98 protein-coding genes, 5 tRNA genes and 1 pseudogene (2 of these 104 cut by a window edge) are annotated in these 114,163 nt (G+C 67.1%); 47 read left to right on the top strand and 57 right to left on the bottom strand.

The window, feature by feature from the left end; genetic code table 11:
- Positions 1-975, top strand: the 3' portion of a protein-coding gene (locus KME82_RS08025; protein WP_215498042.1) for a tyrosine-type recombinase/integrase. 315 nt of this gene lie to the left of the window's left edge; only the last 975 of its 1,290 coding nucleotides appear in the window; its start codon lies beyond the left edge, outside the window; the stop codon is at positions 973-975.
- Positions 976-1,002: 27 nt separating this feature from the next.
- On the opposite strand, the gene KME82_RS08020 is transcribed toward KME82_RS08025, so the two are convergent.
- Positions 1,003-1,088 (bottom strand) — tRNA-Leu (locus tag KME82_RS08020).
- Between the two features lie 205 nt (positions 1,089-1,293).
- On the opposite strand from KME82_RS08020, the gene KME82_RS08015 reads away from it, so the two are divergent.
- Positions 1,294-2,409, top strand: a complete 1,116-nt coding sequence (locus KME82_RS08015) for a serine hydrolase domain-containing protein (protein ID WP_215498041.1) — start codon at positions 1,294-1,296, stop codon at positions 2,407-2,409.
- Between the two features lie 95 nt (positions 2,410-2,504).
- Positions 2,505-3,464, top strand: coding sequence for a prolyl aminopeptidase (gene pip, locus KME82_RS08010; RefSeq protein ID WP_215498040.1), 960 nt, complete (start codon positions 2,505-2,507; stop codon positions 3,462-3,464).
- Between the two features lie 259 nt (positions 3,465-3,723).
- Here pip and KME82_RS08005 read toward each other — a convergent pair whose 3' ends face one another.
- Positions 3,724-3,951 carry a hypothetical protein gene (locus tag KME82_RS08005; RefSeq protein WP_215498039.1) on the bottom strand — a complete coding sequence of 76 codons (228 nt, stop codon included), beginning with the start codon at positions 3,949-3,951 and terminating at the stop codon, positions 3,724-3,726.
- Between the two features lie 972 nt (positions 3,952-4,923).
- On the opposite strand from KME82_RS08005, the gene KME82_RS08000 reads away from it, so the two are divergent.
- Positions 4,924-5,154 (top strand): hypothetical protein, encoded by a 231-nt coding sequence (locus KME82_RS08000; protein WP_215498038.1) that lies wholly within the window; start codon positions 4,924-4,926, stop codon positions 5,152-5,154.
- Positions 5,155-5,488: 334 nt separating this feature from the next.
- Here the strand turns inward: KME82_RS08000 and KME82_RS07995 are convergent, their stop codons facing one another.
- Positions 5,489-5,932, bottom strand: coding sequence for an SRPBCC family protein (locus KME82_RS07995; protein WP_215498037.1), 444 nt, complete (start codon positions 5,930-5,932; stop codon positions 5,489-5,491).
- Between the two features lie 230 nt (positions 5,933-6,162).
- Between KME82_RS07995 and KME82_RS07990 the strand changes: the two genes are divergently transcribed.
- Positions 6,163-6,429, top strand: coding sequence for a hypothetical protein (locus KME82_RS07990; RefSeq protein WP_215498036.1), 267 nt, complete (start codon positions 6,163-6,165; stop codon positions 6,427-6,429).
- Between the two features lie 161 nt (positions 6,430-6,590).
- On the opposite strand, the gene KME82_RS07985 is transcribed toward KME82_RS07990, so the two are convergent.
- The 4 genes from KME82_RS07985 to KME82_RS07970 all read right to left on the bottom strand — a co-directional run bounded on the left by KME82_RS07985 (position 6,591) and on the right by KME82_RS07970 (position 7,051).
- Positions 6,591-6,666, bottom strand: a tRNA-Lys gene (locus KME82_RS07985).
- 55 nt (positions 6,667-6,721) lie between these two features.
- A tRNA-His gene (locus KME82_RS07980) sits at positions 6,722-6,798 on the bottom strand.
- 58 nt (positions 6,799-6,856) lie between these two features.
- Positions 6,857-6,933 (bottom strand) — tRNA-Arg (locus tag KME82_RS07975).
- 41 nt (positions 6,934-6,974) lie between these two features.
- Positions 6,975-7,051 (bottom strand) — tRNA-Pro (locus KME82_RS07970).
- 225 nt (positions 7,052-7,276) lie between these two features.
- On the opposite strand from KME82_RS07970, the gene KME82_RS07965 reads away from it, so the two are divergent.
- The gene (locus KME82_RS07965; RefSeq protein ID WP_160309452.1) at positions 7,277-8,038 is read left to right on the top strand and encodes a Bax inhibitor-1/YccA family protein; all 762 of its coding nucleotides are present in this window, start codon (positions 7,277-7,279) and stop codon (positions 8,036-8,038) included.
- Between the two features lie 197 nt (positions 8,039-8,235).
- On the opposite strand, the gene rsfS is transcribed toward KME82_RS07965, so the two are convergent.
- The 7 genes and pseudogenes from rsfS to leuS form a co-directional block, all read right to left on the bottom strand.
- Positions 8,236-8,670, bottom strand: coding sequence for a ribosome silencing factor (rsfS, locus tag KME82_RS07960; RefSeq protein ID WP_036109887.1), 435 nt, complete (start codon positions 8,668-8,670; stop codon positions 8,236-8,238).
- 52 nt (positions 8,671-8,722) lie between these two features.
- Positions 8,723-9,376, bottom strand: coding sequence for a nicotinate-nucleotide adenylyltransferase (gene nadD, locus KME82_RS07955; protein WP_215498035.1), 654 nt, complete (start codon positions 9,374-9,376; stop codon positions 8,723-8,725).
- Between the two features lie 25 nt (positions 9,377-9,401).
- The gene (holA, locus tag KME82_RS07950; RefSeq protein ID WP_215498034.1) at positions 9,402-10,448 is read right to left on the bottom strand and encodes a DNA polymerase III subunit delta; all 1,047 of its coding nucleotides are present in this window, start codon (positions 10,446-10,448) and stop codon (positions 9,402-9,404) included.
- Between the two features lie 25 nt (positions 10,449-10,473).
- Positions 10,474-10,998 (bottom strand): LPS assembly lipoprotein LptE, encoded by a 525-nt coding sequence (gene lptE / locus KME82_RS07945; RefSeq protein ID WP_215498033.1) that lies wholly within the window; start codon positions 10,996-10,998, stop codon positions 10,474-10,476.
- 231 nt (positions 10,999-11,229) lie between these two features.
- Positions 11,230-11,295 (bottom strand): DUF6053 domain-containing protein, encoded by a 66-nt coding sequence (locus KME82_RS27065; protein WP_430538834.1) that lies wholly within the window; start codon positions 11,293-11,295, stop codon positions 11,230-11,232.
- Positions 11,296-11,375: 80 nt separating this feature from the next.
- A complete protein-coding gene (locus tag KME82_RS07940; RefSeq protein WP_215498032.1) occupies positions 11,376-12,029 on the bottom strand; it encodes a glutathione S-transferase family protein in 654 nt (217 codons plus the stop codon).
- Positions 12,030-12,444: 415 nt separating this feature from the next.
- Positions 12,445-15,211: pseudogene (gene leuS, locus KME82_RS07935) on the bottom strand (leucine--tRNA ligase).
- 308 nt (positions 15,212-15,519) lie between these two features.
- Between leuS and KME82_RS07930 the strand changes: the two are divergent.
- Positions 15,520-17,244, top strand: coding sequence for a sensor domain-containing diguanylate cyclase (locus KME82_RS07930; protein WP_215498031.1), 1,725 nt, complete (start codon positions 15,520-15,522; stop codon positions 17,242-17,244).
- Positions 17,245-17,447: 203 nt separating this feature from the next.
- Here KME82_RS07930 and KME82_RS07925 read toward each other — a convergent pair whose 3' ends face one another.
- Positions 17,448-17,651, bottom strand: coding sequence for a hypothetical protein (locus tag KME82_RS07925; RefSeq protein ID WP_215498030.1), 204 nt, complete (start codon positions 17,649-17,651; stop codon positions 17,448-17,450).
- A 503-nt stretch (positions 17,652-18,154) separates the two neighbouring features.
- On the opposite strand from KME82_RS07925, the gene KME82_RS07920 reads away from it, so the two are divergent.
- The gene (locus tag KME82_RS07920; RefSeq protein ID WP_215498029.1) at positions 18,155-18,868 is read left to right on the top strand and encodes a hypothetical protein; all 714 of its coding nucleotides are present in this window, start codon (positions 18,155-18,157) and stop codon (positions 18,866-18,868) included.
- Positions 18,869-19,260: 392 nt separating this feature from the next.
- On the opposite strand, the gene KME82_RS07915 is transcribed toward KME82_RS07920, so the two are convergent.
- Positions 19,261-19,500: a hypothetical protein gene (locus KME82_RS07915; protein WP_215498028.1), complete on the bottom strand. Its 240-nt coding sequence runs from the start codon at positions 19,498-19,500 to the stop codon at positions 19,261-19,263.
- A gap of 357 nt (positions 19,501-19,857) precedes the next feature.
- Between KME82_RS07915 and KME82_RS07910 the strand changes: the two genes are divergently transcribed.
- From KME82_RS07910 to KME82_RS07895, 4 genes are all read left to right on the top strand, one after another.
- On the top strand, positions 19,858-21,174 hold the full coding sequence (locus tag KME82_RS07910) for a metal-dependent hydrolase family protein (RefSeq protein WP_215498027.1): 1,317 nt from the start codon (positions 19,858-19,860) through the stop codon (positions 21,172-21,174).
- 496 nt (positions 21,175-21,670) lie between these two features.
- The gene (locus tag KME82_RS07905; RefSeq protein ID WP_215498026.1) at positions 21,671-21,871 is read left to right on the top strand and encodes a hypothetical protein; all 201 of its coding nucleotides are present in this window, start codon (positions 21,671-21,673) and stop codon (positions 21,869-21,871) included.
- Positions 21,872-22,017: 146 nt separating this feature from the next.
- Positions 22,018-22,230, top strand: a complete 213-nt coding sequence (locus tag KME82_RS07900) for a hypothetical protein (protein WP_215498025.1) — start codon at positions 22,018-22,020, stop codon at positions 22,228-22,230.
- A gap of 90 nt (positions 22,231-22,320) precedes the next feature.
- Positions 22,321-22,542, top strand: a complete 222-nt coding sequence (locus tag KME82_RS07895; protein ID WP_215498024.1) for a hypothetical protein — start codon at positions 22,321-22,323, stop codon at positions 22,540-22,542.
- A gap of 146 nt (positions 22,543-22,688) precedes the next feature.
- Here KME82_RS07895 and KME82_RS07890 read toward each other — a convergent pair whose 3' ends face one another.
- Complete coding sequence (locus tag KME82_RS07890) at positions 22,689-23,288, bottom strand: DUF998 domain-containing protein (RefSeq protein ID WP_215498023.1); 600 nt, start codon at positions 23,286-23,288, stop codon at positions 22,689-22,691.
- 209 nt (positions 23,289-23,497) lie between these two features.
- Here KME82_RS07890 and trxA point away from each other — a divergent pair, with 209 nt between their 5' ends.
- The 9 genes from trxA to KME82_RS07845 all read left to right on the top strand — a co-directional run bounded on the left by trxA (position 23,498) and on the right by KME82_RS07845 (position 36,679).
- Complete coding sequence (gene trxA / locus KME82_RS07885; protein WP_215498022.1) at positions 23,498-24,367, top strand: thioredoxin; 870 nt, start codon at positions 23,498-23,500, stop codon at positions 24,365-24,367.
- 173 nt (positions 24,368-24,540) lie between these two features.
- The gene (locus KME82_RS07880; protein ID WP_215498021.1) at positions 24,541-24,999 is read left to right on the top strand and encodes a DUF4442 domain-containing protein; all 459 of its coding nucleotides are present in this window, start codon (positions 24,541-24,543) and stop codon (positions 24,997-24,999) included.
- A gap of 206 nt (positions 25,000-25,205) precedes the next feature.
- The gene (locus tag KME82_RS07875; RefSeq protein WP_215498020.1) at positions 25,206-27,185 is read left to right on the top strand and encodes a bifunctional serine/threonine-protein kinase/formylglycine-generating enzyme family protein; all 1,980 of its coding nucleotides are present in this window, start codon (positions 25,206-25,208) and stop codon (positions 27,183-27,185) included.
- A 460-nt stretch (positions 27,186-27,645) separates the two neighbouring features.
- Entirely contained in the window at positions 27,646-28,326 is a 681-nt protein-coding gene (locus KME82_RS07870) for a DUF502 domain-containing protein (protein ID WP_215498019.1), read from the top strand.
- On the top strand, positions 28,323-29,528 hold the full coding sequence (locus KME82_RS07865; RefSeq protein ID WP_215498018.1) for a PQQ-dependent sugar dehydrogenase: 1,206 nt from the start codon (positions 28,323-28,325) through the stop codon (positions 29,526-29,528). Before KME82_RS07870 ends, KME82_RS07865 begins: the two co-directional genes overlap by 4 nt.
- Positions 29,525-30,337, top strand: a complete 813-nt coding sequence (locus tag KME82_RS07860) for a queuosine precursor transporter (RefSeq protein ID WP_252255658.1) — start codon at positions 29,525-29,527, stop codon at positions 30,335-30,337. Before KME82_RS07865 ends, KME82_RS07860 begins: the two co-directional genes overlap by 4 nt.
- 397 nt (positions 30,338-30,734) lie before the next feature.
- Positions 30,735-32,531 carry a DUF885 domain-containing protein gene (locus KME82_RS07855; RefSeq protein WP_252255775.1) on the top strand — a complete coding sequence of 599 codons (1,797 nt, stop codon included), beginning with the start codon at positions 30,735-30,737 and terminating at the stop codon, positions 32,529-32,531.
- 789 nt (positions 32,532-33,320) lie between these two features.
- The gene (locus tag KME82_RS07850) at positions 33,321-35,024 is read left to right on the top strand and encodes a FecR domain-containing protein (protein WP_215498016.1); all 1,704 of its coding nucleotides are present in this window, start codon (positions 33,321-33,323) and stop codon (positions 35,022-35,024) included.
- A complete protein-coding gene (locus tag KME82_RS07845) occupies positions 35,021-36,679 on the top strand; it encodes a CHASE2 domain-containing protein (protein ID WP_215498015.1) in 1,659 nt (552 codons plus the stop codon). Before KME82_RS07850 ends, KME82_RS07845 begins: the two co-directional genes overlap by 4 nt.
- Before the next feature lie 918 nt (positions 36,680-37,597).
- Here the strand turns inward: KME82_RS07845 and KME82_RS07840 are convergent.
- The 4 genes from KME82_RS07840 to KME82_RS07825 form a co-directional block, all read right to left on the bottom strand.
- Complete coding sequence (locus KME82_RS07840) at positions 37,598-38,941, bottom strand: DEAD/DEAH box helicase (protein WP_056109058.1); 1,344 nt, start codon at positions 38,939-38,941, stop codon at positions 37,598-37,600.
- A 1,518-nt stretch (positions 38,942-40,459) separates the two neighbouring features.
- Complete coding sequence (locus tag KME82_RS07835; RefSeq protein ID WP_215498014.1) at positions 40,460-44,029, bottom strand: ABC transporter permease/M1 family aminopeptidase; 3,570 nt, start codon at positions 44,027-44,029, stop codon at positions 40,460-40,462.
- Between the two features lie 13 nt (positions 44,030-44,042).
- Positions 44,043-44,939, bottom strand: coding sequence for an ABC transporter ATP-binding protein (locus KME82_RS07830; protein WP_215498013.1), 897 nt, complete (start codon positions 44,937-44,939; stop codon positions 44,043-44,045).
- Positions 44,940-45,254: 315 nt separating this feature from the next.
- Positions 45,255-46,160 (bottom strand): AraC family transcriptional regulator, encoded by a 906-nt coding sequence (locus KME82_RS07825; RefSeq protein WP_215498012.1) that lies wholly within the window; start codon positions 46,158-46,160, stop codon positions 45,255-45,257.
- 110 nt (positions 46,161-46,270) lie between these two features.
- Between KME82_RS07825 and KME82_RS07820 the strand changes: the two genes are divergently transcribed.
- The 3 genes from KME82_RS07820 (at position 46,271) to KME82_RS07810 (ending at position 48,709) form a co-directional block, all read left to right on the top strand.
- Positions 46,271-47,044, top strand: coding sequence for an SDR family oxidoreductase (locus KME82_RS07820; protein ID WP_215498011.1), 774 nt, complete (start codon positions 46,271-46,273; stop codon positions 47,042-47,044).
- A gap of 163 nt (positions 47,045-47,207) precedes the next feature.
- Positions 47,208-47,492, top strand: coding sequence for a hypothetical protein (locus KME82_RS07815; RefSeq protein ID WP_215498010.1), 285 nt, complete (start codon positions 47,208-47,210; stop codon positions 47,490-47,492).
- Between the two features lie 14 nt (positions 47,493-47,506).
- Positions 47,507-48,709 (top strand): low temperature requirement protein A, encoded by a 1,203-nt coding sequence (locus tag KME82_RS07810; protein ID WP_215498009.1) that lies wholly within the window; start codon positions 47,507-47,509, stop codon positions 48,707-48,709.
- Between the two features lie 36 nt (positions 48,710-48,745).
- Here KME82_RS07810 and KME82_RS07805 read toward each other — a convergent pair whose 3' ends face one another.
- Complete coding sequence (locus KME82_RS07805; RefSeq protein WP_215498008.1) at positions 48,746-49,306, bottom strand: hypothetical protein; 561 nt, start codon at positions 49,304-49,306, stop codon at positions 48,746-48,748.
- A 759-nt stretch (positions 49,307-50,065) separates the two neighbouring features.
- On the opposite strand from KME82_RS07805, the gene KME82_RS07800 reads away from it, so the two are divergent.
- Complete coding sequence (locus KME82_RS07800; RefSeq protein ID WP_215499011.1) at positions 50,066-51,610, top strand: BCCT family transporter; 1,545 nt, start codon at positions 50,066-50,068, stop codon at positions 51,608-51,610.
- 15 nt (positions 51,611-51,625) lie between these two features.
- On the opposite strand, the gene KME82_RS07795 is transcribed toward KME82_RS07800, so the two are convergent.
- The 4 genes from KME82_RS07795 to KME82_RS07780 all read right to left on the bottom strand — a co-directional run bounded on the left by KME82_RS07795 (position 51,626) and on the right by KME82_RS07780 (position 54,848).
- Entirely contained in the window at positions 51,626-52,042 is a 417-nt protein-coding gene (locus KME82_RS07795; protein ID WP_215498007.1) for a hypothetical protein, read from the bottom strand.
- A 103-nt stretch (positions 52,043-52,145) separates the two neighbouring features.
- A complete protein-coding gene (locus KME82_RS07790) occupies positions 52,146-52,679 on the bottom strand; it encodes a type II secretion system protein GspG (protein WP_215498006.1) in 534 nt (177 codons plus the stop codon).
- 51 nt (positions 52,680-52,730) lie between these two features.
- Positions 52,731-53,405: a M24 family metallopeptidase gene (locus KME82_RS07785; RefSeq protein WP_252255657.1), complete on the bottom strand. Its 675-nt coding sequence runs from the start codon at positions 53,403-53,405 to the stop codon at positions 52,731-52,733.
- A 69-nt stretch (positions 53,406-53,474) separates the two neighbouring features.
- On the bottom strand, positions 53,475-54,848 hold the full coding sequence (locus tag KME82_RS07780; RefSeq protein ID WP_215498005.1) for an MBL fold metallo-hydrolase RNA specificity domain-containing protein: 1,374 nt from the start codon (positions 54,846-54,848) through the stop codon (positions 53,475-53,477).
- 667 nt (positions 54,849-55,515) lie between these two features.
- Here KME82_RS07780 and KME82_RS07775 point away from each other — a divergent pair.
- The 3 genes from KME82_RS07775 to KME82_RS07765 all read left to right on the top strand — a co-directional run bounded on the left by KME82_RS07775 (position 55,516) and on the right by KME82_RS07765 (position 62,639).
- Positions 55,516-57,615 (top strand): M13 family metallopeptidase, encoded by a 2,100-nt coding sequence (locus tag KME82_RS07775; RefSeq protein WP_215498004.1) that lies wholly within the window; start codon positions 55,516-55,518, stop codon positions 57,613-57,615.
- 319 nt (positions 57,616-57,934) lie between these two features.
- Positions 57,935-60,070: a M13 family metallopeptidase gene (locus KME82_RS07770; protein ID WP_215498003.1), complete on the top strand. Its 2,136-nt coding sequence runs from the start codon at positions 57,935-57,937 to the stop codon at positions 60,068-60,070.
- Between the two features lie 556 nt (positions 60,071-60,626).
- Positions 60,627-62,639 carry a M13 family metallopeptidase gene (locus tag KME82_RS07765; RefSeq protein WP_215498002.1) on the top strand — a complete coding sequence of 671 codons (2,013 nt, stop codon included), beginning with the start codon at positions 60,627-60,629 and terminating at the stop codon, positions 62,637-62,639.
- A gap of 258 nt (positions 62,640-62,897) precedes the next feature.
- Here the strand turns inward: KME82_RS07765 and KME82_RS07760 are convergent, their stop codons facing one another.
- The 4 genes from KME82_RS07760 to KME82_RS07745 are packed head-to-tail and all read right to left on the bottom strand — an operon-like array spanning position 62,898 to position 69,059.
- Positions 62,898-65,669 (bottom strand): bpX6 domain-containing protein, encoded by a 2,772-nt coding sequence (locus KME82_RS07760; RefSeq protein WP_215498001.1) that lies wholly within the window; start codon positions 65,667-65,669, stop codon positions 62,898-62,900.
- Positions 65,662-67,500 carry a hypothetical protein gene (locus KME82_RS07755; RefSeq protein WP_215498000.1) on the bottom strand — a complete coding sequence of 613 codons (1,839 nt, stop codon included), beginning with the start codon at positions 67,498-67,500 and terminating at the stop codon, positions 65,662-65,664. The genes KME82_RS07760 and KME82_RS07755 overlap by 8 nt, the downstream gene beginning before the upstream one ends.
- Positions 67,501-67,503: 3 nt before the next feature.
- Positions 67,504-67,920, bottom strand: a complete 417-nt coding sequence (locus tag KME82_RS07750; RefSeq protein WP_215497999.1) for a hypothetical protein — start codon at positions 67,918-67,920, stop codon at positions 67,504-67,506.
- Positions 67,917-69,059 carry an AAA family ATPase gene (locus KME82_RS07745; protein ID WP_215497998.1) on the bottom strand — a complete coding sequence of 381 codons (1,143 nt, stop codon included), beginning with the start codon at positions 69,057-69,059 and terminating at the stop codon, positions 67,917-67,919. Before KME82_RS07745 ends, KME82_RS07750 begins: the two co-directional genes overlap by 4 nt.
- Before the next feature lie 295 nt (positions 69,060-69,354).
- Here KME82_RS07745 and KME82_RS07740 point away from each other — a divergent pair, with 295 nt between their 5' ends.
- The 3 genes from KME82_RS07740 to KME82_RS07730 are packed head-to-tail and all read left to right on the top strand — an operon-like array spanning position 69,355 to position 72,121.
- A complete protein-coding gene (locus KME82_RS07740) occupies positions 69,355-70,722 on the top strand; it encodes an ATP-binding protein (protein WP_215497997.1) in 1,368 nt (455 codons plus the stop codon).
- A complete protein-coding gene (locus KME82_RS07735) occupies positions 70,722-71,198 on the top strand; it encodes a hypothetical protein (protein ID WP_215497996.1) in 477 nt (158 codons plus the stop codon). Before KME82_RS07740 ends, KME82_RS07735 begins: the two co-directional genes overlap by 1 nt.
- Positions 71,195-72,121 carry a tetratricopeptide repeat protein gene (locus KME82_RS07730; protein ID WP_215497995.1) on the top strand — a complete coding sequence of 309 codons (927 nt, stop codon included), beginning with the start codon at positions 71,195-71,197 and terminating at the stop codon, positions 72,119-72,121. Before KME82_RS07735 ends, KME82_RS07730 begins: the two co-directional genes overlap by 4 nt.
- Before the next feature lie 10 nt (positions 72,122-72,131).
- On the opposite strand, the gene KME82_RS07725 is transcribed toward KME82_RS07730, so the two are convergent.
- The 3 genes from KME82_RS07725 to KME82_RS07715 form a co-directional block, all read right to left on the bottom strand.
- On the bottom strand, positions 72,132-72,434 hold the full coding sequence (locus KME82_RS07725; protein ID WP_215497994.1) for a hypothetical protein: 303 nt from the start codon (positions 72,432-72,434) through the stop codon (positions 72,132-72,134).
- A gap of 65 nt (positions 72,435-72,499) precedes the next feature.
- Complete coding sequence (locus KME82_RS07720; protein WP_215497993.1) at positions 72,500-73,234, bottom strand: rhomboid family intramembrane serine protease; 735 nt, start codon at positions 73,232-73,234, stop codon at positions 72,500-72,502.
- Between the two features lie 92 nt (positions 73,235-73,326).
- Positions 73,327-73,665, bottom strand: coding sequence for an MGMT family protein (locus tag KME82_RS07715; RefSeq protein WP_215497992.1), 339 nt, complete (start codon positions 73,663-73,665; stop codon positions 73,327-73,329).
- A 40-nt stretch (positions 73,666-73,705) separates the two neighbouring features.
- On the opposite strand from KME82_RS07715, the gene KME82_RS07710 reads away from it, so the two are divergent.
- A complete protein-coding gene (locus tag KME82_RS07710; RefSeq protein WP_046656072.1) occupies positions 73,706-74,113 on the top strand; it encodes a hypothetical protein in 408 nt (135 codons plus the stop codon).
- 758 nt (positions 74,114-74,871) lie between these two features.
- Here the strand turns inward: KME82_RS07710 and KME82_RS07705 are convergent.
- Together KME82_RS07705 and KME82_RS07700 are read right to left on the bottom strand one after the other, a co-directional pair.
- Positions 74,872-75,999, bottom strand: a complete 1,128-nt coding sequence (locus KME82_RS07705) for an inorganic phosphate transporter (protein ID WP_056116634.1) — start codon at positions 75,997-75,999, stop codon at positions 74,872-74,874.
- Between the two features lie 10 nt (positions 76,000-76,009).
- A complete protein-coding gene (locus KME82_RS07700) occupies positions 76,010-76,636 on the bottom strand; it encodes a DUF47 domain-containing protein (RefSeq protein ID WP_215497991.1) in 627 nt (208 codons plus the stop codon).
- A gap of 406 nt (positions 76,637-77,042) precedes the next feature.
- On the opposite strand from KME82_RS07700, the gene KME82_RS07695 reads away from it, so the two are divergent.
- A complete protein-coding gene (locus KME82_RS07695) occupies positions 77,043-78,383 on the top strand; it encodes a hemolysin family protein (RefSeq protein WP_215497990.1) in 1,341 nt (446 codons plus the stop codon).
- Complete coding sequence (locus KME82_RS07690; protein ID WP_215497989.1) at positions 78,367-79,065, top strand: exopolysaccharide biosynthesis protein; 699 nt, start codon at positions 78,367-78,369, stop codon at positions 79,063-79,065. Before KME82_RS07695 ends, KME82_RS07690 begins: the two co-directional genes overlap by 17 nt.
- Before the next feature lie 200 nt (positions 79,066-79,265).
- On the opposite strand, the gene KME82_RS07685 is transcribed toward KME82_RS07690, so the two are convergent.
- From KME82_RS07685 to KME82_RS07675, 3 genes are all read right to left on the bottom strand, one after another.
- Complete coding sequence (locus KME82_RS07685) at positions 79,266-81,398, bottom strand: putative bifunctional diguanylate cyclase/phosphodiesterase (RefSeq protein ID WP_215497988.1); 2,133 nt, start codon at positions 81,396-81,398, stop codon at positions 79,266-79,268.
- Complete coding sequence (locus KME82_RS07680) at positions 81,395-82,324, bottom strand: phosphate/phosphite/phosphonate ABC transporter substrate-binding protein (protein ID WP_430538804.1); 930 nt, start codon at positions 82,322-82,324, stop codon at positions 81,395-81,397. Before KME82_RS07680 ends, KME82_RS07685 begins: the two co-directional genes overlap by 4 nt.
- 165 nt (positions 82,325-82,489) lie before the next feature.
- A complete protein-coding gene (locus KME82_RS07675) occupies positions 82,490-83,341 on the bottom strand; it encodes an RNA methyltransferase (protein WP_215497987.1) in 852 nt (283 codons plus the stop codon).
- A gap of 96 nt (positions 83,342-83,437) precedes the next feature.
- Between KME82_RS07675 and KME82_RS07670 the strand changes: the two genes are divergently transcribed.
- Positions 83,438-84,256: an inositol monophosphatase family protein gene (locus KME82_RS07670; RefSeq protein ID WP_036102003.1), complete on the top strand. Its 819-nt coding sequence runs from the start codon at positions 83,438-83,440 to the stop codon at positions 84,254-84,256.
- Between the two features lie 134 nt (positions 84,257-84,390).
- Here the strand turns inward: KME82_RS07670 and KME82_RS07665 are convergent, their stop codons facing one another.
- The 9 genes from KME82_RS07665 to KME82_RS07625 form a co-directional block, all read right to left on the bottom strand.
- Complete coding sequence (locus KME82_RS07665; RefSeq protein ID WP_215497986.1) at positions 84,391-85,659, bottom strand: class I SAM-dependent methyltransferase; 1,269 nt, start codon at positions 85,657-85,659, stop codon at positions 84,391-84,393.
- Between the two features lie 224 nt (positions 85,660-85,883).
- Positions 85,884-86,849, bottom strand: a complete 966-nt coding sequence (gene secF / locus KME82_RS07660; RefSeq protein ID WP_215497985.1) for a protein translocase subunit SecF — start codon at positions 86,847-86,849, stop codon at positions 85,884-85,886.
- Positions 86,850-86,865: 16 nt separating this feature from the next.
- A complete protein-coding gene (gene secD / locus KME82_RS07655; protein WP_215497984.1) occupies positions 86,866-88,728 on the bottom strand; it encodes a protein translocase subunit SecD in 1,863 nt (620 codons plus the stop codon).
- A gap of 58 nt (positions 88,729-88,786) precedes the next feature.
- The gene (yajC, locus tag KME82_RS07650; RefSeq protein ID WP_215497983.1) at positions 88,787-89,140 is read right to left on the bottom strand and encodes a preprotein translocase subunit YajC; all 354 of its coding nucleotides are present in this window, start codon (positions 89,138-89,140) and stop codon (positions 88,787-88,789) included.
- Between the two features lie 268 nt (positions 89,141-89,408).
- Positions 89,409-90,515 carry a tRNA guanosine(34) transglycosylase Tgt gene (gene tgt, locus KME82_RS07645; RefSeq protein WP_215497982.1) on the bottom strand — a complete coding sequence of 369 codons (1,107 nt, stop codon included), beginning with the start codon at positions 90,513-90,515 and terminating at the stop codon, positions 89,409-89,411.
- Between the two features lie 162 nt (positions 90,516-90,677).
- On the bottom strand, positions 90,678-91,727 hold the full coding sequence (queA, locus tag KME82_RS07640) for a tRNA preQ1(34) S-adenosylmethionine ribosyltransferase-isomerase QueA (protein WP_215497981.1): 1,050 nt from the start codon (positions 91,725-91,727) through the stop codon (positions 90,678-90,680).
- Positions 91,728-92,242: 515 nt separating this feature from the next.
- Positions 92,243-92,845 (bottom strand): response regulator transcription factor, encoded by a 603-nt coding sequence (locus KME82_RS07635; protein WP_036101987.1) that lies wholly within the window; start codon positions 92,843-92,845, stop codon positions 92,243-92,245.
- Complete coding sequence (locus tag KME82_RS07630; protein WP_215497980.1) at positions 92,842-94,026, bottom strand: sensor histidine kinase; 1,185 nt, start codon at positions 94,024-94,026, stop codon at positions 92,842-92,844. Before KME82_RS07630 ends, KME82_RS07635 begins: the two co-directional genes overlap by 4 nt.
- 289 nt (positions 94,027-94,315) lie before the next feature.
- On the bottom strand, positions 94,316-94,513 hold the full coding sequence (locus KME82_RS07625; RefSeq protein ID WP_215497979.1) for a hypothetical protein: 198 nt from the start codon (positions 94,511-94,513) through the stop codon (positions 94,316-94,318).
- A 427-nt stretch (positions 94,514-94,940) separates the two neighbouring features.
- On the opposite strand from KME82_RS07625, the gene KME82_RS07620 reads away from it, so the two are divergent.
- The 5 genes from KME82_RS07620 (at position 94,941) to upp (ending at position 98,469) form a co-directional block, all read left to right on the top strand.
- Complete coding sequence (locus KME82_RS07620) at positions 94,941-96,440, top strand: aminotransferase class III-fold pyridoxal phosphate-dependent enzyme (protein ID WP_215497978.1); 1,500 nt, start codon at positions 94,941-94,943, stop codon at positions 96,438-96,440.
- 102 nt (positions 96,441-96,542) lie between these two features.
- The gene (locus KME82_RS07615) at positions 96,543-96,785 is read left to right on the top strand and encodes a hypothetical protein (protein WP_056116665.1); all 243 of its coding nucleotides are present in this window, start codon (positions 96,543-96,545) and stop codon (positions 96,783-96,785) included.
- Between the two features lie 33 nt (positions 96,786-96,818).
- Entirely contained in the window at positions 96,819-97,259 is a 441-nt protein-coding gene (locus KME82_RS07610; protein WP_215497977.1) for a hypothetical protein, read from the top strand.
- A gap of 41 nt (positions 97,260-97,300) precedes the next feature.
- Positions 97,301-97,729 (top strand): hypothetical protein, encoded by a 429-nt coding sequence (locus KME82_RS07605; RefSeq protein ID WP_215497976.1) that lies wholly within the window; start codon positions 97,301-97,303, stop codon positions 97,727-97,729.
- A gap of 104 nt (positions 97,730-97,833) precedes the next feature.
- Positions 97,834-98,469, top strand: a complete 636-nt coding sequence (gene upp, locus KME82_RS07600; protein ID WP_056116669.1) for a uracil phosphoribosyltransferase — start codon at positions 97,834-97,836, stop codon at positions 98,467-98,469.
- 442 nt (positions 98,470-98,911) lie between these two features.
- On the opposite strand, the gene KME82_RS07595 is transcribed toward upp, so the two are convergent.
- The 8 genes from KME82_RS07595 to rsmD form a co-directional block, all read right to left on the bottom strand.
- Positions 98,912-99,700, bottom strand: a complete 789-nt coding sequence (locus KME82_RS07595) for a TMEM43 family protein (protein WP_215497975.1) — start codon at positions 99,698-99,700, stop codon at positions 98,912-98,914.
- On the bottom strand, positions 99,697-100,587 hold the full coding sequence (locus tag KME82_RS07590) for an MBL fold metallo-hydrolase (RefSeq protein ID WP_215497974.1): 891 nt from the start codon (positions 100,585-100,587) through the stop codon (positions 99,697-99,699). The genes KME82_RS07595 and KME82_RS07590 overlap by 4 nt, the downstream gene beginning before the upstream one ends.
- Positions 100,588-100,848: 261 nt before the next feature.
- Positions 100,849-101,430, bottom strand: a complete 582-nt coding sequence (locus tag KME82_RS07585) for a hypothetical protein (protein ID WP_215497973.1) — start codon at positions 101,428-101,430, stop codon at positions 100,849-100,851.
- Between the two features lie 303 nt (positions 101,431-101,733).
- A complete protein-coding gene (gene ggt, locus KME82_RS07580) occupies positions 101,734-103,479 on the bottom strand; it encodes a gamma-glutamyltransferase (RefSeq protein WP_215499008.1) in 1,746 nt (581 codons plus the stop codon).
- Positions 103,480-103,493: 14 nt separating this feature from the next.
- Entirely contained in the window at positions 103,494-103,742 is a 249-nt protein-coding gene (locus tag KME82_RS07575; RefSeq protein WP_036101971.1) for a YfhL family 4Fe-4S dicluster ferredoxin, read from the bottom strand.
- 317 nt (positions 103,743-104,059) lie between these two features.
- Positions 104,060-104,551: a hypothetical protein gene (locus KME82_RS07570; protein WP_215497972.1), complete on the bottom strand. Its 492-nt coding sequence runs from the start codon at positions 104,549-104,551 to the stop codon at positions 104,060-104,062.
- 40 nt (positions 104,552-104,591) lie between these two features.
- Positions 104,592-105,098 (bottom strand): pantetheine-phosphate adenylyltransferase, encoded by a 507-nt coding sequence (gene coaD / locus KME82_RS07565; RefSeq protein WP_036101968.1) that lies wholly within the window; start codon positions 105,096-105,098, stop codon positions 104,592-104,594.
- A gap of 135 nt (positions 105,099-105,233) precedes the next feature.
- Complete coding sequence (gene rsmD, locus KME82_RS07560; protein ID WP_215497971.1) at positions 105,234-105,908, bottom strand: 16S rRNA (guanine(966)-N(2))-methyltransferase RsmD; 675 nt, start codon at positions 105,906-105,908, stop codon at positions 105,234-105,236.
- A gap of 65 nt (positions 105,909-105,973) precedes the next feature.
- On the opposite strand from rsmD, the gene ftsY reads away from it, so the two are divergent.
- From ftsY to KME82_RS07535, 5 genes are all read left to right on the top strand, one after another.
- Positions 105,974-107,392, top strand: coding sequence for a signal recognition particle-docking protein FtsY (ftsY, locus tag KME82_RS07555; RefSeq protein WP_215497970.1), 1,419 nt, complete (start codon positions 105,974-105,976; stop codon positions 107,390-107,392).
- A 6-nt stretch (positions 107,393-107,398) separates the two neighbouring features.
- Complete coding sequence (locus tag KME82_RS07550; protein ID WP_215497969.1) at positions 107,399-108,703, top strand: hypothetical protein; 1,305 nt, start codon at positions 107,399-107,401, stop codon at positions 108,701-108,703.
- Positions 108,704-108,725: 22 nt separating this feature from the next.
- Positions 108,726-109,811 (top strand): A/G-specific adenine glycosylase, encoded by a 1,086-nt coding sequence (gene mutY / locus KME82_RS07545; protein WP_215497968.1) that lies wholly within the window; start codon positions 108,726-108,728, stop codon positions 109,809-109,811.
- A gap of 68 nt (positions 109,812-109,879) precedes the next feature.
- Entirely contained in the window at positions 109,880-110,149 is a 270-nt protein-coding gene (locus KME82_RS07540) for an oxidative damage protection protein (protein WP_215497967.1), read from the top strand.
- Between the two features lie 136 nt (positions 110,150-110,285).
- Positions 110,286-110,555 carry a hypothetical protein gene (locus tag KME82_RS07535; RefSeq protein ID WP_215497966.1) on the top strand — a complete coding sequence of 90 codons (270 nt, stop codon included), beginning with the start codon at positions 110,286-110,288 and terminating at the stop codon, positions 110,553-110,555.
- 78 nt (positions 110,556-110,633) lie between these two features.
- Here the strand turns inward: KME82_RS07535 and KME82_RS07530 are convergent, their stop codons facing one another.
- Positions 110,634-111,143 carry a GNAT family N-acetyltransferase gene (locus KME82_RS07530; RefSeq protein ID WP_215497965.1) on the bottom strand — a complete coding sequence of 170 codons (510 nt, stop codon included), beginning with the start codon at positions 111,141-111,143 and terminating at the stop codon, positions 110,634-110,636.
- 956 nt (positions 111,144-112,099) lie between these two features.
- The gene (locus tag KME82_RS07525; RefSeq protein ID WP_215497964.1) at positions 112,100-112,480 is read right to left on the bottom strand and encodes a DUF3693 domain-containing protein; all 381 of its coding nucleotides are present in this window, start codon (positions 112,478-112,480) and stop codon (positions 112,100-112,102) included.
- Between the two features lie 145 nt (positions 112,481-112,625).
- Between KME82_RS07525 and KME82_RS07520 the strand changes: the two genes are divergently transcribed.
- Together KME82_RS07520 and KME82_RS07515 are read left to right on the top strand one after the other, a co-directional pair.
- Positions 112,626-113,243, top strand: a complete 618-nt coding sequence (locus KME82_RS07520; RefSeq protein ID WP_215497963.1) for a hypothetical protein — start codon at positions 112,626-112,628, stop codon at positions 113,241-113,243.
- Positions 113,244-113,388: 145 nt separating this feature from the next.
- Positions 113,389-114,163, top strand: partial view of an inovirus Gp2 family protein gene (locus KME82_RS07515; protein WP_215497962.1) — the 5' portion only. It continues 164 nt past the right edge of the window; only the first 775 of its 939 coding nucleotides appear in the window; it begins with the start codon at positions 113,389-113,391; the stop codon falls past the right edge of the window.

Here is a 114,163-nt window from a genome sequence, read left to right as displayed (position 1 = left end):
AAGTCGAAGGGCTGGGCACTGGCGACCTCGCGCGAAACCTACGCGACGAACTGCCGAATGCTCCAGAAGATTCTCGGCCAGTCCAAGCCGGTCGCCTCGATCGACCAGGAAACCGTTGATGAGCTGGTCGAGACGCTCGCAGACAGCGAGAACAGCCCCGCCACGATCAACCGGAAGCTCTTCTGCCTGCTCGCCGTCTTGCGTTTCGCAAAGCGCGCTGGGCAGTACCACCGCGACATCCCGCACTATCGGCAGACCTCGGAAGCGGACAGCGCGCGCTTGTTCACACTCACATCGTCCGAGGAAGCCGAGATATTCAGTGCCTTCCTCAAGCTCGACGAGCGCCCCGAAGGCCCGGCCGGCGGGCACCCGATCGTGCGCGATGCCGCGGACTACCACGATGTCCTCGTGTTCCTCGCGGACATCGGCTGTCGGCACGCTCAGGCGTACAAGGTCACCTGGCGGGATGTGGTCGAGATCGAGGCCGGTGTCGCCGGTGCGCCCAACATGATCGGAATCCGGTTCTGGCGCGCAGGAGAGCAAAAGGGCGGTCGGACACGCACCACTCCGGCTACCGACCGGGTGCGCAGGCTGCTGGACCGCAGGCGCGCTCTCGGGGGACGTGGCCCATTTATGGGATTGAACAAACGGCGCGCTCAGGCCCTCTGGAGCCTGGCGAAAAAGGAAACCTCTCTCGCGAACGAGCCGGAGTGCGTCATCCACTGCCTGCGGCACACCTGCGCCACGCGCCTGCTCAACAAGACCGGAAACCTCAAGTTGGTCCAGGAGTGGCTCGGCCACACGAAGATCGAGACCACCGGCAACATCTACGCAAAGGCGTTGATCTCGACCAAGGTCGAAGCCCTCAGCGCACTCCAGGGTTACACGGCGGGAACGTCACCGATTGCGGAAACGCAATCAATCCAAGACCACAACCCATCCCACATCCGGGACATCTCGAAAACAACTCATTGATCCCGCTAGGGTTTTCAATGATTTGCGTGGTGCGAAAGGCGGGACTCGAACCCGCACGGGGGTTACCCGCTGGAACCTAAATCCAGTGCGTCTACCAATTCCGCCACTTTCGCGCAGCGCCGGCATCGAAACGAAGCGGCCGGCGCATTCTAGCCGCCATGCGGGGAAAAATCGCCTGCGGGCGAATGGGCTGCGGCGGCACAGGCGATGCAAGACCGACTGCAACCCTGCCCGCCCCGACTGCATCGGATGCTTCTCTGCGACAGGGCGTTGCGGGAACATGCGCGCGCCCCCTTCCGCGCCTGCAAGGACCGCCTCATGAATGTGTTGAACGCCGCTGTATTCGTCGCGATCGGCTTGGGCTTGGGCCTGGGCGCCGCCCCGCCCGCCCGCGCCGACGAACCCGCTGCGCCGCCGGCCTTGGCCAAGCGTTTCGACAGCGAACTGCCCGCGCTGCTGAAAAAAACCGGCGTCCCCAGTGTTTCCTTCGCCCGCATCGAAAACGGCCGCCTCGCCTTCGTCGCGACCTACGGCGAGCAGAGCCCCGGCGTGGCCGCCACCCACGACACGCTCTACAACATCGCCTCGATGACCAAGCCGGTCGCGGCCGAGGTCGTGCTGCAACTGGCTTCCGACGGCGTCGTGTCGCTGGATGAGTCGATGGCTCCGACCTGGGTCGACCCGGACCTGGCCGGCGACGAACGCAGCAAGCAACTGACGCCGCGGCTGGCGCTGAGCCATCGCACCGGCCTGCCGAACTGGCGTTACCAGACCGACGGCACGCTGCGCTTGCTGCACGCGCCCGGCGAAAGCGTCGGTTACTCGGGCGAGGGTTACCAATACGTCGCTCGCTTCGCCGAGAAGAAGACCGGCAAACCGTTCGATGCGTTGATGCGCGAACGCCTGTTCCAGCCGCTGGGCATGACCCGCACCACGTTCCGCGACGAGGCGCGCCTGCGCGGCGCGTATGCGATGCCGACCGACAAGGCCGGCAAGACCCTACCGGCCGATTTCGCCAGCACCGACTGGAATGCGGCCGACGACCTGTACACCACGCCCAGCGACTACGCGCGCTTCATGCTCGACGTCATTCGCGGCGACCACCTCAGCGCCGACATCGCCGCGCAACGCCGCCAGGTCCAGGCCGACACTCGCGCCAACACCTGCGCCGGCGCCAAGGCCGTGCATTGCCCCGACGCGGTGGGCTTCGGCCTGGGCTGGGAAGTGCTGCGCTTCGGCGAACGCACCGTGCTCATGCACACCGGCATGGACAAGGGCGAATTCACCCTGGGCTATATCGATCTGGCCGATCGCAGCGGCACGGTGATCTTCACCAACAGCGCGGTCGGCTATCAAACCGTTCTGCCGATCCTCGACATGATCGGCAAGGAATCCGAGTTCGTCGCCTACCTGCGCACCCAGGCCGGGCAATGAAACCGTCCGCGCGGCATCGCCAGGACGGTTGAGCCGGGCAAAGACGCCAAGGCCGCGCGCGGCTATGCTCGGGAAAACCCAACGGAACCACCGCCGTGCGCGAGCTTTACCCCGAGATCGAGCCGTACCGCACTCACCGCCTGGCCGTCAGCGATCTGCACGAACTGCATATCGAAGAATGCGGCAACCCCGACGGCCTGCCGGTCGTGTTCCTGCACGGCGGGCCGGGCGCGGGCGTATCGCCGTATCACCGTCGTTTTTTCGATCCCAAGCGCTATCGGATCGTCCTGTTCGATCAGCGCGGCGCGGGCAAGTCGACGCCGCATGCCGAATTGCGCGACAACACGACCCAGCACCTGGTCGCCGATATCGAAACCATTCGCGAGCACTTCGGCATCGAGCGCTGGGTGGTGTTCGGCGGCTCGTGGGGCTCCACCCTCGCCCTCGCCTACGCCCAGGCGCATCCCGAACGCGTGCTCGGCCTGGTGCTGCGCGGCATTTTCCTGGGACGGCCGGGCGAACTGCGCTGGTTCCAGGAACTCGACGGCGGCGCGCGCTGGATTTTCCCCGAACGCTGGGCGCATTACCTCGCCCACATCCCCGAAGCCGAGCACGACAATCTGACCGAAGCCTATTGGCGCCGGCTCGACAGCGACGACCCGGCGGTGCGCCTGGCCGCGGCGAAAGCATGGGGCTACTGGGAAGGCGGCAGCACGACCTTGATCCACGACCCGGACGAAGCGGGCAATTTCGAAGAACCGCGCGTGGCGATCAGCGTCGCGCGCGCCGAGGCGCATTACTTCCGCCACCAGGTGTTCCTGCAGCCCGATCAGCTGCTGCGCGACGTCGATCGCATCCGCCAGATACCGGCGACGATCGTGCAAGGCCGCTACGACATCATCTGCCCGGCGAGGAGCGCGATCGACCTCGCCGCGGCGTGGCCGGAAGCCGAACTCAAGATCGTCCTGGCCGGACACAGCGCAGCGGACCCGGCGATCGTGGATGCGCTGGTGACGGCGACCGATGCGCTCGCCGATCGCTTCGCCGCGGCGTGACAGAAAACGGCGATCGACGCAGGCCGGGTCGAACCGCGATACGAATATCTGCGTGATGGCCGACCGCGTCGCGATCCAGTGAATCGAGGCACCGCGCCGCTCGACCCGGCGCCCGGCTCGATCAGGGCGAAACGTTTCGCCGCTTGCGGGTAAAGGTTCGGCTGCTCGGACCGTTCGGCTGCTTGCGCGCAAGAAAAAGGCCCGGCATCTCTGCCGGGCCTTTCGATTCATGAGGCCGCAACGGCCTGCACGATCTCGATCAGAAGACGCAGTGTCCGCCGCCGACCGGGCAGGCCTTGACGAACACCCACTTGTGGTTGCTGCAGGTGTAGTAGTTCCGCCATCCGCCACTCACGATCGTCGTCGTGGCGCCGTTGGGATTGCAGTACTGGCCGCCCACCTGCGCACTCGCGGTGCCGCCGATGCCGGCCATCAGGCCCGCGGCGAAGACCACGGCCGCCACTTTCTTCATCATCGTCCGATTCATTCGTTGCTCCCTATGCATAACATGATGTCGCTGGAACGATTCGCCGGCGTTCGCGGATGCGTGCAGAAAACCTGCAACCGCGAACGGCGGCACGGACAGCCAGCGATTCTGTCCGTTATCGGGCACCGGTGCTGTCGTGGGGGCGACGAATGGAATCGGCGGAGTTCAGACCTGGATACGCGTCGACAGGGATAGCGTATTTTCCGTCTCGCGTGCGACGTTCCAGCATCCATATCACGTCGAAAACGTGATGTGGATTGGCACTTTTTATCCACAATGGCACCGAGCCCACATCCGTCGGCCCTCGCCTGTGCGACAGCCGCAGGCTCGAAAGCCATCGGTGTCCGCGGTGATCGTGGATGCGCTTGCCTGTGCGGCGGATGGATTGACGCACCGGCTTTGACCGCTGCGACCTGCCGCGTAGCGGGGTCGTCGCCGGGTCGCCGTCACGAGCAAGAACGAATCCGCGGCAAACGTTACGCCAGGGACGGGGCGCCACACTCGCTATCTGGGCGTGTGCTTGCGCGCAGCAACACGCAAAACAAAAAGTCGCCGCAGCACGCCATGTGCTTTTCCTTTTCGACGCCAGCCATCGCATGTTTGCGGCGATGCGACGGCGCATGCGTTTATCGAGCGAACGTAAAGCGCGAAGAATGTGCATGCGCACAAATAGGTTCGAGCAAGCATGAAGTCGATCAGCTTGCAGACGAAAAGTGTCGATGAACATCACGCTTCCGCCATGACGTGCGCGCGCCAACGAAAGACAACGGGCGAAAAATACGTTATCCATGATTCGTCACGTGTCCAGGCTCGAGTTTCCCGATTGCATTGCTCGCGCGAAACGCGATCCCCGACAACGGACAGAAGCGCTGGCTGCCCGTGCCGGCATGCGCGGACGCGAGTTGCATGCCGCATGTCCGACGAATGTCCGCGAATCAATCCAGCGACATTGTTAAGCACATGGAGCAAGTGATGAATTCGACGATGATGAAGAAAACGGCGGCCGCGGTGTTCGCGGCGGGGCTGATGATCGGCGCCGGCGGTAGCGCAAGCGCGCAGGTGGCGGGGCAATCGTGCAGCCCCAACGGCGCCACGACGACCGTCGTGCAGAACGGACGGCGGAACTACTACACCTGCACCAATCGCAAATGGGTGTTCGTCAAGTCGTGCCCGATCGGCGGCGGGCCCTGCTACACCCCCTGATCGCCCGGGCGCTCAGCCTGCGCCGTGGCGATGGCACGTCGCCGGAAAAATTACGGCCCGCTGAAGGGAGAAGGCCCGGCGGACATGCCGGGCCTTCTTCGTCAACGCTGTAGCTGGCGATCCGACGCGGTGAGCGAACGGCGAGCCGCATCGCAACGCGTGCGAGCCCGATCGGGTTGCGGCATCGGATGCATCGATGTCGTGATTGCACTCGCGATCGCGCGCTGCTCGATCATCACTGCGACAAGTTCGTTGCAGGTCGATCAAGCGCCTTGCGATTGGATACGCGATCCAGGACCCGAATCCGGGCCGCGCGACACACGGTCGGCGAGCATCAATCCGGAATCGTGGGCTCGACCAGGCGCTCCAGCAGCGTCAGCGATTCCTGCCAGCCCAGATAGCACTGCTCGACGGGAATCACGTCGGGAATGCCTTCCTGCACCACCTGCACTTCGGTGCCGCACGAGACCGCGCGCAGGGTGATCGTGGTGACCATCGTGCCCGGCAGATTGGGATCGTCGAAGCGGTCATCGTGAACGATGCGTTCGTTCGGCACCAGTTCCAGGTAGGTGCCGCCGAAGCTGTGGCCGTTGCCGGTCGAAAGATTGGTGAACGTCATCCGATACCTTCCGCCGACCCGCGCTTCGAGCTCATGCACGGTGCAGGTGAAGCCGTCCGGCGGCAGCCATTTGGACAACGCGGCGGCATCGAGGAAGGCGCGGTAGACGCGCTCGGGCGGGGCGGTAAAGACGCGGTGCAGACGGACGGTACCGGACATGGGTGATCTCCTTGGCGAGGTGAAGCCCTCACTGAGTCCGACGAACCAGCAGGGCGCGAATCGACATGGGGTTCTTACCCGCCCGCAGGTTTGCGCGGCGTGGTGATGCGCGGCTCCGCCGGCCGGGCGTCTTCCGCCTCGGCGCGGGAGCCGTAAACTGAAGGGAACCTGCAGCATCTTTCAGGCCCGCCCTGTCACGGCGCCTTCCCATCACGGCAATTGGAGTTTCCATGTCCGGCAACGACCGCAACGCCCCATCGGCCCATGAGATCAATCTCATGGACAAGATTTTCGCCACGCTGGCGGCCCACGACGTCTTGCTCAAGGCCATGATCCGGACCGCCGACACCGACTATCGTCGACGCATCGCCGGCGAATACACGGCCGTGGCGGACAGCATGCGCGCGGCATTCACCGAGGGCGGAAAAGCGCCCGCAGGCTTCATCGCGCAATACGACCGGCTGATCGCGCTCGCGAAGGAGCAGGTGTTCGACTGAGCGATTCCCGGACAGGGGCCGGCTGGAATGCGGCCCCCTGTCATGCACGGCGCGTAGCAAGCGCCGGCAAGAGCCTGCAAATACAGCAAGAACGTTCAGGCGGATAAAATACCGGGCAAAGAAAAAGGGACTTGGCGTTGCGGCCAAGTCCCTTTCTTGTTTGGTGGGCTGTCAAGGATTCGAACCTTGGACCTATTGATTAAGAGTCAACTGCTCTACCAACTGAGCTAACAGCCCGATAAAACCGGAGCGACACTATAACCGAACTACGCTGTGCCGCACAACTAAAATTTGGGGTGGAAGACGGGATTTGAACCCGCGACCCCCGGAATCACAATCCGGTGCTCTAACCAACTGAGCTACATCCACCATATGCATCTACTACGGTACATCTTAAAGCGAAACTGCATCTTAAAGCGTCAGGACGTGGCGCGCCCGGCAGGAATCGAACCTGCAACCACCGGCTTAGAAGGCCGGTGCTCTATCCGGTTGAGCTACGGGCGCCAGTCGGAGAATCTTAACTGACGCTCGGCCTGTTCGACGGATGGTCGGGGCAGAGGGATTCGAACCCACGACATCCAGCTCCCAAAGCTGGCGCTCTACCAGGCTGAGCTATACCCCGAAGCCGGGACTCCCGCGGCACGCCAACCCCGCGAAAGGCCGCATAGTGTGGTGGGCGCTTTCGCTGCTGTCAATGAGGTCGAGGCGATCGATTGGGCTGGCTTCGCGCGCCGGCCGATTGGGCCAAGGCGCGGCGCCGCTTGCGCCGTGTATGCTTCGACCCCAAGTACATATTCATTCTCAAGTATCGCGGCCTGTGCGCGGTACGTTTTCAAGGAGCAAGACCATGATCCGCAGCGGCAATCCCGCATTGAAGGAATCGACTTTCCTCGACCTGGGCAGCGGCGCGGTCGTGCGCGGCGGCGATCAGGTGATGACCCTGAACGGCACGGTCAACAAGACCGGTTTCCTGCTGCTGCTGACCGTGCTCACCGCGGCCTTCGCCTGGAGCCAGGTGCAGATCACCGAGCAAGGCGTGATCGGCGCCGGCCCGTACATCTGGGGCGGCGCGATCGGCGGCCTGGTCCTGGCCCTGGTCACCACCTTCAAGAAGACCTGGTCGCCGGTGACGGCGCCGCTGTACGCGCTGGTCGAGGGCTTCTTCCTCGGCGCGATCTCCTCGATGTTCGAGGCGCGATTCCCGGGCATCGTGATCCAGGCGGTGATGCTGACCTTCGGCACCCTGTTCGCGCTGCTGTTCGCCTACCGTTCGGGCCTGATCAAGGCGACCGAGAACTTCAAGCTCGGCGTGGTCGCGGCGACCGGCGGCATCGCCCTGCTCTACCTAGTCAGCTTCGCGCTGAGCTTCTTCAACATCCAGGTGCCGTATATCCACCAGTCGGGGATCATCGGGATCGGTTTCAGTCTGTTTGTGGTCGTGATCGCTGCGCTTAACTTGGTGCTGGATTTCGATTTCATCGAGACCGGCGTCGAACAGGGCGCGCCGAAGTACATGGAGTGGTACGGCGCATTCGGGCTGATGGTCACGCTGGTGTGGCTGTATATCGAGTTCCTGCGCTTGCTGTCGAAGATTCAGTCGCGTAACTGATTCGGATTGGTTTGCGGTTGACGAGAAAGGGCGCCTTGGGCGCCCTTTTTCTTTGTCTGGCGATCGTGCGGCCCCTCACCCCAACCCCTCTCCCGCTTGCGGGAGAGGGGCTTAATCGACGGGGCGGAAACGACGACGGCGCCCTTGGGCGCCGTCGTTGTTCGTTTCGAAGCTTTCCGCCCAGAGGCGGTCCGCTATCAGAAGCGGTCTTCGTCGTCGGTCTCGAACTTGCCTTCGTAGCCTTCCGGCGGCGGCGGCTGGTCGCCGACCGTCCACAAGCGCTCGAGCGCGTAGAACTCGCGCACGCGCGGCAGCATGACGTGGACGACGACGTCGCCGAGGTCGACCAGCACCCATTCGGCTTCGCGCTCGCCTTCCACGCCCAGCGGCATGACGTCGAGGTTCTTGGCGAACTTGACCACTTCGTCGGCGATCGACTTGACGTGGCGGGTGGAGGTGCCGGACGCGACGATCATGTAGTCGGTAACGCTGCTCTTGCCGCGTACGTCGATCTCGACGACATCCTTGGCCTTGAGTTCTTCGACCGCGGCGTGGACCGTCTTGAGGATCAGCTCGGTCGGCGGCGGCGGGTTCGGCAACTGGGTCTTGATGACTTGGGCTTGGCTGGTCAAGAGAATGCGGCTCTACGTTATCGGGAATGTGTGCCGGGATTATACCGGAGGCCTATACCGGCGCGCCGCGCACGGCCGGAACGCCGTACAGGCCGTGGCGTTCGATGTAGGCGGCCACCGGCGCCGGGACATACTGGCGCCAGGCTTGTCCGGCGGCGATCAGCGAGCGCACCTGGCTGGCCGATTCGGCGTGCAGGGGCTGGTGCAGGCGATACACCCGGCCGGCCGGGGCGGTGCGCAGGGCCTCGACCTCGGCCGTCTCACGCCCAGCTGCGAATTCGATGCGGGCCGGATCGAGCGGGCTGCCCGGGCGCTCGGCGACGACGAAATGGGCCAGGTCGAACAGCGCCTGCCATTCGCGCCACTGCGGCAGGTCGAGAAAGCTGTCGGCGCCGACCAGCAAGGCCAGCGGTTGCTCCGGGCCGACCTCGGCGCGGACCTCGCGCAGGGTCTCGACCGTGTAGGAGCGCCCCTCGCGGCGCAGCTCGCGCCGGTCGACGACCAGGTCGCGTTCGCCGGCCACGGCCAGATCGAGCATGCGCGCGCGGTGCTCGGCGCTGGCGCCGGGCGGTGCGCGGTGCGGCGGGTCGGCGGCCGGCATCAGCCGCACCCGCGCGCGCAGGGCGTCGCGGGCGGCGCAGGCGATCGCCAGGTGGCCGTCGTGGATCGGATCGAAGGTGCCGCCGTAGAAGACGAGCAGGCTCATGCGCCGGTTCCGTCCGAAACCCGGCTCAACCGGCCGAAACGCTGAGCAGGCGCAGCGCGCGCGGCTCGGCGACCGCCAGCAGCAGGCGTTCCAGCGCGACCCAGGCGTCGCCGGCCTCGCGGCCCTTGGCCATGCGGTCGACCCGGCCGGCCTGGGCCAGCAGCAGCTCCCAGCGCCGCGCGTCGTGACGCTGCAGGGCGCGGCGGTACATCGGCTGCTTCGAATCCCAGATCCGCTGCGCCTTGAATTCCGAAGCGATATTGCCGCCGCGCGCGCTGACCCGCGCCAGCGCGGCGGTGCGCTGCAATTCCATCACCACCATGCCGAGCAGGGCCGGCACCGCCTCGCCCTCGGCGCGCAGGCCGGCGAGCATGCGCGAGACCTGCGCGCCTTGCCCGTTCATGGCCGCGTCGAGCACGCGGAACACGTCGAAGCGCGCGGCGTCGGCGACCAGCGCCTGCATGCGTTCGAGGTCCAGGGTTTCGCCGTCGGACAGCAGGGCGAGCTTGTCGACTTCCTGCGCGGCGGCGAGCAGGTTGCCTTCGACCCGGTCGGCCAGGCTCTGCACCGCGTCGCGATCGGCGCGCAGGCCGCGCGCGCGCAGGCGGCGTTCGATCCAGTCGGGCAGTTCGTGCGGCTTGATCGCCCAGGCGACCGCGATGTGGCCGATCCGGCCGACCGCTTCGCTCCACTTGCCGCCGTGCTGCTTGCTCCAGTCGCCGGCGGTGATCAGCAGGCTGACGTCGTGCGGCGGGTCGGCGCAGAAATCGCTGATGACCTCGGCGCCTTCCTTGCCCGGCTTGCCGCTGGGCAGGCGCAGTTCCAGCAGGCGCCGGCTGGCGAACAGGCTGGGCGCGCGGAACGAGGCCGACATCGCGTTCCAGTCGGGTTCGCGCTGGTTGCCTTCGGCTTCGAAGATTTCGCGTTCGGCGATGCCCTGCTTGCGCGCGCTGGCGCGCACCGCGTCGGCGGCCTCGAGCACGCGCAGCGGCTCGGGACCGGCGATCAGATAGACCGGCCGCAGCGCTTCGTTGTCGAGTTGACCGAGCAGGCGCTCGGGGGTCAGTTCCATCGCGGACGGCGGCGGCGCGGGCGGCTCAGCGCCGCTCGCTGACCGCGCCGATCCGGCGCAGCACCGCGGCGCTCATGTCGCGGCGCATTTCGCGCATCAGGATTTCGCGCTCGCCCTCGGTGCCGATGGCGTTGGTCGGGTTGGACACGTAGTCGCGCGACAGTTCGATGGTCTGGCGCGGCACCAGCGCCTTGCCGTCGGCCTTGCGCAGTTCGAACACCACCGCGTAGCGCAGGCTGTATTCCTGCACGCGGCCGAGTTCGTCGAGCGCGGCCGGGCTGTCGCCCCAGCGCTCGGACAACAGGTCGAGCACCGCGACATCGCTGGAATCGGGCTGGGCCGGCACCGCGCCGGCGCGGGTCAGCGCCTGGGCCAGCGATTCGGCCAGCGGGCTGTAGCGATCGGCCGAGACCACCCGCACCGGACCGAGGTCGGGCGGCAGGGTCAGGGCCTGGCGCAACTGGAATCCGCAGGCCGACAAAGCCAGCACGAGGGCCACCAGCGACGTGCGGGCAGCCGCTTTGAACAGGAAGGGAGAGCGAGGCGTCATGGGGCGAAGTCTGGACGACGCGGCAGCGGGCATCAATAGCAAGGCTGAACCGCGTGGGCCTGGGGTGTCGGTGGGTGAGGTCTGGAGGGTGGATGCGATGCGGTGGACGGGTGCGCGGTGGCGGGGCGAGGTTGTCGGCGGTGGGCGCCGATGGCTGATGGCGCGGCGATCGGAGAAAAGAGCGTCGGGCCTGAAGGCCCTCCCATAAAAGCCCTCAAACCGCGAGGGCTTTTATGGGAGGGCTTTTGTGGGAGGGCCTTCAGGCCCGACGCTTTTCGTTCCGATCGCGACGATCAACCAATCGCATGGCCCACCGGCACAAGCCGCGTCGCTCAAAGCGCCATGCGGCTCACATCAACGCATCGAACCGCCACGACTCAGTAACGAATCTCATGCCCCGCAAACAGCGCCTGCGGCGTCTGCGCGCCCGGCAATGCGAGCAGGCGTTCGAGCCAGGCATGCAGCGCCGGCCAGCGTTCGCTCCACAGCCGCAACGGGAAACCGGCCGCTTCGGCCCAAGGCTCGACCGCATACAGCAGGTAACCGCTGCAGGCGACGTCGGCGATGGTGGGCTCGGCGCCGGCCAGCCACGCGGTCTGGCTCAGCTGCGCCTGCAGACGGTCGAGGTCGGCGGTCGAGCGGCGGTCGTACCAGGCCAGCACGGCCGGGTCGTAATGGCCGATCTGGCGGCCGTAGCGCGAATGGGCGAGGTTGAGGCTGATCCGGTTGGCTTCCCAGGCCAGCCATTCGCGCACGTGCAGGCGATGCTCGAGATCGGCACCGTCGAGGCGGTTTTCGCGCACGGCGAGATAGTCGAGGATCACATTCGATTGGCACAGCACCAGGCCGTCGATGCGCAGCACCGGGATTTCGCCGTGGACGGCGAGGTCGCGGAATTCCTGCGAGCGCTGGTCGCGCGGGATGCGGATGTTGACCTGGCGTTGCTCGAACTCGATGCCTAGCAGGCGCAGGGCCAGGGCGACTTTGTAGCTGAAGCCGGAGTCGGGGTGGCAGTAGAGGATGGCGGTCATGAGGGGCGGCTTTTGGGATTTGATGCGGGTGGGGCTGGAAAGGCGAAGGCAAAGGCAAATCCCCCCTGCCCCCCTTTTTCAAAGAGGGGGGGGGAAAGCAAGAGCGATCCTTTCCGATTCCAAAAGGGGGAAAGCGGGAGCGATGGCGTCGGGTTGCGGCCGAAGGGATCGGTGTTGGCGGGCTGAAGGTGTCGTGTCGCTTCGTTTCGCAACGCCTCGTAACGCCTTACTCGGCAACGCGGCTGGCTTCGCAACCGCGCCTTAGCTTTCCAGCCGCCGCACTCGCTTTCCAGCTCCCGCACTCGCTGTCCAGCTACCGCACTCGCCTCGCGCACCAGCAAAGCCCCGTGCTTGTCTTCCCCCTTTGCAAAAGGGGGACCGAGGGGGATTTGCTTTTTCGCTTCCCCCGCGAAACCTACGACGCGACGATATTGACGATCTTCCCCGGCACCACGATCACCTTGCGCACGGTCAGCCCTTCCATGAACTTGACCACGTTCGGTTCGGCCAGGGCCAGACGCTCGGCGTCGTCCTTGGCGATGCCGACCGGGACCTCGATGGTGCCGCGCAGCTTGCCGTTGACCTGCACCGCCAGGGTCACCGCGTCGCGGGTCAGCGCGGACGGATCGGCCTGCGGGAAGGCGATGTCTTCGAGCAAGGTTTCCTCGTGACCCAGCACCTGCCACAGCGTGTGGCTGGTGTGCGGGGTGATCGGGTTGAGCAGCAGCACGATCGCCGCCAATACAAAAAAAAAAAATAAACAAAAACAAAAAAAAAAAAAAAAAAAACAGCACGATCGCCGCCAACGCGTCCTGGCGCAGCGCGCGGCCGTTGCCGCTGGGGTCGTCGAACTTGGACAGATGGTTGAGCAGTTCCATCACCGCGGCGATCGCGGTGTTGAAGCTGTGGCGGCGGCCGTAGTCGTCGCCGACCTTCTGGATCGTTTCGTGCACCTGGCGCAGCAGGGTCTTCTGCGCGGCGTCGAGCGCGGCCATGTCCAGCGCCGGCACCGCGCCGTCGGCCGCGTGCCGGTGCACCGCCACCCACAGGCGACGCAGGAACCGCGCCATGCCTTCCACGCCGGCCTCGTTCCATTCCAGCGACTGGTCCGGCGGCGCGGCGAACATCGAGAACAGGCGCACCGTGTCGGCGCCGAACTTGCCGACCATCAACTGCGGATCGACGCCGTTGTTCTTCGACTTCGACATCTTCTCGGTGCCACCAATCTCCACCGGCAGGCCGTCGGCCTTGAGCAGCGCGCCGGTGATGCGGCCGCGTTCGTCGCGCTGGATCTCCACGTCGGCCGGATTGATCCAGTCGGGCCGGCCGTCGGGCAGCGAACGGTAGAAGGTATCGGCGATCACCATGCCCTGGGTCATCAGGTTGGTCGCCGGCTCGTCGCTGTTGACCAGACCCTGATCGCGCATGAGCTTGTGATAGAAGCGGAAATACATCAGGTGCAGAATCGCGTGCTCGATGCCGCCGATGTACTGGTCGACCGGCGTCCAGTATTTCGCGCGCTCGTCGACCTGATCGGCCGCGCCCGGCGAGGTGTAGCGCGCGTAGTACCAGCTCGACTCCATGAAGGTGTCGAAGGTGTCGGTCTCGCGCTCGGCGTCGCCGCCGCAGTTCGGGCAGGTGGTCTTGCGCCACTGCGGATCGGACTTGATCGGCGAAGCCACGCCGCTGAATTCCACGTCTTCGGGCAACACCACCGGCAGTTGGTCTTCCGGCACCGGCACGTCGCCGCACTTGGCGCACAGGATCACCGGGATCGGGCAGCCCCAGTAGCGCTGGCGGCTCACGCCCCAGTCGCGCAGACGGTAGTTGACCCGGCGGTTGCCGCGGCCTTGCGCTTCGAAACGGGCCGCGAGCGCGTCGAGCGACTGCTGGAAATCCATGCCGTCGTACTCGCCGGAATTGACCAGCCAGCCGCGCTCGGTCCACGGGCCGCGTTCGTTGATGCCGGCCTGGAACTGCTCGACCACCTGCACCGCCGCGCCGGTGTCGTACACGTCGATCGACGGACCGCCGCCGAGCGCGCTGCTCATCGCGTCGGGATGGCGGGCGACGTCGCGGCCGATCTCGGCCAGCGCATCGCGCACCGCGTCGGGCACGATCACGGTCTTGATCGGCAGGTGATAGCGCTTGGCGAATTCCCAGTCGCGCTGATCGTGGCCGGGCACGGCCATGACCGCGCCGGTGCCGTAGTTCATCAGCACGAAGTTGGCGACGAACACCGGCACGTGTTCGCCGCTGACCGGATGGATCGCGCGCAGGCCGGTGTCGCGGCCGCGCTTTTCCTGGGTTTCCAGTTCGGCTTCGGATACGCCGCCCTGGCGCAGTTCGGCGATGAACGCGGCCAGGTCGGGATCGGATTGCGCCGCGTGCGCGGCCAACGGATGTTCGGCGGCGATCGATACGTAGGTCACGCCCATCAAGGTGTCGGGGCGGGTGGTGAACACCGTCAGCGGTTCGACCGCATTGCCGGCCTCGTCGCGCACGTCGAAGCGGATCTCCAGCCCCTCGCTGCGACCGATCCAGTTGCGCTGCATGGTCTTGACCGCCTCGGGCCAGCCCGGCAGCGTGTCCAGGCCGTCGAGCAGCTCCTGCGCGTAGTCGGTGATCTTGAGGAACCACTGCGGGATTTCGCGCTTTTCGACCAGCGCGCCGGTGCGCCAGCCGCGGCCGTCGATGACCTGCTCGTTGGCCAGCACGGTCTGGTCGATCGGGTCCCAGTTGACCACCGAGTTCTTGCGGTAAGCCAGGCCGCGCTTCATCAACCGCACGAACATGCGCTGCTCGTGGACGTAGTAGTCCGGCGTGCAGGTGGCGAATTCGCGCGACCAGTCGATCGCGTAGCCCATGGTCTTGAGCTGCGCCTTCATGTGGGCGATGTTGGCGTAGGTCCACTTGGCCGGCGCGGTCTTGTTCTTGATCGCGGCGTTTTCCGCCGGCAGACCGAACGCATCCCAGCCCATCGGCTGCAGTACGTTGAAACCGGTCATGCGCTTGTAGCGGCTGATCACGTCGCCGATGGTGTAGTTGCGCACGTGGCCCATGTGCAGCGCGCCGGACGGGTACGGCAGCATCGACAGGCAGTAGTACTTGGGCTTGGCCGAGGATTCGTCGACCTCGAACGCGCGCGTGGCGTCCCAATAGCGTTGGGCGGCGGCTTCCAGGGCGCTGGGATCGAAGCCGTGGGGTTCGTTCTTGGGGTCGTGCGGGGCGGGGGCGACGTCGGACACGGGTGGGCAATGGCGAGAGGACAGGACCGGCAAGCCTACCGCAGCGCACAAAAGCCCGCCATTCGGGCCTCGCTGGCCCGGATCGCCCGATCGCGGCGGCGCGGTGCTCCGCTCCGGGCGTCCTCGTAGCGCTCCACCTGGCACCTCGACTGCACCCACCGGCGTGGGCTAACCGCCGAATCCGAGGCAGGCAGGCCACCGTATGGGATGATGCCTGCGCCGAAACGTCGCCCGAGCCCGCCTTGCTCCCGTCTCAGCCCACCCATCCGACCCGTTACCGCGTCTACCGCCTGCCCGCCTTCGTGCTGTCGGTGGTGCTGCTGGCCGCCGTCGGCGTGGCCACGGTCATGGGCTTGCGCGGGTTCGCCAGCAGCTCGCAGTGGGTCGAGCACTCCTATCAAGTGCTCGGCGAGATCGAAGCGACCGTGGCCGCGACCCGCACGGTCGAATCCAGCGCGCGCGGCTACCGCCTCACCAACCGGCCCACGCTGCACGCCGAATACCTGACCAGCATCCCCGGCGCGCTGAGCAGTTCCAGCCGGCTGATCGCCCTGACCGTCGACAATCCCCAGCAGAACCGCCTCGCCCGCGATCTCGAACGGCGAGTGCGCGCGCGCCTGGCCGAAATCGACCGCCTGGTCGAGATGCACAGCCGCGACCCGGCGCAGGCGCGGATCAGCGCCCAGACCAGCAAGGGCTACGAGCAGATGCGCGAGTTGGTCGAGCTCGCCCAGGTCATGCGCGAACGCGAGCGCGCGCTGCTGAGCGCGCGCCACGTCCGCAGCGAATACCGCGCCAGCCTGCTGACCGCGCTGGTGGTGCTCGGCATCGGCCTGGCGATGATCCTGCTGGCGCTGCTGATGTACAGCCTGTGGCGCGAAAACCGGCGCAGCCGCGAACTGGAGCGCGAGACCCGCCAGGCCCTGGCCGATCTGGAAGCCTCCGCGTCCGAGCGCAACCAGCTGACCGAACGCCATCGCAGCCTGAGCCACTACGCCGGCCTGCTGCAAAGCTGCCAGAACCTGCAGGAAGCCATGGACATGACCGCGCACCTGATCGCGGACCTGATCCCGAGCACCGGCGGGCGCTGCTACATCCTGCGCGCCTCGCAGAACCTGGCCGAAACCGCCGCGCGCTTCGGCACCGAGGCCATCGTCAGCGCCGACCTGCTCCACCCCAACGACTGCTGGGCGCTGCGCCGCGGCCAGTTGCAGCAGGTCCAGGGCGATCGCGGCGCGGTGCGCTGCAATCACCTGGAACCGGCGCGCGGCAGCGACGACCCGCGCTGGAACCTGTGCGTGCCGCTGATGGCGCAGAACACCTCGCTGGGCCTGCTGTGCCTGAGCGGCGAGCAACCGCCCCGCGACGCCGACCTGCTGCTGATCCAGGCCATCGCCGAACAGCTCAGCCAGGCCATCGTCAACCTGCAACTGCGCGAAACCCTGCGCGTGCAGTCGCTGCGCGATCCGCTGACCGGCCTGTTCAACCGCCGCTACCTCGAAGAGAATCTGCAGCGCGAACTGCTGCGCTGCCAGCGCCGCAAACTGCCGCTGTCGGTGCTGATGCTCGACATCGACCACTTCAAGCGCTTCAACGACACCCACGGCCACGCCGCCGGCGACGCGCTGCTGGCGCGGGTCGGGCAAGTGCTGCACGACCTGGTCCGCAACGAAGACATCGCCTGCCGTTACGGCGGCGAGGAGTTCACCATCGTGCTGCCCGAAGCCGATGCCGCGACCGCGCTGCGCCGCGCCGAGCAGATTCGCGCGGCGATCGGCACGACCACGATCGTGCACCTGCGCCAGACCTTCGGCCCAGCGACCTGCTCGATCGGCGTGGCGACCTCGCAGGACGAACGCGAAACCCCGCAGCAACTGCTGCAGATCGCCGACGCCGCGCTGTACCGTGCCAAGAGCGAAGGCCGCGACCGCGTGGTCGACGGCAATCGCGCGCTTGCGACGAGCTGACGCGACAGCCTCACTCGCTACGCCGCGCCGCGGCCTGCGCGATATGCGGGTCGCATTCGATGCATCCCCCGACTTGGCGCGCGCATCGACATCGCTGCGGCATCAACGCAACGAAGCCGCGGCATCCGCCGCGGCTTCGTCTTCGATCGCCAAGCGCTCAGGCGAACCTTCGCGGCTCGCCCAAAGCGGATTTGTCCGCGGCGTTAAGCGCAGACCACGCCGATCGGCGCGCCTTTCTGGTCGTAGATGATGCGTGCCGACTTGCCCGCCGGGCAGTTCTTCGGCAGCGTCTGGAACCCGCCGCCGCTGTTGGTCGGCGCGGGCGCCGGTTGCACGTCGACGGCCGAAGCGGAAAACGACACCACCACGACAGCGGCCGCGGCGATCTGGAGAAGGAGTTTGTTCATTGGGGTTCGACTCGCGCTGGCGAACCGGATTCGCGCTGCGTTGACCGCCTGAAGTCCCGGTCCGTACGGCCTCAGGCGAGCGCTACCATGCACGAGCCTTCCGCCGGCGACAAGCGTCGCAAATCGGATGAACGGCCACAATCGGCTAACGTCGTCGCGAAAATGCACTCGGACCGTGCCGTTTTGCACGGATGGCGCATGTCATGCGCGCTGCGTCGACGAGGCATTGCTCCATTGCCGGGCGTATGGTTTGCCGCCGCCTCGAGCCGGCCGCGACACCCGCCGCAAGCGCGCGAGGCCTGCGCGGCAGGCATGTCCATGCCGCCATCCGCCGGATGACGGCCCACTGCAACGGGCGCAATCGCGGCGCAGGAACCGGTCGCAGCGCCACGCGCCTGACCGTTCGCGCGTCGCTTGACCGTGCCGCACGGCCGGCGTAACGTCCCGCTCGCTTCGTTCGAAGCATTGCATTCGCAACCCGGCCGCTCTCGGCCCTCGACTCCATGTCTCTACGCCTCACTCGTGGCGAATACTGGCTGCTGCGTCGGTCGGTTGAACATCAATTTGCCTTGCCGACCCTCGCCTTGCCCGAAGGCCCGCCCTGGGATCGCACGACGATCCAACTTTTTTTCAATTGCGAAGGCCACGGCATGCCGTTCGACGAACTGGCGCGAACGCTATGCGCGCTCGTCGCGCGAGGCTGGATCGCCATCGAGCGCTACGACGACCAACCGGTGCCCGGCGATCTGGCGAGCATCCGCGCCGAACTGCTCGGCCACAACGGCTTCGAGCTGGAACAGATGGCCTACTACGGCCTGACCGCTCTCGGCGGCGAGATGTGGGAACGATTCGCGCGGCCCGAGTGGGACCGGTACATCGAACATGAAAACAAATACCCGGAGAGCCTGGAGGACCTGGATATCGCCGCGCACGCCGAGGATGTCAACGACTGGCGCTGCGCCTACGTGATCACCATGCAACAACGAACCCTTAATGGATATATGCAGGCAGTTCGTTTCGAGTACGAGGTTGCCGCCGACTCGGAACGATTCGACGAGGTGGAGGACTGGCAGCCAGTCTATTGGAAGCCGGAAATGCGCGCGCTGCGATGCCGCTTCAGCTACAGAAAAAAGCCGTTTTGCCCGGTAATGGGCGATTGGCCGGACAATCACCGCGACATCAATTATTACCGCAACGCCTGGTGCGAATGGCGATGACAGCCGCCGCTCCACGCGGTGGGGCATCGGCGAATGCGTCGACGGCGACGCACAGCGGCAATAAGAATGCGGCGATCCATCCAAGGCTGCGAAGCGCACACGACCGACCTGCCTGATCGATCCGTCCGCTGACGCAAGCGCCAACCCTCGGCCCGATTGCCAACGGGCTGAGGGTGGCTGGAGCTTTAGCCAGGCCGCCCCTCGCCCGACCGGCTTGCCTGCCGCAAGCGTTTCGGCCGCCGCATGCGGAAACCGACGGGCGGCGCCCTTTTCCGATGCAAAAAAAATCGCCGCCGCAACACCGCACGCGCGGCGTTGCGGCCGCGAGCTCAAGTGGCGCCGCCCCGGCAAGTCCCATCGATGCTATTGGCGACTCGACAGCTGGACGGTAGCTACAGCGGGACCGACAAACCCCTGGTCGTGCAAGTCCATATGATCTTGCCATCCGCGCCCTGCACCGCCACTGCGCTTTCTCCCGTGCGGCAGATCACCTGCGAATTGCTGCGATCGGTACCGCCCTGGCCTTGGCCGCCATGTTGGCCGTCGCCTTCGGCGAACGCGCTGACGCTGGTCAGCGCGAACAAGGCGGCGATCACGATGCCGAATCTTTTGACGGGTCTCGTTCTTTTCATCGGTATCGCTCCTGGGATGGGAATGAAGCTCTGGACTCGACCCTGAGCGCGCTCAGGGCCGTATCGAAGGACTCGGATTACACGACGGATCGGATCAAGGCGGCGCCCGAGCCGAATCCCGCCGAGACGATGCACATCGGCGGCGAGCCGCCCCATCGCGCACATCACCCGCGCCGACGCCTAGTACGTTAGTCACGTTGACCCATCGCCACGGTCGATTGCATGCTCCAGAAGCTTCGACGGTCGCGCAGGGGATGGTTGCGCGATTCCCCTGGCCGATGCAAATCGCGATTCGCCGCGCGCGCAGCGGCGGATCTCCACCGCGGGTTCGCGCCCGCACTCCTGCCGGAATCGCCCATGACCCGCTTGTCCCTCGCTGTATCGATCGCCCTCGCCACCGCGACCGGCGCGTTCGCCGCGCCCGCCCTCGCCGCCGCCGTCCCGGTCGAACCGCTCGCCCTGCACTGCGGAAAACTGTTCGACGCGCGCAGCGGCAAGGTGCTCGGCGCGCGCACCGTGGTCGTGCGCGACGGCAAGATCGAGCAGGTGCTCGACGGCCGCGCCGAGGCGCCGGGCGCGCGCAGCATCGATCTGTCGCAGCACACCTGCACGCCGGGCTGGACCGATCTGCACGTGCATCTGGGCTCGCAGTCGAGCCCGCAAAGCTATTCCGAAGGCTTCCGCCTGGACGAAGTCGACTTCGCCTTCCGCGCGGTCGGCTACGCCAACAAGACCCTGCAGGCCGGTTTCACCAGCGTGCGCGATCTCGGCGGCGAGGTCAGTCCGCACCTGCGCGATGCGATCAACCAGGGGCTGGTCGAAGGCCCGCGCATCTGGGCGGCCGGCAAATCGATCGCCACCACCGGCGGCCACGCCGATCCCACCAACGGCTACAACGACGCGCTGTCGCACCTGATCGGCCCGCCCGGCCCGACCGACGGCGTGATCAATTCGATCGACGACGCCCGCCAGGCCGTGCGCCAGCGCTACAAGGAAGGCAGCGACGTGATCAAGATCACCGCCACCGGCGGTGTGCTGTCGTACGCCAAGTCCGGCGACGCGCCGCAGTTCACGGTGGAGGAAGTCAAGGCGATCGTGGATACGGCGCGCGATTACGGCTATCGCGTCGCCGCGCACGCGCACGGCGCGGAGGGCATGAAACGCGCGGTGCTCGGCGGAGTGACGTCGATCGAACACGGCACCTACATGACCGACGAGGTCATGTCGCTGATGAAACAGAAAGGTACCTGGTACATCCCGACCATCTACGCCGGCCGTTTCGTCGCCGACAAGGCCAAGATCGACGGCTATTTCCCCGACGTGGTGCGGCCCAAGGCCGCGCGGATCGGCGCGCTGATCCAGGACACCGCGGCCAAGGCCTACAAGAACGGGGTCAAGATCGGCTTCGGCACCGACATGGGCGTGGGCCCGCACGGCGATAACGCGCGCGAATTCCTGTACATGGTCGAAGCCGGCATTCCGGCCGCGGTGGCCTTGCAGGCGGCGACGATCCGCGCCGCCGAAGTGCTCGGCGTCGACGACCAGGGCGTGATCGAGACCGGCAAGCGCGCCGACATCGTCGCGGTGCCCGGCAATCCGGTCGAGGACATCAACGCGGTGATGAAGGTCGAGTTCGTGATGAAGGACGGCAAGGTCTACAAGCAGACGTTCTGAACCTGTCGTTTCGCCGGTTCCGCGCGGGATTGCGCGCGGAGTCGGCCTGCGCGCCCCGGCCGTGTCGCGGTCGGGGCGTCGTTTTTTGCGAACGTCGAAGTCTCGCGACGGCGCGAATGCGATTGGCTGCAGACCGGTCGTCGATGCACCTCGCGAAAACGATTCGCACCCGCTGCGCTCTTGCACCGACCACGATCATGAGATCGCACGCAGCGTGCGACCCACCACGACGCGGCATCGGCCCGCATCGTCGCGCGCACCGGCGCACCGGCGCACCGCGACCTTCGCGCGACGCATGCAGACACGACGCGACCACTGACAAAACGTCCGCATCTCGAACACCGCCGCTGGCGCGCGCATTGCCGTGCCCGTGAACTCGGTCACGGCGGTCACGGCCCTGGAATGACATAAGTCACAGCGCCGCGAACGCAGTTGTGCAAAGTTGGATCGCCACCGCAACAGGCCCGTCCGCGGCCGCCTGGAAAGGGAGTTCGAGATGAAATCCTGGACGTTGATCGGCGCGCTCGCCGCCGGCTGCTTCGGCTTCGCCTTCACCGCCCTGCCGGTTCGAGCCGGGCCGCCGTGCCAGTACTGCCTGGATCGCTACGACCACTGCCTGGAAACCGCCTCGGTGCCGTCCGACAAAGCGCAATGCGCCGCGGCGTTCCGGCAGTGCCGGCTGGACCGTTGCCCCTGATCCGCATCGCTGTTTTGCCGTTGCCGCAACAAGGCCGCCGCGGATTCCGATCCGCGGTTGGCGCCGATCACGACTGGCCTTGTTGCGGCATCGGCTCTTGATCCGACCACGCCGCTCACCGAACCGCTCACCCGAGGCAAGCGCCGATGACCACCGCATGGCTGCGCACCACCGCTTCGATCGCGCTTGCCGCGGCCGGGTTCGGCTTCGTCGCCACCTTGCAGGCCAGCCAGCCTTGCGACTGCGAGGCCATGTTCAAGCAATGCCTGCTGGAAAACGAGCTGAACTATCCCGGCCAGCAGCTGGACTGCGATGTCATGTACCGCCTGTGCATGCGCGGCCATTGCCAGACGCCATGATTCAGGCGGTAATGCACGCGCCTGGATTCATCGACCGCTGAAATCATGCCGCGACGACGCGGCGCCCCTCCATCGCAAGGAATGCAATCCATGAAGATGTCCAGCCTCGTATTCACCGGCGTGTTCGCCGCCCTGAGCGGTTTCGCCCTGGCCTCGATCGCGCCGGCTTATGCCGCCTTGCCGCCGCAATGCCTGGAATGCGCCGCCGAATACAGCGCCTGTCGCGCCGCGGCGCAGACGCCGGCGCAATTGAGCCTGTGCCAGCGCGAACGCCAGTGGTGCATGACCCGGTTCTGCCCCGGACCGGAGTGACGCGCCCGCGATCGGTCTGAAGTTCTTGCGCCCACGATTCGAACGCGCGCCGGGCAACCCGGCGCGCATCGCGGCGGCGCGATCGGCGATCGACGCGGTTCGGCGCAAATAAAATCGCACGTCGCGCGCGCCGGACGGCTGCGTGCTCAAGGCCGCCTGGGTTCGCGCCACATCATCGCGACATAGGCCGCCAGCCACGCACACAACGCCAGCCGTTGCGCGATCGGCCCGCTCGTCAGGCCGAACTGGCCGTCCCTGAGCACGATCACCATCGCCGCGGCCGCCAGCCACGCGATCAGCGCAAGGCCGCGCTCGCCCGGGCGGCGAATCGCATCCAGGCCCACCAGCAACGCGCCGGCGACGAAGGCCAGCGCCCACAACAACCACATCGCCGCATGCAGGCGACTGGACTGCGCGTCGAGATTGGCCGGATCGAGCACGAACGCGCCCTGCGCCGCCCACGCCAGCGCCGATACGCTCCACATCCACGCACCGACGCGGGTCGCGCGGCTGCGTTGGGCGAGGCGTTCGCGCAGGCGCCAGCCGACCCAGGCCAGCGCCAGCCCCGGCAGGGCGAAACCGAGCAGGTTGAAGGCCGCGGCGTGGTCGATGCCGCGCGCGCCGAGCAGGCCCGGCGGATGCAGGCGCTGCGAATAGCCGTCCAGGGCCGCGCCGAATCCGTACAGCGCCGCCAGGCCGCACAACCCGGCGGCCAGGGCGACCCAGCGCGCGGCGCGCGCGTGCAACGACGACGGGCCTGAGGTCGATGGGCTTGTCGTCGATGAGCCTGAGGTCGACGACCCCGAGGTCGATGCCGACGATTTGGATGCAGACGATGTCGATGAGCGATTCATCGCGCCATGCTAGCGTGCGCTGCCGCGCGGCGCGCTTGCCTGCGACGCGCACCGTCCCCATCTCGGGGAGCAACCCCCGCGTACGAACCATGAGCCCGCCGATGACCGCACCCGCCAAGCCCCACGTATTCGACGCCACCACCGAGCGATTCCAGGAAGAGGTGCTGCAAAAATCCCTGCAGGTGCCGGTCCTGATCGACTTCTGGGCCGAGTGGTGCCAGCCGTGCAAGACCCTGGGGCCGATCCTGGAAAAACTCGCCGCCGACTACAACGGCGCGTTCGAACTGGCCAAGGTCGATGTCGAGGCCGAACAGCAGCTCGGCGCGGCGTTCCAGATCCGCTCGATCCCGACCGTGTTCCTGGTCAAGGACGGGCAGTTGGTCGACGGCTTCGCCGAAGCGCTGCCGGAAAGCGCGGTGCGCGAATTCCTCAAGCACCACGGCATCGAGCCGGCCGCGCCGGCGGTCGAGGAAGAAGCGCCGGTCGAAGCGCCGCCGGTCGACCTGCATGCCGAGGTCGTGCGCCTGCGTCACGAGGTCGCCGAGCACCCCGACCAGTCCGAACTCAAGCTCGACCTGGCCCTGGCCCTGCTCGCCACCGGCGCGGCCACCGAGTCCGAGCAGTTGCTCGACGCCCTGCCCGCCAACCTCGCCACCGACGACCGCAGCCTGCGCGCCCGCTCGCGCCTGAACTTCCTCGCCGTGACCCGCGACGCGCCGCCGGTCGAGACCCTGGAAGCCGCCATCGCCGCCCAGCCCGACGACCTGCAGGCGCGCTACCTGCTCGGCGCGCGGCAGATCGCCGCCGGCCGTGACGAAGCCGGGCTGGAGCAGTTCATCGAACTGCTGCGGCGCGACCGCGCCTACCAGGACGGCCTGCCGCGCAAGGCGCTGATCGACGCGTTCCGGGTGGTCGCCGACGAAGACTTGATCGGCCGCTACCGCCGCAAGATGGCTTCGCTGCTGTTCTGAGCCGGCCCTGTTCGAGCCGGCCCGTTTTGAACCGGACTGAGCCGGCTCGCCCTGAGCCGGCTTGGGCGAGGCGCGACCCCGCCGAGGCGACCTGAACAGGCCGCCTCGGCACTTCGACTTGACTATACGCACCCGTATGGCAGGCTAGGCACGCCTTAGCCACCGCCCTGCCCATGAAAGCCAACACCCTGCGACTCGGCCTGAACCTGTGGCCGCCGTTCCTGTTTTCCGGCATCCGGGTGGTCCGGATCGCCGACGATTACCGCCATGCCCGGGTCGAGCTGCGCATGCGGCCGTGGAACCGCAACTACGTCGGCACCCACTTCGGCGGCAGCCTGTTCTCGATGACCGACCCGTTCTGGATGCTGCTGGCGATGAACGCGCTGGGCCGCGACTACATCGTCTGGGACCGCGCCGGCGCGATCGAATTCGTCAAACCCGGCCGCGGCACCGTGCATGCCCAGTTCGATCTCGACGACACGGTGCTGGAAGAATTGCGCGCGGCCACCGCCGGCGGCGACAAGTACCTGCGCTGGTTCGACACCGACGTGGTCGACGCCTCCGGCGAAGTCGTGGCGAAGGTCCGCAAGCAGTTGTACGTACGGCGCAAACGCGACCGCATCGCGCAATGAGACCCCGGTCGCCATTCGTTGCACGCCGTTCGGGTATGGCGACCGACGCGACCGGCAAGTTCGATCGCGCCGCTACTTGTAAGTAAAGGCACAGAAAAGACACACTAGGCCTCACGCGGGCACTGCGGCAGCGTATGCTGTGCAGTCGCGACACGGGGCCGCGAATGTCGACTTTCACACCACAAAACGATGCCAATAGCGTTCCGATGCCGGAAATTCCGGGCTATCGGCTGCGCGAGATCATCAACCACGGCGGCTTGTCCACGGTCTACCTGGGCGAGCAGATCGCGCTTGGGCGCGAAGTGGCGATCAAGATCATGCTGCCGCATGCCCTGGCCGACGAGGTCAGCCGGCGCCGCTTCGAGAACGAAGTGCGCACGATCGCGCGGCTGGAACATCCGCACGTGGTCGGCATCCACGAGGTCGGCCGCACCCGCGACGGGCTGCCCTATTACGCCATGCCGTTCCTGCCGCGCGGCCACCTGGGCAAGCGCATCGAGCAAGGCTTCGCGCGCGGCGAAACCGACGTGATCGCGATCGTCGAACCGCTGCTGTCGGCCTTGGAATACGCGCATGCGCGCGGCGTCGTGCATCGCGACGTCAAGGCAGAAAACGTGTTGTTCGACGTCACCGAGCGGCCGTTGCTGGCCGACTTCGGCATCGCCCTGCGGCGCGGCTTCGGCGCGCGCATGACCGCGACCGGCCTGGCCGTGGGCAGCACCGCGTACATGGCGCCCGAGCAGGCGCGCGGCGAGGAAGTCGACGGCCGCGCCGATCTCTACAGCCTCGGCGTGCTGTGCTGGGAAATGCTGACCGGACGGCTGCCGTTCGAAGCGCCCGACGCGCTGTCGATGGCGGTGATGCACGCGCAGAACCCGATTCCGAAACTGCCGCCGCCGCTCAAGCACTGGCAGCGTTTCATGAACCGCGCGCTGTCCAAGCAGCCCGACCAGCGTTTCGACGACGCCGCCGAAATGGCCGTCGCGCTGGCCGAAATCAAACACCGCGGGCAGATGACCGGCTTCGGCCGCATGGCCAGCCGGTTGCGTCCGCTCAAGCGCTGGGCCACGCCGGCCTGGGCCGGGCTGGCGGTGCTGGCGATCGCGGTGGTCACCATCGCCTTCGCCTTGAACCGGGTCGAGCAGGACGGCTTCTTCCGGGTCGCGCCGGACGCGGCCAACAAGACCGCCGCGCCGACCGCGAGCGAAGACCCGACCCAGGCGATGATGGCGCCGCTGCCGCAGGCGCCGCTGCAGGATTCGCTGCAGGCCGCGCGCGGCTACATCGCGCAAGGCCGGCTGGCCTCGCCGGCCGATGCCAACGCCTACAACAGCCTGCTCACCGCCTGGCATCTGGACAGCACCAATCCGGAAGTCGCGGTGGTGGTCAACGAACTGACCCAGGCGTTCTCCGAGGAAATGGCGCGCGATCTGCGCGAAGGCCGCGACCAGCGCGCCCGCGAGCATCTGGTCAACGCCACCGCGCTGGGCCAGCAGACCGGCACCGCCGATTCGCCGGCGCAACTGGGCCTGCGCGAAAAAGCCGCGCAGGCGCTGCAGACCCGGCTCGAACAAGCCGCGCGCCGCGGCGACGGCGCCGATGCCGGCAAGGTGATCGCCTTGGCCGAGGAATTCGGCCTACCGCGCGCGGTGTCCACCCGCCTGGTCGCGCAGGCGCGCGGCATCGCCGGCAACACGCCGGTCGCGCGCGGGGTCGCCACCAGCGCGGTCGCGCCGGCCGCCAGCGTCGCGGTGAGCTTCAATCCGCGTCCGGTCAGCCGCGGCGAATACGCGCGTTTCGTCAGCGCCCATCAACGCGCGCCGGCGCTGTGCCGCGAGCGCGTGTCGCTGCTGCGGGTGATCGCGCCGAAGGACTGGCGCGCGCCGGGTTTCGACCAGACCGAGGCCGAACCGGTGGTGTGCGTGTCGATCGCCGACGCCGAAGCCTATGCGCAGTGGTACAGCCAGCAGACCGGCCGCCGCTATCGCCTGCCGACCGCGGACGAAGCCCAGCGCATGCCAGGCAGCAACGGCCGCGCCTTGTCGATGTGGTCGGCCGATTGCGGCCGCAACTGCCAGCAGCGCCAGGTCGGCGGCGGTTCCTGGCGCAGCGGCACCGCGCTGCGTCCGCTGAGCGCGGGGCGCGGGTATGACGATGTGGGGTTCCGGTTGGTGCGCGAGCGCTGAGGCGGGGTTTGGTTTTGGCTCTTGTTGTGTCGCGCAAGAGCAACCCCCCCGCGCCGCGGTAATGATCCGGCTTCGTGCCTGCGCAAGGCGCTCGCCCCCTTTTGCAAAGTGGGCGATGGGTTAGCGCGCCTGATCGAAGGCGCATAGCGTGAATCGTCCGAGTGCTCGCAGTCGTTATCCGAACGCTCGCACGCATTATCCGAGCGCTGGCAACCCCCACATCCAACCGAAGCCACGAAAACCATCGCCCACTTTGTGAGGGGGCGAGCGCCCGACGTCGCGCCCCGGAGCCCCGAATCGACCGGCGCGGGGGATTTGCTTCTAGCCCGCGCAACGAGACGTAGCCGCCCAAGCCCCACCGCGCCATCCACCACTCACGCACCACCTCCCCACTACCACCGCCAAACCAAGCACCGCCCCGACATCACGCAACCCACCGCCCTCCCCTACAATCCGCGCCATGCGCCCGCCCAATCTGCAACGCCTGTTCCTCACCGGCCTGTTGACCCTGCTGCCGATCTGGCTGACCTGGGTCGTGGTCAAGTTCGTATTCGTATTGCTGTCCGACACCAGCCGCCCCTTGGTCGGCCCGCTGCTGCACAGCCTCGCCCTGGATCATCCGCACGCACTGGGCTGGTTGAACGATCAATGGGTGCAGACCGCGATCGCCCTGGTCGCCACCGTCGGTGTGATCCTGCTGTCGGGCGCGATGGCGCGGCGCGTCGTCGGCCAGACCGTGCTGCGCTGGTTCGAAGCGATGATCAAGCGCATCCCGCTGGCCAGCACCATCTACGGCAGCGCGCGCCAGTTGCTCGACATCCTGCAGACCAAGCCCGACGGCACCCAGCGCGTGGTGCTGGTGGATTTCCCGCACAACCAGATGAAGTCGATCGGCTTCGTCACCAAGGTCATGCGCGAGGAAGGCACCGGCCGCGAACTCGCCGCGGTGTACGTGCCGACCACGCCCAACCCGACCTCGGGTTATCTGGAAATCGTGCCGGTCGAATTGATCACCCCGACCGACTGGACCGTCGACCAGGCGATGAGCTTCATCATCTCCGGCGGCGCGGTCTCGCCGGCGACCATTCCCTTCTCCGCGCCCGCAGCGGGCGCCCCTGCCGATTCGGAGCGCACTTCATGACCTTTGCTCTGGCCAGTCTGGTCCGCACCCTCGCCGCGACCGCGTTGCTGTGCGGCAGCGCGGTATTCGCCGCTCCGGCCGATGCCGCCGCCACGCCGCTGACGCCGCATCCGGTCAAGCTCGACGACGGCCGCAGCTTCTCGCTCAACCTGCCGGCCAATCTCGACATCGTGCCGGTGGTGCAGGGCCTCAAGCGCGTGCGCTTCTTCGCCCGCAGCCCGGACGGCCGGGTGTTCGTCACCGACATGCACGACCTGAGCGACAACAAGCTCGGCCGCGTGTACGCGCTCGACGGCTGGGACGAAAAGACCGAGCGCTACAGCAAGGTCTCGGTGTACCTGGACAAGCAGCGCAACCCCAACAGCGTCGCCTTCCACACCGACGCCGCCGGCCAGTCGTGGCTGTACCTGGCCAACACCGACAAGCTGCTGCGCTATCGCTACCGCAACGGCGACCTCAAGCCTTCGTCCGAACCCGAAGTGCTCGCGAGCTTTCCCGACTACGGCCTGAGCTACAAATACGGCGGCTGGCACCTGACCCGCACCCTCGCCTTCGGCGACGGCAAGCTGTACGTCTCGGTCGGCAGCAGCTGCAACGCCTGCGTGGAAAAAGAAGACGTGCGCGCGGCGATCCTGCAGATGAATCCCGACGGCAGCCAGCGCCGCTTCTACGCGCGCGGCCTGCGCAACGCGGTCGGCCTGCTGTACCGCGACGGCAAGTTGTACGCGACCAATCAAGGCTCCGATCACCTGGGCGACCAGAAGCCCGACGAAACCATGTTCGTGGTCAGTGATGGCGCCGACTACGGCTGGCCGTATTGCTACTACAGCAACGGCAAGGCATTGGCCGATCCGAAGTTTCCGCGCAAGAGCGGCTGCGCGAGCGCGCCCAAGACCTTCGCTTATTTCCCATCTCACGCGTCCGCACTCGGCTTCGGTTGGTTCCCGGCCAGCGACAAAGGTCAGTTGAGCGACGAATACGTGGTCGCGCTGCACGGCGCCAGCAAGCTCGCGCTCAACCACGGCTATCGCCTCGTGCGGGTCAAGGCCGACGGCCGCAGCGGCGGCGATCTGATCAACGGCTTCCTCGCCGACGGCAAGGTGCTGGGCCGTCCCTGCGACGTGCTGCACACCGGCCGCGACAGTTTCCTGTTCAGCGACGACAAGAGCGGCGTGATCTATCGCGTGAGGCCCAAGCGGTGAGCGCGGGCGAGTCCAGCATTCCGTTCGCCGGCGGCGAAGGCACGCGCACCTTGCAGGATCGCTCGCTGCGCTTGTTCATCGTGTTGTCGGCGTTCTTCTGCGTCAACGCGGCGCTGGCCGAGTTCATCGGGGTCAAGATCTTCGCCCTGGAAGACACCCTCGGCATCGCTCCGCTGCAATGGAATCTGTTCGGCCAGACCGGCTCGCTCAACTTCACCGCCGGCACCCTGCTGTGGCCGGTGGTGTTCCTGATGACCGACGTCATCAACGAATTCTTCGGCCGCCGCGGCGTGCGCCTGATCTCGTGGCTGGCGGCGATCCTGATCGCCTACGGCTTCTTGTTCGCGTTCGCCGCGATCGCGCTGGCGCCGGCCGGCTGGTGGGTCAAGGCCGCGCAGGCGCAGGGCGTGCCGGACTACCAGGCCGCGTTCGCGGCGATCTTCGGCCAGGGCATGTGGAGCATCGGCGGCTCGCTGGTCGCCTTCATGCTCGGCCAGTTGATCGACGTGGCGGTATTCCACCGCATCCGCAGCGCCACCGGCGACAAGCACATCTGGCTGCGCGCGACCGGTTCGACCGCGGTGTCGCAACTGGTCGACAGCTTCGTGGTGCTGTACATCGCCTTCGTGCTCGGCCCGCAGCATTGGCCGATCCCGCAGTTCCTGGCGATCAGCACGGTCAACTACGGCTACAAGATGCTGGCGGCGTTCGCGATGATTCCGTTGATCTATCTGTTGCGGGTGTGGATTCATGGCTATCTGGGCCATGCGCGCGCCAATCAGCTGCGCGACGAGGCGGCGGCGGATTGAGGATCGCGCGACTTTTTTTACCGCGCTGCAGTGCTTGAAGCCGTCATCCCCGCGAAGGCGGGAATTCAGAGACTTCAGCGCCACCCATCCAGACCGTCATTCCCGCGAACGCGGGAATGACGAGCAAACAGGCGACGCATCTCGATAAGACCGGCCCAAACCGCCGCCTCGAAGAATCTCAAGCGACAAGCGCCACCCGCGTCTCGTTCGCCCTCATCCCCGCATGACCTTCGGCTCATGCCTTCGCGCGAAGCGCGCGCCAGCCTGCCATTCCATCCGTCCGGATCGATGCCGCATGACTTCGTCCCCGCTCCGCCGCCCGCGCCCGTCGCCGGGCCGCCCGTCGCAGGCCGCCGCGACCGCGATCGCTTCGCCGACCACCTCGCTGCCGTTGCGCATGGCCGTATCGATCGCGCTGGCCGGCGCCTTGTGCCTCGCCCTGCCCGCGTTCGCCCAATCCACGCCGGCCGCCGCGCCCGCGGTCACCGTGCAGACCAAGGCCGAAAAGCTCCAGCGCCTGTACGAGCAGTACTGGGAAGAGCAACTCAAGCTCAACCCGCTGCGCGCCACCGCGCAAGGCGATGCGCGCTACAACGATCAACTGCCCAACTTCGCCAGTTCGCAGTTCCGCAAGCAAAGCCGCGAGTTCACCCAGCGCTGGCTCAAGACCATCGAAGCGGTCGGCTCGCAGGGCCTGTCCGCGCAGGACCTGCTGAGCTACGAAATCTTCGTGCGCAACGCGAAGATGGATCTGGAATCCGATCGCTACCCGACCTGGCTGCAGCCGATCAACCAGTTCGGCAATTTCGCCTCCAGCGTCGCCCAGCTCGGTTCCGGCACCGGTTCGCAGCCGTTCAAGACCGTTGCCGATTACGACAACTGGCTCAAGCGCGGCGCGCTGGTGCCGGTGGTGTTCGATCAACTCATCGCCAACAGCCGCGAAGGCATCAAGCGCGGTGTGGTCCAGCCCAAGCCGCTGATGATCAAGGTGGTCTCGCAGCTCGATGCGCTGGTCAAGGACAAGCCCGAAGACAGCCTGTTCTGGAAGCCGGTCGCGAATCTGCCGGCGTCGTTTTCGCAGGCCGACAAGACTCGCCTTAGCGACGAATACCGCCGCATGATCGACACCCAGCTGATGCCGGCCTACAAACGTCTGCGCGATTTCATCCGCGATGATTACCTGCCGCACACCCGCGATACCGCGGGCATGAGCGTGTTGCCCAACGGCGAGGCGTGGTACGCGTTCAACGCGCGTCGTTCGACCACCACCTCGATGACCCCGGCGCAGATCCACCAGATCGGCCTGGACGAAGTCGCGCGCATCCACGGCGAGATGAACTCGATCCTGGTCGAGCTGAAGTTCAAGGGCACGCTGCAGGACTTCTTCAAGTTCATGCAGAACGACCCGCGTTTCACCTTCAAGGACGAGCCTGCACTGCTCGCGCATTACCGCGGCCTGGAAGCGAAGATCAACAAGAAGATTCCCGAGTTGTTCTCGCTCACGCCGAAGGCGCCGTTCGAAATCCGTCCGGTCGAAGCCTACCGCGCGCAATCGGCCGCGGGCGGTTCCTACATGCGGCCCAGCGAAGACGGCAGCCGTCCGGGCATCTTCTATGTCAACACCTTCGACCTGCCCACGCGCAAGACCTGGGACGCCGAAGACCTGTACCTGCACGAAGCGATCCCGGGCCATCACTTCCAGTTGGCCTTGCAGCAGGAACTCACCGACCTGCCGAAGTTCCGCCGCTTCGGCGGCGAGACCGCCTTCAGCGAAGGCTGGGGCCTGTACGCCGAATCGCTCGGCACCGCCCTGGGCGTGTACGAAACCCCGTACGACCGCTTCGGTTATCTGCAAAACGAGTTGTGGCGCGCGATCCGCCTGGTCGTCGACACCGGCCTGCACAGCAAGGGCTGGACCCGCGAACAGGTGATCGCCTACATGCTCGCCAACTCGGCCGAAAGCGAAACCCAGTCCACCGCCGAAGCCGAACGCTACATGGCCATCCCCGGCCAGGCGCTGGCGTACAAGATCGGCGAGCTCAAGATCATGGAACTGCGCAAGCGCGCCGAGAAAGCGCTGGGCCCGCGTTTCGACATCCGCGAATTCCACGCCGAAGTGCTCAAGGACGGCTCGGTGCCGCTGGATGTGCTGGACGGCAAGATCGAGCGCTGGATCGCGGCGAAGAAGGGCTGAGTCGCGCGATGGCGCATGCGCTCGCCGGTGCAGACCGGCGGGCGTTGTCGGTGTGAGCTTGCGCGACGAACGCGCGATACCGATACCGATACCGATACCGATACCGATAGTCTCTCGAATCTCGAATAAAGCACATAGCTCAAGCGCCGCAAGTCCGCGCGAATGCCGCGAAGTCTATTGTGGGAGGGGCTTCAGCCCCGACGCTTTTCGATCCGATCTCGACATAACCTCGACCGGAAACAAAAGCGTCGGGGCTAATGCTCCCTCCCACAAAAAGCATCGCGACCACCACTAAACAATCATCGCTCAACACGCAAGCGACACGGCAAACGAAACGGCAAGCAACTAAGTCCCCCAATCGCTCAATCGCCTAAAGCCCCGCGAAAGCCCCGATGTCTTTTGTGGGAGGGAGCTTCAGCCCCGACGCTTTTGTTTCCGATCCAGATGCTGTCGAGATCGGATCGAAGAGCGTCGGGGCTGAAGCTCCCTCCCACAAAAAGCGGCACTGCCGACCGGCTGCCCCGCAGCCACCGCACAAACCCCACCCATCGGCGCTACGATCCTCCCAAAGTACGCACTGAATCAGCCCGCATGACGCCGGCCGATCGTCGCATCCAGGTTGGAGACACACGCAATCTAGGTACTGGCCGACACCGTCTGTCCGCCCCAGGCCACGCCCGGCCAGGCCGATGGCGGAAAAAACGTGACCGAAGCCGCATAATTGCAGGTTGTTGCGCCTCCTGCCGGCTGCTTGCTGGCACACGTCGTCTCACTCAGCCCGGAATACGGATGCCTTCGATTACTGCGCCCTCGCCCCTCGACGCGACGCCCGCCCATCGGCGCGCGGCCGCCGCGCTTTGCCGGCGCCTGGGTCGTTGCCTCGCGGTGTCGGCGCTGTTGCTGGCCGGCTGCGGCCTGGCCCAGGCTCAGGATTGGAGCTATCGGGTCCGTCCCGGCGACACCTTGTGGGACCTGGGCGCCAAGCACCTCAAGGCCGGCATCAATTGGCGCCGCCTGCAGGAACACAACCGCATCGCCAACCCCTATCACCTGCCGCCGGGCACGCGCATGGCGTTCCCGATCGGCTGGCTGCGGATCGAACCGGCGAAGGCCAAGGTCGTCGCGGTGCGCGGCGCGGTCAACGTGCTGGCATCCGACAACGCGCCGGCCCGATTGGTCAGCGAAGGCATGCGCATCGGCATCGGCAATCGCCTGGAGACCGGCCCCGGCGCCAGCGCGACCCTGGAATTCGCCGACGGTTCGCGATTGATGGTGCAGGACAACAGCCGCATCGTGTTCGACGAACTCAGCAGCTACGGCAGCACCGGCATGGTCGACACGCGCATGCGCCTGCAGCGCGGCCGCACCAGCAACCGGGTGATCCCGGCCAAGGGCCCGGCCTCGCGCTACATCATCGAAACCCCGTCGGCGACCTCCAGCGTGCGCGGCACCCATTTCCGCGTCAGCGCCGGCGACGGCGGCGCGGCGGATGCGACCGAAGTGCTCGAAGGCAAGGTCCAGGTCGGTTCGCAACGCAGCCAAGTGCTGGTGTTGCCCGGCTTCGGCACGGTCGCCGCGGCCGGCACCGCGCCCACCGCCGCGATCGCCCTGCTGCCCGCGCCGAGCCTGCTCGACGATGGCACCCGGCTGGAATCGCTGCCGGCCAATGTGGCGTGGACGCCGGTGCCCGGCGCGATCGGCTACCGGGTCGAAGTGGTCCGCGACGACGCGCCGGAAGTGCTGCTGTACGAAAGCCGCGTCGACACCCCGCAAGTTCGCATCGACGACCTGCCGGCCGGACGCCAGCGCCTGCTGGTGCGCGCGATCGCCGGCAACGGCCTGAGCGGCCGCGACAGCGAACGCGTGTTCACCGTCAACGATCAACCGCTGCCGCCGCTGACCATCAGCCCGCTCGACGGCCAGAGCGTGAGCGTGCCGCGGCCGCGGTTCGAATGGGCGCACGCCGCCGACGCCGAACGCACCCGCCTGCAACTGGCGCGCGACGAGCGCTTCGAACAACCGCTGGTCGACACCGAACTCAAGGGCCAGCGCTACCGCCCCGACGACGCGCTCGCACCCGGCACCTACTTCTGGCGAGTCGCCTCGCGCGACGCCACCGGCCGCACCGGCCGTTTCGGCAATGCACTGCCGTTCACCGTCAGCGACGCCCCGGTCGATCCGGGCCTGGAAGCGCCGCAGGCGGCCAAGGGCCAGCTAACCCTGCGCTGGCAGAAGGGCGAACCCGGCCAGCGTTACCGCGTGCAGATCGCGCGCAAGCCCGACTTCGCCAAGCTGCTGCTCGAACAGGAAGTCGACGTGCCGCAGGTGGAACTCAAGCGTCCCGGCGGCGGCACCTGGTACGTGCGCGTGCAGACGCTCGAAGACGACGGCTACGCCGCCCCGTACGGCCCCGCCCAGCAGATCCGCCTGCCCTGTCGCGTGTGCTACGGCGCCGGCGCCGCCGGCGCGGCCTTGTTGCTGCTGGCCTTATGACCCCGAGCGCACTGTCCAGGCTGATGCGTGGCGGTGCCGCTCTGCTGGCCGGCGGCCTGGCCGCGTTGCTGACCGTCAGCGGCGCGACCTGGCGGCTCGACGATTTCCTCTACGACCTGCATCTGTCGCACTGGACCTACGCACCCGACGACGACGTGGTGATCGTCGCCATCGACGACCGCAGCCTCAACGAGATCGGCCAATGGCCGTGGCCGCGCGACATCCACGCGCAGATGCTCGACCGCCTCGGCTACGCCGGCGTGCGCGGCGTGGCGCTCGACCTGGTGCTGGCCGAAGCCGACCGCAGCGGCGACGAGCACGACCGCGCGCTCGCCACCGCGATGCGCCGGCTCGGCCGCGTCGCCCTGCCGGTGACCACCGCGCCGCTGCGCCAGAACGCGCCGCCGGTGGAAGTGCTGCCGACCCCGGTGATCGCGACCGCCGCGACCACCCTGGGCCACACCGACATCGAACTCGACGCCGAGGGCACCACCCGCGGCATGTACCTCAAGGCCGGCCTGGGCGAATCGCGCTGGCCCGCGCTCGCACTGGCGCTGATCGGCCTGGAACCGGCCAGCGTGCCCAACCCGTTGCCGGGCCTGCGCCGTCCCGCCGACGAACACGGCTCGCCCTACCAATGGACGCGCGACAACTACGTGCGCATCCGCTTCGCCGGACCGCCGGGCACCTTCGGCCAGGTTTCGTATTCGGACGTGTTGAACGGCGAAGTGCCGGCCGACCTGCTGCGCGGGCGTTGGGTGGTGATCGGCGTGACCGCGACCGGGCTGGTGCCGAGCTACCTCACCCCGATGTCCGACGACTTGCGCATGCACGGCGCCGAGTACCAGGCCAACGTGATCGAGATGCTGCTGCACGATCGCGCGATCGTGCCGTTGCGGCCGCTGTGGCAGGCGTTGCTGGCCGCGGCGATGCTGTTCGCCGTGGTCCTGCTGATGCTGCACCCGCGTTTCCAGCGCCCCTTGCTGACCCTCGGCGCGACCGCGCTGGCGACCGCGGCCGGCAGCGTGCTGCTGCTGCGCCTGGGCAACGTGTGGTTTCCGCCGGCGACGACGATCGTGATGATCGCGCTGGCCTACCTGGCGTGGCTGATCGGCCACCTGCGGCATTGGCGGCGCGAAGCCAACCTCGACACCCTGACCCAACTCGGCAACCGCCGCCGTTTCGATCACGTATTGCAGCGCGAACTGTCGAGCGCGCGCCGCACCCGCGCGCCGATGTCGCTGGCCTTGATCGACGTGGATTTCTTCAAGGCCTACAACGATTCCGAAGGCCATCGCGCCGGCGACAAACTGCTGCGCCAGATCGCCCAGATCATCGCCTCGCACGCGCGCCGTCCGCGCGACCTCGCCGCGCGATTCGGCGGCGACGAGTTCGCGGTGATCCTGCCCGACACCCACGTCGAAGGCGCGGCCCGCGTCGCCGACGCGATCCTGGCCGACATGCGCAACCTCGACGCGCGCTATGGCGAAGGCGCGGCCGACCAGCGGGTCAGCCTGAGCATCGGCTTGTACACCTGCGTTCCGGGTATCCACACGCATGTGCGCACGCTGTTCGATGGGGCCGATGCGGCGTTGTATCGCGCCAAGGAGAATGGGCGTGATCGGCGTGAGGCGGGGCGATTGGGAGAGGTTTGATTTCGGATTGCGTGGTGCAGCTGCTGCAATTCGATTGCTTCTGCTCTGCCTTTGCCTTTGCCTTTGCCTTTGCCTCTAATTTTAGTCTTGCCCTTGGCTTGGCTTACGTCTGAAGCCGCGCAGTTCACCCAGCGCTGCGAAGTCACTCCCTCGCGTTAGCAACAGCACACCCGGAGGGCGGCGTGCAGGATGCACGCCGTGCGCCACCGGGACAGGATGTCCCGTGTGGCGCATGCCTGCGCAAGCACCGATCGTGCGGCTTTTGATTCGAAACAGGAACGCCTTTTTCTTTGGTGACTTTCTTTTGTGGCTCTGGACAAAAGAAAGTTACCCGCCGCTTCAGTGGCGGAAGCTTTTGATCTAGCTTCAGCTTTGAAAGCTTTAAAGCCTTTGAGGCCAAAAGCGAGATCAACAGCTTTCGTCCGCAAGCGGCCGAGTTACTTTCTTTTGTCAAAAGCGACAAAAGAAAGGTAACCAAAGAAAAACGCTTTTTTGTGAATCAAGTGCCCGCAAGTGCGGAGCTTTCGCGGGCACGCGCCACACGGGACATCCATGTCCCGGTGGCGCGCGGCGCGCATCCATGCGCGCCGCCCTCCGGGTGTGCTTTTGCTAACGCGAGTTACAAGCCTCGCAGCGCTGGATGGACTGCGCGACTTCGAACTCGGGCAAAAGCCGCATGGCCTCCCTGTAGGAGCGGCGCAAGCCGCGACCGCGCCATCACGGCAACGACGCAACATTCGTAGTCGCATTCCCACAGTCGCGGCCTGCGCCGCTGCTACACAAGCAGCGATGCAATTGCAGACGTAAGCACGCCAATGACGACTCACGGCAACCAACCCAAACACCAAACACCCACCCAAACAAAAAGGGCCGGCTAAGCCGACCCTTTTTGCATCACCGGCGAATCTCGCCGATCAATCAACCCGCGTTGCGATCGCGCCGCTGCCCCGGCTGACCCGCACCAGCCCCGCCACCGCGGTGCTGCTTCGGACCGGCATGCGCATGACGCGCCGGCGGCTTGCCGTGCGGACGATGCGCCGGCTTGCGCGGCGCGTTGGCGCCGGCGCGGTTGCCGCCCGGAGCGCCGGGACGACGCGCGCCCGGAGCATCCGAACCCATGCGGATCGGACGCGACGGCTCGAAACCGGCGACCGTCACCATCTCGATATCGTCCTTGAGGATGCGCTGGATCTGACGCAGCAGACCGCCCTCGTCCGGCGACACCAGCGACAGCGCTTCACCGGTCAGACCGTTACGGCCGGTGCGGCCGATACGATGGACGTAGTCCTCGGCGACCATCGGCAGATCGAAGTTGATCACCAGCGGCAGGCTCGGAATGTCCAGGCCGCGCGCGGCGACGTCGGTGGCGACCAGCACGCGGGCCTTGTTCGCCTTGAAATCGCGCAGGGCTTTCTGACGCTGCGCCTGGCTCTTGTTGCCGTGGATCGCGACCGACTTCAGGCCGGCTTCTTCGAGCTGCTCGGACAAGCGGTTGCAGCCGTGCTTGGTGCGGCCGAACACGATCACCTGATCGTTCGGGCGCGAGGCGAGGATCTGGATCAGCAGGTCGCGCTTGCGGCCGCCGTCGACCGGATGCACGCGATGCGTGATCGCATCGGCGACGACGCTGTTGGACGCGATCTGCACCTGCTGCGGATTGCGCATGAACTCCAGCGCCAGTTGCTTGATCTGCGCCTCGAACGTCGCCGAGAACAGCAGGGTCTGACGCTGGGGCGGCAGGCGGCCGAGGATGCGCTTGATCGCGGGCAGGAAGCCCATGTCGAGCATGCGGTCGGCTTCGTCCATGACCAGCACTTCGACCGCATCGAGCTTGGCGCTGCCGCGCTCGAGGTGATCGATCAGGCGGCCCGGGGTGGCGACCAGCACGTCGACGCCGCGACGCAGCGCGTCGAGCTGCGGGCCCATGCCGGCGCCGCCGAAGATGGCATGCACGTTCAGGCGCAGGTACTTGGCGTAACCGCGCAGGCTGTCGCTGACTTGCAGCGCGAGCTCGCGGGTCGGGGCCAAGATCAGCACGCGCGGCTTGCGCTGGCTGTTGCCCGGCGTGGTGGCCAGACGGTGCAGCAGCGGCAGACCGAACGCGGCGGTCTTGCCGGTGCCGGTCTGGGCGCCGCCGAGCAGGTCGTGCCCGGCCAGGGCCAGCGGGATCGCTTCGGCCTGGATCGGGGTCGGGTTGATGTAGTTCTGTTCGGACAGCGCGCGCAGCAGCGCGGGCGCAAGCCCAAGCGATTCAAACGTCATGTTGGAACTCCAGTGGTTCGCGGTGCGCAAACGCCGCGCATCCGACGGAACGGACGCGCGAACGAGAGCGATCGCGTGATGACCCCAGCGTTCCCTTGAACCGCGCTGCGAGTATCTAAATTTGACGACGCCGGAAGCTCCGGGCCGTGTCTGCGCTACGAAAGACGTGCGGGATAAAAAGTCGCGCCGGCGAATCCGAGAACTCGGTGCGGGGCGACAGGCAACCTGGGAAACGTACCCTTGCGGGGAGGCAGCCGTGCGCTGAACGGCGCGAACTGTACGCGAAACCGGACCAAACCGCCAGTTTTGCCTGGGTGGAGGCGTTAGCGGGCGGTCATGGGGGTTGCGGGTTGGGCCTGGCGGTCGTTGGTTGGGGACGTTTGGCTGAACAGGGATTGCGGTATCGGGTGTTTTTGCGCGGCGGATATTGCTTGTTTCGGTTGCTTATCGAGTCAATCGACACCCGAAATTGCATCGCAATGTCGTCGCGACTGGCTTTCGTTGTGGGCGCTCGGCCCCTACCCGACTGGCGTTTGCCTGTGTCGCCCCTGTAGGAGCGGCGTCCTACTGGATTTCCTTCGGTCACAAGCCGCGATCGCGGGAGCGCAACCACGACGAACGCGCGCCGTTGCCGTGATGGCGCGGTCGCGGCTTGCGCCGCTCCTACAGGTAGGCCATCCGGCTTTCGCTTGAAGTCCTGCAGTTCATCCAGCGCTGCGAGATCACGACCTCGCGAGAACAAAAGCACACCCGGAGGGCGGCGCACATGGATGTGCGCCGTGCGCCACCGAGACAGGATGTCTCGTGTGGCGCATGCCCGCGTATGCTCCGCACGCGCGGGCCTTTGATTCACAAAAAAGCGTTTTTCTTTGGTTACCTTTCTTTTGTCGCTTTTGACAAAAGAAAGTAACTCGGCCGCTTGCGGACGAAAGGCGTTGATCTTGCCTTTGGCTTCATAAGCTCTAGAGCTTCAAAACTTTGAAGCCTTTAGAGCCGCAAGCAGGATCAAAAGCTTCCGCCACTAAAGCGGCGGGTCACTTTCTTTTGTCTAAAGCGACAAAAGAAAGGTAACCAAAGAAAAACGCTTTTTTGTGAATCAAGTGCCCGCAAGTGCGGTGCTTTCGCGGGCACGCGCCACACGGGACATCCATGTCCCGGTGGCGCGCGACGCGCATCCATGCGCGTCGCCCTCCGGGTGTGCTTTTGTTGTCGCGAGTTGGTTGCTTCGCAGCGCTGGGAATGAAGTTCGACTTCAGGCGAAAGCCACATGGCCTACCTGTAGGAGCGGCGCGAGCCGCGACCGCGAAAACCTAACTACTGCGCGGGTTTCGACCCTGCCTCGATGGCGTGCGACGCACCACCGTAGAAAAAAGGACAAAGCGCAAAAGCAAATCCCCCGCGCACGGGGGATCGCTTACTACGTCGTGCTGTCGCCGGGCGTCCGCCCCCTTTTGCCAAGGGGGCATGCAATTCGCCGCTTGGCAGTGAGTCCGATCTCAACCTCCCGGAACCCGCCAATCACAACTTCTTGCGATTATCCGCCGGCACCCGATCGATCAACTTGTTGTACGGATCGAATCCGACCTCGTAAGGCGCCTGATCGACCACCACCGTCACCGTCTGATCGTTCTTGGTAACGTGGCGACGCTCCAGCGACAACACCTTCTCGTCGCCCTCCTTGCCCGACGGCCCGCGCGCGAACACACCGATCTCGATCCAGTCGTCCAGCGGCGCGGCGGTTTCCTTGCCCTTGCCGTCGGCGTACAGCTTGGCCGCGTGCAGGTTCAAGCTGACTTCGTACTTGCCGTCGGGACGCTTCTTCGAACTCGCCTCGACCACGCGGTTGTCGTAGAAGCTGATCTTCTCGAACAGATCGGTGATCAGTTGCTGTTGCTCAGGCTTGGCCTCCGCGCGCAGATACTCCAGCAATTCGGCCGAAGTGGTGTACGGCGGGTTCTGGTAGCCCTTGTCTTCCAGGAAACGCTTGAGCGCGCGATTGACCGTCGCCTCGCCCAGTTCCTCGCGCAGGCGATAGAACACCAGCGAGCCCTTGCGGTAATGGATGTACTGCTGGTTCTCCACCCGGTACAGCGGCAATTCCTCCAGACGCTCGCCGCCGCGCTCGGACAGGTAACGGTCCAGTTCGTACTTGAGGAAGCGGCGCATCTTGGCCCGGCCGTATTCCTTCTCCATCACCATCAGCGCCGAGTACTGCGACAGCGATTCCGACAGCATGGTCGAACCCTGCACGTTGGCGCCGATCACCTGGTGCGCCCACCACTGGTGCGCGACTTCGTGCGCGGTCACGTAGAACACGTAGTCGACCGCTTCGGGATCGCGCAGGTCGGCGACGAAGCCGATCGATTCGGAGAACGGGATGGTGTTGGCGAAGCTCTGGGCGAAACGCGAATAGCCCGGGAACTCGAGGATCCGCACCTGCCGGTGCTGATACGGGGTGAAGTTGGCCTGGTAGTAGTCCAACGACTTCTTGACCCCGTCGATCATGCGATCGACGTTGTAGGCGTGCTTGGGATCGTAGTACACCTCGATCGGTATGCCGGCGTGCTCGGCGCGGCGCACGTCCCAGCGCGCCGACAGGTACGAGTAGAACGGCAGCATCGGCCGGTCCATCGCATAGTCGAAGCAACGGCGGCCGTCGCGACGGAACTCGCGCTTGAGATAGCCCGGCGACAGCGCGATCTGATCCGGCGCGGTGCATACGGTGGTCTTGAAGTCGATCCAGTCGGCATCGGAGGCGATGTAGTGGTTCGCGCGCGCGGCCTGGTCCTCGAGCTTGGGCATGCGCGGCGCTTCGCCCAGGCCGCGCTTGCGGCGTTCGTTGCGATCGCTGAGCTGGCGGCCTTCGTTGTAGCCGAAGCTCGGGAACACCGACGAGTTGAAGAAGCTGCCGTTCGCGACGATCTGGGTGTTGCTCGGCTCGTTGGAGAAACCGCGCTGGGCGTAGGACTGGGCGAAATTCAACTGGCGGTGCTCGCCCGGCTGCATCGGCCGGTCGAGGCGGTAGATGCGATAGCCCACGCGCGCATCGTCGTGGATGAGCTTGGCGCCGCCGAACTCGAGCTTCTCGATCGTCGCGTCGGGATCGACCGCGATATGGAACTCGGCGATCGGCGCGGCGTGCTGATTGACGATCTCGTAGTGGCCGCGGGTGCGCACGCTGAGGGTTTCCGGACGCAGGTCGACTTCGTTGTCGACCGCGACGATGCGCGGCTGCGGCAGGTTGTGGTACTTGCGGTAGTCCTTTTCGTAACGCGCCTGCTCGTCCATCGCCACGTCCGACGGCACGTAGCGGTTGAGCACGTTGGTGTTCCAGAAGATCCAGCCGCCGGCCGCGATCCAGGCCAGCACCGCGAACGCCAGGGCGATGCCGCGGCCACCGCGCAGGCGCGCGCGCGCCAGCTTGATTCGCTCGCGCAGGCTCGGCGCCACGCCGCGCACCCAGAACGCCGCGGCGAGCAGCATCAGCGCGAGCAGCAGCAGGCTCCAATAGGTCTGGAACCACAGCCGCGCGCCGAGGAACTGGCCGTAACTGTTCATGTCCGAATACGGCGCGCCCGGTGCGTTGGCGTAGTTGTAGAGATTGTGTTCGAAGTGCATCAGGCCGAGCGTGGCCTGCAGGATCACCACCACGATCAACAGGCCGTAGCCGATGAACTTGTTGTTGGTCAACACCTGCAACACCAGCGCCAGCCCACCCATCAGCACGAACGGGATCGAATCGAGCAGCAGTTGCTTGGCGTACAGCAGCGGCTCCAGCGCGCTGTAGCCCTTGAACAACTGCATGACCATCGAGGCCACGCCGCCGATCGCCTGGAACACCAGCACCACCGCGATCAGGGCGATGAACTTGCTCAGCAGCGGCAGCCAATTGGGCACCGGCATCGCATCGCCGACTTCGGCCAGCTTGACCCCGCGTTCCTTGAACACCAGTTCGCCGGCGTAGAACATCACCACGAAGATCAGCATGAAGCTGTAGCTGCCTTGCAGCGCGGTGAGCATCAGCGAGGTGGTCGGATAGGTCTTGGTGCCGAAGATGCTCTGGACCGAGCCGGCGCTGGCCAGGAAGCTGGTCACGGCGAAGGCGAGCATGATCAGGAACGGCACGCTCTTGAGCACGCCGACGGTATCGAAGCGCAGCGCATGCAGGAACTGGGTGCGCACGGTGGCGGCCGAGAAGGTCGGCTGCACCTTCGGCGCCGGCTTGCCCGCGGCTTGCGCGTCGATCGCCACCGCCTTGCGCTTGCGCCGGAACCAGGCCTTGCCGGTGCCGGTGCGCTGCGGTTTGAACAGGGCGAACGCAGCGGCGATCATCGCCACGCCGACGCCCATCCACAGCGCGCGATTGACCAGCAGATAACCGGCGATCGCCGGCAGGCGGGTGTTGAGCTCGGGCGCGGACCAGTAACGCACCGTGCGCCGGAACGCGGTCAGGCCGAACGGGTCCATCATCGTCGCCAGCCACTCGTTGTCGAGATCGGCGAGCAGGCTGTTGGCCACGCCGCGCAACACGAAGAAGCCGATCACGCCCAGGTACACGATCAGCAGGCTGCGCCCGGTGACCGCCAGCAGCGCCAGCAAGGCGCCGATGAAGATCAGGTTGGGCAGCACGAACACCGCGAAACTCCACAGGTACGGCTGCAGCGAGAACGCGCCGACCCGCTCGGGATCGACCCAGGGCATGTACGGCGCGATCAGCAGGCCGACGGTGATCATCACGAACACCAGCAGGCTCGCGGCCAGCGCGCCGGCGAAGCGACCGATGAGGAAGTCGCGCTTGCGCATCGGGCTGGAGAAGAACAGGTCGGCGGTGCCCAGCTCGAAATCGCGCAACAAGGCGCCGGACACGAACACCGCGATCACCAGCAGGCCGAGCAGGCTGAACATGCCGTAGAAGGTGGCGATGGTGGTCGGCGCGTTGCGGTTGATGTTGCCGACGCCGCCGCCGATCTGGATCGCGTCGCTGGAGGCGGCGCCGAAGGCCATCAGGCCGAACAGCAGCGCGAACAGCCACAGCAACGGCGAGCGCAGCTGCTGGCGCAGCTCGAAGCGGAAGAATTCAAGGATCATCGGGATGCTCCGCTCAGGCCGCGACGCGCGCGTGCTGGCGCAGGCGCTGGAAGTACACGTCTTCCAGATCGGGCGCGACGCGTTCGAAGCCCTCCTCGGGCGAGTCCGGACTGAACACGTGGATCACCGGCTGGCCGCCGACCAGTCGCGTCGACAGCACCGTGAAGCGGGTTTCGTAGCTCGACAAGGTGGTCTTGCTGACCTGCTTGCGCCAGACCTGGTCGCTGAGCGCGGCGATCGCCGCGTTCGGCTCGCCGCTGAGCAGCACCTTGCCCTTGTTGACGATGGCCATGCTCGGGCACAGGTCGGTGACGTCCTCGACGATGTGGGTCGACAGGATCACCGCGACGTTTTCGCCGATCTCGGCCAGCAGGTTGAGGAAGCGGTTGCGCTCCTCCGGATCGAGGCCGGCGGTGGGTTCGTCGACGATCACCAGGCGCGGATCGCCGAGCAGGGCCTGGGCGATGCCGAAGCGCTGGCGCATGCCGCCGGAGAAGCCGCCGAGTTTCTGCTTGCGCACGTTCCACAGGTTGACCTGGTGCAGCAGGCCGTCGACCACTTCGCGGCGCTGCTTGCGATGGGTCAGGCCCTTGAGCACGGCGAAGTGTTCGAGCAGGTCGAGCGCGCTGACCTTCGGGTACACGCCGAAATCCTGCGGCAGGTAGCCCAGTTGCCGGCGCACCGCGTCCTTGTCGCGCAGCACGTCGATGGCCGGACCGTCGCCGTTGTCGAGGATCGCGCTGCCGGCGTCGGCCTCCTGCAAGGTCGCCAGGGTCCGCATCAGCGACGACTTGCCGGCGCCGTTGGGGCCGAGCAAACCGAACATGCCGCGCGGAATGTCCAGCGAAATGCCGTCGAGCGCGCGCACGCCGTTGGCATAGGTCTTGGTGAGGTCGCGAATGGTCAGCATGCGGCGGGCTCCAGGGAAAAGGACTCGGCCGCGGCGATGGCGCTCGCGCGGTCCGTGCAGATTGAGACGATCCTAGCCAGAAAACGTGACCCGGCCATGGGCGTTTGGTGGGCATGACCGATGGCAGGGCCGGGTCGGGCGTGCGGCGAACGCGATCGTGGATGCGATCATGCTGGAGCCGGGCCGCGCTTGCACCATGGCCGAATGGTCGGCATGACCGACGACAGGGATCGCGGTGCATGGGTAGGGATCGGCGGCCGAATTGCGTTCGCGACGCACGCCGCGGCGCAGGCGAACCGGCGTGCGCGTGTGCGCTCAGCCGCGCTGGCGGTATTCGCTCGGGGTGATGCCGTAGCGCCGCTTGAACACCGCCGACAGATGACTGTGGCTGGAAAAACCGCTGCCGATCGCGATGGTGGTGATGTCGTCGTCGCCGCGGCGCAGGCGCATGCACACGCGTTGCAAGCGCTGCGCGAGCACGTACTGGATCGGCGTCGCGCCGAAGCTGGCGCGAAACGCGATCAGCAGGCGATGGGTGCTCAGGCCGGTCAACGCCGACAATGCGGCCAGGCGGATGGGCTGGTCCAGATGCGAGGCGATGTAGTCCTCGACCCGGCGCCGCTGCGGCGCACTCAACGGCGACGACGGCTCGCGCGGCGGTGCGGCGCCGGCGCCGTGTTCGCGCAACAGGTGCAGGCACAGGCTCTGGCTCAACGCGTCGCACAGCATCGCCGCCAGGTCGTCGGACTCGCCGCTCAGCCCGGCGAGCCGCACGGCCAGCGCATGCACCAGCGGGTCGTGGTGTTTCATGCGCGCGGCCAGGTCGGTGCCGCCGGCCGGGCTGTCGCGCAGGCCGGGGTAGCGGGCCGGGTCGATGGTCAGTTCGGCGTAGGCGATCTCGCCGCCCTGCGCCTCGCCCTGGTAACGCCGACCGGCCGGAATCAGCCACAGATCGCCGGCCGCCGGCGGCGCGCGCAGGCGGCCGACGCCCTCGATGCGGGTTTCCAGCCGGCGCATCGGGCCGTCGAGATGCACGATCAGGGTGTGGCGGTCGTGATGCACGCTCCACTGGGTCGGCTGGGCGATGCTTTCGGCGGCGAAGGCGAACTGCACGCCGTCGCCCAGGGTCAGCTCGCGGCGCATCAACTCGCGTGGGCCCCGGCCGTGGCCGGAGACGACCGGGATCGCCGGCGGCGGAGAAACTGACAGCGCGTCGGACATCGTGAAAGCACCGGGGACCCAGGCCGATGTAAACACGACTTCGGTCACATGCGCGTCAACGCGGCATGCGGCCGGCGCCCTCACTTCCCCACTTTCCCGGAGCAAGCCCCATGCCCAACCGTTCCCTCACCGGCAAGGCCGTCGTCATCGGCGGCGGCGCCAAGAACCTCGGCGGCCTGATTTCGCGCGAACTCGCCGCCGCCGGCGCCGGCGCCATCGCCGTGCACTACAACAGCGATGCCACCCGCGCCGCAGCTGAAGAGACCGTCGCCGCGGTGCGCGCGGCCGGCGCCGACGCCTTCGCCCACCAGGGCGACCTGACCCGGCCCGGCGAGGTCGCCGCCCTGTTCGACGCGGCCAAGGCGCGCTTCGGCAAGCTCGACATCGCCATCAACACCACCGGCATGGTGATCAAGAAGCCGCTGGTGGAGGTGACCGAGGACGAGTACGACCGCATGTTCGCGGTCAATTCCAAGGCCGCGTTCTTCTTCATCCAGGAGGCCGGCAAGCAACTCGCCGACGACGGCAACATCTGCACCATCGTCAGCTCGCTGCTCGCCGCGTACACGCCGTTCTATGCGGTCTACCCCGGCAGCAAGGCGCCGATCGAGCACTTCACCCGCGCCGCGTCCAAGGAGTTCGGCGAACGCGGCATCTCGGTCAACGCGGTCGGCCCGGGGCCGATGGACACGCCGTTCTTCTATCCGGCCGAGTCGAAGGAATCGGCTGCCTACCACGCCACCGCCGCGGCGCTGAGCAGCCGCACCAAGAGCGGGTTGACCGAGATCGCCGATATCGCGCCGCTGATCAAGTTCCTGGTCAGCGACGGCTGGTGGATCACCGGCCAGACCATCTTCGCCAACGGCGGCTACACCACCCGTTGAGGCAACACCCGCCGAGGCGATACCGTCCGACGGCGCGTGCCTGCACGCCGCATGCACGCGCCGCCGCCAACCATGAGCGCGGTGAATGGTGGGCGGCGCACGATGCGCCGCCCACCGCGGTAACGTGACAACGACGCAAACGCCATCGACACGGGGGGTCGGCATGCACACCATACTGGTGATACTCGGCGGTTTCGCCCTGCTCGCGCTGTGCCTGCTGGCCGCGCGCGTGCTGGTCGGCCCCGGCACGGCGCCGCTGCGCAGCGCGATCAGGATCTTCCTGCCGCTGTGGCTGATCGGCGCGGGCATCAACATGGCGGTCGGCGTGATCCACGCCGGCTACAGCGTGGCCGAGGAACTGCCGATCTTCCTGCTTATCTTCGCCGTGCCAGCCGCGTTCGCGCTCGCGCTGGGATGGATACTGTCGCGAACCCGATCCACGCCCTGACCCAAGGCCGCGCCATGACCGACCCCCGCCCCACCCTGCTGCGCAGCCGCGAAGGCCAGGCCAAGGTCGGCTACGCCGAACTGTTCTTCGACCTGGTGTTCGTGTTCGCGGTAACCCAGCTGTCGCACACCCTGCTCGAACACCTCGACCCGGTCGGCGCGCTGCGCACCGGCCTGCTGTTCCTGGGCGTGTGGTGGCTATGGATCTACACCTCGTGGGTCACCAACTGGCTGGACCCGGAGAAAGTGCCGGTGCGGCTCATGATCTTCGGGCTGATGCTCGGCGGCCTGCTGCTGTCGTCGTCGCTGCCCGACGCCTTCGGCGAACGCGGGCTGATCTATGCGGCGGTATTCGCCAGCATGCAGGTCGGGCGCAGCGCGTTCATGCTGTGGGCGCTGCGCGGCGGGCGCAGCCCCGGCAATTTCCGTAACTTCATCCGCATCACCTTGTGGCTGCTGGTATCGGGCGGCTTCTGGATCGCCGGCGGGCTGGCCGAGCCCGACGCGCGCGTGGGCTGGTGGCTGATCGCGGTGGCGATCGAATACCTCGGGCCGATCGCATTCTTCCGCGTGCCCGGGCTGGGCCGCTCGACCCTGTCGGACTGGGACGTGGAAGGCGGCCATCTGTCGGAACGCTGCGGCTTGTTCATCATCATCGCGCTGGGCGAATCGATCCTGATCACCGGCGCGACCTTCGCCAAGCTCGACTGGAACCCGACCACCGTCGCCGCGTTCTGCATCGCCTTCCTCGGCAGCGTGGCGATGTGGTGGATCTACTTCGACAGCGGCGCGGCGCGCGGCGAGCACCGCATCGCCCACGACGAAGACGCCACCCGTCGCGCGCGCCTGGCGCGACTGGCCTATACCTATCTGCATCTGCTGATCGTCGGCGGCATCATCGTGTGCGCGGTCGCCGACGAACTGGTGCTGGTCCATCCCGATCACGCCGACACCGCCGGCATCGCCGCGATCGTCGGCGGCCCGGCGCTGTACCTGCTGGGCTGCGCCTTGTTCAAATGGGTGACCAACACCCGCCGTTTCCCGCCGATTTCGCACTGCGCCGGGCTGGCCTTGCTGGCGGCGCTGTGGTTCGCCAGCGCGCCGCTGCACCTGTCGGCGTTGACGCTCGGCGCGGCGACGACGCTGGTGTTCGTGATCGTCGCAGGTTGGGAAACCGCGGCGTTGCGGCGCGCCGCACCGACCGCCGCCGGGCACTGAGCTACCGCGCCCGTCCCGTCGACGGCCGGCAGCGCATCAGCGGTACTCGAAATAGTCGGCGAGGAAGTGTCCGTTAGCTTCGCCGTCGGGCGATGCGGCGTCGATGATGACGCATTCGACGATCGACGATTGCGAACTGCGCTTCCACAGGCGCCGGATGTGCCCGGTCGTGGCCGAGAGGTCCATCTGCTTGTCGGCCGCCTTGCTTCGCTTGCACGGCAGCAGAAAACACACCCGGATCCGCTCGGGGGAAAATTCTTCCTGAAACAGGCGGATCGTTTCGACCACGTCGGGCATGTTGTTCGATGCCTGCGGCTGCAATGGAGCCGCCAGGCACCAGCGGCCCTGCTTCATGTCGGCCCGGATCTTGGCGTGGAATTCCCCGGGCGTTTCCCGATATTCGTGCGGCGAGGTCAACCGCACCAGCAGGCCGCGGTGCTGGCCCAGCCAATGCCGCTTGACGATGCTTTTTTCGACCGGAACCTTGCCGCGCGCGCCGAGCCCCCAGTCCTTGAACATGCTGCGCAGCTGCGTGCTCTTGCCGTCGTTCTGATTTCCGACGACGAACAGCGCGCGTTCTAGATACAACGTCTTCATGACATCCCCCAATGGCATCCAGCTCCCGCATCGTCACCGGTTGCACGAAAAAGCGCGCGACGGCGGGGAGCGCCCATTGCGTCTTAGCATGTTTGCTGCGCATGGACCATGACTGTTCGTATCGGCAATGCCGGCGGTCGATCGCATGGGATTGCGGTGATCGCCGCGGGTCATAGCCGCGGTTCGAAGTCAACGGCTGCACCGAGCCACGCGATGCGGCGATCGATCGTTTGTGGGAGGGCTTCAGTCCCGATTGCGGAATTCCGAATCTTCGGAGCGAAAAGCGTCGGGGCTGAAGCCCCTCCCACAAAAGACCTCGATGCATTCACTTGGCTTGGGCAACAGACACCTGGCTGCGGCAACTGGCACTTGGCTTCGGCAACTGACACCTGGCCTCGGCAACCGGCACTTGGCTTCGGCAACTGATTGAACCCGCGATTTTTAGCGGTTTTCCCCTGTCAACCCCGCTTATCGCGACAGCGTGAAGGCCGAAAACCGCGCGTCTGTTAAAATCGCCCCGCTCCGCGCACCGCACCGGACTCACACGTCCGCTTGCGCCGTCACCGCTACGGCCATGGCTCGCAGCGCGGATCGTCCTCAACAGCCTGCTGCCGACTCGCTCGCCCGCTGATCGCGGCGGTGATCGCGCGTGCTTCGTGCGCGCATCGGCGCGGCTTCGTCTCATGCCTGTCGACGCGCCGCGCGCGTCCGGCACGCCTCACGCGCGCGATGCGTTCGCGCGCCTGCCTGGAGTGGATTTTGGTTTTCCGACTTTCGATCGTCCTGCTCGCCGCACTGGTCGCCGCCGGCGTGCTGGTCCCGCAATCGTTCAACGAAACGATCCAGCACGCGCTGTCGCTGACCGTGGCGCGGGCCGGCTGGCTGTACCTGCTGATCGTGTTCGCCTCGCTGCTGTTCCTGCTGTATCTCTCGCTCGGCCGCTTCGCCGACCTGCGCATCGGCGGCGACGACGCCGAGCCGGAATTCTCGCGCCTGAGCTGGCTGTCGATGCTGTTCGCCGCCGGCATGGGCATCGGCCTGGTGTTCTGGGGCGCGGCCGAACCGGTGTCGCATTACCTGCATCCGCCCGAAGGCCTCGACGCGCAGAGCATGCCGGCCGCGCGCGCATCGATGCGCTACGTGTTCTTCCACTGGGGCCTGCACCCGTGGGCGGTGTACGCGCTGGTCGGCCTGGCGATGGCGTGGTTCCAGTTCAACCGCAACGGCCGCGGCCAGATCAGCGACCTGCTGCAACCGGTGATCGGCCGCTGGCATCGGCGCTGGCCGGGCCAGTTGATCGATGTCGCCGCGGTCGTCGCCACCGCGATCGGCGTGGCGACCACGCTGGGCTTCGGCACCGTGCAGATCAGCGCGGGGCTTGCGCGGGTGTTCGGACTGAGCGTGACCCCGGCGCTGCAACTGTGCGTGGTCGCGGTGGCGTTCGTGCTGTACATGGCCTCGAGCCTCACCGGCCTGCACCGCGGGATCAAATGGCTGAGCAATCTCAACCTCGCCCTGGCCGCGCTATTGCTCGCGTTCGTGCTGGTGGCCGGGCCGACCAGTTTCATCTTCGAGACCTTCACCACCACTGTGGGCAGCTACATCAACCAGTTGCCGAACATGAGCCTGCGCATGGCGCCGTTCTCGCGCGATCCCTGGGTCGGCGAGTGGACGATCTTCTACTGGGCGTGGTGGATCGCCTGGGCGCCGTTCGTGGGCAGCTTCATCGCCCGCATCTCGCGCGGCCGGCGCGTGCGCGAGTTCGTGTTCGGCGTGGTGCTGGTGCCTTCGCTGATGAGCTTCGTGTGGTTCGCCGCGTTCGGCGGCAGCGCGCTGTGGGCGCAGATGTTCGGCGGCGTCGATCTGGCCGGCGCCTTGGCCCAGGGCTACGAGCAGGTGCTGTTCGCCTTGCTCGAAAGCCTGCCGTGGGCGCCGTTGCTGATGGCCGCCGCGATCGCGTTGTTGATGCTGTTCTTCGTGACCTCGGCCGACTCGGCGACCCTGGTGCTGGCCAGCATGTCCAGCGAGGACCGCGCCGATCCGCCGCTGTCGCGGCGCGCGGCCTGGGGCGTGATCCAGGCCCTGATCGCGGTCGCGCTGCTGCTGGCCGGCGGCCTGGACGCGTTGCAGGGCGTGATCATCGTCGCCGCGTTGCCGTTCGCGCTGCTGCTGGTGCTGATCATGTGGTCGCTGTATCGCGTGCTCGATCAGGACTACCTGCACAAGCAGCGCGAGGCCACGCGCTTCCGGCATGCAATGCAGCGCTGGCTGGCGCGCGAGAACGACGGCGTCGTGCCGGTCTAGCCGCGCGCGAGCGATTCAGCGCGCGAGCCGGCGCAACGCGATGCCGAGCGCGATGCGATAACTCATCGCCAGGTCGCCGTTGATCACGATCGTCGCCAGCGGCGGCGCATGTGCGTGCAGGCGATCGTCCAGGGTGGTGGCGCTGGCGTCGTGGACTTCGATGTAGGCGCTGGGCAGTTCGTCCAGCGCCTGACGCAACGCTTCGGGTTCGGCCAAGGCGTGCGGCGCGAGCTCGCCCGGGTCGAGCAGCACGAATTCGCTGCGGCGCCGACGCGCGGCGCGCAGGCTGCCGACCAGTTCGCGCAGGCTGGCGCAGGGGCGCAGTTCGAGGTTGCGGCCGACCGCGGCGGCGAGGCCGCGTAGTTCGAGCAGGAATTGCGATTGCAGCGGGTTTGAAGCGAGATGGCGGCCTTGCAGGATCAGGATGCTCACGGCGATGTGGGTGGGGAAGACGCCGTCAGCTTGCGCGCGAGTCAGGTAAAGCCTCCATGCCGCCACCGTGGCGAGCGCATAAATTCTGCGCAAATCGTTATCGTCATTCTTCGCTGCAGGCGCCGGACGAAGCTGCGGTCTCTTGCGGCGGGCGCGTCATCACCGACGGCGGCGACTCTAATTTTGGGCAATCGGGCGATTGGAAGTTCGCGTCACGGCGCCACCATTGCGCGTCGTCGACCCTGGCCCTGTTGCCGACGTAGGCGATGTCGGCATCCTGGTCCTCGCCACCGATCAGCCCGTCGTGGCCGAGCGAAAACAGCACGAAGCGTTGTTCATCGCGCTCCACGTTGTAGTACAGCGGACGACCCCAGCTGTCGCGCAGTTCGGCGTCTTTCGCATACGGCCCTCCCGGTAGCTTCGGGTCGGTCAGCACCTGCAAGGTCGTGGGAAAGAAGCCCTGGTCGCATTGAAAGGACTGGAGCTTCCCGCCCATGGTCGCTACCTGGCCGCGGACCCGGCTGCTGACGGTGCATCGCGACCCACCGAGCGCCCTGCTCAGCACCCAACCGATCAGGATCAGGCATGCGACGACCAGCACTGCGCCGGCCGCGATCTTCCAGATGCGTTTGCTCATGCCCCCTCCCCTGAGTTCGCGTCCCGGCGCGTCGCCGCGCACAGCGCCTGCCTACACCAGCAGGTCCTCGTAGAACGCGCCGAAGGGCCGTTCGGGGTGAGCGATTTGAATTTCCAGAATCCACAGCCCCGCCGACGGGCAGGATTCGAACTCACCCAGGTCGCCGGCCTTGTGGATCGAATGCGGGAAATCGCCGACCCGGTGCCCCTGGATGTCGAGGTTGAGCACCCACCCCATCGCCGCGGCCTGCTGCTGCGCATAGCGGTACAACGCCGGGCCGGCCACGCGTTCGTGTTTCCAGTAGTCGTGGACGCGGTCGTACAAGGTCCGCGCAGCCGCGGCGCAGGCGTGCATCTGCGCGTCGTCGCCGGTGACGAAGGTGTCGCCCGAATCGCCCTCGTGGCCGTCCCAGACCACGCCCATGTCGATGAAGTAGATGTCGTTCTCGCCCAGCGCGGGATCGCCGTCGGAGCGTTCGCGAAAAGTCTTGAGGGTGTTGGCGCCGAAGCGGATCAACAGCGGATGCCAGATCCGGCCCATGCCCAGTTCGACCAGGGTCCGCTGGCCCAGCGCGCGGGCCTGCGATTCCAGCATGCCCGGGTGGATCTGCGCGCGGATGCGCTCGATCGCCTGCCAGGTCATCGCGCGTGCGTGCAGCATCGCGGCGCTGTCGAAGATCGCGCCCACTCGTTCCTTGTCGTGCGTGTTGCCGTGTTCGGTGTCCATGCGATCGTCAGATGGTTTGGTTTCGTCAGCGCTGTTGCGCGCCGGCTGCGATCGTCGCAGCGCGTGCGCTTACACGTCGAGCGTCATGCCCGGCCGCGCGAGCGCGACCTTGGTACCGAAGCGTTCGCCGATTTCCCCGGCCAGCGCCTCGCGCGCCTTGTCTTCGCCATGCACCAGCACCAGCGGCGGATGGCCTTCGATGTTTCCGTACCACTCGATCAAGCCGTTCTGGTCGGTGTGCGCCGACAAGCCGCCGATGGTGTGGCGCTGCGCTTCTGCGCGAGTATCGCGACCGTGGATGCGCACCCACTTCGCGCCCTCGACCAGCCGCCGCCCGATCGTGCCCTCGGCCTGGTAACCGACGAACACCACGTGGGTCTGCGGCTTGCCCAGGTTGTGCTTGAAGTGATGCAGGATGCGGCCGGCGTTGGCCATGCCGGACCCCGCGATGACGATCGCGCCGCGTTCGATCTGGTTGATCGCCATCGACTCCTGCGCCGATTCGGTCAGCTGCAGGTTCGGCAGATGGAAGGGATCGGGTTTTTGCTTCCACACCCGCAGCGCGTCTTCGTCGAACAGTTCGACATGGCGGTCGTACACGCCGACCACCTTGCTCGCCATCGGGCTGTCGAGAAAGATCTTGAACCGGCCGACGTTCCACTCGTCCCAGTACTTGGCGAACCAGTACAGCAGCTCCTGGCTGCGGCCGACCGCGAACGCCGGGATCAGCACGTTGCCGCCGTCGTTCCAGGCCGCGTCCAGGATGCGGCCGAGTTCGAGGATGGTTTCGGCGCGGTCCTTGTGCAGGCGATCGCCGTAGGTCGATTCCATAAGCACCAGGTCGGCGCTGTCGATCGGCGCGGGGTCGCGCAGGATCGGCGTGCCTTTCGGTCCCAGGTCGCCGGAGAACACCAGCTTGCGGCCGTCGGCGAACAACTCGACCACCGACGAACCCAGGATGTGCCCGGCTTCGCGGAACTGCACCGTCACGCCCGACAGGATCTCGCAGCGCGTGTCGTAAGGCAGCGGCTGCACCCGTTGCATGGTCGCTTCGACATCGTCGCGGGTGTACAGCGGCAGCCGTTCGGGCTCGCCGTGCGCGCGCCTGCGGTTGCCGCGCTCGGCTTCGCTTTCGGCGATCGAGGCCGAATCCAGCAGCATGATCCGCATCAGGTCGGCGGTCGCGGCCTGGGCGAAGATCGGCCCGCGAAAACCGCGCTTGACCAGCAACGGCACCCGGCCGATGTGATCGATATGGGCGTGGCTGATCACCAGCGCGTCGAGCGTGGCCGCATCGAACGCGAACGGATCGAGATTGCGCAGTTCGGCCTCGGGGCTGCCCTGGATCATGCCGCAGTCGAGCAGGATGCGATGGCCGGCGGCTTCGACTTCGTGCAGGGAGCCGGTGACCTCGCCGGCGGCGCCGTGAAAGTGGACGCGCATTGCTGTCGACTCCTTCGCTGAGTGCAGCGGCCGGGGGCGGCCGCGGTGTGGGTCTGGAACTTAGCATGCGGGCGATGCAGGCGAAGTCGGCACCACATGGCAACGAAGCCCCGAGGTCTGGTTGGATGGTCTTTGGCCCCGAGGTCTTTTGTGAGAGAGGCTTCAACCCCGAGCTCTTTTGTGGGAGGGGCTTCAGCCCCGATGCTTTTCGGTCCGATTGCGATTGACTCTGAAATTGTCTCGATCGGCTAGAAAGCCTTGCAGGCTCGAAGCGATCTGAGCGAAAGGCATCGGGGCTGAAGCCCCTCCCACAAAAGACCTCACACAAAAGGCCTCCCATAGAAGACCTCGCGCAAAAAACCTGCCGCAACGAAGCCCTCGCGGGTCCGACCCGGGGCGACGCTAGGCCTTCGCCCGCCACCCCACATGACTGACGACCCCCTTCCGCGCGCACGAACGGGTTTATCGTCGGCCTATCACGCTGAGGGCCGACTACGACGGGCCGCATCGGGATTCATCGCCAATCCAGCAGGCGTCGCAGCCGCGGGCGTTCGCGCCGTCGCCGTTGCATCGTGGCCGCCGCCGCGCCGCCGTTGCGTTCACAACCCCGATCTGCGCCACGTCAGATCCTTCCCATGCCCGTCGGCCCGGAGTCTCACTGATGCCCATGAAATCGTCCCCCCTGCTGCTGTCGCTGGCGATCGCCGCCGCGCTCGCCGCCTGCAGCAAGCCCGAAACCCCGGCCCCGGCCGCGGGCACGCCCGCCGCCAAGCCCGCCGAGGCCACCACGCTCACGATCGACGAAAGCAAACTGCCGCAGCCGGTGCACTTCGCCGTCGGCGACCTGGACCCGGCCAAGAACGCCTGCGACAACCTCGGCGAGTACGTCAACGGCCGCTGGTTCGCCGCCAATCCGATCCCCGGCGATCGTTCGTCCTGGGGCGTGTCCGACGTGCTGGCCGAACGCTCGCTCGCGGTGCAGCACCAACTCGCGCAGCAAGCCGCCGCCGATCCCAAGGCCAGCGGCGTGGAAAAACTGATCGGCGACCTGTGGTCGACCGGCATGGACGAAGCCAAGATCAACGCCCAGGGCCTCGCGCCCGTGCAGGCCGACCTGGCCGCGATCGCCGCGCTCGACAGCCCGGAGAAGATCGCCGCCTACCTGCGCAGCAGCGCCGCGCAGGGCCACAACGTGGTGTTCGGTTTCGGCGCCGAGGCCGATTTCAAGAATTCCTCGATGAACATGGCCTTCGCCACCCAAGGCGGCCTGGGCCTGCCCGACAAGGGCTACTACTTCGACAAGGACAAGCACGACAAGCTCGCCGCCTACCAGCAGCACATCGCCAAGGTGCTGGAGCTGTCGGGCGTCGCCGCTGCCGATGCCGCGCAGCAGGCCAAGGCGGTGATCGATTTCGAAACCCGCCTGGCGCGCGCGTCGCTGTCGAGCGAACAACTGCAGCGCGATGTCGCCCTGTATTACCAGCCGATCAGCGTCGCCGCCGCCAACGAACTCACGCCGAATTTCTCCTGGACGAAGTTCTTCGAATCGCAGGGCGTGGCGACGCCGGCGCAGTTCTCGCTGGCGATGCCCGACTTCCACAAGGAAGTCAGCAAGATGATCGCCGACACGCCGGCGGCGACCTGGCAGGCGTATCTGCGTTATCACACCGTCGACGACGCCTCGCCGTACCTGGCCGACACCTTCGTCGCCGAGCATTACGAGTTCCACAACAAGACCATGCGCGGGCAGAAAGAACCCAAGGCGCGCTGGAAGCGCGTGCTCGGCGACATCGACGATCAGGCCGGCGAAGCGATGGGCCAGTTGTACGTCAAGGTCGCGTTCCCGCAGCAGTCCAAGGCGCAGATGGAAACGCTGGTGCAGGGCCTGCGCACGGCGCTGAAGGCGCGGATCGAGAATCTGAGCTGGATGAGCGATGAGACCAAGAAGAAAGCGCTGGAGAAGTGGGCCAGCTTCACCCCGAAGATCGGCTATCCGGACAAGTGGCGCGACTGGTCGGGGCTGAAGACCGACCGCGACAGTTACTACGCCAACGCCCAGGCCGCCAATCGCTTCAATTACCAGTGGAACCTGAGCAAGATCGGCAAGCCGGTCGACAAGACCGAATGGGGCATGTCGCCGCAGACGGTCAACGCGTACTACAACCCGCTGCAGAACGAGATCGTGTTCCCGGCCGCGATCCTGCAGCCGCCGTTCTTCGACCCCAAGGCCGACGAGGCCACCAATTACGGCGGCATCGGCGCGGTGATCGGCCATGAGATGACCCACGGTTACGACGACCAGGGTTCGCGCTTCGGCCCCGACGGAAATTTCAACAACTGGTGGACGCCGGCCGACGCCAAGGGTTTCGCCGAGCGCAGCGAAAAACTGGTGCATCAGTTCGACGGCTACCAGGCCGCGCCTGGGCTGAAGGTCAACGGCAAGCTCACCCTCGGCGAGAACATCGCCGATCTCGGCGGCCTGGCCACCGCGCTCGATGCGATGCGGCTGGCGGTCGGCGACACGCCCGATCCCAAGACCGACGGCCTCAGCCGCGACCAGCGCTTCTTCTACAGCTTCGCCACCAGCTGGCGCGATCGCTACACCCCGGACATGCTCAAGGTGCTGGTCAATTCCGATCCGCACGCACCGAGCGATTTCCGCGCGATCGGCGCGCCGTCGAACCTGCCGGCGTTCGCCGCGGCGTTCTCGTGCAAGGCCGGCCAGCCGATGGTGCGCGGGGCGGCGGAGCAGGTCGTTATCTGGTGAAGCAGGAACGAGTGGAGAGGAGTGAGCCGTGAGCAAGGCCGCTCTCCTCGGTTCCCACTCCTGCGCCCCGCCCAGGCGAAGCAGGAACGAGTGAGAGCAGTGAGTGAGCCACGAGCAGCGGCTCACTCACTCCTCACTGCTCTTGAATCGCTCCTCGTTTCCCGCCAATCGGGGCAAAGCTGAACGAGCCCCGCCCCACCCCACATGACCTTCGACACCCTTCTCACGACCGGAACGGGACTATCGTCCGCCCGTGTCCCGGCGACGACCTCACCCCGTGGTCGGAAATCCGCGACAATTCCCGATTCGTTTCTCGCCTATGCCTTCCCGGCTGGAGCCCGCTGTGACCTTCAAGAAACCGCAAGTCCTGCTGTTGTCCCTCGCCATCGCCACGGTCGTGGCCGCCTGCGGCAAGACCGAAGCCCCGGCGCCGACCGCGCCGGCCGACACTAGCGCCGCCGCGCCCGCCGAGGCCACCCTCAAGCTCGACGAAAGCAAGCTGCCGCCGGTCAACCGCTTCCTGGCGACCGACCTGGACACCACCAAGGACGCCTGCACCGACTTCGGCGGCTACGTCAACGGCAAGTGGCTCGCCGCCAACACCATCCCGAACGACCGCACCTCGTGGGGCGCGTTCGAAATGCTCGATGAGCGGTCCAACGCCGTGCAGCGCCAGCTCGCCGAGCAGGCCGCCGCCGACACCAAGGCCACCGGCGTGGAGAAGATCGTCGGCGACCTGTGGGCCACCGGCATGGACGTGGCCAAGGTCAACGCCCAGGGCCTGGAGCCGCTGAAGGCCGACCTGACCAAGATCGACGCGGTCGACAGCCCGGAAAAGATCGCCGCCTACCTGCGCGACGCGGCCGCGACCGGCGACAACAACCTGTTCGGCTTCGGCGCCGAAGCCGACTTCAAGGATTCGGCCAACAACATCGCCTACGCCTCGCAGGGCGGCCTGGGCCTGCCGGACACGACCTACTACACCGACGCCAAGCACAAGGACAAGCTCGCCGCGTACGAAGTCCACGTCGCCAAGGTGCTGGAACTGGGTGGCGCGAAGCCCGAAGACGCCGCCAAGCAGGCCAAGGACGTGATCGCGTTCGAAACCCGCCTGGCCAAGGCCTCGAAGTCGCGCGAAGAGCTCTCGCGCGACGTCTCGCTGTACTACAACCCGGTCAGCCCGGCGCAGGCCGACGAACTGACCCCGAACTTCTCGTGGACCAAGTTCTTCGAATCGCAGAAGGTCGCCGTGCCGGCGAAGTTCTCGCTCGCGGTGCCGGCGTTCCACCAGGAAGTCAGCAAGATGATCGGCGAACTGCCGGCCGCGCAGTGGCAGGCTTACCTGCGCTTCCACGCGATCGACGGCGCCTCGCCGTACCTGTCGGAAGCGTTCGTCAACGAAAGCTTCAACTTCTACAACAAGACCCTGCGCGGCCAGAAGGAACTCAAGGAACGCGGCAAGCGCGTGCTCGACACCATCGAAGGCCAGACCGGCGAAGCGATGGGCCAGTTGTACGTCAAGGTCGCCTTCACGCCTGAGTCCAAGGAGCGTATGCAGGGCCTGGTCAAGAACCTCAGCGAGGCCCTCAAGGCGCGCATCGAGAACCTGTCGTGGATGAGCGCGGACACCAAGAAGAAGGCGCTGGAGAAGTGGGCGAGCTTCACCCCGAAGATCGGCTACCCGGACAAGTGGCGCGACTGGAGCGGCCTGAGCACCAGCCGCGACAGCTACTACGCCAACGTCAAGGCGGCCAACGAGTTCAACTACAAGTGGAACCTGAGCAAGATCGGCAAGCCGGTCGACAAGACCGAATGGGGCATGCCGCCGCAGATGGTCAACGCCTACTACAACCCGTTGCAGAACGAGATCGTGTTCCCGGCCGCGATCCTGCAGCCGCCGTTCTTCGATCCCAAGGCCGACGACTCCGCCAACTACGGCGGCATCGGCGCGGTGATCGGCCACGAAATGACCCACGGTTACGACGACCAGGGCTCGCGTTTCGGACCGACCGGCAACATGGAAGTGTGGTGGGCGCCGTCGGACGCGAAGGCGTTCTCGGGCCTGACCGACAAGCTGATCAAGCAGTTCGACGGCTATGAAGCCGCGCCGGGCGCGCACGTCAGCGGCAAGCACACCCTGGGCGAGAACATCGCCGACCTGGGCGGCCTGGCCACCGCGTACGACGCGATGAAGAAGGCCGCCGGCGACACCCCGGACCCGAAGACCGACGGCTTCACCCGCGAGCAGCGCTTCTTCCTCAACTGGGGCACCGTGTGGCGCCGCAACTTCACCCCGGAAGAGCTGAAGGTGCGCCTGCAGACCGACGAGCACGCGCCGGCCAACTTCCGCGCGATCGGCGCGCCGTCGAACCTGCCGGCGTTCGCCGCGGCGTTCTCGTGCAAGCCGGGCCAGCCGATGGTGCGCGAGGGCGACAAGCAGGTGGTGATCTGGTGAGGATCGCGGCGCGGGTCTAGTCCCGCGCCAACGACGATTGCCTGACGAAGGCCCGGGAATTCCCGGGCCTTCGTTTTTTTTGTTTCGGTCGTTTTGTGGTTTCGCGAAAGGATGGCGCACCGTGGGTACTGCGACCCTCCCATCACCGATCGTGCTACGACCATGCTCCCTCTCCCGCTTGCGGGAGAGGGTTGGGGTGAGGGCCGCGTCACCTCAAGCAGCGACACTCCACATCCCGCACGCCCTCATCCGCCCTTCGGGCACCTTCTCCCGCAAAGCGGGAGAAGGGCAGCGCGCACTGCCGAATCCGCAATCTTCCTGTCGCCGACTGCAAGTCCACCAAGCCCCCTCTCCCGCTTGCGGGAGAGGGTTGGGGTGTGGGCGCATCGCCTCAGGCAGCGACATTCCGCATCCCGCGCGCCCTCATCCGCCCTTCGGGCACCTTCTCCCGCAAAGCGGGAGAAGGACCGCCTGCCGCGCCCACAACCGCCAAACCCGTTCACCGCCCCGCCCGCCCCAGTTGTTAAACTCGCGCATCCCCAGGATGGAATACGCGATGTCGACCCTACGCCCGCTTGCCTGTGCCCTCGCCCTGAGCCTGATCGCCGGCCTGGCCTCGCCCGCCGCCGATGCCGCCAAGAAGAAGGCCGCCGCCAAGCCGAAGGCTCCGGCCGCCGCCAACGCCTGCAGCGATTTCTACGCCAACGCCAACGCCGACTGGCTGCGCGCCAACCCGCTGTCGGGCGCCGCCTCGGTGTCCTCGCTGGAAACCCTGGCCGCCAACGCCCGCCGCCAGCAGTTGGAACTGCTCAACAGCGCGATGACCGCGCCGCAGGGCAATGTGCAGAAGCTGCTCGGCGACTTCTGGGCCAGCGGCCTGGACGAAGCGGCGGTCGAGCGCGACGGCTCGCAGCCGATCGCGCCGCTGCTCGGCCGCATCAACGCGATCAAGAAGGCCAAGGAAATCCCGGCCTCGATCGCCGCGCTGCACCAGGTCGGCATCCCGGTGCTGTTCAACTTCGGCGCCGACATCGACCTGCAGGACCTCGACCGCCACATCGGCTACTTCAGCCAGGGCGGCCTGGGCCTGCCCGATCCGGCCTATTACACCCGCAGCGACGCCGACACCCGCCAGCTGCTCGGCCACTACAACAACTATGTGCAGAAGATCCTGGCCCTGACCGGCACGCCGAAGGAAAACCTCGCGGCCGAGTCGTTGCAGGTGATCGACCTGGAAACCCGCATCGCGCGCGCGTCCAAGGCGCTGCCGGACCTGCGCGACCCGCGCGCCAACTACGCGCCGGTGCAGGTCGCGACCCTGGCCAAGACCTACAAGGGCCTGCAACTGGCCGACTTCCTCAAGGCCCAGGGCGTCAGCGACGACAGCGTCTCGCTGGCCAACCCGCAGCTGTTCGCCGAACTCGACAAGCTGCTGGGCAGCCTCAAGCCCGACCAGTGGAAGACCTACCTGCGCTGGCGGGTCGGCGATTCGATGGCGCCGTACCTGGCCAAGCCGTTCCGCGACGCCGAATTCGATTTCCGCGGCAAGGTCCTGCGCGGCCAGCGCGAACAACCGGCGCGCCAGCAGGCCGTGCTCGACGCGATCACCCTGGCCGCCGGCCCGATGGTCGGCCACGAATACGCCGCGCGCTACCTGCCGGCCGCCACCGATGCGCGCGCCGAGCAGATCGCTTCGCAGGTGCGCGAAGCGCTGGGCAAGGACATCGAGGCCGACACCCGCTTCAGCGAGAGCGTCAAGAACGAAGCCAAGGCCAAGCTGGCCAAGCTCAAGATCGAAGTCGGCACGCCCAAGCGCGACCTGGACTACACCGTGCAGCCGATGGGCCGCGGCAGCTTCGGCAGCAACATGCTGATCGCCTCGACCTGGCGCCATCGCGAGGAAATGAAGCGCATCGGCCGCGGCAACGCCGACCGCCGCTGGGACGTGCTGCCGCAGGAGCCGTCGCTGGCCTACGACATCGCCCAGAACCGCCTGATCGTCACCGCCGCGATGCTGCAGGCGCCGGTGCTCGACATGAGCAAGCCCGAAGCCGCGCAGTACGGTTCCTACGGCGCGCTGGTCGGCGCCGAACTGACCCACGGCATCGACGGCCGCGGCCGCTACGTCAACGCCAAGCAGGAAGTGCGCGACTGGTGGACCCCGACCGAAGTCGCCGCCTGGGAAGCGCTCGGCAGCCGCGTCGCCGCGCAGTACAGCGCCGAACCGTATCCGGGCCTGACCGCGACCAAGATCAACGGCGCGCAGGTGCGCGAAGTCGCGATCGCCGATCAGGCCGGCGTCGAACTCGCCTGGTCGGCGCTGCACACCGCCCAGCCCTCGGCCAGCAAGGACGCCAACCAGGCGTTCTTCCGCGCCTGGGCCGGCCTGTGGGCGCAGCAGTTGAGCCCGGAAGTCGCCGCCCAGCGCGCCGCCACCGGCATCCACGCGCCGGGTCCGGCGCGCACCAACGTGCCGCTGTCCAACCTGCCCGCGTTCGGCGAAGCCTTCGGCTGCAAGGCCGGCACCGCGATGCAGCGCAAGGCCGATCAGCAGATCAAGATTTTCTGATCGGTGGGCGACGCGGCGGTGCGCCGCGAAAGCGATAACGCGAAAAGCCCGGCGCGAGCCGGGCTTTTTGTTGGTTGGCGATGAGTCGTCGCAGTTGAGTTTTCGCGGTCGCGGCTTGCGCCGCTCCTACAGGGAGATACGCAAGTTACGTTTCAAACTGTAGGAGCGGCGCAAGCCGCGGCCGCGAAACCACGACTTCCGCGCAGACATCATCGCCGCGACGCAACCGCACGCGCGACGCGACGCCACCTGCACGAATCAAAGCAACGTAAACGTCCGCACCTTCGACGTCTCGCTGGCGATATCCATCACCCGCCCGTGATGATCGAACAGCACCAACCCGCCCTCGTACTCGCGCGTACGCAGCGCCGCGACGGGCCAATCGATGCTCGCCGCCACATCGGCATGCAACGGCCGCACCAGATGCAATCGCATCGCGCGCTCGCTGCGCAACCACACCAGGCAGCCCTGGGTCAGCGGGATCACGCCGTGCCCGCTGAGTTCGCCGGGCGGCGCCGACAGCTGCATCTGGAATTCGCGCGCGGCCCAGGTGTAACGAAAACTCACGCGGCCGTCGCCGTCGTGGGTCAGTTGCAGCGGCAACGCGCCCACGCCCGGATGCAACTGGCGCAGGCGGCCGTCCTCGAGGATCGGATCGCGCGACAGCAAACGCCGCTGCGGCGCGGTGCGATACCGCCACACCACCTGCTCGCGATCGCCGCGCACCAGGAAGGATTCCTCGACGGGGAAGAATTCCGCCGCGACCACCGGGCCGCCCAGATCGCCCACGCTCCACAGCACGTCGAGCGACGCGCGCGCCGCGTCCACCACCATGATCCGCTCGCCCGACACCACCGACCAGGCGATGCCGTCGAAGCGATCGGCGAAGAACTGCAGCGGCATCGCGCCCAGGTCGGCGATTTCGTGATGGGCCAGGTCCAGCCGCGCGATCCGCGACACCGAATCGCGCCGCGCGATCGCCAACGCGACCTGGCCGCTGTGGCTCATCACGAACCGGTACGCGGGCACCGCGTAATTGCGCACGCGCCGGCCGCTGCGATCGACCACCGCGGCGCCGGCCTCGCCCAAGGCCACCAGATAGCGGCCGTCGCCGAGCGCGGCCACGTCGTGCGGCGACTGCAGGCCCGGCGCGTCCGGCACGCTCGCGCTCAACGCGCCCATCGTGTCCCACAAGCGGCGCCGGCCCGACGAGGTCGGCAACGACCATTCGGGCAGGTCGGCGCTGAGCCACGGATCGTCGGCCAACTTGCGCAGGCGTTCCAGCTGTCCGTGCTGCAGATCGTTCGCGCACGCGGCGCGATCGGCGGCGAGCGCGGGCAACACCTGGGCGGCGAGCGAACGCAGCGCCGAATTGCTTTGCTTGACCTCGGCGAGGTCGCGGCCCAGGGCCTCGCGCGGCGCGGCCGGCGAGGCCGGATCGGCCAGGCGCGCGATGCGCTCGGCGTAATGCAGCACCGTATCGGGCAGCAGGCTCGCGCGCTGCACCAGCGCGCGCGCGGACAGTTCGGCGCCGGCCGCTTCGGCCGCCAGCAGCCAGCGCCCGGCCTGCTCGCGCGCCTGCGGGTCGGGCCACACCGCGTCGACCGCGGCCAGCCACAGGCCTTGCTCGGCCAGTGCCTGGCCCCACTCGCCGCGCAGTTGTCGCGCCTGCTGCGGATGGCCGTTTTCCAGCAGGTTGACCGCCGCGGCGAAGGCGTTGTCGCGACGCGCGACCAGCACCGCGCGTTCGCGGTCGCCGGACAGCATCAGCAGGCGGATGATCAGGTCCGGCGCCATGTCCCAGCTCAAGCCCAGTTCGGCGGCCTGGGCGAAACGTTCGTGCTTGACCAGATAGTCCAGCGCTTCGTCGCGCGCGTTGAGCAATTCGGCGAGCACGAACACCGCTTCGTCGATCTTGCCCAGGCGATCGAGTTGTTCGAACGCGTTGCGATACAGCTTGCGCAAGCGATCGCGCGCGCTGTCGCCGAAATCGATCGAGGTCGCCGCGCCGTTGCCCTGGCTCAGGCGCAGGCTGTCGCGCCGGCCCGGCGCGCCGAACGCCTGCCCCAGCGACTCGCCGCTGCCGTCGATCGGCAAGGCGTTGCGTAAGGCCTCGTTGAGATCGCCGCGATCGAACTGTTCCATCAAGCGGCGCAAGTACGCGCCATGCCGCATGCCGATCAATCGCGACGTGCGGCTGGCGATGGCGAAGCGCACCAGCATGTCGCGCCAGCGCTGCGGCACGACCGCACGATGTCGCGGCCGCACGATGCCATCGATGCCCCCGCCCCGGTCGTTGGGCGCCTTGCCGCTACCGCGACCGGACGGCGCGCCGCCAGCGCCGCCCGCCAAACCGGGGAAACGCCGCAACAACCAGTCGGCGAAGCGATCGCGCGTGCCGACCGCGCGTTCGCGCAAGCTCGGCTTGCGGCTGGAAAATCCCTCGCCGACGGCTTTTCCATCGGCGTTCCCGCCGGCGCCGCGCGCCGCCGCATCGCGCAGGAACGCTTCGCGCTCCTGGCTCGGCGGCGGAATCTTGTCGCCCAGCACTTCGCGCAAGGGCTTGGCGGTCAGTCGTCCGACCTTGGGCAAGGCCAGGCTGCGGCGGCCGTCGTAGGTGTCGTGCAGCGCGTAGTCGTCGATGTCGATGACCAGCGACGGATCGAGCGCCTGCGCCTTGGCGAAATGCAGCGCCTGCAATTGCCCGCCGATCACCAGATGCACGTCGCCGGCCGCCAGCGAAGCGCGCTCCTCGTCGGTCAACGGGCCGGCGTACAGACCATGCGCGCCGACCCGGCGCAGCGGCGTGCCGCCGGCGAATTCGCACTGCAGCATGCGCGGGTCTTCGAAACACAGCACGTCGCCGTGTTCGAACCGCCATGCGCGGCAGCCGGGCATCCATTCGCGCAGGATGCGTTCGCTGCGCCGCTCCGGCGACAGCCAGTCGGCGGCCAGCCACAGCCCGTCGACCGTCTGCCGGCCACGCCAGATCGGGTAGCGCACGTTCGCGCGGGTGGCCGGCTCAGTCATCGCCGCTCCGATAAAACAAAACCGACTGGCCGTTGTCGCGCAACACCACCAGGCTGCGGTATTGATCGATCAAGGCGATGGTGTCGGCCGCGGTCGCCACCGTGCCCACGCTGATCGGCGGCACCGATTCGTACAAGGTGCTGCGCCCGTCCTTGCCGATCCGGACCACGCCGCGCCGGTCCGGGCGCAACGCGATCAGGTCGATCTGATTGCCCGCCGACTGGCGCAGGCCGAGCACCTTCCAGTCGGACGGAAGAATGATCTCGTGGTCCTCGCGCGGGCCGTCGGACCAGCGGAACACGCGCCAGATCGTCGAACGTTCGCCGCCGTGCCCGCCCACCGGCACCTCGACACAGGCGCCGCCGCGCCATTGCCCGCCCTCCAGGCGGCCGGCCAGGAAACCCGAACTCACCTCGCCTTGCAGCGGCACTTCTTGCAACAGCGATTGCGAGACCGCATCGATCGAACACAAGGCCAGCTGCCCGTTTTGCAGGCGCAGGAAAATCATTTTCTCGCGGCCGTGGTCGGCGATCGCCAACACGCCGTCCTCGGCGACCACGAATCGCGTGGGTTTGTAGCGGGTCTGCCGCGACGACTGCCGTTGCCAGCACAGCAGCTTGCGGCCGGCGAGCAGATACAGGCACGACTCGCCGCGATGGCCGCGGTGCATCCGGAAGCACGGCATGTAGCGCGCCTGCGCGGCCGCCACGTTCACCTCCGACGGCAACGGCGCATGATCGAAGTCGATCAGCTGCCAGAAATCCAGATTGGAACCGTTCGCCAGCAAGGCGCCGAACTGGGTGCCGTCCAGGGTCGCGGCGAGCAAGTTCTTGCGCTTGGCCCAACGCAGCGTCGCCGGTGGCCGTTGTTCGGCCTCCTCGGACGGCAGACGGTACACATTCGCCGCGTTGGTGCCGTCCTGGATCGCCGCGATGGTGTAGCCGGTGGCGGAAACGATCGGCGCCTGCTTCAACGACAACCGGCCCTTGGTTTTCGGCGCCTGAATCGCCGGCTGCGTCGGCAGCTTGAACTTGCCGCGCAGCAAACGGCTCGACGGCGCCGCCGCAGGCAAGGCCAAGCGCGTCTCGCGCCGCGCCTGCCGCGCGGCGATCACGATCGCCAGTTCGTTTTCGCCCGCGCGCTGCACGTCGACGCGATGGCCCAGGCCGTAGCCGTGCGCATGCGAGCCGATCGACCAGCGCTCGCCCGGGCTGGGTTGCGCCGCATCCAGCCGCTGCTGCCATTCGCGTTCGTAGTCCTCGCGCGGCGGCGGCAACCCGGCCTGCGCCGCGCGTTGCCACGCGGCTTCGCCGCCCGGGGTGAAGCTGCGTTCGTTCAACAACTGCTTGAGCGCATCGGCGTTGTCGGCGTCGAACAACTCGCCGGGCTTGCCGAGCACGCCCCAGGCGAAACGCGCCTTGGCCGCCTGCGCGCGTTGCGCCAGCAAAATCCACATCGCCACATGCACCAGCCGCGGCGCGCCCAGTTGCGTGGGGCCGGTATCGAACACCGCCACGGTCAGCGCGTCGACTTCGCGCGCGACCAGTTTCGGCGACAGGAACAGATGCTCGCCGGCGGCGGCGCGGCGATCGAATTCTTCCGGCACCACTTCGGCCAACGCCCACTCGCTCAGCAGCAGGCGTTCGTAGCTGCCGCGCCGGCGCAGGTCGTCGATGCCCTCGGGCTCGACCGCGCCGCGCAACGCGCGCATGCGGAACGCGCCGAGCAACGGATGCAGGCGCAGCATCAACTCGCCGAGCACGCCGGCCAGTTCCGGGTCGAACCACCCCAGCCAGGCATGCCACGGTTTGAGCGTATCGGGCAGGCGCATCGCTCAGCCCCGCCAATGGCTGCGAATCTGCGCGATCAGCGCCGCCGTCGCCGGCAAGGCGCGATGCAGCGGCACGATCTGCGCCGGTTCGCGCAGCAGCAACAACGGCGACTGCGGATGCCGGCGCGCGATCGCGCGATACAGCAGGTCCAGCGGCAGGTCGGGACGTTCCACCGTCGACAGCCACAGCGCGGGCGCATCGTCGCGCGGCGCGACATAGGCCACGCCCTCGCTCCACGGCAGCGATTGCGCCGCGCCGGTGACGATCAACACGTCGTCGTTGGCGGTCAGCATCAGGCGCTCGCGCACGGCCTCGTCCAGACGCTCGATCGCGTCCAGCAGCCCATGCGCCGCCGCGCCGACACCGACCGCGCCCTGCGGCGGCGGCGGATCGGCTTCGCTCCGCCAACCCCACTTCATGTCGGCGTCGCGACCCGTTCGATCAGGCGCGCGCGCTCGGCGGCGAGTTCGGGCGGCAGCGATTTCGCGTCGAAATTGGCGTCGATCTCGCGCAGCAGCGCTTCGGCGATGGTCGCCGCGCCCGGCGCGTCGGCGCCGGCCTGCAGGCAGCTGCGCGCGGCCTCGACCAGGCGCGCGGCGCGCGACACCGGCTGCAGCACCGCATGTTCGACCGCAGCGCGCAGGGTCGGATTGGCCGCGGCCGACATCGAATCGCGCAGCACGTCCTGGGCGCTGGCCTGCGCCTCGCGGGTCGGCATGACGTAGAACAGCGGCCACAGGTCGGCGTCGGTCGCGGTGTCGCGGCCGGCCAGCACGGTGGCCGCGGCGATCAGGCGCTGGACCTTGACGATGCGGCGGTCCGACAAACTCAGGCCGGCGCCGCGCAATTTGCGGATCGCATCGGCGAGCAGGCCGCGCGCGTGGGTCAGGTCGACCAGCGGCACGCGCCGGCTGAGTTCGTCGATGTCGGACAGTTCGGTGCGATGCGCCAATGACGCGCGCTCGGACTGCCAGCCGCCTTCGAGCAGGGCCTCAAGCTGATGGTCCGGCACCGGCTCGACGAACAGGTGCAGCAGGAAACGGTCGGCGAACGCGGCCAGCGATTCGTCGTCGGGCAAGGCATTGGCCGCGCCGACGCACACCCGCAGCGGGCATTCGATCTGGGTGTGGCCGCGACGGAAACGGCGCTCGTTGAGCACGCCGAGCAAGGTGTTGAGGATCGCGGTCGACCCGAGGAACACTTCGTCGAGGAACGCGACCTCGGCTTCGGGCAGCATGCCGCTGACATCGGTCTCGACCACGCCCTCGCGCAGCCGGCGCAGGTCGACCGGGCCGAACAGTTCCGACGGCTCGGTGAAACGGCCCAGCAGGTATTCGAAATAACGCCCGCCCAATGCGCTGGCGACGCGGCGCACCACCGCGCTCTTGGCGGTGCCCGGCGGGCCGAGGATCAGCAGGTGCTCCTGCGCGACCGCGGCGAGCACGATCAATTCGGCGAGTTGTTCGCGTTCGATCAGGCCGACGGTGGCGCAATGCACGGCATCGCGGACGCGGGCCGCGGCCTGCTGCGCGGCGGAAGGTTCGATCGGAAGAGTCATGGACTGGACGGCCTGGATCCTTGGCGGCCCGCGCGGGGCGGACAACGGCGACGTGCGGACGGGACGCGGCGCGCGTTCGGCTTGCGACCGGCGCCACATTGCGCACTGTAGGCGCGCGCCCGCGCGTCCCGCAACCACGGCATGCGCCGATCGCGCGCAACGCTGTCGTGGCCGGCCCGTCGCCGGCCCGCGATCGGCATGCGGCGGCTTTGTAATCGTCCTGTAACCGGCCTGCGCCGGCCGTTTTTTCATTACCCTATCGCCTCGCGACACCGGCCAGGATCCCGCTCACGCCATGCCCGACACCTCTCTCGACGACCTGCTCGCCGCGCTCGCGGCCAGTCCGCACAACCCGGCGCTGCGGATGCTGGTGGTCAACGCCTGCCTGGCCGAGGCCGATCCCGACGCGCTGACCCGCGCAATCGACTTGGCCGGCGACGACCTGCTGAACGACCCCACCCAGCGCGACGCCGCCGTGCGCGTGCTGCTGCAACACGGCCGCGACGAACTGGTCGCGCGGATCGCTCCGGACGACTCGGCCGCCGCGCTGTTCGCGCTCGCCCGCCTGCGCCTGGCGCAAGGGGATCGCGAACACGCGCGCGGGCTATACCAACAGGCGGTCGCGCTCAATCCCGCGCTGGAGGACGCCTCGCTCGCCAACGAACTGGCCGGCAAGGTGATTTCCTTCGCCAACGCCAAGCGCCAGCAGTCCGAAGGCCTGCGCCCCGGCGCGCAGACCAGCCTGGCCAACGACGACACCGACGCCGACGACGTGGCCCGGCTGTTGCAGCCGCCGCAGGCGCGGATCGCGTTCGGCGACGTCGGCGGGCTCGACGAGGTCAAGCACCAGATCCGCCGCCGCATCATCACCCCGTTCCTCAAGCCCTCGCTGTTCGAGCGCTTCAAGCGCCGCTCCGGCGGCGGCATCTTGCTGTACGGCCCGCCCGGCTGCGGCAAGACCCTGCTCGCGCGCGCCACCGCCGGCGAATGCGGGGCGAAGTTCTACAACGTGGCGATCACCGACGTGCTCGACATGTACATCGGCGAGTCCGAGCGCAAGCTGCACGCGATCTTCGAAACCGCGCGGCGCACCGCGCCGGCGGTGGTGTTCTTCGACGAAGTCGAGGCGATCGGCGGCAAGCGCCAGTATTCGCGCGAGGCGACCTCGGCCAAGCTGGTCAGCCAGTTCCTGACCGAACTCGACGGCTTCGCCCAGAACAACCACGGCGTGCTGATCCTCGGCGCGACCAACGTGCCGTGGGCGGTCGACGCCGCGTTCCGCCGGCCCGGCCGCTTCGACCGCGTGCTGTTCGTGCCGCCGCCGGACGAAGCGGCGCGGCGCGCGATCGTCGACCTGCTGCTGCGCGACCGCCCGCTCGGCGAGGGCATCGACGCGGGCGAACTGGCGCGGCTGACCTCGGGTTTTTCCGGCGCCGACCTGCGCAATCTGGTCGAGACCGCGATCGACGAAGCGATCGAGGATTCGATCGAACAAGGCCGCGAAACTCCGTTGACCATGACCCACCTGCGCGCCGCGCTCAAGGACACGCGTTCGACCACGCTGGAATGGCTGACCACCGCGCGCAATCACGCGCGCTATGCCAACCAGGGCGGTCAGTACGACGAAGTGCTGGACTTCCTCAAGCGCCACGGAGGCGGCTGATGGCGGCCCTGCCTTATCGCCTGCCCGACGAACCGCGGCCGTCCGGGCTGTCGCGTTACGCGGTCGACCCGCTGTGGCCGCTGCTGACCCTGATGCTCGCCGGCGGCGGCTTCGGCCTGGCCTGGTTCGCGTTCAACTCCGCCGCGCTCGGCAGCCCGACCCGCGGCCGCGAATGGGCCTGCGTCGCGCTGAGCGTGTTCGGCACCGTCGCGCTGGTATTCACCATCGGCGTGCTGCTGGGCAGCGGCTGGCTGCGGCCGGAGCATCAAGCCTATGCGTTCTTGTCGTTGTTGCTGCTCAAGGTCGGCGTGGCCTACACGCTGTATCTGATGCAGCAACGCTGTTTCGAAATCTTCGAGCACTACGGCGGCGAGCCGCGCAACGGCATGCCGCTGATGATCCTGCTCGCCGTGGTCGGACGCGGCGCGCTCGACATGACCGGCTGGCCGATGATGCTGCGGATGGTGCTGCAATGAGCGAGCACGATCACTACTACCACTTGGCCGAACGCTATTACGCGCACGGTCGGATCGACGCGGCCATCGACGCGCTGCTGCGCTCGCTCGGCGAAGACCCGGATCAGTCCGACGCGCATGCGTTCCTGTCGCTGTGCCTGATCAAACGCCAGCGCTTGCATGCGGCCGAACTCGAAGCGGCGCGCGCGCTGGAACTCGAACCCGAATCGCCGTTCGCCCACCTCGCCGCCGCGGTCGCGGCGATCGCGCGGCGCAATCTGAAACAAGCGCAGGCGCATCTGGATTCGGCCCGCGAACTGCAACCCGACTCGGCCGCGATCGCCGACGCCTACGCCCGCCTGTACCTGGCCTGGGGCCGCGACGCGCAGGCGCTGGAAGAAGCGCGCCGCGCCTGCGAACTCGATCCTGACGATCCCGACTACCCCGCCCTGCTCGCTTCGCTGGAACTGCGCCGCGGCGATCGCGCGCGCGCCGAGGCGCTGGCGCGCGATGTGCTGCGCGGCCATCCCGAACACGTCGAAGCCTTGTGCGTGCTCGGTCATTGCGAACTCGCCGCCGGCCGCACCGACAGCGCGCGCGATCACGCCGCCTGGGCCTTGCAGATCGATCCCATGGACGGCGACGCGCTGACCCTGATGGCCGCGGTCAAGGCGCGGCGCAGTTGGGCGCTGGGCCTGTGGTGGCGGTTCCAGAGTTTCATCAGCGCCGGCTCGCGCACCCGCGCGGTGGTGCTGCTGATCGGCATGTTCCTGATCTACCGCATCGCCCTGATCGCGCTGCCGCAGAACGGCCTGCCGCAGTGGACCGGTCCGCTGTCGTATGCGTGGCTGCTGTTCTGCGCGTATACCTGGATCGCGCCGAGCCTGTTCTGGCGGTCGGTCAAGAAAGAGCTGGAGCAGGTGAGGCTGCGGCCGGGGTTTTAAGTCGGCGTGCTCAGCCTCGGCGCATCACACTGGCGCGAACGGTCGGATCGAACTGGATCTCGTCCACGGCGATGACTTCGGCGGCGGCAACATCGCCGATCGTGCCCGTGTCGAAAACAGCCCATGCGGCTCCAAGCTCGTTGCCAACGAACTTGACCCGGAAAAACGACGGATATTCGTCGGCGCCATCGTCGAACTGACCATCCAGCAACCAAAAACCATCGTCCTGGTTGCCCGCGAGTATCCATCGCGGGACATCGCAGAAATCAGCATAGCGAACGATCGAGAACCACCTCGCAGCGGGCATCTTCATTCAAATCGCTCCTGTATCGCCTCATCACACTGCGTCATGAGACCGTTGCGGCCGGATACAAGGCCTTACTTCACCACCCGCAACTTCGACGCCCGCCGCCGCTCGCGAATCGCCTCCAACCGCGCATCGCGGCGCGCATTGTCGCCGCCACCGCCGCCACCGCCGCCGTTCTTCGGCGGGTACTTGCGCCAGTAGCGGATCACCATCCAGCCCACGATCATCCCGCCCAGATGGGCGAAATGGGCCACCCCGGTGCCGGTGGTGAACACGCCGTAGAACACCGACGCCAGCGCGTAGATGATCACCAGGGTGCGCGCCTTGAGCACGATCGGGAACGGCAGCAAGGTGACGCGGCGATTGGGGAACAACATGCCGTAGGCGAGCAGCAATCCGTAGATCGCACCCGACGCGCCCAGGGTCAGATACAACTGACCGTCGTAGATCGCGATCGAAGCGAACAGCAACTGCAGCAGCGCCGAACCGATCAGGCACACGAAGTAATAGATCGCGTAGCGCCGCGCGCCCCACTGGTATTCCAGCGACGCGCCGAACATCACCAGCGCGAGCATGTTGAACACCAGATGGCCGATGCCGCCGTGCATGAAACCCGAGGTCAGCAACTGCCACGGCATGAAGCCCGGGCCGTCGACTTCGAACTGCGAGGGCACCCACGGCCACAGCTCGAACCACAGTGGCCAGGCGCGGGTGGACTCGCTCAGTCCCAGCAGGGATTGCAGGACGAATACGACGACATTGGCGATCAACAGTCGGCGGGTGATCGACGGGATACTGGAAAACATCGCGACTCCTCGGGGCGGGCGCTATGGTAGCCGCGAGCGCGCCGCGAGGACGTGAGCGCGGCGTACACGGCGCGCGCCCGCGCAGGGGGCGTTCAGTCCTCCGGCGGACCCCAGATCTGCGCGTCCACGCTCGGCGCCGCGCGCTGGCCACGGACCCGGCCGTTTTCGACCCTCACCCCCTCCGCGCGCAGCCGCTGGCATTGCTCGCGATAGCCTTTGGAGCCTTCCGGCAGCGCGATCCGGCCGTCCGAGCGCAGGACCCGGTGCCAGGGCAGTTTGGGGTCGTCGTTTTCGCTGAGCAGGCGCGCGACCAGGCGCGCGCGGCCGGGCAAGCCGGCGCGGCGCGCGACCTCGCCGTAGCCGGCGACTTCGCCCCTGGGAATGGCACCGATCGCGGCGCGGATGCGTTTGGCGGCAGTTTCGCTGTCCATCGCGGTAGCATATGCGCTGCAACGCGCAGGAGTCGCCCCCATGCAATTCGAACAGATCCGCCATCAACTGACCCGGGCCGGGTTCCACCTCACCGTTCACGACGAGAGCGTGATCTGCATCGAGCTGTCGCTCGAACAGGGCACCCGCCATCAGGCCTTGTTCCTGTCCGAGATCGAGGACGACGACGGCCGCGCGTTCCTGCGCGTGAGCACCGCGGTCGCCCCGACCACCGGCCTGGACGCGCGCCGCGCGCTGGCCTTCAACTGGGAAAGCCACGTCGGCTACCTGGCGATCGGCGACCTCGACGGCGTGCCGTATCTGCAACTGTGCGAAAACCGTCCGCTGGAAACGCTGGACGCGGCCGAGGTGCAGCGCCTGGTGATGGAGATCGGCGGCGTGGGCGATCGGATGGAGCGGGTGTTGTCGGCGAATGGGGATTTGCTTTAAGTCGCAGGTGACGGGCCGGGAGTTGCGGGGCGTGGTTTGTGGTCGTGGGACTTGGTGTTTGGCTGCGGGACTTGGTGTTTGGCTGCGGGTTGATTCGATCCAGGAGCCGGTTTTGGTTTCGCCGTTCGCGCGCCTGACTCCCGTTTCTTCGTCGCCCCATTCCCCTTTCGCCCCCTTTCGTCGTCGTCCGACTCTCGCGGTCGCGGCTCGCGCCGCTCCTACAGGTAGCCCATGCAGGAGCGGCGCGAGCCGCGACCACGCTGCCTCCAGCCGCGGCGCGACGTGAGTTTCATCGCATCCGCCAGTGGCGTTTGTCGGCTGCCTCGACGCATGACGTCGACATCGGGAATCTGCTATCGCGTATCCGAACGATATCCGCGCCCCCACCAGACCGTCATTCCCGCGAACGCGGGAATCCAGAGACTTTAGCCGTCTCCCTCCTGGAGCCACGCAGCATCCGGCGTAGCGTCAAAGTCACTGGATTCCCGCGTTCGCGGGAATGACGGCTCGAGAGATGACGCTTAAGTCTCTGGACTCCCGCCTTCGCGGGAATGACGATTCGAAAGATCGCGCTGAAGGCTCTGGATCTCCGCCTGCGCGGGAGTGACGACTCGGAAGGACGCGTTCAAACCTCCAATCGCGCCGCAAACAAAAGGCCCGCATTCGCGGGCCTTTTGCGTATCTCCGCCGAGCTTCAATCCTTACGACTCCGTCGAGCTTCGATCTTTACCGCGGCGCCACGATCTTCCCCGCGGCAATCAAATCCACCCCAAGAACCGCATCAACTCGAACAACCCATACGCGATACCGCCCGCCGCCGGAATCGTCAGGATCCACGCCCAGATCATCTTCTCGACCACGGTCCACTTGATCGAGTTGAAACGCTTGGCCGTGCCCACGCCCATGATCGCGGCGGAGATGTTGTGGGTGGTCGAAACCGGGATGCCCAGCGAGGAGGCGAACATGATCACCGTCGCGGCGCTGGTCTCGGCGGCGAAGCCGTGGATCGGGTGCAGCTTGACCAGCTTGTGGCCGAGGGTCTTGATGATGCGCCAGCCGCCCGCGGCGGTGCCGGCGGCCATCACCACCGCACAGGTCAGCTTGATCCAGGTGTCGATGTCGTTGTTGGCGATCGCTTCGGGCGAAGGATGCAGGAACGCCAGCCACGCCGGCAGGTTGTCCAGGGTGCCGGCGGCCTGCGCGCTGATCAGGGCCAGGGCGATGATGCCCATGGTCTTCTGCGCATCGTTCATGCCGTGGGCGAAGCCCATGCCGGCGGCGCTGAGCAGCTGCGCCTTGCCGAAGAAGCCGTTGACCCAGCGCGGCCGCGCCAGCCGGCGCAGCACGCCGCCGCTGCGGGCCATGAACGAGATCAATGCGAACAGCACGCCCATCACCAGGAAACCGGCGGCGAAGCCGAGCACCGGGGAGGTGAACATCGGCACGATCACCTTCCACAGCACGCCGGCGCTCTTCCAGATCGGTTCGGCCGGATGCGACCAGACCACCGCGTGCCAGTTGTTCGACGAGGCCGCGACCGCCGCGCCGCACAGGCCGCCGATCAGCGCGTGCGAGGACGAGGACGGCAGGCCCAGCCACCAGGTGATCAGGTTCCAGATGATGCCGCCGAGCAGCGCGCACAGCAGCAACTGCGAACCGACCTCGACCACGCCGGCGTCGATCAGGCCCGAGGCGATGGTCTTGGCCACCGCGGTGCCCCACAGCGCGCCGATCAGGTTGGTCGAGGCGGCCAGGATCACCGCCTGCATCGGCGAGAGCACCTTGGTCGCGACCACGGTGGCGATCGAGTTGGCGGTGTCGTGGAAGCCGTTGACGTATTCGAAGATCAGCGCGGCCAGCACTACCACGATGACGAGCGTAAGCATCGCGCGCGCCTCAGGAGTTTTTCAGGACGATCTGGTAGGCGACCACGCCGGCCTCGCGGCAGCGGTCGATCGCCTTTTCCAGGATCTCGAAGAACTCCTTCAGCAAGAACATCTGCAGGTTGTCGAGTTGGCCGGAATAGATGTCGCGGTACAGCTCCAGCATCAGCCGGTCGGCCTCGTTCTCCAGCGCGCGCAATTGGTCGTTGAGCGCCTTCATCGGTTCGAGCTTGAGATGGCGCAGCTGGTGGACCATCTTGACCACCACCTCGGCGGCCTGCTCGAGCATCGCCGCGCGCGGCGCGAAGTCGATGTGTTCCAGGTGGCGGGTGGCCAGCGAATAGCGGTCGGCGAACTTCTCGACCTGCTTGGGGATCTTGTACAGCGCGGTGCTCAGCGACTCGATGTCCTCGCGCTCGATCGGGGTGATGAAGCTGTCGACCAGCTCCTGGCTGATCTTGTCGGAGGCCTCGCGCTCGCGCTGGCGGGCGAGCTTGAACGCGTCCAGCGCGGGCTGGCGATCGGAGGCCTTGAGCATGGCGTGCAGGGCCTTGGTGCTGTCGTGGGCGGCGACGGCGGCCTCCTCGAGCAGGGTATAGAACTGGTTGCCTTGGCCGAAAATGGTCTGCAGGGAAAACATGCTGGGAAGCCTCTGGGCCGTAAGTCGCTGAATGCCGGCCGCGCCGGTGGGTGTTCTGGCGCCGGCGGCGCCGGCACGGGTTTGCGGGCGCGATTATGACCGTTTGAAGACGCCGCGCCCACCTTGGCCTGCCCGGACGGCCGCCGCACTTCGCAAAAACGCCATCGCGGGCCGATCCGCGCGCCCTCGCCGATCCGCGCGACCGGGCCGCTTTCACGAAGGACCGTCGTGAATGCCTGCTAAGATCGGCCCCGGTCCGGCTCCGGCCGTGCCGCCTTTCCCTACCGTTTCCCCCGCAACCCATGGACGACGACCCAAAACCGCCACCTAGCCGGCCAGTCCCGGCCCGTTCCGCCTGCAATGCGCGCTCCTTCCGTGAACCCACCGGCCACAGGAGGCATTGCCGATGCTGGAACTACTGATCGTCATGGCCCTGATCGTCCTCAATGCCTTCTTCGCGATGTCGGAGATGGCGCTGATGACCTCACGCAAGCTGCGCCTGAAGCAGATGGCCGACAACCCGACCCATCCCAGCCGCGGCGCCCGCATGGCCCTGCAGTTGGCCGAACACCCCGACAACCTGCTGTCGACCGTGCAGGTCGGCATCACCCTGATCGGCGTGCTCACCGGCACCTTCGGCGGCGAGTCGATCGGCCTGGCCATCGCCGGCTGGCTCGGCGGCGTATTCCCCGGCGCCATCGAATACGCGCGCCCGATCGGCATCGGCACCGCGGTCGGCCTGATCACCGCCGCGCAGGTCATCTTCGGCGAGCTGATTCCCAAGCGGCTGGCGCTGACCAATCCGGAAAAGATCGCCAGTTCCGTGGCGATCGTGCTGGCCGGGCTGGCCCGTTTCGCCAAGCCGGTGGTCGCCACGCTCGGCGCGATCAACCGCCTGGTGCTGCGCCTGCTCGGGATCAAGGACGACGCGCGCAGCGAGATCAGTGAAGAAGAGATTCGGCTGTTGGTCAGCGAAAGCCACGAGCAGGGCGTGATCGACGCCGACGAACGCAAGATGATGAATCGCGTGCTCAGCCTCGGCGACCGCACCACCGACAGCCTGATGACGCCGCGCACCCGCATCACCTGGCTCGACGCCAGCGCCTCGATCGAGGACAACCTCGCGGCGATGCGCGAGTCGCCGTTCTCGCGCTTCCCGGTGTATCGCGGCAGCGACCAGGACGTGCTCGGCGTGCTCGAGGCCAAGTCGCTGCTGCGCAACCTGGGCGTGGGCAACCTGCCGGACCTGTTCGGCCAGCTGACCGAAGCCTTGTTCGTGTCCGAATCCACCCACGCGCTCAAGCTGCTGGAAATCTTCCGCGAAGAGCAACAGTCGCTGGCGCTGGTGGTCGACGAATACGGCGACGTGACCGGTTTGATCACCGTCAACGACCTGATGGGCGCGGTGATCGGCCGGGTCCAGACCGCCGAGTCCGACGATCAGGCCGGGCCGGTGGTGCAGCGCGAAGACGGCTCGTATCTGATCGACGGCGCGCTGCCGGTGGAAGAACTGCGCGAAGTGATCGGCGGCGGACGCCTGCCGAACGAGGACGAGCACGACTTCCACACCGTGGCCGGCATGGTGATCGCGCACTTCGGCCGGATTCCGCACGTGGGCGAGTATTTCGCCTGGAGCGGCTGGCGGATCGAGGTGATCGACCTGGACGGCCCGCGCATCGACAAGCTGCTGCTGCAGCGGCAGCTGCCCAAGCCCGCCGAGTCCACCGACGATGACGGCAGCGGCTGACCGCGGGCCGGATGGCGGCGGCCCCAACGATGGCCGCCGCGACCGCGCGCGTCGCGGCGACGTCCACGAGGCCGGTACCCGCGCCTTGCTCGACGCCATCGTCGCCGGCGATCCCGACGAGGTGGTCAAGTTCGGCGACGTGTTCAACGGCCTGGGCAACCGCTCGTTCGGCATGCTGCTGTTCGTCTCCACCCTGCCCGCCTTCATCCCGATCCCGGGCGTCGGCGGCGCGGTCAGCGGCCCGCTGGTGGTGCTGGTCGGCCTGCAGTTGCTGATCGGGCTGCGCAGACCGTGGCTGCCGGGCTTCATCGCGCGGCGCGGCCCGCACCGCAGCGCTATGGCCAAGTTCCGCAATCTGCTGGCGCCATGGCTGACCCGGCTGGAACGTTTCGTCAGCCCGCGCGCGACCGCGCTGCTCGATCACCGCGCCGCCAACGCCTTCACCGGTTTGTTGCTGGTGCTGCTCGGCATCCTGTTGTCGCTGCCGATCCCGTTCACCAATTTCCTGTTCGGCGCGTTGTTGCTGTTGTTCGCGTTCGCGCTGTTGGAGCGCGACGGCAAGCTGATGGGCATCGCCTGGGTCGCCGGCGTGATCGCGGTGGCGGTGTTCGGGGTGTTGTCGGGCAGCCTGGCGCAGGCGGCGGCGGAGTGGATTGCGTTGGCGCGGGCTAAGTTGGGTTAAGACGTTGGGCTGACTTGCGAGCGCATCGCATCGCTTTTGCTCGTCATTCCCGCGAAGGCGGGAATCCAGAGACTTCAGAGTCATGCCGCGGTGAAGCCCTGGATTCCCGCCTTCGCGGGAATGACGAGCAAAAACAACGGCGTAAACAAAAACAACAGCGCAAACGCAGGGCTTGGACCAAACCGAACGCGACTAGATCTTCAACCCAACAGCACCAAAAACTCCTGCGCATTCACCGGATGCCCCAGCCAATACCCCTGCGCCAGATCGCAACCGCGCTCGCGCAGCACCGCGTACTGGCCTTCCTTCTCCACGCCCTCGGCGACGACGATGATGCCCAGCGAATGCGCCATCGCGATGATCGCGGTGGTCAGGGCCAGATCGTCGGGATCGCGCAGCACGTCGGCGATGAAACTGCGGTCGATCTTGACCCCGTCGACCGGCACCCGGCGCAGATGGCTCAGGCCGGAGAAACCAGTACCGAAATCGTCCAGCCACACTTTCACCCCACTCGCGCGCAGACGCGACAGCAGGCTGCTGGCGTGGATCTCGTCGCCGATCACCGCGGTCTCGGTAAGCTCAAGATGCAGTTGCTGCGCCGGCAATCCGGTTTCGTGCAGGCAGGCGGCGACCACGTTGGGCAGGTCGCCGCTGCGCAACTGGCGCGGCGAGACGTTGACCGAGACGAACATCGGATCGGCGCCGATGCGTGTGTCGCGCCACGACACCGCATCCTCGCAGGCCGCGCGGAGCACCTGCGGGCCGAGGGTTTCGATCAGGCCGCTCTGCTCGGCGACATCGATGAACACCGACGGCGCGATCAGGCCCTGCTCGGGATGCTTCCAGCGCAGCAGCGCTTCGGCGCCGACCATCTTGCCGTCGGCGAGGCGGAACACCGGCTGATACACCAGGCTCAGCTCGCCGCGATCCCACGCCCCGCGCAATTCGTGTTCCAGGTGGACCCGACGCTCCACCGCCTGATCCATCGCACGGCTGTAGAAGCGATAGCAGTTCTTGCCGGCGACCTTGGCCTGGTACATGGCGATGTCGCCGTTCTTCATCAGCGCGGTCGCGCCCGACGCGTCTTCCGGATACAGGGTCACGCCGATCGAGGTACCGAGAAACACCTGGCGGTCGTGCACCACGATCGGCTGGCCAAGTTCGGCCACCAGCACTTCGGCCAGGTGGGTGGCGACCGTGCGCGCCTCGCCGTTGCGCTCGCGGCTGCCCTCGACCAGGATCACGAATTCGTCGCCGCCGAAGCGCGCCAACAGCGCGCGTTCGCCGCCGATCCGGCGCACCGTGTCCTGGATGCGCTGGGCGAACTGCAGCAGCACATCGTCGCCGGCGTCGTGGCCGAGGGTGTCGTTGACGCGCTTGAAATCGTCGATGTCGGCGAACAACAGGCCGAGCTGGCCGCCGTCGCCGCGCAGGTGCAGCAGCCGCTGGTCCAGCCACTCGCGAAACGCGAGCCGGTTGGCCAGCCCGGTCAAGGCATCGGTGTAGGCCATGCGGCGGATGTCGCGGTCGTGGCGCGCGAGGCTGTGGCTCATGCGGCTGAACGCATGCATCAGGTCGCCGACTTCGTCGTTGGGGTGACCGGCCGGCGGCGCGCTGTCAAATTGTCCGTTCTCGATCGCCTGGGCGGCGTCGGCGAGTTCGCGGATCGGCTTGACCAGCCAGCGCTGGATCAGCCACACCATCAGCGCGCCGAGCGCGAGCAGGCCGGCGCTGAGCAGCCCGACCCACAGCAACTGGCGCCGGCCGAGTTCTTCCAGCCGTTGCCGCAATTGGTCCAGCGCGCTGTCCTGATACGTGCGCATCGCCTTGAGGTCGTAGCCCACGCGCACGCCGCCGAGCCGCTGCTGGCCGATCTTGATCGGCATCGACACGTCGAAGGTGTTCTCGCCCCACTGGGTGTGCAGCGCGCGCGCGGCGACGATCGGCTTGGCCATCGCGTCGTCCATGCGCTTGCCGTAGCTGGGAATCTCCTCGCTGCCGTCGTGGACGATGTTGCCGTCGTTGTCGTAGACGATCACGTAGCGCACGCCCGGATTGGCCAGCGCGGCGCGGCTGAGTTCGCCGATCGCGTCCAGGTCGAAGTAATACAGCGGGTTGGTCAGCGAACCGGCGAGTTGCGCCACCTCGCCTTCGCCGTGACGGCGCAGGCTTTCGACGAAGCTGTCGCGCATCGCATCGCGGCTGACCCCGACCACTTCGGCCTGGATGCGTTCCTGCCGATGCAGCAACAGCGCGATCAGCGCGACCACGACCAGAAACGCCACCCCCATGATCGACAGGAACTTGGCCTGCAGGCCCGCGCGCAGTCTCATTCGACCTCCGCCCGCACCCGCGCCACGCCCGAACCGATGTGGTCCAGCGCGCGCTGCGATTCGGCGTCGATCGGCATGAAGCGGGTGGTCTTGAAGAAACGCAGCAGCGCTTCGCCGGCGTCGGGATCGCCGGCCGCGTCGATCAGCACCTCGCGCAGGCGCGCGGCGACTTTCGGATCGAGATCGCCGCGCACGACTTCCAGCGCGCGCGGATAGTCCTCGCTGCGGCCGATCTCGATCAGGTCGCGACGGAACGCTTCGGGCATGCGGCGCGGATTGTTCCAGTCCAGGTTGCTCATCACCCCGGCATCGACCAGGCGCTTGTGGACCCAGGTCGAAACGTTGAGCTCGGAGCGCGCGAACAGATAGCCGACCCCGCCGCGGTTGATCCGGTCGGTCGGCGACAGCAGGATTTCCAGGGTCAGGCCGCGTTCGAGCAAGGTCGCGGCCGGGACGAAGTAGGCGCTGGTCGAGGTCGGCCGCTGGAACGCGACGTTGTGGCCGCTGAGGTCTTCGAGCGAGCGCAGCCCGCTGTCGCGGCGGGCGAAGAACACGCTGTGGTAGTGGCTGACCCCGTCGCGCTCGGTCAGCAGCAACGGCCGCGCGCCGGCGCGCTGGTGCAGCAGCATCGCGGTGCCGGCGGTCTCGCTGACCCAGTCGACCCGGCCGCGGCGCAGATAGCTGGCCATCTGCTGCACGTCCTTGGCCATCAGGATGCGGCCCTCGCGGATGCCGACCTCGGCCATGCGCGGGACCACGTAGTCGAGCAGCGGCTTGAGCTGTTCGTAATGGGCCTTGGGATCGTCGCTGATCCGGCCCAGCACCAGCACGTGGGCATCGGTGTCTTCGGGGTGGCCGCCGCGGGTGTCGTGCGGATCGGGCGACGCCGCGACGCCGGCCGACGCCCCGGCCAGGACGAGCCCCAACAGCCCACTCAGAATCCGCGCGCTAGCGATCAACTCAGGTCACCCGGTCGGATTGCCAACGCAGCGTAATCGAACCGCCGCCGCGCCGATACGCCCGCGTTGCGGCTCCGCGATGGCCCGGCGTCGCGCGCGAAAGCCGGGCGCCGGCCCGCCACGCCCCGCCGCTCAGCGACGCTGGCCAGCCAGCATCGCCATGCGCTCGACATCGGCGAGCACGCCGCGCAGCAGCCGCACTTCGCGCTCGTCCAGATCGGCGCGCAGGAACAGCCGGCGCAGCTTGCGCATGGCCGATTCGGGCGCGCGGCCCTTGTGGAAGTCGATCGCATCGAGCGCCTCGCCGAGCTGGCCGAAGAAGCCTTCCAACTGCGCATGCGAGGCCGGCGGGTCGCGATGGTCGCCGGTCGGATCGGCGGCGGCCGCGGCCAGCGCGGCGATGCGCAGTTCGTAACTGAGCACCTGCACCGCCGCGCCGAGGTTGAGCGAGCTGTAATCGGGATTGGCCGGGATATGCACCGCGGCATGGCACAACTGCAATTCGTCGTTGTTCAGGCCGGTGCGCTCGCGCCCGAACACCAGCGCGACCTGCGCGCCCTCGCGGGCGCGGGCGTCGACGCGCTCGGCGGCGAAGCGCGGGTGGAGTTCCTCCAGCGCGATCCGGCGGCTGCGCGCGGTGCAGCCCAGGACCCAGTGGCAATCGGCGACCGCCGCGGCCAGGTCGGGCAGGATCGGCGCGGCTTCGAGCACGTCGTCGGCGCCGGCGGCCATCGCGTAGGCGTCGCGGTCGAGCGCCTTCTCCGGCGCGACCAGGACCAGCCGCGACAGGCCCATGGTCTTCATGGCCCGGGCCGCCGAGCCGATGTTGCCCGGGTGCTGGGTGCCGACCAGGACGATGCGGATGCGGGCGGCGGCCGGATCGGGCGCGGCGGTGGGCGGGGCCGCGTCGCCCGGGGCGACGGGGGAGTTGGCAATTTCGGGCCGCTCGGGCGGCGGCGGGGTGTCGCGAGGATCGGAGTTCATGCGCAAATGGTAAACTCCCCGCCCCGGCCATACGCGCCGGCCCGCTCTTTATCCCCGTCAGTCCTGCCCCACCTCACCCGTTCGAGGCCGTAAACCATGCAGAAACCCGCCGTCACCCTCATGGTCAAGGCCGCTCGCTCCGCCGGCAACGTGCTGCTGCGCCACATGCACCGCCTGGATGCGCTGAACATCGTCGAGAAGGACCGCATGGACTACGCCAGCGAAGTCGACAGCCTGGCCGAAGCGGAGATCATCAAGGAATTCCGCCGCGCCACCCCCGACTACGCCATCCTCGGCGAGGAAAGCGGCCCGATCGGCCAGGCCCGTTTCACCTGGGTCATCGATCCGCTCGACGGCACCAGCAACTACCTGCACGGCATCCCGCATTTCTGCGTGTCGATCGCGCTGTGCGAAAACGGCGAACCGATCCACGGCGTGATCTTCGACCCGCTGCGCAACGACCTGTTCACCACCAGCCGCGGCAGCGGCACCCAGCTCAACGAAAAGCGCGTGCGCATCGCCGAGCGCAAGGACCTGACCGGCGCGATGCTGATCACCGGCTTCCCGCCGCGCGAACGCGCCCGCGCCAGCGCCCACCTCAAGTGCCTGGACAACCTGCTGGTCGACGCCGAAGACGTGCGCCGCACCGGCTCGGCCGCGCTCGACCTGGCCTACGTCGCCTGCGGCCGCGCCGACGCCTATTTCGAAGCCGGCCTCAAGCCGTGGGACATCGCCGCCGGCGCCCTGATGGTGCGCGAGGCCGGCGGCAAGGTTTGCGACTTCAAGGGCCGCTCGACTGGGCCGATGGACAATCGCGGCTTGCCGCCGCGGCAGTTGGTCGCGGGTAATTTGAAGATTGCCGATGCGTTGCAGAATCGGATCGTCAATACGGGCTACGCCGCCGCGTTTGATTGACGGATCGGTTAATCGCACCACTGTTTGATAAAAACGCCGCGACCATCGCGGCGTTTTTGTTTCAGCTATCTAGCTCGAAATCGCCGCGAGGCGACGCGAGCATTCATCCGCCTGACCCGATGAAACGATCGCGATCATTTCTGATCGTTGGCCTTTCGCACGGTGACGAACCTGCGAGGCCGATAAATTTCCGTCACGAGCCTGCACAACTCGCGAACTTGCTCAGGAGTCAGCCCGGGATTCAACACCACGGCCTCGCCTTGGAATTCGAACACGTCCGAAAACGCGCCTGGGACCGACAGCAACGTCGATAAGGTTTGCCACGCAGACCCCCAAAACCGCTTTGAGTTCGCCACCATGGTCGGGCACCGGCTGCGACTGCTAAGCCAACTGAGCATATTGATGCAGACCAGCCGCAAAGGCAGCGCTCCGACCTGTGCTTGAGCCTCCGAAAGTGCTGCCTCATGCGCAATTACATATTTGGCCATGGCGCGAATCAACAATTCGGCGCGCTCGTATTGACGAAGATCATCAAGTGCGCAGTCATGACTCCTGCGCGCCGTAACCACCCAAGTCGCCCCGCTCACCGCAATACCCTGCTCATTCGCCAAGCCCGCGAGCTTCGCTCGAATCGCAACCACCGCGCGCTCCCGCACCTCATCGCTCTGCGCGGCCAGCAGCCGCTGGATCGGCCCGACCCGAAATACCTGCTGCAATGCGTCCTCGGCCATGGCTTCTCGGGTGTCGCCGCGTCCGTAGTAGAACGGCGCTTCGAAGGCTTTTAGTTCGACCTGGACGAATCCCGCCTCGGTCAGAATCCGCTCGACCCGCTGCGGGTCGCTGAAAGCGAACGGGCCGGGCGTGTTCGTGTCGACGCTCGGCTGCTCGACGATGCCTGCGATCGCGTTCAAGGGCAGTACGTACCAGTCGTTCTTCGCCGGCTCCTGCCAGCACGCGAACGCGATCCGGCCGCCGGGCTTTAAGGTCTTGCGCAGTTCGGTGAACGCGGCGACCGGGTCGTCGAAGAACATCACGCCGAAGCGCGAAAACAGCAGATCGAAGCGGTGCGGCGCGAACAAGGGCGCGCTGGCATCGGCGAGTTGGAATTCGATCGGCAACTGCGACGCCAGTGCGCGTTCGCGCGCGCGACCGACCAGCGGCTCGGATACGTCCACGCCGATCACATGGCCGCTCGCGCCGACGGCGCGCGCCAGTTCGAGCGAGGTCGCGCCCGCGCCGCAACCGATGTCGAGCACCGCTTCGCCAGGTTGTGGCGCGGCGGCGGCGAACGCCATCTCGCCGTAGGCGGCGGTGCGCTCGTCGAGCCAATCGTTGTAGGTCAGCCAGCGGCCGCCGACCGGGCCGTTCCAGTCGCTGATTTGTTGTTGGTTGCGTGCGGACATTTTCGCTCCAAGGATTTGGGTCGAACTCGCGTCATCCGACAGTAGCCGGCGCCCTGCGTGCCGCAGCCTTTCGCCACCCTGCCGCCTCATCGAACTGACGTATCGTGCGGCATGAGGATATCGATTCCACCCTGCCTCGCCCATGCGACCGATCAGCGACCGCGCCAACGAAAAAGGCCGCGACATGCGCGGCCTTTCTCGTAACTCATACGTCCAAGAACCCGTTACGGACGACGTGCCAGCGCCGCGTCGTCCTTGGCCTTGGGCAGCAAGTCCTGCTTGGTGACCTTGAGGAAACCCAGGGTCAGCAACGGGCAGGCGACGAAGATCGAGGACACGGTGCCAATGATGATGCCGAGCATCTGCGATTCGGCCATGCCGCGCAGCGAACCGCCGCCGTAGATGTACAGCGCGACCACGGTCAGGAACGCCACGAACGAGGTGATCACCGTGCGCGACAGGGTCTGGTTGATCGACTTGTTGAGGATGACCTCCGGATCGGCGCGCATCGAACGGAAGTTCTCGCGCACGCGGTCGAACACCACGATGGTGTCGTTGATCGAGTAACCCATCACCGACAAGATGCCGGCGAGCACGGTCAGGTCGAATTCGTGGCCGCTGATCGCGAACCAGCCGGCGACCACGATCACGTCGTGCAAGGTGGTGATGATCGCCGCCACCGCGAACTTCCATTCGAAGCGGAAGGCGATGTAGATCAGGAAGCCGACGACCACGAAGATCAGCGCGTACAGGCCGTTGAGGGCCAGTTCCTTGCCGACCTGGGGACCGACGAATTCGTTGCGCAGGATCTTGCCGGTGTTGCCGCTGGCGGTGACCGCCTTCATCACCGCCTGCGCGGCGTGCGCGGTGGCGGCGGAGGAATCGTCGCCCTCGCGCGGCTGCAGGCGCACCAGCAGTTCGTTGCCCGAACCGTAGGTCTGGACCTGGGCGCTGTCGTAACCGTCGGCGGCGAGCTTGTCGCGGATCGTGTCGAGCGAGGCGGCCTTGTCCAGATGCACTTCGACCAGGTTGCCGCCGGTGAAGTCCAGGGCGAAGTTGAAGCCGCGGGTGGCCATCGCCCCGATCGCGACGAACATGATGATGGCGGCGACGGCGATCGACAGCCACCGCATCTTCATGAAGTTGATGTTGGCGTCGTTCGGCAGCAGGGTCAGCGGGAAAATTTTCATGTCTGGAGTATTCCCGTCAGATCGCGATGGACTTGAGCTTGCGGCGGTTGCCACCGTAGATCAGCGTGGCGATACCGCGCGACACGGTGACAGCGGTGAACACCGAGGTCAGGATGCCGACGATCATGGTGATCGCGAAGCCCTGCAGCGGACCGGTACCGAAGGCGTACAGGGCCACGCCGGCCAGCAGCGCGGTCATGTTGGAGTCGAAGATGGTGCCCGAGGCCTTGTCGTAACCGGTGGCGATCGCGGTCTGCGGCGGTATCCCGGCGCGCAGCTCTTCTCTTATTCGTTCGTTGATCAGCACGTTGGCGTCGACCGACATGCCCACCGACAAGGCCAGGCCGGCGAAGCCGGGCAGGCTCATGGTCGCGCCGACGATCGACATCAGCGCCACCACCATCAGCAGGTTGAGCACCAGCGCCATGCAGGTGATCAGGCCGAACATGCGGTAGTAGATCAGGAAGAAGCTCAGCGCGAAGATGAAGGAGTACGCCACCGCCATGGTGCCGCGCTTGACGTTCTCGGCGCCCAGGCTCGGGCCGACCACGCGTTCTTCGACGAAGATCATCGGCGCGGCCAGCGCGCCGGACTTGAGTTGGCTGGCCAGGGCCTTGGACTCTTCCGCGCTCAGGCCGGTGGTCTGGAAGTTCTTGCCGAACACGCCCTGGATGGTGGCCGAGTTGATCACGCGCTCGTCGGTGCGGATGGTCTGCACTTCCTTGCCGTCGACCATCGTGGTGATCGGGGTCTGCTCGACGTAGACGATGCCCAGGCGCTTGCCGACGTTTTCCAGCGTGTGGTCGAGCATGCGCTGGCCGCCGACGCTGTTGAGGGTGATCGACACGCCCTGGCGGCCGTCCTGCGGATCGGTCATCGGCTGGGCGTTGACCAACTGCTCGCCCGACACCAGCAGGCGCTTGGACAGCAGCAGCGGCTGCTTGGTGGCGGTGTAGTACACGCGCGCATCCGGCGGGACGCTGCGGTCGCGCACCGCGGCGTCGGCGGTGGCTTCGTTGCCGATGACGGCGCGGAATTCCAAGGTCGCGGTCGCGCCGATCTGGCGCTTGGCCTCGACCGTGTCCTGCAGGCCCGGCAGCTGGATCACGATGCGGTCGGTGCCCTGGCGCTGGATCACCGGCTCGGCCACACCGAAGGCGTTGATGCGGTTGCGCAGGGTGTTGAGGTTCTGCTCGATGGCTTCCAGCGAGATGCGCTGCAGTTCGGTCTGCGGCACTTCCAGGGTCAGGGTCTGATCCTGGAGGGTCTGGGTCAGGGTCGGGAAGGCGATGCGCAACTTGCTCTGCGCATTGGCGGTATCGGCGCCGACGCCGAGCGTGGCGACCAGCGCCTCGTTGCCGCGGCGGACCACCGAGGTGTACGGCACGCGGTTGTCGCGCAGGGTCGAGCGGACGTCTTCGACGTAGGCGTCCAGGCGCTTGTCGATCGCGCTGGCCTGGTCGACCTGCATGACGAAATGCACGCCGCCCTGAAGGTCGAGGCCGCGCGGCATCGGCTTGGCGCGCAGGAATTCCAGCCAGGCCGGCGCAGTCGGGGCCAGGCTCAGCGCGACCACGTAGTCGTTGCCCAGTTGCGGACGCAGCAGGTCGGCGGCGCGGGTCTGCTGGTCGGTGTCTCCCAGCCGCACCAGCAGGTTGCCCTGGTCCTCGACCTTGATCGACTTGGACGGGATCTTGGCCTGGCTCAGCAGGCTTTCGACCTTCTTGGCCAGGCTCGCGTTGACCTGGAGGCCGTCACTCCGCGCCGCGGAAATCTGCACCGATGGGTCCTGCGGATAGGCATTGGGCAGCGCGTAGATCACGCTGACCACAAGGACTAGCAGGATGACGAAGTATTTCCAGCGCGCGAAGGTCAGCATCGAGAACCCCTGCGGCGACCTCCCCGGTCGCCGCTTGTAAAGATGGCGTGGCGTCGGCTCAGGCCGACTTCAAGGTGCCCTTGGGCAGAACGTTGGCGATCGCGCCCTTCTGCACGCGGATGCGCACGTTGGCGGCGATTTCCACGGTGATGAAGTTCTCGCCGATATCGGTGACGGTGCCGGCGATGCCGCCGTTGGTCAGCACTTCGTCGCCCTTGGACAGCTTGTCCAGCATCGAGCGGTGTTCCTTGGCGCGCTTGGCCTGCGGGCGGAAGATCAGGAAGTACATCACCGCGATCAGCACCAGCGGCAGGATCAGGCCGCTGAGGCCGCCGCCGAACAGGCCGCCCTGCGGCGCGGCTGCAGCGGCTTGGGCATGGGCCGGAGCGATCAGGAGGTCGAGCAGATTCATCGGAAAGTCCTGGAGCGAAAAATAGCCGGGGATTATGCCACGGCTGGGTGGGGGCTACGGCCGGGGCCCAAATGGGCGCCAGCGCACGGTTTTATGGGCTTTCGCCGGCCTGGGTGGTGGCCCGGGCTCGGGGTGGCGGCTTTTGCGACTTGCCGGCTTGCACGATTCCGGCCGGGGCCGGTTTCGGGGGCTGGCGGGCCCTCACCCATCCCCTCTCCCGTTCACGGGAGAGGGGATGGGGAGTCGTCCGCTTCGCGAACGACAGCCTTTAAGTGCGTGCGGCGTAGAAAGACTCGCGGAAGGCCGCAAAGGTTCCCTGCTCGATCGCCGACCGCATCTGCGCCATCAGCCGCTGGTAGTAGCGCAGGTTGTGCAAGGTGCCCAGCATCGGCCCCAGCATCTCGTTGCAGCGGTCCAGATGGCGCAGGTAGGCGCGGCTGAAACCGTTGCGGCAGGCGTAGCAGTCGCAGCCTTCCTCGATCGGGCGCAGGTCGCGCTCGTACTTGGCGTTGCGCACCCGCACCGTGCCGTGGGCGGTGAAGTAGTGGCCGTTGCGCGCGTTGCGGGTCGGCATCACGCAGTCGAACATGTCCACGCCGCGCGCGACCGATTCGACCAGATCCTCGGGCCGGCCCACCCCCATCAGATAGCGCGGCCGGTCTTCGGGCAGCTGCGGGCAGGTGTGCTCGAGCATGGCGTTGCGCTCCTCCTCGGGCTCGCCGACGGCCAGGCCGCCGACCGCGTAGCCGTCGAAGCCGATCGCCTTCAGGCCGTCGGCCGAACGCGTGCGCAGGTCGTGATGCACGCCGCCCTGGACGATGCCGAACAGCGCCGCGTCGTTGCCCTCGTGGGCCTTCTTCGAACGCTCGGCCCAGCGCAGGCTCAGCTCCATCGACTTGCGCGCGACCTCCTGCGTCGCCGGATACGGCGTGCATTCGTCGAAGATCATCACGATGTCCGAATCGAGCACGCGCTGGATGTTCATGCTCTCCTCCGGCCCGAGGAACACCTTGCTGCCGTCGACCGGCGAGGCGAAGGTCACGCCCTGCTCGGTGATCTTGCGCCGGTGCGCGAGCGAGAACACCTGGAAACCGCCCGAGTCGGTCAGGATCGGCCCGTTCCAGCGCGCGAAACCGTGCAGGCCGCCGTGATCGCCGATCACGTCCAGGCCCGGGCGCAGGTACAGATGGAAGGTGTTGCCGAGGATGATCTGCGCGCCGAGCTCGGCGACGTGCTCGGGCATGATCCCCTTGACCGAACCGTAGGTGCCCACCGGCATGAACGCCGGGGTTTCGACCGTGCCGCGCGGAAAGGTCAGCCGGCCGCGGCGCGCGGCGCCGTCGTTGCCTAGCAGTTCGAAGGACATGCGGCTCATGCGCGGGTTCCTTTATATGGTGAGGCGCATGGAGCGTCGCGCGGGAAAGAGGATTCGGTAGTCATTGCGATTGCGACTGCGCGGGTGCCCGCTTGGCGTCGGTTGCGGACGATTCCGCTAGGACGGCTTGCGGTTTTGTCGCTTCGGGCCAGGTCGGCGGGGCTAATCGGCTGCGAGTGGCCACAGCAGCATCGCGTCGCCGTAGGAGAAGAAGCGATAGCGCTGCTCGATCGCGTGCGCGTACGCGGCGAACACTTGGTCCTTGCCCGAGAACGCCGAGACCAGCATCAGCAGCGTGCTTTCGGGCAGATGGAAATTGGTGATCAGGCCGTCGACCGAGCTGATCCGATAGCCCGGCAGGATGAACAAGCGGGTTTCGCCGGCGAACGGCAGCAGTTCGCCGTCGTCGGCCGGGTTCAGGCGGATCGCGCTTTCCAGCGCGCGCACCACCGTCGTGCCGACCGCGATCACCCGCCCACCGCGCGCGCGGCAGCGGCGGATCTGTTCGATCAGGCCTGCGCCGACGTTGAGCCACTCGCTGTGCATCACGTGCTGGTCGAGGCTGTCGGCGCGCACCGGCTGGAAGGTGCCGGCGCCGACGTGCAAGGTGACGTGGCCGAATTCGATCCCGCGCTCGCGCAACCGCGCCAGCAGGGTTTCATCGAAGTGCAGGCCCGCGGTCGGCGCGGCGACCGCGCCGATCTCGCGCGCGAACACGGTCTGGTAGCGCTCGTCGTCGTCCTGGCCGGGTTCGCGCTGGATGTACGGCGGCAACGGCAGGCGGCCGGCGTGCAGCAGCCATTGCTCCAGTGATTCGGGCACGTGGAAGCGCAGGCGATAGAACTCGCCGTCGCGGCCGAGCACCTCGACCTCGCCGCCGGCGTCCAGGGCGATGCGCGCGCCTTCTTTCGGCGACTTGCTCACGCCAAGCTGGGCCCGCGCTTCGCTGCCGCCGAGTAGGCGCTCGATCAGGATCTCGACCCGCCCGCCGGTGCTTTTCTGCCCGAACAGGCGCGCCGGGATCACCCGGGTGTCGTTGAAGACCAGCAGGTCGCCGGGCTGGAGCAGTTGCGGCAGGTCGCTGAACACCCGATCCTCGCGCGGCGCGGGCGCGGGCGGGACCACCAGCAGGCGGCTGGCCGAACGCTCGGCCAGGGGCGCCTGGGCGATCAGCTCGGGCGGCAGTTCGTAGTTGAAATCGGACTTTTTCAAGAAACCAGAATCGTTGGGCGCGAGGCGCCGCAGGGGTCGGGACCGGTGCAAGCCGGCTCGGACGGGCGGACGCGGGCGATGCCGGACGGCGGTGAACGCCGGGGTCGGAATCGGGGAGGCGGCCATTATCCGGGGTGTTGGGTGGATCGGCAAAAGTGGGGGCGTGCTTAACGAGGCCACCCGGCCAGGTGGCGCCCCGCCCGCCCCTGCAGGAGCGGCGTAAGCCGCGACCGCGTTCTTGCAGGTTACAGCGTGGCCGCGGGGTCGCGGTCGCGGCTTGCGCCGCTCCTACACGGTGGCATCGAGGCCGCGATGAGGGGATGCCTCGGATTTATGGCGGCCGCTACGGCCGACCCGCCGAGGTGGTGTTTCGGCCACCCCCTGTAGGAGCGGCGCGAGCCGCGACCGCGTTCTTGCAGATTGCGACGCCAGCCGAGAAGTCGCGGTCGCGGCTTGCGCCGCTCCTACAGGCAGGCATCGAGGCCGCGATCAGGAGGCAACCCGGCGCGGCGGGTCTACAGCCACCCGTTCTGCCGGGCCCGCCGATACGCCTCGATCCGGTTGCTGCTGTCGAGCTTGCCGATCGCTTCGGACAGGTAATTGCGCACCGTGCCCTGACTAAGGTGCAGGCGCTCGCCGATCTCGGCGGTGGACAGCCCTTCGCCGGCCAGCCGCAGCACCTGCCGCTCGCGTTCGGTCAGCGGGTCTTCGTCGCTCCACGCGGCGACCGCGAGCTGCGGGTCGATCGCGCGGCCGCCGCGATGCACCTGGCGCAGCGCTTCGGCCAGTTGCCCGGCCGGCGCGTCCTTGAGCAGGTAACCGCGCACGCCGGCGTCCATCGCCCGGCGCAGATAACCGGCGCGGCCAAAGGTAGTCACGATCACCACCCGGGTCGGCATGCCCGAATCGCGTACCCGCATCGCCAGGTCGATGCCGGTCATCCCGGGCATCTCGATATCGGTCACCACCATGTCGGGCTGGACGCGCTTGACCGCCTCCCAGGCGGTGGCGCCGTCGCCGGCTTCGGCGACGACTTCGATGTCGGGTTCCAGGTTCAGCAGCGCGGCGAGCGCGCCGCGTACCAGGGCCTGATCTTCGGCGAGCAACAAACGGATCATGCGGTACCTCGTTCGAGCAGGACCGGCTCGCGCGCGGTCCCGGGAGTGGCGGCGGGCGCCGGCAGCCGGCGCGCGGCGGCGAGCGCCTCGCGCGACACCAGCAGACTCAGGCGCGTGCCGGCGCCGTTGGGACTTTCGATCTCGACCACGCCGCCGACCGAATGCAGGCGTTCGCGCATGCCGGTCAGGCCGTGGCCCTCGCCGCTCACGCCGCCGCGGCCGTCGTCGGCGATGCGCAGCACGATGCCGCCGCGCGCGTCCTGGGTCAGTTCGACATCGACCCGGCGCGCGCGCGCATGCCGCAGCACGTTGGTCACCGATTCGCGCAGCGCCAGCGCCAGCGCGGCTTCGACGTTGAGCGGAATATCCACCGGCGCGAGCTTGTGATCCAGGCTGATCTCGCCGCCGAGCAAGGCCAGACGCGCCGCCGCGAGTTCGGCCTGCAGGCCGTTGGCGCGGATGCCGGCGACCGCTTCGCGCACCTGGGTCAGCGCTTCGCGCGCGACCCGCTCGACTTCGCAGATCTGGTCCTGCGCGGCCTTCTTGTCGTGCTCGAGCAACCGCGCGGCGAGCTGCGACTTGAGCACCACCACCGACAAGGTGTGGCCGAGCAGATCGTGCAGGTCGCGGCCGATGCGTTCGCGCTCGGCCAGGCTGGCCAGGCGCCGCACTTCCTCTTGAGTGAGGCGCAGCTCGGCGTTGCGCAGCTCGCGCGAACGCGCGGCCAGCACGCCGGCATAGACGATCGCGCCGACCAGGGTCTGGATCAGCACGCTCGACACCGGCGAGAACTCCGGCGGAAGAATCAACAGCGCCTCGACGCTGAAGATCGCGAACAGCGCCACCGCCAGCGCCAGCCCGTGCCAGCGCGGCAGGAAGCTGGCGATCATGCCGGCGGCGAAGATCAGGTACGTGCCGCCGCCGATGCCGTAAGGCAACACCCCGTAACCGATGCCCGCCACCGCCAGCACCAGCCACAGCCGCAGCTTGGAACCGCCGCGATAGAACGCCCAGTAGATCGGCAGGAACGCGACCACCGAGGCGATCGCCATGGCGATGATCCACCACGGCGGCTGCCAGAAGAACAGCGGGATGAACACGAAACTCAGGTACAGCAACGACGCCAGGTGCCAACCCAGCAGGTTGTCTTGCGTGTCGATCGGCGGGGTGTGCAGACGCATGTTCGAAGGTCCTACGGTGCGATCGGCACCCGCGCGCAGCGGGTGCGTGCAGCTCGACGGCGGATGATCGGAGCGCAACGATGCAAACGGGTCGATCTGAACGATTCAGGCCGGCCGCGGGTCACGGTCGTTGCGGACTTTAGCGGAGTTCGACGGCTTCGATCTCGAATGCCTGCATCGCCGGCGCGGCGCCGCCCGGTGCGACATGGCCACGCCTCGATCACCGCGCCGATGCGCGAGCGACCGCGATCATCCGCATCCGCGGCATGGCAGGTACGCGGCGACGATCTCAAGCGATCGGCGCCGGGCTGGCATCGCGCCGGCGCTCGCCGCCGCTGCGATTCGCGATCGGCGTGACGATCGCAGTGCCGCAGCGGTAGCGCAGCCACGGCGCCAGCGCGCCGGGCATGGGCGCCACGACGGCCGCCGCGCCGCCGGCGCGCACGGTCGCGGCGACGACGCGGTGGAACGGATGGATGGCGGTCATGAGCGGCTCCACACGGGTTGCCGGAAGATGACTTCACTGTCGGCGCTGCGCCGCGGCGGCGGCAGTGGGCGAAAGCATCCATCGCCGGTGACAAGCGTCACCAGCGTCGCCAAGCGCCCCCGGCCCGGCCAATGAACCGCCCCGTCCCAGGGGGTTATCGGCGAACACGGGGCGTGATAGACTCCCATAAATCATTGAAATGAAACGAAAAATCGTCGAAAGGCGATGGCACCACGCAAAATTCTTGCGCGAGGTTCCGGCATTTCAACGAGTTAGCGAAGAGGCCGTTTCAGGGCCGCTTCGGTGTTTGTGAGAGATGGCGCTTGGCAGCCGGGGGCTGCTGCAACTGCGAGCGTCCAGCCATGAGGGCGGACGGTCTCCCACGTAGTCAACCCGGCCGGACGCCGGACACCTTTTGGAGATCGAGATGACCAACCTGCTCAACCAACTCGCGCCGCTGCGCGCCCATGCCGGCAAGCGCCGCACCCTCGGCCTGGACGACGACACCGTCGTGCGTTTCGCGGTCAATCATCCCGACCTGGCCGAAGCCATCGCCGCGGCCGCCGCCGAATACGCGCTGATCCGCGACCTGCACGCCGACCTGCTCGACCTGGACGAAGATGCGCAGATCCACGCGGTCCAGGACGGCTACGTCAATTTCTACCCCGACGACGGCGTCAACCCGTACATCGCCCTGTCCGCGCGCGGCCCCTGGGTGGTCACCCTCAAGGGCGCGGTGCTGCACGACTCGGGCGGCTACGGCATGCTCGGTTTCGGCCACACCCCGTCGGCGGTGATCGCGGCGATGGCCAAGCCGCAGGTGATGGCCAACATCATGACCCCCTCGCTGTCGCAGCTGCGCTTCGAGCGCGCCCTGCGCGCGGCCATCGGCGCCGAACGCGGCGGCTGTCCCTACGAGCGCTTCTTCTGCCTGAACTCGGGTTCCGAATCGGTCTCGCTGGCCGCGCGCATCGCCGACGTCAACAGCAAGCTGATGACCGACCCGGGCGCCAAGTACGCCGGCCGCGCGATCAAGCGCATCGTCATCAAGGGCAGCTTCCACGGCCGCACCGAGCGCCCGGCGCTGTATTCGGATTCCTCGCGCAAGGCCTACGTGCAGCATCTGGCCAGCTTCCGCCACGAGGACTCGGTGATCACCGTCGAGCCCTATGACATCGACGCGCTCAAGAAAGCCTTCGCCGATGCCGACAGCAACGGCTGGTTCGTCGAAGCGATGTTCCTGGAACCGGTGATGGGCGAAGGCGACCCGGGCCGCGGCGTGCCGCCGGCGTTCTACGCCGCCGCGCGCGAGCTGACCCGCAACCACGGCTCGATGCTGCTGGTCGATTCGATCCAGGCCGGCCTGCGCGCGCACGGCGTGCTGTCGATCATCGACTACCCCGGCTTCGAAGGCCTCGACGCGCCGGACATGGAAACCTACTCCAAGGCGCTCAACGCCGGCCAATACCCGCTGTCGGTGCTCGCGGTCGGCGAACGCGCCGCCTCGCTGTACCGCAAGGGTCTGTACGGCAACACCATGACCAGCAACCCGCGCGCGCTCGACGTCGCCGTCGCCGTGCTCGAGCAGGTCACCCCGCAGCTGCGCGCCAACATCCGCGCGCGCGGCCAGGAGGCGATCGAAAAGCTGGAGAAGCTCAAGAGCGAGCTCGGCGGCCTGATCACCAAGGTCCAGGGCACCGGCCTGCTGTTCTCGTGCGAACTCGCCCCGCAGTTCAAGTGCTTCGGCGCCGGTTCCACCGAGGAATGGCTGCGCGAGCGCGGCATCGGCGTGATCCACGGCGGCGTGAATTCGCTGCGCTTCACCCCGAACTTCACCATCGCCAGCGACGAGCTGGAGCTGCTGGTGTCGATGGTCGGCCGCGCCCTGCGCGAAGGCCCGCACGCGCAGCAGGCGGCCGCGGCCTGAAAACCCAGGAGTGAATGGACACGAGCGAGGAGCGCGCGAAAGCCGCTTCTCGCTCGCCGCCGGCTTGTCTACACTCAGCGCTGACCTTCAGGAGTTCACGGAATGATTCGTTTGTCGAACAAGGAAACCGGCGCCGACATCGGCGAGATCAGCGAAGAGGAACTGCAGATCCTGGTCGCCGCGCTGGAAGAAGAAGACAGCAAGGATCAGGACTACTGGATCGATCACGCGGTGGTCGACATGATCGAGATCGACCATCTCAACGCCGGCTCGCTGATCACCGTGCTGCGCGCCGCGATCGGCGGCAGCGACGGGATCGAAATCAAGTACGTGCGCACGGCCTGAGTCGGGCCGCTGAGCGAACGCGACACCGCCACGGTGCTTCCGCGCATCCTTGCCACCGAGTCGTTCGAGCTGCCGGTGGCGAACGGCCTGCGGCTTCACGACGGGCGTTGGTTCGCCCTGCACGGAAGTCCCTGCGATAACCTGCAATTGGCCGATCGCGATTCGCTTGCGCCGCCTTGCGACGATGCCGGCATGGCGACGCTCTATCCCGGGTTCGAAGCCCGGGCTGAGGACGGACGCCTCGTCATCGGCGGCGGCGGGGCCTTCGAAGCCGAAGGCTTCCTGGCTTTATTCGATGCCGGCATGCAAACCCCGCGCTGGCTGCTGTATTGCGATTGCGCCGAAATCTTCGTTTCGGCGACGTTTGAGGCGGGCGGCCTCGTCGCGATGTCCGAAGACTACCCTTTCCGTTACCGCTGGACCTTCGACGACGCGATGCCACCGAGCCTGCGGGTGAAACGCATCGCGCTGTGACGCCGCTTGAAATGGACATTCAACAACGCTCAAGGAACGACATGAAGACGCAAGACTCCGCGCGTACGGCCGGCCATTGCCGAATCGGCAATTGCGTGAATTCCTTCGCCGTGGCGTTCATCGGCGCGTCGCTTTGCCTGGCGGCCGTCGATGCCCGGGCCAAGGCGGTAAAGGACGCGGGTTATTGCAAGCGCGCCGGCGAATGGGCGGAGCGGGAACTCAAACTGCGCGTGAGCGACAGGAAGCGGACGCCGGCCGATGCCATCGGCGCATTCGGGCCCGACCAGCTTGCTTCGAAAGCGTTTTTCGCCAATTACGCCACCAACGTCGTTTACGACGAGAGCTTCGAGGTGTACGACCGGCTCAAGGGCAATGGCGATGCCGAGGCCGCGAAGAGGGTTTTGGATTTCAAGCTCGAATCGATGCGCGAAGTCGCCGAAGAACTGTGCAACGAAGAGCTAGGCGAATAAGAAGCCGCGGCTTTCCATTCGGGCGACCGACAAAACCGCGCTTGCGCGTTGACCCGTAACCATCAATCCTTGCGGCAACCCCCGTTCGTATCCCCAGGCCCCTCATGAAAATCGTAGAAGTCCGCCACCCGCTGGTGCAGCACAAACTCGGCCTGATGCGCCGCGCCGACAACAGCACCAAGTCGTTTCGCGAGCTGGCCTCGGAAGTCGCGACCCTGCTGACCTACGAGGCCACCGCCGATCTGGAAACCGAGGAGGCCGTGGTCGAAGGCTGGGCCGGGCCGGTCGTCACCCGCCGGATCAAGGGCGCGAAGGTCACCCTGGTGCCGATCCTGCGCGCCGGCCTGGGCATGCTGCCGGGCGTGCTGGAACTGATTCCGGCGGCGAAGGTCGGCGTGGTCGGCCTGCAGCGCGACGAACAGACCCTGCAGCCGGTCGGCTACTACGAAAAACTCACCGGCCGCATGGACGAGCGCACCGCGCTGATCCTCGACCCGATGCTCGCCACCGGCGGCAGCCTGATCGCCACCGTCGACCTGCTCAAGAACGCCGGCTGCAAGCGCATCAAGGGGCTGTTCCTGGTCGCCGCGCCGGAGGGGCTCAAGGCGTTGGAAGCACGGCATCCGGACGTGGAAGTGTTCACCGCCTCGGTCGACGAGCGGCTCAACGAGGTCGGCTATATCCTGCCGGGATTGGGCGATGCGGGCGACAAGATTTTCGGGACCAAGCATTACGCTTGATGTCGTGGGCGTGGCGCTTGAAGTCGTTGGGTTGGCGCTTGAGGTCGCTGGTGCGATTCATCGCGAACCGGTCGAAAAGCGTCGGGGCTCAAGCCCCTCCCACAAAAGACTTCGATGCCGCGCAATCTTTTGTGGGAGGGGCTTGAGCCCCGACGCTTTCGTTTCAGACGCGAAGAATCCAGCTTGGTGTCACTGCTTGCGCTGCCGCTGCCTATGCAGGCTACCGCCCCGCTCGTCATTCCCGCGAACGCGGGCTCTGCTTTACTTCGGCGGAGCCGAACATCCAGTGCCTTTGAAGTTGCCGCTGTCCGTCGATCTACCATCGCTTGACCTCGTCGGCATGAAAGTCACTGGATTCCCGCGTTCGCGGGAATGACGAGCAATAAAGGCGAAACACACCGACGCCTTTCGGCGGTAGCCACGACGCAGCCGACCTGCCCAACTACGACTTAGCTTCCGCCTTCGCCCGACGCCGCCTGCGCAAGCGATACAGCAACCCAAGCGCCAACACGACCGCCAGCGCGAACCACCCCGGCGACCAGCGCTTGTCCTCCGGCTCCGGCCCCGCCACGATCGCGCGCTCGCGCGCCGCCGCCGGATTCAAGGCCGCGGCGATCGCTTCGGGGCGCAGGTGCCACACGCCGTCGCGCAGTTCCAGCTTGCCCTCCAACGACGGCAGGCGCAGTTCGCGCCAGGTCACGCGCAAGTCGCCGATCTGCGGATCGAGCGGATTCTCCGAGCTGCCCAGGCCATCGCCTTCGGGCTGGAACGTCGCCGCCAGATTCGCCGGCAAACGGCTGAAATTCGGCCGGAACACCCGCCACTCGCCGACCGCGCGCAACACTTCGCTGCCGAGCGGCTTGCCGTCGAGCGTCGCCGACTCCGACCACCAGCGCTTGTTCTCCAGCGGCATCTTCGTCGGGTTGACGTAGCCCGAAGTGAAACCGGCCGAGTCGATCGGCGCCGCATTCCAGACCCGCTCGTAACCTTCGCCCTGGGTGGCGATGCCGAACTCGCGCCGCCACTGATACATCTCGACCCGGCGATCGAGACCGAACTGCCGCGTGACCACGCCGAAATCGCGATCCGACAAGCCCTTGCCGGCCTGCGGATCGCCCAGCGGCTCGCCGTCCGCGGTGTCCTGCGCCGACACCGGGCAGACGGCGCAGACCAGCAGCATCGCGACAAACGCGAGGCCGCGCCAACGCCGCGTCGCGCGGCGCGGGTTCATGCAGCCAAGGCCCGCGCCTGCAATTCGGCGACTTCGTGGGTGGTGCCGAACTTGCCCTTGTCGTCGCGCACCACCTGGGCCAGCGCGCACTCGGGATCGTGGGTGAAGAACAGATGCACGTTGCGTTCGAGCTTGTCGCTGAGGAAGGCTTTCTTCTCGTCGATCAGCAGCTCGGCGTTGCGGTCGTAGCCCATGGTGATCGGCACATGCACCCACGGCCGGCCGGGAATCAGGTCCGCGCAGAACACCACGCCGCCGTGCGGCTGGCCGTCGTCGCGCTCGGGGCCGACGATCTCGGCCAGCATCAGGCCGGGCGTGTGGCCGTCGCTGTAGTGAAAGCGCACGCTGTCGCCGAGCAGTTTCGAATGCGCGCCTTCGACCAGTTCCAGGCGGCCGGTGGCTTCCAGCAATTGCGGCAGTTCGGCGATGAAGCTCGCGCGGTCGCGCGCGTGCGGATGGCGCGCGCGCTCGTAGTGTTCGCGGCCGACGAGATACGACGCATTCGGGAACAACAGCTGCGGCGCCTGCCCTTCCGACCACGGCGCGAGCAGGCCGCCGGCGTGGTCGAAATGCAGATGCGACAGCACCACCACGTCGATGTCCTGCGGCGCGAAACCGGCCTTGGCCAGCGACTCGATCAGCACATGGCGATCTTCGACCACGCCGTAGCGCTCGCGCAGCTTGGGTTCGAAGAACGCGCCGATGCCGGCCTCGAACAACACCGTCTTGCCGGCCAGCGGGCTGGCGAGCAGCGCGCGGCAGGCCAACGCGATGCGGTTGTGTTCGTCGGGCGGCGACCATTTGGCCCACATCGCGCGCGGCGCGTTGCCGAACATCGCGCCGCCGTCGAGCTTCTGCGAGTTGCCCAGGATCGACCAGAGTTTCATGGCGGTTCTACCGGGTTGGCGGGGGAGGTTCGATTTTAGCCGGTCGGGGCCGGGAATCGGGAATGGAGAATCGGGAATCGGGAATCGCAAAAGCAGGCCACGCCGCCGTTTGCCTTTCCGATTCCCTATTCCCCATTCCCGGCTTAATTGCCGCTCGCGGCCGGGAATCGGGAATCGGGAATCGGGAATCGAAACAGCGTGATCGCGGCGGACCGCTTTTACGATTCCCTATTCCCTATTCCCGATTCCCTATTTCCGGCTTTATTGCGCCGTAGCCGCGGTAGCGAAATGAAACACGAACTCGCCGTCGCGCGGATCGGCCGCGGCCACCCGCACCGGCGCGAGCGCGCGCTCGGCGACCAGGGTCGCGGTGCCGCTGGCCGAGGTCTTGCTGATCAGCCCGGACGAGCGGCCGCTGATCTTGATCAGCATTTCCTGGCCCGGGACCAGGACCACCCGCCCCATCGACGGGTCGCTGGTGCGCGGGGTGACGTTGCGGCCTTCCTCGGTATCGATGTAGTCGCGCGCCGGCAGTTCGAACAGATCCTGGCCGCCGGCGCTGACGTCGAACGACCACGAGGTGCTGCCGCTGGTGCCGTCGTTGATCACTTCGATCTTTTCCAGGGTCAGCAGCACCGAATACCGCGACGGCGCCTTGGGCGCCTCGGGCTTGACCAGCGGCGCGGCCGGCGTGGTGGTGGCCGACGCGGGCGGGGTCTTGTCCTTGAGCCCGCCGATCTCGCGCACGTTGTTGATCAGCGTGGTCAGGGCGACGAGAAACGCGACCAGGGCGATCGAGATCGCGGGCACGCGGGTATACCAACGCTTGTCGTCGTCACTCATTGCCGATTCCCCTGTCCTGAAACGCCGTGCGTGCTGTCCATGCGGCGCAATCTACTGCACGGCGTGGCGGGTGCGCCATCGGTTTGACACGCGACGGGAATGGGGAATCGGGAATGGGGAATCGGAACGGCCAAGGCCGACACAGCCGCTTTACGATTCCCGACTCCCAATTTCCGGCCCATCGGAGCTTCGACAACACCTGCGCATGTCACCGACACGCGGCGGGAATGGGGAATCGGAACAGCCAGAGCCGACCCAGCCGCTTTTACGATTCCCAATTCCCAATTCCCAATTCCCGGCTTCTCAGGGCTTCAACAACACATCCGCCTGCCCCACCGGATTGCGCGGATCGGTGCCGCCGGACAAGGTGTTGGCGCGCTTGTCCCACATCACCGTCTGCAGGTTGCCCCAGCTCGATTCGCCGGCGTTGACCTTGTGGCCCATGGCTTGCAGCTTGGCGACCGTGTCGGCATCGAGCGCGCCTTGTTCGGCCGAGATCACGTCCGGCATCCACTGGTGATGGATGCGCGGCAGCGCGGCGACCTGCTGCGGTTGCAGGCCGGCGTCGTAGGCCAGGATCGCCAGCAGCACCTGGGTGATGATGCGGCTGCCGCCGGGGGCGCCGACCGCGATCACCTTGTCCTGCGACTCCAGGAAGCTCGGCGTCATCGAGCTGAGCATGCGCTTGCCCGGTTGCGGCGCGTTGGCGGCGAAACCCATCACGCCGAAGGCGTTGGGCGTGCCCGGGCGCAGGGCGAAGTCGTCCATCTCGTTGTTGAGCAGCACGCCGGTACCCGGCGCGACCATGCCCGAGCCGTACAGCAGGTTGACCGTCTGCGTCGCCGAGACCCGGTTGCCATCGCGGTCGATGATCGAGAAATGGGTGGTTTCGTCGTCTTCCAGCGGCGCCGGCTGGCCCGACAGCAGATCGCTCGGGGTGGCCTTGTCCGGATGGATCGTCGCGCGCAGGCCGGCGGCGTAATCCGGGCTGGTCAGGCGCGCGAGCGGCATCTTCACGAAGTCCGGATCGCCCAGGTAGATGGTGCGGTCGCGGTAGGCGCGGCGCATCGCCTCGGCCAGGATGTGGGTGCGGTGCGCGGGATCGAGCTTGCTCAGATCCCAGCCTTCGACTATCTGCAGGATCTCGGCCATCGCCACGCCGCCCGAGGACGGCGGTGGCGCGGTCACGATGTCCCAGCCGCGGTACTTCAGCCGCAGCGGTTCGCGCTCGCGGACTTTATAGCCGGCCAGTTCGCTGGCCTGCCATTGGCCGCCCTCTTCCTTGACCGCGGCGAGCAGCTTGTCGGCGACGTCGCCGCGATAGAAACCGTCGAAACCCTTGGCCGCGAGCAGTTCCAGCGTGCGCGCCAGATCGGGCTGCTTGAGGATTTCGCCGGTCTTGGGCGCGTGACCGGCGGCGAGAAACACCTCGCGGGTGCCGCGGTAACGCTCCATCACCTCGCGGCGGCTGCCGTAGCCTTTTTCCAGGCGCGGGTAGATCGGGAAGCCTTCGTGCGCGATCCGGATCGCCGGCGCCAGCGAGGTCTTGAGCGGCAACTTGCCGTACTTCTGCGCCAGATGCACCAGCGCGGCCGGAAGCCCCGGGATACCGGCCGACCACGGGCCGTTGGTGGCGCGATCGCGGTTGAGCTCGCCCTTGTCGTCGAGGTACGCGGAGGGAGTGGCCGCGGCCGGCGCGGTCTCGCGCGCGTCGACGAACACATCGCGTCCGCTCTTCGCGTCATGCAGCAGGAAGAAACCGCCGCCGCCGATGCCCGAGCTGATCGGTTCGACCACCGACAAGGTCGAGGACACCGCGACCGCGGCGTCGAAGGCGTTGCCGCCCTTGCCGATGATGTCCAGACCGGCCTGGGTCGACAGCGAATGCGCGCTGGCGATCGCGGCGCCGGGCGGATGCGCGGCGGTCGCGCCGGCCTGCGCGCGCGCGGCGGTTTTTTGCGCGGGCGCTTCGCAGTACGCGGGCGCGGCGATCAGCAACAGCGAGGCCAGCAGCCACGGGGACAACGCACCGGCTCGCGGCCACGGCATCTTGCGCATCGGGTTCACTCCAGTTGTAGACGCCGCAGTTTTTCCAGCAGCTGCGGCTCGGATTCGGGGTGGGCGGGGTCCTTGTCGATGCACTCGACCGGACACACGACCACGCATTGCGGCTCGTCGTAATGACCGACGCATTCGGTGCAACGCGCCGGATCGATCACATAGATCGTCTCGCCCTGGGCGATGGCCTGATTGGGACAGGCCGGTTCGCAGACGTCGCAGTTGACGCACAGCTCGTTGATCTTCAGCGACATGGGCAGGCAGCGCCGAGGGAGCAGCGGAATTCGCTATGGCAGCGCATGCGGCCAGTTTAGGGCTCCCGGGTCGCGGGGCATAGCCATGGACCGGGATGCTGCGTCGCGCGGGCGGGGATCGGTGGCCTGATGGCGTTGTTCAGGTGTGATCGGTGTTGTGGGTATGGGTTCGGGCGATCGATCCATAAAAAAAATCGAGCCGCATCAGCGGCTCGATTCGATACTGCGGTGCTGCATCGGTCGCCAGCGCGACCGCTACATGCCGACGGCCTGTCGACGCGGTAAACGCACCGCGCCGGCCCGCCGATCGCAGCGGATTACTTGACCTGCGCGAACACGTAGTTCACGCCGGCCGGCGCGGCGGCGGCCTTGACGCGCTCGTTGTCGGCCGCGTCGCCGATGAAGATGAACTTGACGCCCTTCATCGTGCCCGGCTCGGCCTTCGACAGCGCGGCCACGGCGAGGTCGGCGCTCTTGGCCGAATTCGGCGAGCCGAACGCGACCAGGTTGCCTTCAAGGATGCCGCGCGACAGGTCGGTCTGGGCCTTTTCCAGCATGCGCTCGTAGTCGCCCTGGAAGGTCGGCGCTTCCGGCGCCGGCAGGACGTAGACGTAGGTGCTGCCGGTGACGTTGTCGAGATTGCGCTTGACCACGTCGGTCAGATACGCGTTCCAGGCGTTTTCGTCGCTGGTCTTGGGCGCCGACAACGGGGCGGCCTCGACAACCTCCTTCTTCTCTTCTTTCTGGCAGGCGGCCACGAACGGCAGCGTCAGGCAGGCGATCAGCAGCAAGCGGGAGGAAGTTTTCATCGTAAGCCCCTTAAGGATTGGTCGTGTGTCGTGTGGGTGATCAGTGTTGCTTGCTGCGCCGCCATTCGGCCTGCAGCGCCGCGGCCACGGCCGGCGGCACGAAGCCCGAGACGTCGCCGCCCAGGCGCGCGATCTCGCGCACCAGCGAGGAGGAAATGAAGCCGTACTGCTCGGCCGGGGTCAGGAACAAGGTCTCGACCTCCGGGATCAGATGGCGGTTCATGCTCGCGAGCTGGAATTCGTATTCGAAGTCGGACACCGCGCGCAGCCCGCGCAGCAACACCCCGCCGCCGACTTCGGCGACGAAATGGGCCAGCAGCGAATTGAAGCCGCGCACTTCGACATGCGGATGATGGGCGACCGCTTCGCGGGCGAGGTCCACCCGCACTTCCAACGGCAGCGCCGGACCTTTGCTCGGGCTTTCGGCCACGCCGATGATCAGCCGTTCGAACAAGGGAGCGGCGCGGTCGACCAGGTCGATGTGGCCGTTGGTGATGGGGTCGAACGTGCCGGGATAGACGGCGATTCGGTTGCGGGCCGAGCTCATTCGATGGTCGTTCGCTGATGGAATGACAGGGAGCGGGTGGGCCGCCCCCGCCGGATGCGGCGCAGTGTAGCAGCCGTCCGCGCGCGCCGGTCAGCACCCGCAGCGGGGCGCCGGGCCGGGGTCGCGGCCGCGCGCTCAGGCCGGCCGGCGGCGGTACAGCGCGTAGCGCACGTCGCGGGTGGCGCCTTCGCGATGTCGGTCCCATTGCGCCGGCAGTTCGATCGCGGCGTCGGCCGGGGCTTCGACGTACAGCCAGGCCGCAGGCGCCAGCCTCGGCAACAGCAGCGGCCAGACCGCGTCCCACAGCCCGGCCGCGAACGGCGGATCGACGAAGGCCAGATCGAAGCCCGGCGCGTCGCCCTCGCCGGCCGGCGGCTGTTGCGCCAGCCACGCCAGCGCGTCGGCCTGGACCACCTGGGCCGCCTCGCCGCCGTGCAGGCGCCCGGCCAGCGCGCGCAGTTCCGCGGCCAGGGCCGGGTCGCGTTCGACCAGCACCGCCGACGCCGCGCCGCGCGACAGCGCCTCCATGCCGAGCGCGCCGCTGCCGGCGAACAGGTCGAGCACGCGCGCGCCGGGCAAGGCCGGGATCAGCCAGTTGAACAAGGTTTCGCGCACTCGGTCGGAGGTCGGCCGCAGCCCGGGCGCGTCGCCCACGTTGAGTCGGGTGCCGCGCCAGTGCCCGCCGATGATCCGCACCTTGCCGGCCTGCGCGTTGTGGGCGCCGGCGGCGCCTGGCTTGGCGGGGCTGCGCGGGGAGCGCGGCGGGCCGGCGTCGGCGCCGCCGCGCGAGCCGCGTCGAAAAGTGTTCATCGGGGGACTCTGGGGGCCGGTGCTAGCATGTGGTGATTCTCGCGCATGGCCCCATCTCCCGTCTCATGCTCAGCTTTTTCCGCCGCAAGAAAAACGAAACCGCCGCCGAAAAATCGGCCGAGCGCGGCTTCAGCACCGAAGAATTGGCCGCCGCGTTCCCGAACGCGCAGCCACCCGAAGCCGACGCGCCTGAACCGCCCGCCGCCCCACACCCGCCGGCGGACCCATCGCGCGCCACCGAGCCCCCGGTGCCGCCGGAAGTCGTGGCCGCCCTGCTCGAGATCGAACCGCCGCTCGCGCAACCGAAGACGGCCGGACTGGCAGAGCCTGCGACGCAGCCGGTCGCACCCGCCGCCGTGGTGCCTGCGCCGGTGGTGCCCGCTCCCGCGGCGCAAGCGCCTGCCGAACAAGCACCGCCCGCCGTCGCACCCGTCGCTGTCCAGCCGATGCCCTCCCCGGCCGCGCCCGTGGTGCAGCCGTCCGCACCGCCGCCGGTCCAGACCATCTCGGCCGAAACCGAACCGGTCGAACCGACCGACTACATCGACAAACCCGCCGCGCCCGCCGGCAAGCTCGGCTGGCGCGAACGCCTGCGCGGCAGCGCGTTCGCGCGCAGCTTCGGCGGCCTGTTCTCGCGCAACCCGCGCCTGGACGACGACCTGCTCGACGAAATCGAGACCGCGCTGATCACCGCCGACGTCGGCGTCGGCGCGACCACCGCGCTGATCGAAAACCTGCGCAAGCGCATGAAGTCGCGCGAGTTCGCCGACGCCAACGCGCTGCTGGCGGCATTGCGCGCCGACCTGATCGCGATGCTGCAGCCGGTGGCCAAGCCGCTGGTGATCGACGTCAACGCCAAACCCTTCGTGCTGCTGACCGTCGGCGTCAACGGCGTCGGCAAGACCACCACCATCGGCAAGTTGGCCAAGCGCTTTCGCGACGAAGGCCGTCCGCTGATGCTCGCCGCCGGCGACACCTTCCGCGCCGCCGCGGTCGCGCAGTTGCAGGCCTGGGGCGAACGCAACGGCGTGCCGGTGATCGCCCAGGGCCAGAACGCCGACGCCGCCTCGGTCGCGTTCGACGCCCTGCAGGCGGCCAAGGCGCGCGGCACCCAGGTGCTGATCGCCGACACCGCCGGGCGCCTGCACACCCAGGCCGGACTGATGGCCGAACTGGGCAAGATCCGCCGCGTGCTCGGCAAGGTCGACCCGACCGCGCCGCACGAAGTGTTGATGGTGATCGACGGCACCACCGGCCAGAACGCCTTGTCGCAGCTGCGCCAGTTCCATGCGGCGGTAGGCGTAACGGGACTGGTGGTGACCAAGCTCGACGGCACCGCCAAGGGCGGCGTGGTGTTCGCGCTGGCGCGCGAGTTCGGCATTCCGATCCGCTTCGCCGGCATCGGCGAACGCCCGGAAGACCTGCGCGTGTTCGACGCCGAAGCCTTCGTCGACGCGCTGCTGCCCGAAGCGCTCGGCGGCTGAGGCGCGATGCCCGCGGACACGACGGCGCCGCCCGCGCCTCGCCCGCCGCGGCCGCGACGCTGGCGCAGGAAACTGCTGATCGTCGCGGCGCTGCTGTTGCTCGCGCTGATCGGCCTGCGTTGGGTGTCGCGGCCCAGCCAGGTCAGCTGGATCGTGCTCGGCCAGGCCGGCAAGGCGCTCGGGCTGGAGATCACCGCCAGCGGCGCCAGCGAATACCGCCTGCGCGGCACGCCGATGCTGGAGGTGCGCGATCTGGTCGCGCGCGAACCCGGCGCGGCCACGCCGCTGCTGCGCGCCGAACGCGTGTACCTGTCGCTGCCGTGGAGCACGATCCGCGCCGCTGGCGCGGCGCTGGACGTGGAGCGCGTCGAGCTCGACGCGCCGCAACTCGATATCGCCGCGTTGCAACACTGGCTGGCGACGCGCCCATCGTCGAACGAACCGCTGCGCCTGCCCTCGTTGAGCGATGGCTTGCGCGTGACGCGCGGCCGGGTCGGCGGCGCGGGTTGGTCGATCGACGACATCGCCATCGCCATCGCCGAACTGCATCCGGACCGACCCGCGCGCGGACGCGTGCAAGGCCGCGTGCAAAGCAGCGGCGTGCAGGTGCCGTTCGATCTCGCCGCGACCTTGCAACGTCCCGCCGCCGCTCGCGGACTCGGCCTCGCCGGCCAGGTCGCGGTCGAGGCCAAGGACTGGAAGCTGCCGATGCGCATCCGCCTGGGCGCGCTGCTGCACGCCGGCGACGACGGCCTCGGCCTGGACCGCATGCGCCTGGCCGCGCAGGCGCGCTACCGCGCAGGCGATACCGACCTGCCGTTCGCATTCGGACTGTTCGCTCCGCTGCGTTATCGCGACGGCCAGGTCAGCCTGGCGCCATTGGGCGCGGCCGTACGCGGCGCCGGCGTGATGCCCAACGTCGATGCGGCCGGGCGCTTCGCGTTCGGCGAGACGATGCAACTGCAACTGGACGGTCGACTCGCCGCATGGCCCGACGCCTGGCCGGCGCTGCCGCCGCCGCTGGGCCAATCGCATTCGCCGCTGCCGTTCGTGCTCGACTACCGCGGCGCGGCCGATTTCTCCGGCGACACCGCGCTGCAATTGCGCCGCGACCAGACCCGTTTCGACGGCCGCTTCCGCCTGCCCGAAGTGCTGCAATGGGTCGACGCCGGCGCGCAGGGCGCGCTGCTGCCGCCGCTGAGCGGAACCTTGAGCACGCCGAGGATCGAAGTCTCCGGCGCCCGCCTGGAAGGCGTCGAGATCGAGATCGAACAAGCCGATCCGCCACCGGCGTCGAGCCCGACGCCCTAGCCGTTCACCCAATCCGGTTTCGATGAAAGCCCCCAGCCATAGCGCCAAACGCACCACCGACGACACCGACGCCTTCGCCGGCAAACTGCTGGCGTGGTTCGACGTCAGCGGCCGCCACGACCTGCCCTGGCAACACCCGCGCACACCGTACCGGGTGTGGCTGTCGGAAATCATGCTGCAGCAGACCCAGGTCAAGACCGCCGCGCCCTACTTCGAACGCTTCGTCGCCGCATTGCCGAACCTGCCCGCGCTCGCCGCCGCGCCGATGGATACCGTGCTCGGGCTGTGGTCGGGGCTGGGTTACTACGCCCGCGCGCGCAATCTGCACGCCGCGGCCAAGCTGTGCGTTGAACACCACGACGGCGACCTGCCGCGCGATCTCGACGCATTGACCGCGCTGCCCGGCATCGGCCGCAGCACCGCCGCGGCGATCGCTTCGCAAGCCTGGGGCGATCGCCACGCCATCCTCGACGGCAACGTCAAGCGCGTGCTCAGCCGCTACCACGGCATCGCCGGCTACCCCGGCCTGCCGGCGATCGAGCGGCAACTGTGGGCGCTGGCCGAATCGCACCTGCCGCACGCGCGCATGGTCGACTACACCCAGGCGCAGATGGACTTGGGCGCAACCTTATGCACGCGCGCCGATCCCGCGTGCATCCTGTGCCCGCTGCAACACGAGTGCCTCGCGCGCATCGAAGGCCGCGTCGCCGAATTGCCGACGCCCAAACCCGGCAAGGTCGCGCCGCAACGTCATGCGCAGGTGCTGTGGCTGCTCGACGCCGACGATCGCGTGCTGCTACAACGCCGTCCGCCGGTCGGCATCTGGGCCTCGCTGTGGACCTTGCCGCAGGCCGACGACGAGGCGCAGGCCGCGCAGTGGTTCGCCGCTCACATGGCCGACGCGAACTTCGACGCCGGCGAAACACTGGCGCCGATCGCGCATGCGTTCAGTCATTACAAACTCGAATTGCAGCCGCGGCGCTGGCGTCGGGTCGCCTTGCGCGACGCGGTCGGCGACAATGACGACCTGCGCTGGTACACCCGCGCCGAACTCGCCGCGCTCGGCATCCCGGCGCCGATCCGTAAACTGATCGAAGCGGCGCATTGATCGCCGTTCGCAATTCTGGCCGTCCTCGCCGCGCGAGCGGCTCCCCTTCTTCAACCAGGACCATCCCCATGAGCCGCAGCGTTTTCTGCCAATACGAACAACGCGAGACCGAGGGCCTGGATTTCGTGCCCTGGCCCGGCGAACTGGGCAAGCGCGTTTTCGCCGACATCGGCAAACCCGCCTGGGCCAAGTGGCTGGCGCACCAGACCATGCTGATCAACGAAAACCGGCTGTCGCCGCTGGACCCCAAGCACCGCGCCTTCCTGCAGGAGGAAATGGAAAAATTCCTGTTCGGCGGCGGTGCCGACAAGCCCGCCGGCTACGTGCCCGAAGCCTGATCGTCTCACTCCGACCGCAGTCACGCTTCGCGAGCGCGAATCTGCGACTCAGGCCCGCGGCGATGCCCGCGTTTGGTGTATCACCAGCAGTGCGGAGACATCCGCAATCCCTGGCAACGCCACGAAGGAGGATCGCATGTTGAATCGGATGTTCAAGACGCACGCATCGCGCAGGACCAAGCTGTCGCTGCTCATCGCCGGCCTGGCCGTTTCGCTGACCGCTTCGGCGATTCCGCCCGCGGGTCCGGGCCAAAGCCAGACCTACACCTATTACGCCGACGCCACCCGCACCGTAGTCGTCGGCGGCTGGTCGTACGGCTCGTGCGGCGAACCCTTCGACTGGGGCGATCACACCCGCTACTTCACCATCCGCACGGTCAACTGCGGTGGCAATCCGCAGCCCTGAGCTGTCGGCTCGCGTGCATGCAGCGCGCATGCAGAACAAAGCCCGGCGCATCGCCGGGCTTTGTGTTTCCGCATCGACTCAATGACCCTCGACGATCCCGAACGCATCGGGATAGACGACCGTCCCCGCCTCGCCCTGCAACGCGCCGTCGACCAGTTCGATCGCCATGAACACCTCGCCCGAGAACGGCGCGACGAGTTTTTCGGCGAGCTTCGCGCTGAAGCCGAAACGTGGGTAATAGGCTCGATGCCCGACCACGACCACCGCTTCGAAACCGGCCTGCGCCGACTGCCGCAGGCCTTCGCGGATCAACATCGAACCCACGCCGGAGTTCTGGTAATCCGGCTGCACCGACACCGGCGCCAGGCACAGCGCCCGCAACGCACGCCCGTCCACTGTCACCGCCAAATCGGTGAACAGCACGTGGCCGACGACCTGCTCGTCCTCGATCGCGACCAGCGACAGCCGAACAAGGCCGTCCGCGCGCAGGCGCTCGACCAGGTGCGCTTCGCCGTCGCCGGCGAAGGCCGCGCGGGTGACTTCGAATACCTGGGCGTGATGCTGCGCTTGTTCGATCGCGATCTGCATAAGCTCCTCCATGGCGCATGGTTTTGAGAGACAAGGCGTACGGGCAAACATCAGCAGGCTCAGCATGGCCTCACCTCGCCATGACGATGAGCGGGTGGATGAGAACGCAGCGGCTTCGGTCTGAGGTCGGGGCAACGCAGACGACGGTTGATCATCACGATGTCGTGGCGTGGCCCGTCGCCGCCGGATCGGCAGGAACGTCCGCGGCAATGCCTGCGTGCCGCGCATGAGCGCCGCGCCGCGACTGCAGGAACGCGGCAACGCGCCACGTCGACGGCTTGCTGGATCGTATCGGCGGCCAGGCGCCAGCTTTCGTTGGTTCGATGGAGCGATGCTCCACCCATGGCTCGCGCGCGCAATGTGCGCGGCTGTCGCTGGGAAATTTTCATATCGCATGTCGGTTGTAGCCGAAACGAACGCGACGACGCCCATTCGCATGGCGCGAACGGCGTAAGACTCGACGCGTTACCCACCTTCGCGCAGCGAAGGATTAGCGGGTGGCTACACTCTCGGACATGGTATCCCTCTGGGCCCGCCGGTCAGCGGTGATGGGGAATGCGAACGTAATGTCGGCGTCCGGGGCTGTCAAGCCCGATCCAGATGGGTCGTGGCTTGACTGTGCGCGCGGGGATGGGATGGATCGCGGCCGTGCGTCCGGACTCGTCCTGTCTCGGTCCCGGGCATCGCCATCGTTACGCGCCGTGCCGACCAAAACGATTACGTGACGGGTCACGCGACACTTTGCATGTTCGGTCGATCCGACCCGCACGACATAACGTGGGGATCGCGGAATATGCAGCGATGCGGATCGACTTGATTGCGGGTCATCGACTGATGGATAGCGCGACGAAGGATTCGTGCGGCCTGATTGCGGCACGTGTAGCACAGGTCGATATTCGTGCAATTTCCGTGCAACCCAAATACAAAAGGCCTAGCCCGAAAGCTAAGCCTTTGTATTAAATGGTGGCCGGGGAGGGAATTGAACCCCCGACACGGGGATTTTCAATCCCCTGCTCTATCGACGCTTTCGCGATAGGGATCGACCCGAACGCGACGACAGCGAGCATCGCTGCCGTCGCGAGTCGGCGCGCCAACGTGCCCCACACGTATCTGCTTGCAGGCGTTGTCGCTTGCTCCTCCATAACGAGAATCGCGATCTCCGGTTTCTCGCCAGCGAGGTTGATCAGTGCTGACAGGTGTTCCAGCGTGATTGCACCGTCGTGACGCCACCTGCTTACCGATGCTCTGGTCAGGCCTAGGCGCTTCGCTAGGGCCGAATCGTTCTTCGGCTCGCACTTCGCGATTGCTTTGTCAAGCAAAGAATTGAGCGCGCTCATTGTTACGTCCGACTTGACACAAAGTTACTTCTGACTTTACATCGCCCCCGTCACTTGCCAAGTGACAAGGCAACCGCCGGGGGTGGTGCCCGGCACCCCTCCCCCCGTGGGCCGGGCACCACCCCCGGCCACTAGGGGGGTAGGTATGGACACTTCGAATCGAATTCAGACGTACGCGGTCGCCGGCCTTGTGGTCCTCGGGATCGCGCTACTGCCGATCCTGTACCGCGCAATGCGGTCCGGTAGCCAAGCCAGCCTTGACGCGCTGGTACTGGCGTCGGCCTTGCTTACCGCCGTCGGCGTCATCGTTCTAGCTACGCAACTCGGCTCCGTGCTGCGCCAGTTCGCGAAGCAACCCGAACGCGAGGCCTTGCACCTGTCCCAAGTGACGGCGCACGACGGCGGCCCTCTCAAAGACCCTGGCGGACCCGACTACGTCGACGACCTGCCCTTTGTGGGCGCAGCCCACGCAGACCGCCCTACAGCGCGACACGCGCACGCCAGCGAGCCACCCAGCGCGGTCGGGCACTTGGAGTGCGGCAGGCCGCCACCGCGCCCCGATGACGCTTTTGATGGCTTTACCGGCACGATCGATGAGTTCCTCGACGCGGCGAAGCCGTATCCGAGTGATGACCACGAGTGCGATCCAGGCCCCTACGAGTGCCAGGAGTGCTGCGACCTAGCGGTCTTGCAGATGGGCGCGCCGATCGCCAGCCCCGGCTATGAGCAGCGTGTCCTGGCGCGCATGGGTGGACGCGCATGACCCCGCGCAAGCTATTCCGCAGCGCGTACAGCGTGGCGCGCAGTGAGTGGCGTTTCGGCCCTGCCGGCGTGCACGGCCTGCTGCTGTGCCTTTCGATGCCGCACGGCGCTGCTGCCGCCCGCGTTATGCAGATGAGGGCAGGTGCATGACCGCCGAACCGACTACGCGCGCCTCGGCCGCTCGCGCGAGCGAAGCGAGCGCGACCGGCGAGCGCGCTGGGCTTGTCTCTTTTTCCAACAATGCAGAAAGAAAAGATTTGCTTGTGGATGCTGCGAAGTCGCACGAGTCGCGCATGCACAAGATGCGTCGTGCTGTTATTGCTTCTGCCAAAGCCATCCATAACGACCTGCTGGAAAAGGGCTACTCGCAGTGGATCGAAGGGCAGGGCGCGCAGTGGCGCTACGCGCAAGAGCATGAGTTCCGCTGTGCATTGCTCACGCTTACGTACTCGCCTGACGTTGAGTGGGAAGCCAAGCAGTTGCGCACGATGCTCGACCACTATCGCAAGTGGGCTAAGCGCAACAAGGTCCAGTTCTCCTACGTGTGGGTGATGGAACTCCATCAGTCCGGAAAGCCGCATTACCACGTTGTTTTCTGGGTCTCAGGCGGAAAGACACCGCCTTTTCCCGATGAGCAAGGCTGGTGGCCGCATGGCAAGTCGAATGCCGTGTGGGCGCATAGCCCGGTCGGCTATATCGCCAAATACGCGAGCAAGGGCAGTGCTCGTGAGTTGCCCAAGGGCGCTCGGTTGTATGGCGCTGGTGGCATGACGCTTGCAGCACGTGCGCAGCGCTCTTACTCGCTCGCACCGAAATGGTTTCGCGAGCTTGTTGCGTTCCAGCCTGAAGCCGTTGTGCGTCGTGTCCAGGTCGAGCTCCCCCGCATCGGCAAGTGGGGTCTTCTTGTCGCTGACAAGGTCA

The sequence above is a fragment of the Lysobacter capsici genome (genome assembly GCF_018732085.1).
GTDB classification, from domain to species: domain Bacteria; phylum Pseudomonadota; class Gammaproteobacteria; order Xanthomonadales; family Xanthomonadaceae; genus Lysobacter; species Lysobacter capsici_A.
Note: the sequence above shows the minus strand (reverse complement) of the source record. Positions and strands in the feature narration are given on the sequence as shown.

What these genes read in the sequence shown, in the direction of transcription:
- KME82_RS08015 (WP_215498041.1), top strand. Translation starts at nt 1,294, where the DNA reads ATGAATGTGTTGAACGCCGCTGTATTCGTCGCGATCGGCTTGGGCTTG.
- KME82_RS08005 (WP_215498039.1), bottom strand. Translation starts at nt 3,951, where the DNA reads ATGAATCGGACGATGATGAAGAAAGTGGCGGCCGTGGTCTTCGCCGCG.
- KME82_RS08000 (WP_215498038.1), top strand. Translation starts at nt 4,924, where the DNA reads ATGAATTCGACGATGATGAAGAAAACGGCGGCCGCGGTGTTCGCGGCG.
- KME82_RS07995 (WP_215498037.1), bottom strand. Translation starts at nt 5,932, where the DNA reads ATGTCCGGTACCGTCCGTCTGCACCGCGTCTTTACCGCCCCGCCCGAG.
- KME82_RS07990 (WP_215498036.1), top strand. Translation starts at nt 6,163, where the DNA reads ATGTCCGGCAACGACCGCAACGCCCCATCGGCCCATGAGATCAATCTC.
- KME82_RS07965 (WP_160309452.1), top strand. Translation starts at nt 7,277, where the DNA reads ATGATCCGCAGCGGCAATCCCGCATTGAAGGAATCGACTTTCCTCGAC.
- nadD (WP_215498035.1), bottom strand. Translation starts at nt 9,376, where the DNA reads ATGAGCCTGCTCGTCTTCTACGGCGGCACCTTCGATCCGATCCACGAC.
- holA (WP_215498034.1), bottom strand. Translation starts at nt 10,448, where the DNA reads ATGGAACTGACCCCCGAGCGCCTGCTCGGTCAACTCGACAACGAAGCG.
- lptE (WP_215498033.1), bottom strand. Translation starts at nt 10,998, where the DNA reads ATGACGCCTCGCTCTCCCTTCCTGTTCAAAGCGGCTGCCCGCACGTCG.
- KME82_RS07940 (WP_215498032.1), bottom strand. Translation starts at nt 12,029, where the DNA reads ATGACCGCCATCCTCTACTGCCACCCCGACTCCGGCTTCAGCTACAAA.
- KME82_RS07925 (WP_215498030.1), bottom strand. Translation starts at nt 17,651, where the DNA reads ATGAACAAACTCCTTCTCCAGATCGCCGCGGCCGCTGTCGTGGTGGTG.
- KME82_RS07920 (WP_215498029.1), top strand. Translation starts at nt 18,155, where the DNA reads ATGTCTCTACGCCTCACTCGTGGCGAATACTGGCTGCTGCGTCGGTCG.
- KME82_RS07915 (WP_215498028.1), bottom strand. Translation starts at nt 19,500, where the DNA reads ATGAAAAGAACGAGACCCGTCAAAAGATTCGGCATCGTGATCGCCGCC.
- KME82_RS07910 (WP_215498027.1), top strand. Translation starts at nt 19,858, where the DNA reads ATGACCCGCTTGTCCCTCGCTGTATCGATCGCCCTCGCCACCGCGACC.
- KME82_RS07905 (WP_215498026.1), top strand. Translation starts at nt 21,671, where the DNA reads ATGAAATCCTGGACGTTGATCGGCGCGCTCGCCGCCGGCTGCTTCGGC.
- KME82_RS07900 (WP_215498025.1), top strand. Translation starts at nt 22,018, where the DNA reads ATGACCACCGCATGGCTGCGCACCACCGCTTCGATCGCGCTTGCCGCG.
- KME82_RS07895 (WP_215498024.1), top strand. Translation starts at nt 22,321, where the DNA reads ATGAAGATGTCCAGCCTCGTATTCACCGGCGTGTTCGCCGCCCTGAGC.
- trxA (WP_215498022.1), top strand. Translation starts at nt 23,498, where the DNA reads ATGACCGCACCCGCCAAGCCCCACGTATTCGACGCCACCACCGAGCGA.
- KME82_RS07880 (WP_215498021.1), top strand. Translation starts at nt 24,541, where the DNA reads ATGAAAGCCAACACCCTGCGACTCGGCCTGAACCTGTGGCCGCCGTTC.
- KME82_RS07875 (WP_215498020.1), top strand. Translation starts at nt 25,206, where the DNA reads ATGCCGGAAATTCCGGGCTATCGGCTGCGCGAGATCATCAACCACGGC.
- KME82_RS07870 (WP_215498019.1), top strand. Translation starts at nt 27,646, where the DNA reads ATGCGCCCGCCCAATCTGCAACGCCTGTTCCTCACCGGCCTGTTGACC.
- KME82_RS07865 (WP_215498018.1), top strand. Translation starts at nt 28,323, where the DNA reads ATGACCTTTGCTCTGGCCAGTCTGGTCCGCACCCTCGCCGCGACCGCG.
- KME82_RS07855 (WP_252255775.1), top strand. Translation starts at nt 30,735, where the DNA reads ATGGCCGTATCGATCGCGCTGGCCGGCGCCTTGTGCCTCGCCCTGCCC.
- KME82_RS07850 (WP_215498016.1), top strand. Translation starts at nt 33,321, where the DNA reads ATGCCTTCGATTACTGCGCCCTCGCCCCTCGACGCGACGCCCGCCCAT.
- KME82_RS07845 (WP_215498015.1), top strand. Translation starts at nt 35,021, where the DNA reads ATGACCCCGAGCGCACTGTCCAGGCTGATGCGTGGCGGTGCCGCTCTG.
- KME82_RS07840 (WP_056109058.1), bottom strand. Translation starts at nt 38,941, where the DNA reads ATGACGTTTGAATCGCTTGGGCTTGCGCCCGCGCTGCTGCGCGCGCTG.
- KME82_RS07835 (WP_215498014.1), bottom strand. Translation starts at nt 44,029, where the DNA reads ATGATCCTTGAATTCTTCCGCTTCGAGCTGCGCCAGCAGCTGCGCTCG.
- KME82_RS07830 (WP_215498013.1), bottom strand. Translation starts at nt 44,939, where the DNA reads ATGCTGACCATTCGCGACCTCACCAAGACCTATGCCAACGGCGTGCGC.
- KME82_RS07825 (WP_215498012.1), bottom strand. Translation starts at nt 46,160, where the DNA reads ATGTCCGACGCGCTGTCAGTTTCTCCGCCGCCGGCGATCCCGGTCGTC.
- KME82_RS07820 (WP_215498011.1), top strand. Translation starts at nt 46,271, where the DNA reads ATGCCCAACCGTTCCCTCACCGGCAAGGCCGTCGTCATCGGCGGCGGC.
- KME82_RS07815 (WP_215498010.1), top strand. Translation starts at nt 47,208, where the DNA reads ATGCACACCATACTGGTGATACTCGGCGGTTTCGCCCTGCTCGCGCTG.
- KME82_RS07810 (WP_215498009.1), top strand. Translation starts at nt 47,507, where the DNA reads ATGACCGACCCCCGCCCCACCCTGCTGCGCAGCCGCGAAGGCCAGGCC.
- KME82_RS07805 (WP_215498008.1), bottom strand. Translation starts at nt 49,306, where the DNA reads ATGAAGACGTTGTATCTAGAACGCGCGCTGTTCGTCGTCGGAAATCAG.
- KME82_RS07790 (WP_215498006.1), bottom strand. Translation starts at nt 52,679, where the DNA reads ATGAGCAAACGCATCTGGAAGATCGCGGCCGGCGCAGTGCTGGTCGTC.
- KME82_RS07785 (WP_252255657.1), bottom strand. Translation starts at nt 53,405, where the DNA reads ATGGACACCGAACACGGCAACACGCACGACAAGGAACGAGTGGGCGCG.
- KME82_RS07780 (WP_215498005.1), bottom strand. Translation starts at nt 54,848, where the DNA reads ATGCGCGTCCACTTTCACGGCGCCGCCGGCGAGGTCACCGGCTCCCTG.
- KME82_RS07775 (WP_215498004.1), top strand. Translation starts at nt 55,516, where the DNA reads ATGAAATCGTCCCCCCTGCTGCTGTCGCTGGCGATCGCCGCCGCGCTC.
- KME82_RS07770 (WP_215498003.1), top strand. Translation starts at nt 57,935, where the DNA reads ATGCCTTCCCGGCTGGAGCCCGCTGTGACCTTCAAGAAACCGCAAGTC.
- KME82_RS07765 (WP_215498002.1), top strand. Translation starts at nt 60,627, where the DNA reads ATGTCGACCCTACGCCCGCTTGCCTGTGCCCTCGCCCTGAGCCTGATC.
- KME82_RS07760 (WP_215498001.1), bottom strand. Translation starts at nt 65,669, where the DNA reads ATGACTGAGCCGGCCACCCGCGCGAACGTGCGCTACCCGATCTGGCGT.
- KME82_RS07755 (WP_215498000.1), bottom strand. Translation starts at nt 67,500, where the DNA reads ATGCGCCTGCCCGATACGCTCAAACCGTGGCATGCCTGGCTGGGGTGG.
- KME82_RS07750 (WP_215497999.1), bottom strand. Translation starts at nt 67,920, where the DNA reads ATGAAGTGGGGTTGGCGGAGCGAAGCCGATCCGCCGCCGCCGCAGGGC.
- KME82_RS07745 (WP_215497998.1), bottom strand. Translation starts at nt 69,059, where the DNA reads ATGACTCTTCCGATCGAACCTTCCGCCGCGCAGCAGGCCGCGGCCCGC.
- KME82_RS07740 (WP_215497997.1), top strand. Translation starts at nt 69,355, where the DNA reads ATGCCCGACACCTCTCTCGACGACCTGCTCGCCGCGCTCGCGGCCAGT.
- KME82_RS07735 (WP_215497996.1), top strand. Translation starts at nt 70,722, where the DNA reads ATGGCGGCCCTGCCTTATCGCCTGCCCGACGAACCGCGGCCGTCCGGG.
- KME82_RS07730 (WP_215497995.1), top strand. Translation starts at nt 71,195, where the DNA reads ATGAGCGAGCACGATCACTACTACCACTTGGCCGAACGCTATTACGCG.
- KME82_RS07725 (WP_215497994.1), bottom strand. Translation starts at nt 72,434, where the DNA reads ATGAAGATGCCCGCTGCGAGGTGGTTCTCGATCGTTCGCTATGCTGAT.
- KME82_RS07720 (WP_215497993.1), bottom strand. Translation starts at nt 73,234, where the DNA reads ATGTTTTCCAGTATCCCGTCGATCACCCGCCGACTGTTGATCGCCAAT.
- KME82_RS07715 (WP_215497992.1), bottom strand. Translation starts at nt 73,665, where the DNA reads ATGGACAGCGAAACTGCCGCCAAACGCATCCGCGCCGCGATCGGTGCC.
- KME82_RS07710 (WP_046656072.1), top strand. Translation starts at nt 73,706, where the DNA reads ATGCAATTCGAACAGATCCGCCATCAACTGACCCGGGCCGGGTTCCAC.
- KME82_RS07705 (WP_056116634.1), bottom strand. Translation starts at nt 75,999, where the DNA reads ATGCTTACGCTCGTCATCGTGGTAGTGCTGGCCGCGCTGATCTTCGAA.
- KME82_RS07700 (WP_215497991.1), bottom strand. Translation starts at nt 76,636, where the DNA reads ATGTTTTCCCTGCAGACCATTTTCGGCCAAGGCAACCAGTTCTATACC.
- KME82_RS07695 (WP_215497990.1), top strand. Translation starts at nt 77,043, where the DNA reads ATGCTGGAACTACTGATCGTCATGGCCCTGATCGTCCTCAATGCCTTC.
- KME82_RS07690 (WP_215497989.1), top strand. Translation starts at nt 78,367, where the DNA reads ATGACGGCAGCGGCTGACCGCGGGCCGGATGGCGGCGGCCCCAACGAT.
- KME82_RS07685 (WP_215497988.1), bottom strand. Translation starts at nt 81,398, where the DNA reads ATGAGACTGCGCGCGGGCCTGCAGGCCAAGTTCCTGTCGATCATGGGG.
- KME82_RS07675 (WP_215497987.1), bottom strand. Translation starts at nt 83,341, where the DNA reads ATGAACTCCGATCCTCGCGACACCCCGCCGCCGCCCGAGCGGCCCGAA.
- KME82_RS07670 (WP_036102003.1), top strand. Translation starts at nt 83,438, where the DNA reads ATGCAGAAACCCGCCGTCACCCTCATGGTCAAGGCCGCTCGCTCCGCC.
- KME82_RS07665 (WP_215497986.1), bottom strand. Translation starts at nt 85,659, where the DNA reads ATGTCCGCACGCAACCAACAACAAATCAGCGACTGGAACGGCCCGGTC.
- secF (WP_215497985.1), bottom strand. Translation starts at nt 86,849, where the DNA reads ATGAAAATTTTCCCGCTGACCCTGCTGCCGAACGACGCCAACATCAAC.
- secD (WP_215497984.1), bottom strand. Translation starts at nt 88,728, where the DNA reads ATGCTGACCTTCGCGCGCTGGAAATACTTCGTCATCCTGCTAGTCCTT.
- yajC (WP_215497983.1), bottom strand. Translation starts at nt 89,140, where the DNA reads ATGAATCTGCTCGACCTCCTGATCGCTCCGGCCCATGCCCAAGCCGCT.
- tgt (WP_215497982.1), bottom strand. Translation starts at nt 90,515, where the DNA reads ATGAGCCGCATGTCCTTCGAACTGCTAGGCAACGACGGCGCCGCGCGC.
- KME82_RS07635 (WP_036101987.1), bottom strand. Translation starts at nt 92,845, where the DNA reads ATGATCCGTTTGTTGCTCGCCGAAGATCAGGCCCTGGTACGCGGCGCG.
- KME82_RS07630 (WP_215497980.1), bottom strand. Translation starts at nt 94,026, where the DNA reads ATGCGTCTGCACACCCCGCCGATCGACACGCAAGACAACCTGCTGGGT.
- KME82_RS07625 (WP_215497979.1), bottom strand. Translation starts at nt 94,513, where the DNA reads ATGACCGCCATCCATCCGTTCCACCGCGTCGTCGCCGCGACCGTGCGC.
- KME82_RS07620 (WP_215497978.1), top strand. Translation starts at nt 94,941, where the DNA reads ATGACCAACCTGCTCAACCAACTCGCGCCGCTGCGCGCCCATGCCGGC.
- KME82_RS07615 (WP_056116665.1), top strand. Translation starts at nt 96,543, where the DNA reads ATGATTCGTTTGTCGAACAAGGAAACCGGCGCCGACATCGGCGAGATC.
- KME82_RS07605 (WP_215497976.1), top strand. Translation starts at nt 97,301, where the DNA reads ATGAAGACGCAAGACTCCGCGCGTACGGCCGGCCATTGCCGAATCGGC.
- upp (WP_056116669.1), top strand. Translation starts at nt 97,834, where the DNA reads ATGAAAATCGTAGAAGTCCGCCACCCGCTGGTGCAGCACAAACTCGGC.
- KME82_RS07595 (WP_215497975.1), bottom strand. Translation starts at nt 99,700, where the DNA reads ATGAACCCGCGCCGCGCGACGCGGCGTTGGCGCGGCCTCGCGTTTGTC.
- KME82_RS07590 (WP_215497974.1), bottom strand. Translation starts at nt 100,587, where the DNA reads ATGAAACTCTGGTCGATCCTGGGCAACTCGCAGAAGCTCGACGGCGGC.
- KME82_RS07585 (WP_215497973.1), bottom strand. Translation starts at nt 101,430, where the DNA reads ATGAGTGACGACGACAAGCGTTGGTATACCCGCGTGCCCGCGATCTCG.
- ggt (WP_215499008.1), bottom strand. Translation starts at nt 103,479, where the DNA reads ATGCCGTGGCCGCGAGCCGGTGCGTTGTCCCCGTGGCTGCTGGCCTCG.
- KME82_RS07575 (WP_036101971.1), bottom strand. Translation starts at nt 103,742, where the DNA reads ATGTCGCTGAAGATCAACGAGCTGTGCGTCAACTGCGACGTCTGCGAA.
- KME82_RS07570 (WP_215497972.1), bottom strand. Translation starts at nt 104,551, where the DNA reads ATGAAAACTTCCTCCCGCTTGCTGCTGATCGCCTGCCTGACGCTGCCG.
- coaD (WP_036101968.1), bottom strand. Translation starts at nt 105,098, where the DNA reads ATGAGCTCGGCCCGCAACCGAATCGCCGTCTATCCCGGCACGTTCGAC.
- rsmD (WP_215497971.1), bottom strand. Translation starts at nt 105,908, where the DNA reads ATGAACACTTTTCGACGCGGCTCGCGCGGCGGCGCCGACGCCGGCCCG.
- ftsY (WP_215497970.1), top strand. Translation starts at nt 105,974, where the DNA reads ATGCTCAGCTTTTTCCGCCGCAAGAAAAACGAAACCGCCGCCGAAAAA.
- KME82_RS07550 (WP_215497969.1), top strand. Translation starts at nt 107,399, where the DNA reads ATGCCCGCGGACACGACGGCGCCGCCCGCGCCTCGCCCGCCGCGGCCG.
- mutY (WP_215497968.1), top strand. Translation starts at nt 108,726, where the DNA reads ATGAAAGCCCCCAGCCATAGCGCCAAACGCACCACCGACGACACCGAC.
- KME82_RS07540 (WP_215497967.1), top strand. Translation starts at nt 109,880, where the DNA reads ATGAGCCGCAGCGTTTTCTGCCAATACGAACAACGCGAGACCGAGGGC.
- KME82_RS07535 (WP_215497966.1), top strand. Translation starts at nt 110,286, where the DNA reads ATGTTGAATCGGATGTTCAAGACGCACGCATCGCGCAGGACCAAGCTG.
- KME82_RS07530 (WP_215497965.1), bottom strand. Translation starts at nt 111,143, where the DNA reads ATGCAGATCGCGATCGAACAAGCGCAGCATCACGCCCAGGTATTCGAA.
- KME82_RS07525 (WP_215497964.1), bottom strand. Translation starts at nt 112,480, where the DNA reads ATGAGCGCGCTCAATTCTTTGCTTGACAAAGCAATCGCGAAGTGCGAG.
- KME82_RS07520 (WP_215497963.1), top strand. Translation starts at nt 112,626, where the DNA reads ATGGACACTTCGAATCGAATTCAGACGTACGCGGTCGCCGGCCTTGTG.